Raw genomic sequence first — 114,303 nt, 5'->3', positions numbered from 1 at the left:
TCGTCCGCTCGGCGGAGGAGGGCGGCCGCCGCGTCGCGCATCTGACCGAGGCGGGGCGCGAGCACGTCGGCGGCCGTGAGGAGGAGTTCGCGGCGCTGTGGGCCTCCCACGCTCCCGAAGACGACCCGGCCGCCGACCGCTTCGCCGCCCTGCACAAGCAACTCGGAGACCTCTGGGCCGCCGCGGGCCAGGTCGCGTACACCGGCACAGACTCCCAGGCCGCCGACATGCGCAAAATTCTGGCCGACGCGCGCCGCCGTCTCTACGCCCTCCTCGCCGAAGACCAGGACGACCCCGAAGACTGACCGGCACAAGGGCGCCGAGTCCACAGTGGACTCGGCGCCCGCCCGTCACGTCGGCGCCAGGCAAGCTCGGACCGGGCTCGGTTTCCAGCCGCTCGTCCTGCGGCATCGACACCCGCCGCCGACGTGCCGTGCTTTGGAGCACGAGCACTCAGACGCGGCGGCAGTTCTCTGTTGCGCCGAAGCAAATGCCCGGCATCGAAGGACCGAAGCATCCGCGCCGCAGCACCCGACCCGAATCACCCGGGATCGATGCCCGGCGTCAAACTCCGGCGCCCGTCAGGTCATCCGGCCCGGCGGTGGCTCCGGCTCCCACCCCAGATGCGCTGACACCACATCCGCCGCCGCGATCGTCCGGCGCCCCGCCGCCGCCAGCCGCGAACCGATCCGCGCATCCGGCGCCGAGATGTTCAACGCCGCCACCACCCGCCCCCGGAAGTCCCGCACCGGAGCCGACACACCGGACAGCCCGGGTTCGAACTCCTCCACCACCCGGGCAAACCCCTCGTCACGCGCGTGACGGATCGTGGTCCACAGAGTGGGCAGCGCGGGATGGCCGGGGAACCGCACGTAGAGCTCGTCAGGCGTCGCGTCGAACAGCAGGACGCGCCCGGCCGAGGTGCGGTCGGCCGGCACGCCGCGGCCCTCCCATTCGTGGACGCGGAACGAGTGCCCCGACACCGAAAGCAGCGTCAGCACCTCGCGGTCGCGCAGCACGCACAGGTGACTCGTCTCCTCCAGGTCCGCCGACAGCGCGTGCATCTCGGGCTCAGCGGCGCGCACCAGACGGTCCTCCGCGCTGCGCGCGACCAGTGAAAACAGGCGCCGGCCCATGCGGTAGCGGAGGGTGTCGGGGTCGCGCTCGACCACGCCTTCCAGCGCCAGCGCCTTGAGCGCGCGCGAAACCTGACTCTTCTCGCGCCCGGTCAACGAAGCCAGCCGCACCACGCCGAGGCCGCCCGCGCGCTGGGCCTCGGCCGAGGCCAGCGCCTCGAGCAGGTCGAGGTCGCGGCGCAGGCCGTGCCCGGACACTGTCATGGCCGAACCCTAAGCCGAGTTGGCCTGAGCGCAACACACGTTGCGATGTCCCGCGCACGCTTGTCGGCCCGCCCGGCGCGCTCGTAGCGTCGAAACCGATGAAGATCACCGCGATCATCCTCGACCACCTGCGCCTGCCGCTCGACCCTCCGCTGCGCGCGGCGTGGGACCCCGAGCCACGGCGGCATTTCGACGCCACGATCGTGCGCGTCCACACTGACGAAGGCGTCACCGGCATCGGCTCCGGAGACACGATGGCGGGCTTCGAGGCCGTCGAGCACCTGTTCGTCGGCACCGACCCGCTCGACATCGTCCGCCACGTCAAAGCCATCGAGACGGCCAACTTCCACGGCGGCAGCTACTGGCCGCTCGAAGCCGCGCTCTGGGACGTGATCGGCCAGGTCGCCGGCCTGCCCGTCGCCACGTTCTTCGGGAACTCCGCGCGGTCACTGCCCGTCTACGCGTCCTCGGCGGAGCTCAAGCCGCCGGCCGAACGCGTCGAGTCAGCGCAGCAGGCCCGTGAAGAAGGCTTCCGCGCGCTCAAGATCCGCATCGACCGCGACCGCGCCGACGAAGGCGTCGAGACCGTCGCCGCCGTGCGTGATGCGCTCGGTTCGAATTTTCACATCATGGTGGATCTCAACCAGTCGTGGCGCATGGCCGGCGACACCGCGCCCGCCGCCGACCTCGCCGCGACCCGCCGGCTGGTGCGCCGCCTGGCCGAACTCGACGTGTTCTGGGTCGAGGAACCCTTGCCCTACGCCGATGTCGAAGGTTTTCGCACCCTGCGTTCGGAAAACCTCGGCTTGCGCATCGCCGCGGGAGAAATGCACCACTCGGTGCCGGACTTGTTGTCCTATCTCGAACAGGACGTGCTCGATATCTACCAGATGGACGCCGTTCTCGCGGTGGGAATGCACCGCGCCCGCACACTGGCCGAGGTGGCGGAATTCAAACATCGCGCGTTTACGCCGCACAGCTGGACCAACGGCATCGGCCTGCTCGCAAACCTGGCGCTCGCGGCGGGCGTCGGCGCCGGCCCGTACCTCGAGTTCCCGTACGACCCACCCGGCTGGACTCCGGAACGACGCGACTTCATGCTGGCCGAACCCCTGACGATCACCCCGGGCGGCGAGCTCGCCGTGCCACCACGACCCGGGCTCGGCGTCGAACTCGACGAGGAGGCGGTGGACCGATGGCGGATCTGACCCACGAAGACTGGCTTGCCGCGGCGCAAAACCTGGCTCCCGAGACCAAGACCACCTGGCTCGACCTCGCCTGAGTTGTCGACTTGTCCACCTCTCCCGGGAAAGGGGCACGCGTGGTGCGGACCGAGTTCGGGCCCGGCTTCGTCGAACGGCTGCCGGCGTTCGCCGCCGCACTGGGCGGGTCGCGGGTCTTCGTGGTGACCGACCGCGGCCTGCGCGCGACGGGCATCGTCGGGCGCGTCGAGAAGATCTTCGCGGCGGCCGGCGTCGAATGCCTTGTGCACGAAGACATCGGCCCCAACCCCGCGACGACCGAGCTCGACCGCGGCGCCACCCGCTTGCGCGAATACGGGGCGGCCGTCGTGATCGCCCTCGGCGGCGGGTCCGCTTTGGACGCGGCCAAAGGCATCTCGCTGCTGGCCGGCAACCCCGGCTCGCTCGCCGCAGACGCCGACACGCTGTGGTCCGCTTCGGACGGGCTGCCGATCGTCGCCGTGCCGACGACGTCGGGCACCGGCGCGGAGACCAACGGTTTCGGCGTGGTGGAAGACACCCGCTTGTGCCGGAAAGTCTACATCGGACACGACTCCGTCCGGCCGCGGATCGCCGTGCTGGACCCGGAGCTCACTCTCGGCCTCCCCGCCCCGATCACCGCCGCCACCGGCCTCGACGCCCTCGTCCACGGCGTCGAGTCCCTCGCGTCCCGCGGCGCCGACGCGGTATCGACCGCCGACGCCGCCCGCGCCGTCGCCCTCGTCGGCGCCTGGCTCCCGATCGCCTACCGCGACGGCGCCAACCTGGAGGCCCGCTCCCAGCTCATGCTCGGCGCGCACCTGGCGGGCCACGCCTTGACGCGCTCCGGCCTCGGCCTGGTCCACGGCCTCGGCCACGCCATCACCGCCCGCACCGGCACCTCGCACGGCGTCGCGCTGGCCGCCGTGCTGGAGGAGGTCATGACCTACACGGCCCCTTTCGCGGCCACCGCCTACGCCACCGTCGCCGACTCCCTCCGCGCCCCCACCGCCGTCGACGCCGTCCGCGCGATATCCACGGCTCTCGACCTCAAACGCCCGCTGCGCGCCTTCGGCCTCACCCGCGCCGACCTGCCCGCGGTGGCCTCGGCCGCCCTGGCGGACGCGGTGACGAAAAACGCGCCTCGCTCACTGCGGCAAGCCGAGGTCGAGGAGCTGCTCGCCTCCGTCTATTGAGGACAAAACCGGCCGCCGAACTGCGAGTCCGATTCGCCCGGCAGCTGCGCGAGACTCCACCTGGGCGACGTGCGCCTCGGGACCATCGCGACGCGGTGCCTCGGCGTGCGCGACCAGGCCCTCGACCGAGACGCCTTCGCGTCCTGGACCGGGCCGTCGCCATCGGCGTAAGCCCGCGCGCGGCCGGCGTTTCCGCCTCCGTCTACTGAGGACAAAGAAAACGCCGGGCCCCACCCGGGGCCCGGCGTTTCCCTAAAACACCAACCTCAGCGCTTCAACCCGTGCTCGATCGCCTCCGCGATCCGCGGCCGCAGGTCCGCCACGCTGACGATCGCGTCGACCGAGCCGACCTCCACCGCGCGCTGGATGCTGTGCACGCGGTCGAACTCGGCGGCCACCTCGCCCAGCTTCTCGGCGCGCACGGACGACTGCACCTCTGCCAGCTCGGCCGCGCAGGCCGCGCGCTCGGCGCCGTTCAGCTCGCCGAGCCGCGCCTGCAGCGAGGAGACCCGCGGGTCGTTCGCCGTGCGTGTAGTGACCTCGCCCGAGAACACTACCGCGGCGGCCGGTGCGCCACCCAGCACGGAGGCGAAGGAGCCCTCCAGGGCGAGCACCGTCATGTTCGGGTTGAGCGCCTTGGAGAACACCACGAACGCCCCGCCGTGGTAGCGGGAGATCACGGTGAAGACGATCGGGCCGTCGAAGTTGACGATCGCGCGGCCGATCTCGGCGCCGTACTCCAGCTGGAGCTTGCGCATGGACTCCGGGGAGCCGTCGAAGCCCGACAGGTTCGCCAGCACCACCAGCGGACGGTTGCCGCTGGCGGAGTTGATGGCGCGGGCGGCCTTCTTGGACGAGCGCGGGAACAGGGTGCCCGCGGTGTAGGTGTCCGGGCCGTCGGTGGGCGGGAAGCCGCGGCGCGGCACCGAGCGCGACTCGATGCCGAGCAGGCACACGGGGTGCCCGCCGATGTGGACGTCCTGCACGGCCGCCGTGTCCGCGTCTCCCATGCCGGCCCAGCGCTCCAGCACCGGGTGGTCCTGGTCGGACAGCGCGCGCATCACCGTACGGATGTCGAACGGCTTCTTCCGGTCCGGGTTGTGCTCGGCCGAGAAGATCTGGCCCACCGTGGTGAAGTCGCTGCCGACGATCGCGTGCGGGAAGTCCGACACGTCGCGGTTCACCGGGTCCGACGTCGCCGCCGTGCGCGGGCCGGGTTCGCCCGGGACCACGTAGGTGTGGTCGTAGTGGGACATCAGCACGTCGCGCGCGCCGGCCAGGTTCGGCGCCCAGTACTGCGCCTGGCCGTTGGGGCCCATCACGCGGTCGTAGCCGCCGATGCCGAAGTTGTCCTCGGCCGACACGCCGCCGGAGAAGTCGAGCGACTGCTTGCCCGTGAGCACCATCGCGGAATCCGGCGTCATGACCAGGATTCCCTTGGTGTGCATGAGCATCGTCGCTTCGGCGTTCCAGTACGGCTGCGCGCCCACGGTGATGCCGGCGACGACGATGTTGATCTCGCCGCCCGCCTGCGTGAACTCGACGATCCGCTTCAGCGCGGCCGCCACCCAGTCCATGTTCTCCACGCCGGAGTCCATGGAGATCTTGGCCCCGGCCGACAGCGCGAACCACTCCAGCGGCACCCGCATCCGCTCGGCGAGGTCCAGCGCGGCGATCACCCGCGCGCACTCCGGCTCCGCGAGCGCGCCGAGGGACTTCGTCGGGTCGCCCAGCAGCACCACCCGCGTGAGTCCCTCGGGCACCCGCTCGGTCGGCGTGGAGACGACACCCGCGACGATCCCGGCCTTGTTGCGGCCCTTCGGCCGGTCGACCGGCACCAGCGCGCCGGTGTCGTCGAGGTCGTGCTCGGTGAACGTGCCCTCGCCGGCCAGCATGTCGGTGAGCTCGTACGGGTAGACGGTGTCGCGGCGAGCCGCGCGCAGCACCTTCTGGCGGTAGTCGTCCAGCGGCTGCACCGGTTCGCGCGACGGCTCGCCGACCGTCAGCCGGACGCCGGAGCCGACCTCGTTGCGGATCGTCACCGCCAGCTCGGTCAGCTCGCCCGTCTCCGGGTTGCGCCGCCGCGCCAGGAACTGGATCTCCTCCAGTCCCGCGCCCGCCGTCGACGGCAGCACGCGCTGGGCGAGCAGGTTCAGCTCGTCCATGGTGAGGTCGCTCGGCGGCCACACGTAGACGACGATCCGGTTGGTGTCGAAGCGTTTCCGGGCCGGGCGCTGCGCCTGCACGTTGCGGATCGCGTCGAGGCACGCGGCCAGCGTGTCCTCGGCCGCGGGCAGCGACACGAGCCGGCCGTCGGCCTCACGCAGCGGCGTCAGGTCGCGCACCTGCGCCATCGCGACGAGGCGCTCGTCGGCCGAGTTGGCCTGCGCGACGCACTTGAACAGGTACACCTCTTCGTCGGCCGAAGGCAGGCGCGTGAGGTCGAACTCCTGCAGCCGTTCCAGCTGCATCCGCTCGGCCACACGCGGGTGCAGGCCGCGGATCAGCCGGTCTTCCGCGAAGCCTTCAGCGCCGCGGCGGAACGTGAAGTGGTGGTGCATCACGGCCCCGCCGCCTCCGGCGACGGTGGTGGTGATGCGCGTGATCGCCTCCGGCAGCGGCTGCGCGGCGATGACCTCGCCGAGGCGCGCGGCCATCGCGTCGGAGTCGGGCTGATCGGCCCACGTCACGTAGATGTCGGCCACCGCGTAGGCGCCGGCGTCTTTCGCGAGCTCACCCGCCGCGCGGACGGCGGCGGGAAGGTGGGCGAAGTCGACGGCCGTGGTGACCACCCGGGCGGGCTCTGCGTGCTCCGCGGTGACGAACACACACTCGGCAACCTCGCGCCGTTCGATTTCGGACAGGCTCTTGTTGCCGTAGTAACGCCGGGTGAGAACTTCCAGCAGCGGCGCGGGATCCGTGCCCGGCCGGCCGATGCGCTGGCCGAGCAGCCGCACCAGCGGCTCGGAGCTCGACACCATGCCGGCGATGAGCTCCGCGCGGTCCGCCGCGTCCGGGTTGCGGTCGAGGTGCTTGAGGCTTTGGCGGACCTCGGCGTAGACCTCGGCGCGGGCGCGGCGCAGCAGCGGCTGGGCGAACCAGCGGAACACCACACCGCGCGCGAAGTCGCTCACGGCCGGGTGGCGCACCTGCGTGGCGGCCACGAGGTGCTCCAGCGCCAGGCCGGCTTCCTCGCGCAGGTCGCCGGTGGGCGGCGCCTCCGTGAGCCACTGCCGCAGCAGCGCCGTGACGACCGCGACGTCCGACGAAGCCCGTTGCTGGGCCAGGAAAATGCGGAAGACCGCCTCCTCCAGCTCCGGCGTGCGCTCCAGGTCGGCCACGCCGTAGTGGCCGAGCACGCGGCGCAGGCGGGCCTGGAACGTCTCGGGCAGCCCGGCGCGCTCCACGTCGAGGCTCTGCAGGTACGTGTGGAAGTACTCGCGGGCGCTGTGCACCGGGCTCGCCGGGCTGACGTCTTCGCCGGCCGGCTTGTTGCGCGTGAGCTCGGACAGGTCGGCGAACACGCCCAGCAGCTCCACCTCGCCCGCCAGCGGCCGGGTCGCACCCTGCTCGGCGCGCGCGGCGAGGTAGCCGGCGAGCGTGCGGCGCTGGTCGTGCGGGTCCACGTCGAACCCGAGCAGCAGGCCGCGCAGGTCCTGCAGCCCGCGGGCCGCGCGGTCGGCTGCGGAGGTGGCCGTGGGCTCGGCGGGCAGCTCGATCTCCACGGTCTCGCCGGCGTCGGCGGTTTCCTCTGCCTCGTCCTCGTCGGCCAGCGGCTCGAGGCGCATCAGCGCGGCGCCGGTCTCGACCTGGCTGCCGACCGACACGGGCAGCTCGCGCACGCGAGCACGGAACGGCGCGCGCAGCACCGTCTCCATCTTCATGCTCTCCAGCACGACGATCGGGGCGCCGGTGTCCACCTCGTCGCCGACCGACAGCGGCGTCGCGACCACCAGCGCCGGCGCGGGGGAGCGGACGACACCGCCCTCGTCGCGGCTCACGCGGTGGGTAATACCGTCGACCTCGACCAGGTGGATCGGGCCGTGGGTGGCGGCGACGAGGCGGAACCGCGTGCCGTTCACGGTGATCTGGCCGCTGTGGGAGTCGAAGCGTTCGATCTCGACGTCGGCCGGGTGCACGTCGCCGCCGCCGCTGATGCCGACGCGGAAGCGCTTCGGCCCGATGCGCGCGACGCTCACGCGGTACGCGACGCCGCGCAGTTTCAGGTCGAGCGGGCGGCCGCTCTCGAACTGCACCTGCGGACGGCCGCCGTGCGCGGTCGACAGCAGCCGGACGCGGGCGATCTCTTCCTCGTCCTCGTAGGCCTCGATGGCCGCGGCGGCGAGCGCGATCGCGGAGTGCTTGCTGGTGACCAGGCGGCCTTCGGCGCGGACGCGGTCGATCCAGCCTGTGTCGGCGCTGGCGTCGATCACCTCAGGCTGGTCGAGCAGGTCGAGCACGAAGCTCTTGTTGGTGGCGCCGCCCTCGATGATCACGGTCGTCTCGGACATCGCGCGACGCAGGCGGGCGAGCGCCTGGTCGCGGTCGCGGCCGTAGGCGATGATCTTGGCGATCATCGAGTCGAAGTCGGCGGGGATCGTGTCGCCTTCGCTCACGCCGGTGTCGACGCGGATGCCCGGCCCGGCCGGCAGCAGCAGCCGCGCGATGTGCCCGGGCGACGGGGCGAAGTCGCGGTCGGGGTCCTCGGCGTTGAGCCGCGCCTCCACGGCGTGGCCGAGCTCGGCCGGCTGCTCGCCCTCGAGCTTTCCGCCCGACGCGACGTGCAGCTGCAGCCGCACCAGGTCCGTGCCGGTGGTGATCTCCGTGATCGGGTGTTCCACCTGCAGGCGGGTGTTCACCTCGAGGAAGGCGAACAGCTTCTCGCCCGGGTGGTAGAGGAACTCGACGGTGCACGCGCCGCGGTAGCCGACCTTGACCGCGAGCCGCTCGGCCGAGGACTTCAGCTCGGCCGTCTGCTCCGGCGAGAGGACCGGCGACGACGACTCTTCGATGATCTTCTGGTTACGCCGCTGTACGGAACAGTCGCGCACGCCCAGGGCCCACGCCGTTTCGCCGTCGGAGATCACCTGGACCTCGACGTGGCGGGCGCCTGTGACCAGGCGCTCCAGGAACACGATGCCGCTGCCGAACGCGCGCAGTGCCTCCTGGCTGGTGCGCTCGTAGGCGTCGGTGAGCTCGTCGGCCGAGGACACCTTGCGGATGCCACGCCCGCCGCCGCCCGCGGTGGCCTTGAGCATGAGCGGGTAGCCGATCTTGTCACCGGCCGCCAGCGCGTCTTCGAGCGTCGCGACCTCGCCGCGGCTCCACGGCGCCACGGGGACGCCGACCTCCTCGGCGATCAGCTTCGCGCCGATCTTGTCACCGAGCTGGCGCATGGCCTCCGCGCTCGGCCCGATGAAGGTGACCCCCACCTTCTCGCACAGCTCCGCGAACGCGGGGTCCTCGGCGACGAAGCCCCAGCCGACCCACGCGGCGTCGGCCTTCGTCTCGACCAGCGCCTTCTCCAGCTTGGCGAGATCGAGATACGGGCGAGCCGAGGCCGGCCCCAGCGAGTAGGCCACGTCGGCCTCCCTCACGAACGTCGCGGACCGATCCGCGTCCGTGTAGAGGGCGACCGTCTCGATCCGTGTACCGGTCTCCGCGGAAAGATCTCGGACAGCGTGGATCAACCGCATTGCGGCTTCCCCGCGGTTCACGATGGCGACACGACTGAACACCGGACTGAGCCTCCCAAGTACCCACGCGCAGCAGGCGACGTCCGTGTCCGGATCGTCGCCTGTCTTCGCTTACACCCTGCTCCCTTACCGGCGGGTACACCAATGTCGTGCATGGCGCATGCCGGAGCCGCTGCATTGTGGGAACCCGCCAAAAAGTTGCCCAGGCCACACCGCCGGGGACACGTTTCGCGCGAGGTCTGCCACAAACCACCCGGTAAACGTACGGCGCGCGGACTGGGGAAACGGCGAGAGTGCGGAGCGTGGCCGAGGTTGTCGCCGGGACGGTGCGTGATCGTCACCGGCTGTTCAACCCTCCGATATGGTTTGACTTCGAATAGTTCGGCGCCGTACTATCTTTCTGGTGGATGGGTCGTCTGAGGAGGTCGGGATGAATCAGCCGGTACTGGTCCGGGGCAGCGACGCCGAGGTACTGGGCGCCGTGCCGAACCGGACGTGGCTGCTCGCGGACGCCGCCGACACCGGCGGCGTGATGAACGTGGTGCGGACAACGCTGGGGCCGGGCGTGGACGGTCCGCCGCCGCACTTCCACCGGCTCGCGCCGGAGATGTTCTACCTGCTCGACGGTCGCCTTCGCGTCCTCGTCGGCGACGACGTGGTGGTCCTGACCGCCGGCGACTACCTGCTGGTGCCTCCGGGTGTGGTGCACGCTTGGGGCACGTTGGCGGAGTCCGGTGCTGACGTGCTGATCGTGAAGGCGCCGGGGGAGAACCGCTTCGACTACTTCCGCCTGGGCGACCGCATCCGGCGGGGTGCGGCGGATCCGGCGGAGGTCTTGGCCACGCAGGAGGAGTTCGACAACCATTTCACGGCGAGTCCGGTGTGGACGCGGCTGCTGGCGGGGGAGCCGGAGCGCGCTGCCGTGGTGGATTTTCCTGGCAGTGCGGGGGATTGGGCACCTGGCGGTACGGAGGATTGACGGGGTGCCCGCCGGTGCTTCGCCTGTGGTGATGGCGGCGGTCTTGGACTGTGGATTTCGGGCTTCGGACCTCGGGGATCGGTCTTCGGGTCCGGCCGGTGTGGCTCGGGCCTTCGGGGATTGAGTCTCGGACATTTGGCTCGGGCTCGGGCTCGGGCCCTGAGTCTTGAACTTCTTGCCGGAGCCCGGTGTGGACCCGGATCTCCGTGCTTCGGATTGCGGCGTATGCGCTGCGGGGGCGCTGGCCCGCGTGTGCTGATCGGCAAACGTCGGTGCCGCGCGATCAGGCGGCCCGGCCGGTCGGCCGGGCGCGGGCAGGGCTGCGGGCCGTGCGGGTGGTGCCGCGGTTTCTTGGCCGAACTGGAGCCCAGTAAGGCGCGTTGGCCGAGCCCTGGACGTCGTCGTGGCGTGATCGGCCGGCCTGGCCGGCCGTGGGCTGCGCGGAGTAGCGGGGTGACCAGCTCGGTTGAAGCTTTCCGCACATTTGCGTTCCGATCGGTCCGGTTTCCCTCGTTTTCGACCGGTTGTCCAGTGACTCTTGACACACCTCGCCGGCCCCCTTACCTTCGCTGGTAATCGATTTCTCGAACGGTGGGATCGAGGGGGATGGGCGACGACGGCGTCGCGCTGGTCGAGCTGGCCGGCGTCAGCAAGACCTACGGCGGAGTGCGTGCAGTTCGTTCGGTGGATTTCACCGTGTGGGCGGGGGAGGTGCACGCGCTCCTCGGGGAGAACGGGGCGGGCAAGTCCACCCTGATGAAAGTTCTCTCCGGAGAGGTGGCCGCCGAGGAGGGGGTGATCCGGATCGGCGGGGTGCCGGTCCGGTTCGCCCGCCCGGCCGATGCGCAGCGGGCCGGCGTCGCGATGATCCACCAGGAGCTCGACCTCGTGCCGGCGCTTTCCGTGGCGGAGAACGTGTTCCTCGGCCGCGAGCCGCACACCCGCTACGGGGTGCTCGACCGCAAGCTCATGGTCCGCACCACCCGGGCTCTGCTCGAACAGTCCGGTGTGGACCTCGACGCCACCACGCCCGTCGAACGGTTGCGCACCGGCGAACAACAATTGGTGACAATCGCGAAAGCGCTGTCGCTGAACGCACAGATCCTGATCATGGACGAACCGACCTCGGCGCTTTCCCCCCGCGAAGTCGAGCGGTTGTTCACAGTGATCGACCAGTTGCGCACAGCCGGTGTGGCCCTGGTGTACATCTCCCACCGCATGGAAGAAATCGGACGCGTCGCGGACCGGGCGACGGTGCTGCGCAACGGCGAGGTCGTCGCCGAGTTCGCCGCGCGCGAGCTGGCGGCGTCACAGGTCGCCGAAGCGATGGTGGGCCGGCCGGTGCAGCAGATGTTCACGACCGAAACCAAGCCGTCCGAAGGCGAACACGTTTTGGTGGTCGACGAACTCGTTGTCACACCGAAGGCCGGCCGCCGTGAACCCGCGGGGGTCAGCCTGAGCGTCGGCGCCGGGGAGATCGTCGGGGTCGCCGGGCTGCTCGGCTCAGGCCGCACCGAACTCCTCGAAACCCTCTACGGCGCGTCCCCCGGAACCATCACCAGCGGCCGAATTCGGCTCAACGGTGGGGAATACCGGCCGCGATCCCCGCGAGACGCGCTCCGCAGCGGCGTGGCCTTCGTCCCCGAGGACCGCCGGATCTCCGGGCTCTCGCTGGACCACTCGATCCTCGCCAACACCGTCCTCTCCGTCGTCGAAGCCCTCGCCCGCTTCGGCATCGTCTCGGCCGGCCGAGAGCGCGAAACCGCGCACAACTCGGCCGAACAGCTCGATGTCAAACTTCGCACACTGGCCGACCCGGTCGGCGCGTTGTCCGGAGGCAATCAGCAAAAGGTGGTTCTCGGACGCGCTTTGCTCACAAATCCACAACTGCTGTTACTCGACGAACCAACCCGAGGAGTCGACGTCGGCGCGAAGGCCGAGATCTACCGGATCTTGGGAGAAGTCGCACAAACCGGGGTGGGAATCTTGCTCGCGTCGTCCGAACCCGCCGAGCTCGTGGGAGTCTGCGACCGCGTGGTGGTGCTGCGCGGCGGCAAGACCGTGCACGAGCTCGACACCGCGCTCGCCGGCGAAGGCGAGCTGCTCGCCGCGTCGATGGGCGACGTCCGGTGACCGGCCGCAGGATGCTCGCCACGCTGTTCCGGTTCCAGAGCGTCTTCGGGCTCGTCGTGGTGTTCGCCGCCGCGATCGTGTTCTCACCCTCGAGCGACGGCGACCTCGTGTTCCTCGGCGCCGACAACCTGCTCAACGTCGTCCGCGCCATCTCCGAGATCGGCATCCTCGCCGTCGGCATGACGCTGGTGATCCTCGTCGGCGGCATCGACCTGTCCGTGGGCTCGGTGCTGGGCTTGGCGAGCGTCGGCGTCGCCGAGCTGCTCACCACGAACGACTGGGCACTCGTGCCCGCCGTGCTCGCGATCCTCGCACTGGGCCTGGGTTTCGGCCTGGTACAGGGGGCCGCGAGCGCACGGTTCCGCATCCAGTCGTTCATCGTCACGCTCGCCGGCATGCAGATCGCCCGCGGCCTCGCGCGCATGTGGTCCGGCGGTGAAGGCGTGTCGATCACCTACGGCGACGGCCCCGGCCAGGCGCCCGTCCCGTTCTCGCTGCTGGGGGAGCGGACGTTCAACGGCACCGTGCCGATCCCCGCGCTCATCTTCGTGGTGGTCGCCGCCCTCGCCATGGTGCTGCTGCGGGTGAGCGCCTTCTCCCGGCACATCTACGCGATCGGCGGCAACGAAAAGGCCGCGCGGCTCTCCGGCGTGCCTGTGGTGCGGGTGAAGGTGCTCGTGTTCGGCATCTGCGGCCTGCTCGCCGCGCTCGCCGGCATCGTCCACGCGGGACAGCTCAGCTTCGGCGGGCCCAACGACGGCAACGGCTACGAGCTCAACGCCATCGCCGCCGTCGTCATCGGCGGCACCAGCCTCTCGGGCGGGCGCGGAACCGTGCTCGGCACTGTGGCGGGCGCGCTGCTCGTCGGCGTGCTCGACAACATCCTCCAGCTCAACAACATCGACTCCAACGTGCAGCTGATCGTGGTCGGCGTGGTGATCGTGTTCGCCGCCGGACTGCAACGGCTGCGTCCGGGCCGCGCGCAGACCGGACCGTAGAGGCGTTCGCCAGGGAAGGGGAGCTCACATGTCCACCACCACTCGCCGCGGGCTGGCGCTCGCGGTTGCCGGGGTCGCGTTCGTGGCCACGGCCTGCGGCACCACGCACGAGAACGCGCCCGGGGCGTCGTCCGGCGCCGGGCCCGCCACGCAGGCGTGCAAAGGGCCGGGCGGGAAGTTCACCATCGGCATGAGCCAGGCGAACCTCGGCGAGCCCTACCGGGTGCGGATGGACGACGACATCCGCACGGCGGCCGCGTCGATCCCGCAGTTCACGGTCAACTTCGCCGACGCCGCCCAGGACAACTCGAAACAGGTGGAGCAGGTCAGCACGTTCCTCACGCAGAAGATCGACCTGCTGATCATCAGCCCCAACGAGGCCACGCCGCTCACCAGCGTCGTGAAAAAGGCCTACGACCAGGGCATTCCGGTGCTGGTGCTCGACCGCAAAGTGGACGGTGACGCGTACACGTCGTTCATCGGCGCGGACAATGTGGACATCGGGCGCCAGGCCGGCCAGTACTTCAAGCAGCACCTCCTGCCGCAGGGCGGGAAGATCGTGGAGCTGAAGGGGCTCGCGGGTTCGACGCCGGCGAAGGAACGCGCCGACGGCTTCAACGAGGGCATCGCGGGCTCGGGCATCACGATCGTCGGCACGGCCGATGCCGACTGGCTGCGCGACAAGGGCCAGCAGCAGGCCGACGCGCTGCTCAAGGCCCACCCCGACGCGCAAGCGATCTTCTCCGAGAACGACCCGATGGCCGAAGGCGCTCGGCTCGCCGCGCAGAACGCGGGCAAGGCGGCGCTGCCGATCGTCGGCATCGACGGGCTCCCGGTGCCGGAGGGTGGGATCAAGGCGGTGGAGGCCGGGCGGCTCTCGGCCACGTTCATCTACCCGACCGGCGGGGCGGAAGCCGTTGCCGCGGCCAAGAAACTGCTCGTCGACTGCGGGCAGGTTCAGAAGACGCAGACTCTGCAGACGCGGCTGATCACCAAGGACAACGCCGCGCAGGTCTACGCCGAGCTGAACCAAGGCTCATGACGCGCATCGGGGTGATCGCGATCTCCGACGGTCGCGATCACGTGCACCGCCGCAACATCGGGTTCATCCGATCCAAAGTGGACTCGTTCATCGCCGCCCTCACCGACGCCGGCCACGACGTGATCAGCGGCGGGCTCGTGGCCACCAACACCACGGCGACCGCGGCCGCCCGGTCCGTCGCCGCGGCTTCGGTGGACGTGACGGTGTTCTACTACGCAGTCTGGAGCTTCCCGCACTTCACGATGCTGGCGGCCGATGCGACGACGACGCCGTTGCTGCTCGTCGCGTCCACGGATCCGGCGGAACCGGGGCTTGTCGGGATGCTCGCCGCGGGCGGCGCCCTGGACCAGCTAGGCCGCCGCCACACGCGGCTGTGGGGCGCGCCGGACGACCCGGCGCTGGTCGACGACGTCGGCGTGCACGCGCGGGCGGCCGGCGCCGTGGCGTCGCTGCGCGGCTCGACGTTCGGGCGGTTCGGCGGGCGGCCGATGGGGATGAACACGGCCGTCGCGAACACGGATCAGTGGATGCGGCAGTTCGGAGTGGACGTCGAGGAGATCGATCAGTACGAGCTCGTGCTGCGCGCGGAGAAGGCTGACGCCGCCGAGGCCGCGTGCGGGCGCGAGTGGCTGGAGCGGTTCGCGACTGTCCACTATGACGGGGAGAAGCTCACGCCTGTGTTGCTGGAGCGGCAGATCCGGGCGTACCTGGCCGTGCGGGATATCGCGGCCGAGCGCCACCTGGACTTCTCGGGCATCAAGGCCCAGCCCGAGCTTACGGAGAACTTCGCGACGATGGACGTGGCGGAGGCGCTGCTCAACGACCCGTACGACTGGAACGGGCCCAAGGCCGTCCACGTCACCGCCACGGAGTCCGATATGGACGGTGCGCTGACGATGCAGCTGATGCACCGCATCACGGGCACGCCGGTGTTGTTCGCGGACGTCCGGCACCACCATCCCGATCGCGACGTGTGGGATCTGTGCAATTCCGGACAACACGCGACGTGGTTCGCCGCCCGCAGCGACGATCCGGCGGAGAACCTCGGCCGCGTGCACCTGTATCCCTCGGTGTTCTTCTTTCCCGCCGGTGGCGCGTCCATCGCGCACTTCGCGGCGCCGGGGCAGATGACCCTCGCGCGACTGACCCGGCTCGACGGTGCCTATCGGCTGCAGCTGGTGCTGGGCGAGTTCGAATGCTACGACGGCGCCACCAATACCGCCTTGGCCGCTCGGTCCACACCGGAATGGCCGCACGCGTTCGCCCGGCTCGATGTCGAGGCGCCGGTGTTCCTTCGGGGGTTCGGCGCCAACCACATCCACGCCGTCCCGGGCGATCGGCGGCGGGAGCTGAGCGTGGCGGCGGAGCTGCTCGGGGTGCGCGTGGAGGAGTGGACGCGCTGACCGCTTCCGGCCGACGGCGGCCGTGAGCGTGAGCCGAGAGTGACCATGCGCGGGTGAGACTGCTCAGCAGCACCACGAACAGCTCCGCGCACCCCCTGAGCCGCGCCCCCGGCGCGCGCCGGGGGCGCACGAGACCGAGCACGGCCACCAACGCGGGCGCCACCCTCGGCGCGGGCACGGCGACCGTCGGCGGGTTTCGGCGATCAGCGGACCGACCGCCAGCGCCGCGAACCCGCTCAACCCCCGCCACGGGCAGCGGAAGCCGTTGCCGCACCGCCGGATGAAGCCGGGCCCGCACGGAGAATCCCAGCGCCGGCACGGCGAGCAGCACGATCGCCGACGTCCGCCCGTCCGCGGCCGGCACACCTTCCGACACCGCCGCCACGACGGCCGCCCCGCCGAGCAGCCCCGTGAGGAACTGCTCGGCTCGCACCACCGTCGCGTACACCTCGCGCCGCGGCGGCAGGGGTTCGTCGCGCACGAGGTCGGCCGCCGTCTGCGGCAGCGCGGGCGCCGGGACCCGTCCGAGCCGCGCGGCCAGTGGTCCGGACAACTGCGAGAACACCAGCACCACACCCGCCGCCGCGGACGCGGCGCCCGCGCCGTCGACGACGCCGCCCGTCGCGTGCCACGCGGCGGCCCGGCGAGCACGCTTGCCGTGAGCCCGCCCAGGAACACCGCCACCCGTTCGGCCACGGCCACCAGCGCCACCACCGAGGTCACCAGCACGGCCGCGCACCCCGCGAGCACCTGCGGCGCACCGAAAGCGAGGGCACCGCCGAACAGCCCCGGGCACGCGCCTGCCCCGCACGTCGGCGGCGGCCCGCCGAGGACCGTCGCGCCCGCGAGGGCACCGCCGAACATCCCCGGGCTCGCGCCCGCCCTGCACGTCGGCGGCGGCCTGCCGAGGACCGTCGCGCCCGCGAGGGCACCGCCGAACAGCGCCGGGCTCGCGCCCGCCCTGCACGTCGGCGGCGGCCTGCCGAGGACCGTCGCGCCCGCGAGGGCACCGCCGAACAGCGCCGGGCTCGCGCCCGCTCCGCACGACGGCGGCGGCCCGCCCAGGGCCTGCGCGCCCGCGGTGAACGTGAGCGGCGGCCGGGCGGCCGCGAGCGCGGCACCCGCGCCGGAATCGCCCAGCGCGCGACAGCACCGTGGCCGCCACGAGCAGCAGCACGGCCACCCCACCGGCCGTCAGCGCGGCCGCGCCCCACGGCGTGCCGGAGCGCAGCACAGCGAGCCGCGTCAGCAGCACGGTCGCGCCCGCCCCGCCCAGCGCCCACGTGTGCTGGGGAGCCCGCAGCCGGCCGGTGCGCGCGGCGCCGGCCGCGACCGTGACCCGTGACCGCGAGGTCGTCGTACTCCAGTTCCGGCCGGTCTGTGCCTCTTGGCACAAGGTGAAGCACCTCACCGTCGCGCACGCGCTGGGCGCCCAGAGCGCTCGCCTCCGTCACGGGGGTGCCGTCGGGCGGCGCAGCATTCAGCCGCCCCGACGGCACCCCCTCTCGGCGAGTGCATCGCCGGCGCGGCGCACCAAGCCGGGTAGCAGCCCGCGACTGGCGAGCGGTCCGGCAGCGCCAGGTCCATGCGGCGGACCGGCGCGTCGATCATCACCCTCACCACGCCTGTGGTCATCGTCCGTCCTCCCGGGGCTCGTGCGGCTCACGACGACGGGGGAGCGCCGCCCGCGGGGCCCTCGACAGCTTCCGGACATCATTCGGGGACGCTCTTCATACCGATGAGTGAGCGCATGAGACGTCCGTCTCCACCAAAGGGGTGAAAGATCGGTTGTCGGGCAGCTCGTACTCTTACGGGGCGTTACTCATAGAGGAACATTCACGTTGAGCCGTGAGTTGCTTTGAGCCAAGAACGAGATGAAGGAGGTACCGCCATGGGCACCGAGCCCCCCGTCGTTCACGCGACGATCGTCTTCGGGCTGCGCACGTTCGGGAGCGTTCCGCTGCCGGTGCGCGCTGACCTCGAGTACGACCCGTCGGACCCGTACGCCATTTCCGTCGGCTACCACGCCGGCCCCGGTGTCGTCCGCTGGCTCTTCGGCCGCGACCTGCTCGCCGACGGCCTCATCGCCCCCGCGGGAGACGGCGACGTGCGAGTGCGCCCGGCCGCCGACGACGCCCGAGTGGTCGTGGAGCTCAACGCCCCCGACGGCTCCGCCGTGCTGGAAGCCCCGGCCGACGAGCTGGCCGACTTCCTCGACCGCACCTACGACGAGGTGCCGGCCGGCGACGAGGCCCTGTGGTTCGACTTCGACCAGGAGCTCGCGAAGCTGGCCATGCGGGACTGAGCTTCCCGGCACCAGCGGGAACTCAGCTGTACCGAAGCTCCGCTTTACCGAGACTCCGCTCTATTGAGGCTCAGTGCCGCCGAATGGCTCGTACCACTGAGCCGTCTGCACCACCGATCCGCCGCATCACCGAGCTTCGCCGAGCCCGTCGCACTCTCCGCATCACTGGGGCCTCAGCGACACCGAGGCCCCGCACCACTGGGGCTTGAGCGGCACCAAAGCCGCCGCGCCGCCGGGTTCTCAGCCCCGCTGTCCGGCCCACCGGACGGCGGGACCCATCGCCCACCCGGCGGCCACGAACACCGCGCCCACCAGCAGCCAGCCGGGGGTGCCCCACTGCACCACCACCGTGCTCAGCAGCGCGGGGCCCGCCATCCGGGCCACGGACGTGCCGGTCCCGAAGAACCCCTGGTACTGGCCCTGCCGCGTGGCAGGCGCCAGGTCGAACCCGATTTCCCAGGTACCGGCCGACTGCAGCATCTCCCCGAGCACCTGCAGCAGCGCTCCGGCCACGAGCACCGCGACGGCCACCGTCGCCGACGAGCCCGCCGCCGACAGCGCGAACGCCACACAGGACGCGGCCAGCAGCACTCCGGAGTGCCGCACCAGCCGCGTCGCCGAGCGCAGGCCGGTCACCCGCGTCGCCACACGCACCTGGCCCAGCACCACCACGATCGTGTTCAGCACGAACAGGGCCGACACCGTCCACTCGGGAGCGTCGGTCCGCGAGACGATCCACAGTGGAATCGCAACGCTCAGCAACGGCATGCGCAGCAACAGGATCGCGTTCAGCAGCGTGACGAGCGCGTAGGGCCGGTCACGTAGCACGGCCAGCGCCGGCTCGCCCTTGACCCGCGGCACCGGCGCGACGGCCGGCAGCAGGCGCAGCAGCACGGCGGACACCACGAACGCGGCCGCGTCGAGCGAGAACGCGGCGACGTAAGCGCCGGGTGTGTCGGCCAGCAGCGCGAGCCCGCCGAGTCCTGCGCCGACGGCCAGCCCCGCGTTGCCGGCCGACTGCAGGTGCGCGCGGATCCGCGTGCGCTGCTGCGGTTCCGCCACCGCGGCCAGCAGAGCCTGCCGCACGGCGCTGACCCCGCATTGACCGGTGGCATAACAACATGCGGCGAGCGTGAACGTCCACGCCGAACCCGCGAACAGAAACGCCGTGATCGCCAGCCCGGTCGCCACCGAAAGCAGCACCGCCGCGCCCCGCGCACCCCGGCGGTCCGCCACGTTCCCGAGTGGCACGCCGGCGACCGTGCCGACCGCCCAGCCCAGCGTGAGACCCAGCCCCACCTGGCCTGGTGTCAATCCGACAACACGCGTGAAATACAGCACCGAGCACGTGAGAAAAGCACCATCGCCCAGCGAGGCGGCGAGCTGCGCGCCCGCGAGCACGCGGCCGGGCCGCGAGCTGGTCACGGAGGCGGGGCGCTCGATCGTCGTCATGCCGTAGACGTTAAAAGAGCGTTTGGCTCTGCACCAGATCCAATTCTGCGCATCCGGACCGGGCCAATGTAGGCTGCCGGAGGTGGACTTCCACGTGACGCTCGCCGGGCGCGGCGACCTCGGCACCCGCATCTACCGCGAGCTGCGCGACGCGATCCTCGACGGCCGGCTGCGCTCCGGCGAACGCCTCCCGCCCACCCGTGAGCTGGCGAAACGACTGTCGGTCTCCCGCAACACCGTCGCCGTGGCCTACGACCGGCTCACCGCCGACGGGTTCCTTTCCGGCCGCGTCGGCTCCGGCACCTACGTGTCCGCCGAGCTGCCCGCCGGCCGGACGAGACACGCACCCGCCGGTTCGGCCCTGCGCCCGCGCGAGGTGTGGCGGACGCTACCCCCGCTCGAGCCGGCGGGCGCCGATCCGGAGTACGACTTCCGCGTCGGCATCCCCGACGCGCGGCTCTTCCCGATACAGACCTGGCGCCGGCTGCTGTCGGCGGAGCTGCGGGGAACCGGTTTCGCGCAGTACGGCGACCCCGCGGGCCACGCCGGGCTGCGGGCGGCGATCGCGCGCCACGTCGGCGTTTCGCGGTCCGTGCGCGCCGACGCCGACGACGTCCTCGTGACGCAAGGCGCTCAGCAGGCGCTCGACCTGCTGTGCCGCGTGCTGCTCGAACCCGGCGACCGCGTCGCGATGGAAGAACCCGGCTACCGCATGGCGCGGCTACTGTTCCGTTCGCACGGCGCCGAAATCGTCGGCATACCCGTGGACAGTGAGGGGTTGCGGGTGTCGGCGTTGCCCGCGCGCACGCGTCTGGTGTACGTGACGCCGTCGCACCAGTTCCCGCTGGGCACGCCGATGTCGCTCGCGCGCCGCACCGCGCTGCTCGGCTGGGCCGAGCGCGCCGGCGCGCTCGTGATCGAGGACGACTACGACAGCGAGTTCCGCTTCTCCGACCGGCCGCTCGAACCGTTGCAGAGCCTCGACCGCGCCGGCTGCGTCGCCTACGTCGGCTCGTTCTCCAAGACGCTGCTTCCCGTGCTGCGCCTGGGTTTCCTGATCGCACCACGCTCGTTGCGCGGCGCACTCCTCCACGCCCGGCAGCTCGCCGACTGGCACGGCGACCACCACGCGCAGGCCGCGCTCGCCCGGTTCCTCGACGAGGGCCTGTTCGCCCGCCACATCCGCAAGGCGACGCGCGAATACGCCGCGCGCCACGAGCACATCACGACGCTGCTGCACGAGGAATTCGCGGAACTGCTCACGCCGGTGCCCTCGGCCGCCGGGTTGCACCTGTGTGCACTGTCCGAAGTGGACGTGGAACCTGTTGCGGCACGGGCGAACCGGGGCGGTGTCGGCGTGCAGACATTGGCGGGACTGTGCGGGGAACCCGCGCCGTCCGGTCTGGCTCTCGGGTACGGCGCCGTGGCCCCGGAGAAGATCGCGGCCGGGCTCGCCGTACTGAAACGTGTGTTCGACGAGGGTTGACCTCACAGCACACCGGCGTACGGTCGGACGTGTTGGCTGTTGTTCAGACACGTGCTCCGGTCAGCGCCCCTGCAGGTTCCTGCGAGAGGAGCGCTCCATGAACACCCCGTTTTCCCCGGTTTCGATACCGGCGGAGCTCACCATTACGACCACCGACCACGAGAGCACCCGCGTGCTCACCCCGGTGGGCGACCTCGACGCCGCCACCGCTCACGTTTTCGCCGAAGCACTCGCGGACGCCGCGCGGCTCGGCGGGCCCGTGGTGGCGGATCTCTCCCGCGTCGAATTCCTCGGCTGCGCCGGAATCCGCGCGTTGTTCGCCGCGCACGATCGGGCTGTTTCGTTCACCGTGGTGTGTGACGGCCTGCACGGCGTGCGCCGCTGCCTCGACGTGACCGGCGCGTCCGACACGCTGGCCGTGCACACGACGCTCACCGAAGCGCTGGCGGCCGCGGTCGCGTCCTGAGTGAGTTTCGGGGTCCGGGGCCTCGGGTAGGCCGAGATCATGACTGCTCACACGACGAACGTCCCGGACCTCGAGCTGAACAACGGCGTGCGCATCCCGCAGTTCGGGTTCGGCGTTTTCCAGATCCCGGAGGACGACGCCGCCGACGCCGTGCGGACCGCGCTCGAGGCGGGCTACCGCCACATCGACACCGCGCAGATGTACCGCAACGAAGCCGGAGTCGGCGAGGGCATCGAGAAGTCGGGTGTGCCTCGTGAGGAAATCTTCGTCACCACGAAGCTCGCCAACGATGCCCAGGGCCACGACAACGCGATCAACGCGCTCGAAGGCAGCCTGCGCCGGCTCGGCCTCGAATACGTGGACCTGTACCTGATCCACTGGCCGTTGCCGCACCAGGACAAGTACGTGCGCACCTGGGAAGGCTTCGAAGAGCTGCTGCGCGCCGGGAAGGCGCGCTCGATCGGCGTGTCGAACTTCCAGGTGGAGCACCTCGAAGAGCTCGCCCGCCAGACCGGCACGGTGCCGGCGGTGAACCAGATCGAGCTGCACCCCGCGTTGCAGCAGACGGAACTGCGCGCCTACCACCGCGCGCACGGCATCGCGACCGAGGCGTGGAGCCCCCTCGCGCAGGCGGCCGTGCTGTCCGACCCGGTGCTGACCGGGCTGGCGGACAAGCACGGCAGGACCGCGGCTCAGGTGGTGCTGCGCTGGCACCTGCAGTTGGGCAACATCGTGTTCCCGAAGTCGGCCACGCCCTCGCGCATCCGCGAGAACATCGACGTGTTCGATTTCGAACTTGCCGACGAGGACCTGGAAGCGATCGGCAAGCTCGACGCCGACCACCGCACGGGCCCGCACCCCGACACGTTCCGCGGCTGACCCGTCGCCGCGGGTTTTCCCCCGCTGGTCGAGGGGTAGTTCTTCGGAAGAGGCCGGAAGGAGTGTGCCGGGATGAGCACAGAAGCGTACGTCTCGTTCCTCGCCATCGGTGTGGTGCTTGTGCTGATCGACGGGCAGGTCATCTACCGCAGCGGACGCGGGTACCTGGAGTTCCTATGGTGACCCGGCCGCCGGCGCGTCGATGACCCGGTTGGTCACGGTGCTGTTCCACCTGGTGACGCTGGGACTGCTGGCGTTGCTGTCCACGATTCCGCTGGGCGACAGCGATCTGCCCGGCGTGGTGGGCCGCGTCGGCGTGCTGCTGCTGGTGCTGGCGATCGTGCACGCCATCACGCTCACCGTGTTGGGCCGCATCCGCGGCGAGCAGGTGGGCGAGGCCGTGGTGAACCGCAGGATCTCGCGCCGGGAGGCCGAGCAACGCGGAACGGCGGTGACCACGGCCGTGCCGGCCCAGGAGGCGAGCTATCCGGACGTGAGCCCACCGCTGGAGCATCGCGCGCCGTGAACGCCCTTCATGCCTCAGACTTTCGTGAACGAACCTGAGGAGTGACGGAATGAACAGACCCGTGGTCGAAATCGAACGCGAGCGCAAGTACGAGGTCGCGCAGGACGCGGTGGTCCCCGAGTTCGTCGGCGGCGGGACGGTGCAGGGCCAGGACGCTCCGGCCGAGGAGCAGCTCGACGCGACGTACTACGACACCGCCGGCTTTTCCCTCGTGCGCGCCGGGATCACGCTGCGCCGCCGCGTGGGCGGGCACGACGCCGGGTGGCACCTGAAGCTGCCGGTCGGGCCAGACGAGCGCGAGGAGCTGCAGATCCCGCTCGGCGCCGACGACGGCAAGGTGCCCCGCGAGCTGAACCAGCTGCTGCGCGCCCACACGCTGGGGCACAAGCTGCTGCCGATCGCGCACCTCAAGACCGACCGGTTCGAGCATCGCCTCACCGACGCGTCGGGCCAGATCGTGGCGACGGTGACCGACGACCACGTGACCGGCGAGGTCGGTGGCAAGACCGCGCGGCTGGACCGGTGGCGCGAGTTCGAAGTGGAACTGAAGGGCGACGCCGCACCGGACCTGCTCGACGAGCTGGAGAGCACGCTGGTCGACGCGGGCGCCCGGACGTCGCAGTGGCCTTCGAAGCTGCGGCGGCTGATCGGCGACCGCGTGCCCGACGGGCAGGTGGTGGGCAAGCGGCCGGACGCCGGCGAGGTCGTCGGCGCCTACCTGCGGGAGCAGTTCGCGGCGCTGCGGCGCGCCGACGTCGGAGTGCGGCGCGACGTCGAGGACTCCGTGCACCAGCTGCGCGTGGCGTCGAGGAAACTGCGGAGCGCGCTGCGGACATTCTCGTCCATTGTGGACGACGACCGGATTCCGAGCGTGACGCGCGAGCTGAAGTGGCTGGGCGGCGAGCTGGGCCCGGCCCGCGACGGCGAAGTCGTCGAGGCGCTCGTGCGCGAGTGGCTCGACGGCGCGTCGGCCGAGCTCGTGGTCGGGCCGGTCGACCAGTTCCTGACGCGGCGGTTCTCCCGCGAGGCCGTGGACGCGCGCAAGAAGGCGCTGGAAGCGTTGCGCGGCAAGCGGTACCTGGCACTGGTGCAGGAGCTGGACGCCGTGGTGTCGGGTGTGCCGACCGATGCCGGACCTGCGAAGAAGGTGTTGCGCAAGCCGGTGCGCAACGCCGCGGGGAAGCTGCGGAAGGCGGAGAAAGCGGCGCACGGGCTGTCCGGCCGGGAGCTGGAGCACGCACTGCACGACGTGCGCAAGAAGGCCAAACGCGCCCGCTACGCGGCGGACGTGGTGCGGCCTGTGTTCGGCAACAAGGTGCGCGTGTGGCGCAAGAACGTGAAGAACGTTCAGCAGCTGCTGGGTGACCACCAGGACTGGGTGGTGGCGGGGCCGATCGCGTACCGCCTCGGCGTCGACGGCCACGACGAAGGCGTCGGGTTCACGTTCGGCGTGCTGTACGGGACCGGTGGGGGAGTGCGCGCGGGCATGCAGCGGGAGTTCGTGAGCCGGTGGAAGCGGCTCGAAAAGGGGAACGCGCCGAAGTGGCTGTAGGCCGCGCGGCGAGGTGACCACGAACGGCGGCCGGGTGTCGGGGCGAGGTGCCTCGGTACCCGGCCATCGCCCGTTCGTGGGGTGGGAATTCCGGGCGTGATTGAACCGCCGGCACCTGTCGTCCGTGTTTGCTGGGTGAGAGCGGCGTGAGGAGGCAACGTGCGGAGTCATCGGGCCGGGGACGTGGTCGCGTTCGTGCTGCCGGGCAACGTGGACGACGTCACGGAGCCCAGCGGGGGCAACACCTACGACCGGCGGATGTGCGAGAGCCTGCCGGGCGCGGGGGTGCCCGTGCTGCAGGTCGCCGTGCCCGGGTCGTGGCCAGAGCCGGGGCCGACGGGGCGCGCGCGGCTGGCACGGGCGCTCGCGGCGCTGCCGGACCACACGACCGTGCTGATCGACGGCCTGGTGGCGTGCGGGGTGCCCGACGTCGTGGTGCCGCACGCGCGGCGGCTGCGGCTGGGCGTGCTCGTGCACCTGCCGCTGGCCGACGAAACCGGCCTGGACCCCGTGCACGCCGCCGAGCTCGACGCGTGCGAGCGCGAGACGTTGCGGGTGGTGCGCCAGGTCGTGGCCACCAGCCCGACGGCCGCGCGCACTCTGATCCGCCGCCACCGCCTCGGGCCGTCGACGGTCGCCGTGGTGGAGCCCGGCGTGGACCTGGCGCCGCTCGCATCGGGGACCGACGGGGTTTCGCGGCTGCTGTGCGTGGCGGCGGTGACCCCGCGCAAGGGCCAGGACGTGCTCGTCGAAGCGCTGGCCCAGCTGCCTGACCTCGACCTCACCGTGGACTTCGTCGGCTCGCTGACGCGCGCGCCGGAGTACGTGGACGAGCTGCGCTGGTCCGTCGACCGCCTCGGCCTCGCCGACCGCGTCACCTTCAGCGGCCCGAAGGCCGGCGCCGAACTCGACGCGGCGTACGACCGCGCCGACCTGGTGCTGCTGCCCTCGCACGCCGAGACCTACGGCATGGTCATCACCGAAGCCCTGGCGCGCGGCATCCCCGTGGTGGCCAGCGACGTCGGCGGGGTGCCAGACGCGCTCGGCCGCTCGTCGGACGGCGCCGTGCCCGGCCTGCTCGTGCCGCCCGGCGACCCGGACGCCTTCGCTTCCGCGCTGCGCAGCTGGGTGACGAACGCCGAGCTGCGGCGTGACCTGCGCACGGCGGCGCTCGGCCGCGGCAGCGCCCTCGAAGAGTGGGACGGCGCGGCCCGCCGGCTCACCGAAGTCCTTTCCCGCTGGCGTTCCATCCCGATCAAGGTGGCCTGATGCGTACGTTCTGGTCGTGGTTCCGAATCCTCGCCGGGTTCGCGATCATCGGGGTGCTGGCGTGGCGCTTCGGCACCGACGCCTTCCTCGACGGCCTGCGCGTGATCGGCCCGGGGCCGGTGCTGGCCGCGCTGGCGATCGGGCTGCTGACCACCGTCGTGAGTGCTTGGCGCTGGCGCGTGGTCGCTTCGCGGCTGGGCCTGCGGCTGCCGCTGCGCCAGGCCGTGGCGGATTACTACCGCGCGCAGTTCCTCAACGGTGTGCTGCCCGCCGGGATCCTCGGCGACGTGCACCGGGCGGTCGAGCACGGCCGGCAGGCCGGCGACGTGGCGCGGGGTGTGCGAGCTGTTGTGCTCGAACGCACAGCCGGACAGGTCGTGGTGGTGGCAGCCGGACTCGCCGTGTTGATTTTCCGACCTGCCGTGTTGCCGGGGGTCGCACACGATGTGCTGACTGTCGCAGGTGCCGGGGTTCTTTTCGTCGCGATCGTGGTGCTCACGGTCGCGTGCAGCACAGGCGACCGCTGGCTGCACAGCGCGTCGAAGTGGCGGCGGGGGTTCGCCGAGTCGATGGCGGACGTTCGCGCGGGGCTGCTGGGGCTGCGCACCTGGCCGCGGGTCACGGCGTTGTCGCTGGTGGCGCTGGCCGGGCACCTCACGCTCTTCGTGGTCGCGGCGCACGCGGCCGGCGCCACCGCTTCGCTGATGACGCTGCTGCCGCTGCTCGTGCTCGCGCTGCTGGCGATGGGGCTGCCGATCAACGTCGGCGGGTTCGGGCCGCGCGAAGGTGTCGCTGCGCTGGCGTTCGCCGCCGCGGGGCTGGGCGCGCAGCAGGGGGTGACGGTCGCCGTCGTGTACGGGTTGCTGGGGCTGGTGTCCACGGCTCCCGGCGGTGCTGTGCTGCTGGTCCAGTGGCTCAGCTCGATGCGCCGCCGGCCGGCCGCACCGACCGCGCTGCCGACGCGTACCCCGGTTCCCGCGCCGGCTCGGGTGCCCGCGCACTCGGCCGCCTGAAGATCACCGCGTTTCCTCGTGCGGTATCACTGTGTCCGCTCGCAGGGTAATCTTGCTAGACAAAATTCACCTGACAAAAGTACTTGACCGACGCGCCGGACACGAGGAAAGGTGTCACCCGTCCAACCGGCGTCCATTCCAGGGCGCCCATCGGAGGGAGACAGAGTGCGGATCGCGGTCGTCGGCCTGGGAGTCATGGGCCTCCCGATGTCGCTCAACCTCGTCAAAGCGGGCTTCGACGTCGTGGGCTTCACCCGTACCGCGGACAGAGGCCGTCCGCTGACCGAGGGCGGTGGCGCGCTCGCCCCGTCGCTCGCCGAAGCCGTTTCCGGCGCCGACGTCGTGGTCACGGTGCTGCCGGACAGCCCCGACGTGCAGGCCGTGTACGCCGACGTCTTCAAGGCGGCCGCCGCCGGCACGCTGCTGGTCGACATGAGCACGATCCGCCCGGACGTCGCACGTGAGCTGCACGAACGCGCCGCGGAGGTGTCGATGCCGATGCTCGACGCGCCCGTGAGCGGCGGCGAGGCCGGCGCGAAGGAAGCGAAGCTGTCGATCATGGTCGGCGGCGCGCCCGAGACGCTGGAGCGCGCGCGGCCGGTGCTCGAGGCGATGGGCACGACGATCGTGCTCGTCGGCGGCCCCGGCAGCGGCCAGACGGTGAAGGCGGCGAACCAGCTGCTCGTCGCGGGGACGCTGCAGCTCGTGTCCGAGGCGCTCGTGTTCCTGGAGACGCACGGCGTGGACCTCGCGCCCGCGGTCGACGTCCTCGGCGGCGGCCTCGCCGGCAGCACCGTGCTGGCGCGCAAGGGTGAGGCGATGCTGGCCGGGAAGTTCGAGCCCGGCTTCCGCGTGGACCTGCACCACAAGGACCTGGAGATCTACCGCGCGGCCGCCCGGTCGAACGGCGTGTTCTCGCCGGCCGGCGCGCTCGTGGGGGAGCTGATGGCATCGCTGCGCGCCACCGGATCCGGTGGACTGGATCACTCCGCGTTGCTGACGCAGGTGGCCGCGCTGTCCGGCGTCGAGAAGTGGAGCGCCCGATGACGGAGGACGGAAAGCTGCGGCTCGTCGCGAACGTCTCGCTGTTGTTCGCGGAAGTCCCTTACCTGCAACGCTTCGCGCGCGCGGCGAGTGCCGGGTTCACTGCCGTGGAGACGTGGTGGCCGTGGCCCTCGGCGGTGCCTTCCGCGGTGGACGTCGACGAGTTCGTGGCCGCGATCTCCGACGCGGGCGTCCAGCTGGCCGGTCTCAACCTCTTCGCCGGCGATATGCCCGGCGGCGAACGCGGCATCGTCTCCAACCCCGCGCGGCGCGAGGAGTTCGCGGCCAACCTCGACCTCGTCGTGGCCATCGCCGAGCGCACCGGCTGCCCGGCCTTCAACGCCCTCTACGGCCAACGCGCCGACGGCGGTGACCCCGCTGAGGAGGACGCCGTCGCCCGCGAACAGCTCGCCACCGCGACCCAGCGCCTCGGCAGGGTCGGCGGCACCGTCCTGGTCGAACCTCTCGGCCGCGGCCTCAACGGCGCCTACCCCCTCACCACCGCCGCCGACGGCGCGCGCGTCGTCGAGCAGGCCCGCACCGACACCGGCGCGGACACCATCGGCCTGCTCTTCGACACCTTCCACCTCACCACCAGCGGCGACGACCTCGAGCAGGTCATCGACACCCACGCCCCGCTCATCACCCACGTCCAGCTCGCCGACGCCCCCGGCCGCGGCCAACCGGGCACCGGCGAAGTCGACTTCGCGGGCGTGCTCGAGCGCCTCTGGCAGGCGGGCTACCGCGGCAACGTGGCGTGCGAATACAAACCGACGGTGCCGACGGAGGAATCCCTGGCGTGGCTTGAGGGAGTTCCCCGCTTGGGCTGGTGACCGTGGCCAGGCCGCAGCGCCGGCGGGCTTGGGCAGCCGGCTGGTGACGGCGACCTGGCTTCGCCGCGCGGTGGCGTGCGACCGTGTGCCGGTCGCGGCGACCCGGACGGCCGCACGCCTAAGAGGCGCGTGCGGCCAGGTTGTGGTGGTGGCATCGCGGCGGTCGTTTCGGCCGGCGCTGGCGAGGTTTTGGCCGGTGCTGTGGTCTGGATTCGCGCGGTGGCGTGCGAGCGCATGCCGGTCGTAGCGGACGGGTGACCGCGACCAAGGGCGCGTGCGGCCAGGCTGTGGTGGCGGCATCGCGGCGATCGGTTCAGCCGTCGGCGGTGGTGAGGCGTCGGCCAGTGCCGCGGGCCGGCCGACGCCGGCTCTGGTGGGTGAACTCGTGCCGCTCGCGGCGAGTGGGCGCGCTTCAAGTCCGGTCGCCCGCGGGAGAACCGGGCTGTGTGATGACGTGCCACTACCCGCCGGCTACTCCACTGGCAGCGGCGGTCGAGACCAACCCGGCAGCGATTCGCACCGCCGGCGGAGACACGCCGTCAGACGGCGACCCCCGCGCGTTTCGCCGCGTCGGCGAGCAGCATGTCGCGGCAGCCGTGCAGGTCGGCGCGCATCGCTTCTTCCGCGATGGACCCGTCGCCCTCGCGGATGGCCTCGATGATGGCCGCGTGGCGGGCCGTGAGCTCGACGAGGTCGGTGGAGGCGGTGCGGCGGACCTGGGCGATGCAGAGCTGCGCCTCGCCCATCACGGTGCCGTGCATGCGCTGCAGGCGGGGACTGCCGGCGGCCGCGACGAGAGCGCGGTGGAACGCGACGTCGGCCTCGGTGTGGTCGGAGTGCAGCGACTGCTCGGCGGCCAGGCGCATCATGTTGAGCGCCTGCTGGGCGTCGGCGGGCACGTTCTTGGCCTCCGCGAGCGTGCGCACCGCGAGGGTTTCCACGGGCTCGCGGCTGAAGTAGATGTCGCGGATGTCCTCAGTGGACAGCTGCGGCACGATCGAGCTACGCCGGGGGCCGCGGCGGAGCAGACCTTCGGCGACCAGCCGGTCGAGGCCGGCCTTGGCCGTGGGACGCGCGACGTCGAACCGGCTCGCCACCCACGCCTCCGTGAGCCGGAGACCGGGAGCGACCTCGCCGCGGATGATCTGCTGGCGAAGTGCGTCGCTGAGCGACTCGGTCAATGACGGCGATCCGAGTACCGACGACACCGCTGGCACCTCCTGTGGTTGATCCCTCGTGTGCCCGCCGCCCCCTGCACCGGCGCCGCAGCCCCACGTCCCGGCCAGGTCGGGCCGGGAAACGACAGCGCTCCCAGTGTAGGCGAGCGCGCACTGATCCACCCGGACGAGGTACGGCAAGTCCGGCTCTGCAGAAATACTTGTCATACAAGTTTGGTCAGTCAAGTACTTGACTCGACCGGACCAGTGGGGCACTGTGAGCGCTGCTCGACAGGCAGCTCAACAGTGCAGTTGGACTGAGGAGTCCCCATGAAGAAGCTGGTGCTTTCGCTGGCCGCAGGCGTCGCCGTGGCGACCGCACTGAGCGGCTGCTCGAACACGGACACCCCGGTCGGTGCTCCGGCCGGGTCCGCCGCCGCGAGCCAGCCGGCCGCGGCGGCCGTCGCCCCCGCGGCGGTCGACCCCGCGGTCAAGGCGCTCGTCCCCGCCGACATCGCGGCGGCCGGCACGATCAACGGCGGCGCGAACTTCCAGGCCGCCCCCATGGCCATGTACGAAACCGGCACCAAAACGCCCACCGGCGCGGTGGTGAAGCTCGTGGAGCACGCCGCCGGGATGATGGGCCTGAAGGTCGCCTGGCAGCAGGTGCTCTACCCCGACCAGCTGCCCGCCATGCAGGCGGGCAAGATCGTGGTCAGCGGCTCGGCCAGCGCGGCCAACGCCGACATCATGGCCAAGGCCAACGTCGTCGGCGCGTTCAAGAACCTCCAGGGCATCCTGGCGACGGCCGACAAGGCTTCGCAGTTCGAGACGCTCGACGCGGTGTGCGGCAAGAAGATCGGGCTCGGCAAGGCCGCGGCCGCGACCGTCGCGATCTTCAACGACATCGTCAAGCACTGCACGCAGGGCGGCAAACCGGCCCCGCAGATGGTCGGCCTTTCGGCGACGGCGGACATCGTGCTCGCCGTGCAGTCCGGGCGGGTCGACGGCGGCATGATCCCCACGCCGACCGTCGTCTACACCGCGCAGCAGTCGCAGGGCAAGCTCGTGGCCACCAAGGCCAACGACGCGATCGCCGAGCAGATCGACGAGGGCGACGAGGGCTTCACCATCGCCAAGAACCAGCCGAAGCTCGCCGCCGCGTTCCAGGCCGCCGTCAACGCGATGATCAAGGACGGCAGCTACGCCAAGATCCTCACCGGCTTCGGTCTGCCGCAGAACCAGCTGGTGCCCACCGCGACGTTGAACCAGGCCACCAAATGACCACCGAAACCCACCCCGGGCCACGGTTCACCCGCGCCGACCCGATCCCGCAGCAGCACGCCGTACGCTCGCCCGTCGGCCGGATCATCTCCTGGCTGGCGCTCGCGGTCGTGCTGCTGATCATCCTGAACACGCTGCTGCACAACGACAACATCCACCTCTCGGTGATCGGCCGCTACCTGTTCGACTGGCGGATCCTCGAAGGCGTGCTCGGCGCGATCGCGCTCGCCCTCGTGTCGTTCGTGGTGGCCTCGATCATCGGCATCGTCGTCGGGTACATGCGGGTCAGCCGCAACCCGGTGGCGCGCACGGCGAGCTGGCTGTACGTGTGGTTCTTCCGCAGCGTGCCGCTGATCGTGTTCATCCTGATCTTCGGCAACTTCGCGCTCTTCCTGCCGCGGCTCGGGATCGGGCTCCCGTTCACCGATCTCAGCCTCTGGTCCGTCTCGACGAACTCGGTGCTCGTGCCGATGGTCGCCGGCGGCGTCGCGCTCTCGCTCGAACAGGGCGCGTACCTGGCCGAGATCGTGCGGGCCGGCACCCAGTCGGTGTCCGAATCGCAGCGCGAAGCGGCCGCGGCGATGGGGCTGAGCACGTGGCAGATCGAACGCAAAGTCGTGCTGCCGCAGGCAATCCCGGTGATGATCCCGCCCGCCGGGAGCACGTTCGTGATGCTGCTCAAGTCGACGTCGCTGGTCTACGCCATCGCCGGCACGGAGGTGCTGGGCGTCGCCGAGCAGATCGCGTCGCAGAACCTCGCGACGATGGAAATGCTGTTCGTCGCCTCGATCTGGTACCTCGTGCTGACCAGCCTCGCCAGTGTCGGCCAGCGCTACCTCGAACGCCGCGCCAGCGCCTACCGGCGCCGCGTCCGCACGCCCGACGCGGTCATCGCCACGGAAGGAGACGCCGGTGCTCGCAGCGCATGAGAACACGACAGGCGAGGTGCCCGTGAAGCAGACCCGCGCGGACCTGCTGGAGATCGTCGGCGTCGGCAAGAGCTACGGCGAAGCGAAGATCCTCGACGGCGTCGACGTGACGCTCGGCGAGGGCCAGGTCGCCTGCCTGATCGGCCCGTCCGGCTCCGGCAAGAGCACGCTCCTGCGGTGCATCAACGGGTTGCTCACCCCCGACGAAGGCCACGTGCTGCTCGACGGCGAGATCATCGGGCGCGTGGTGCGCGGCGGCAAGCTGCACGACATGCCGCGCAAGAAGCTGCTCGAACAGCGGCGCCGCTTCGGCGTGGTGTTCCAGCACTTCGAGCTGTTCCCGCACCTCACCGCGCTCGGCAACCTCACACTCGCGCCGCTGCTGCACGGCGAGCTCGAACGCGAGGAGGCCGAGGAACGCGGGCTGGCGATCCTCGAGCGCGTCGGCCTCAAGCACCGCGCCCACGCCCACCCGGTGCAGCTGTCCGGTGGGCAGCAGCAGCGCGTGGCGATCGCGCGGGCGCTCATGCAGCGGCCCGACGTGATGCTGTTCGACGAGCCGACCTCGGCGCTCGACCCCGAGCTCGTCGGCGAGGTGCTGCGCGTGATGCGCGAGCTCGCCGCCGACGGCATGACGATGGTCGTGGTCACGCACGAAATGCGCTTCGCCCGTGAAGTGGGCGATCAGGTGGTGTTCCTGGCCGACGGCAAGGTCGTCGAGGCCGGGCCGCCCGCCGAGTTCTTCGACAACCCGCGCACGGACCGAGCCCGTGCGTTCCTGCGTCAGCTGTAACCCTGCTTTCCCTGCAACCAGAGGAGATCCGCGCCGATGCCCGGCACCTACGACCCGTCGACCATGCCGAACGACCTTGAGTTCGTGAAGTACGAGAAGAAGGGCCACGTCGCGTACGTCACGATCAACCGGCCCGAGGTGCGCAACGCCCTGCACACCTTCACCTACCGCGAGCTGCGTCGCGTGTGGCTCGACATGCAGCGCGACCCCGAGGTGCGGGTCGGCATCCTGACCGGTGAGGGCAAGGCGTTCTGCGCCGGGCGCGACATCAAGTTCCTCGCCGAGTACCAGGCGAAGGGCCAGCAGACGCCGCACGAGGACCCGTCGAACCCCGCCTACTACTGGGGTGGTGGCGGCATGCCGTACGACGCGAACCTCGACAAGCCGCTCATCGCCGCGATCAACGGGTTCGCCGTCGGCGTCGGCCTGACGCTCGTGATGCAGTGCCAGCTGCGCGTGATGGCCGACGACGCGTGGCTCGGCGACCAGCACACCAACGTCGGGCGTCTCGGCTCGCCGCAGGCGAAGTTCCTCGCGCTGCCCCGCGCCACGGCGGCATTCCTGACGCTGTGCAACGGCCGGCTGACCGCGCAGGACTGCTACAGCCAGGGCATCGTCAACAAGGTCGCGCCGCAGAGCGAGATCCTGGCGAAGGCCGAGGAGCTCGCGGCCATGGTCGTCGCGGGTTCGCCCAGCGCCGTGCAGGCCGCGACGCGCGTGTACCGCATCTCGTCGCTCAACCCGGCCCTGGACGAGTACACCCGCCAGCTCGACCGCGACGTCGCCGCCACCGACGATTCGAAGGAAGGCAGCCGCGCGTTCGTCGAGCGCCGCTCACCCGTGTGGCAGGGCAAGTGACGCCACTGCAACGCATCCTGGCGCCGCGTTCGGTCGCGGTGATCGGGGCCAGTGACCGGCAGGGCAACCGCGGCGGCACGGCGGCGGCCCTCATGCGGAAGTTCGGCTTCGCCGGTGGGGTGTACCCGGTGCACCCCACCGCCGAGACCGTCGCCGGCTACCCGGCCGTCCGCTCCATCGCCGAGCTGCCGTCCGAGGTCGACGTGGCGATCATCGGCCTCGGCGCGGCCAACGTGTCCGGCGTCGTGCGCGAGCTGCACGAGGCCGGGATCCCCGGCGCGATCGCGTGGGCCGGTGGGTTCAGCGAGAACGGCCCCGAGGGCGAGCGGCTGCAGGCCGAGCTGGCCGAGGTCGTGCGCTCGACGGGCGTGCGGCTGATCGGGCCCAACTGCCTCGGCGTGGTGAACACGGCGATCGGGTTCACGGGCACGTTCGCGACCTGGCTGCGCGGCACTGACGAGCTGCTGACCAGCGGCATCGCCATGGTCAGCCAGAGCGGCGGGCTCGCGGCCAACGCGCACGCCTGGTCGCAGGAGTCCGGCATCGGCTTCCGGTACATGATCAGCACGGGCAACGAGGTCGACCTCGGTGTCGTCGACCTGCTCGAGACCGTGGTCGAGGACCCGGGCACCGAGATCGTGCTGGCATACCTGGAAGGCGTGCGCGACGGCGCCCGGTTCGCGAAGATGCTGCGCCGGGCCCGCGAGCTCGGCAAGCCGGTGCTGGTGCTGAAGGTCGGTCACTCGGCCGCGAGCGCGGCGGCCATCGCCGCGCACACCGGCGCGCTGGCCGGCGAGACGCGGGTGTGGGACGCGTTGCTGGAAGCGGAAGGTGCCGTGCAGGTGCATTCCGTGGAGCAGCTGCTCGAAACCGCCGGTTACCTCCACGGCCGAGCCGGGCTGCCGCCGCTGCGGGGCCGTCGGGTCGTGATCATGGGCCACGGCGGGGGTGCCGGGGTGCTGGCGTCCGACCAGTGTGCGCTGGCCGGGCTGGAAGTGCCTGCGCTGTCGCCGGAAACGCGCGCGGCGCTGGCCCCGACGATGCCGGAGATCGCGTCGACGAAGAACCCGGTCGATCTCACGCCCGAGGCCTACGTGCAGGAGAAGTGGCGCTCGCAGCTGTCGTCCACTTTGGACGCGGTGGCTACTTCCGGGGAAGCCGACGTGCTGCTGACGCAGTTCAGCGTGGGCGAGATCGTGTACCCCGAGGACATCGCCGGGCCGGTCATCGACCTGCACCGCAAGGGTGAGCTGGCGGTCGCCGTCTACTCGCGCGGGGCGACGGCCGAGGCCGTGAAGCTGTACACGGACGCGGGTCTGCACGTGTTCGACGACCAGCGCGTGGCGGTCGAGACGCTCGGCTTGCTCACGGGTCCGATCAGGACGGACGACGAGGTTTCGCGGGCGATCCTGGCCGCCGCGCCGGGGTTGGTGACCCCGGTGGTCGAGGCCACGCTGCCCGCCGCGTCCAGTGGTGACGTGGTGGCGGAGCACGAGGTGCACCGGCTGCTGGCGGAGGCGGGCTTCGACGTGTTGCGCGGCGAAACCGCCCACTCGGCCGAGGAAGCCGGTGCGCTGGCGGAGAAACTCGGTTTCCCGGTGGTGCTGAAAGCGCTCTCGCCGCAGATCACGCACCGCGCGGCGGTCGGGCTGGTGCGCCTGAGCGTCGGCGATCGGGCCACCGCGGAACAGACGTACCGCGAACTCGCGGCGCGCACCGAAGCCCTGGGCGCGGATCTGCTGGGTGTGCTCGTGCAGCAGTCCGCCGTCGGCGGCACGGAGCTGCTCGTGTCGGGATTCCGCGATCCGGTGTTCGGTCCGGTCGTGTCGTGCGGCGCCGGGGGAGTGGCGACGGAGCTGATCGACGACGTCAGCTTCGCGCTGGCGCCGTTGGACGAAGCCGCGGCTCTGGCATTGCTGCGGCGGCTGCGGACCACGGGGAAGTCGAAGGGACTTTCCCTGGAGGAGGCCGGCGCGCAGGCGGTGGCGTTCCTCGTGCGGTTCTCCCGGTTCGTCGAAAACCTGCCGTGGCCGGGCTTCGTGCTGGAGCTGAACCCGGTGTCGGTGACCGCCGGCCGCGCGGTGGCGCTCGACGGGCTGCTGGTCGTGAGTGAGGCGGGACAGTGACGGATCTGCTGCTGGTCGGTGGTGAGGTCGTCGACGCCGGTGCCGGGCTTTCCGGGCGGCTCGACGTGGCCGTGACCGGTTCGGTCATCACGGCGATCGGGCCCGACCTCGATCGTGCCGGTGCCGCGCGCGTGGTGGACGTGACCGGGAGCCTCGTCACGGCGGGGCTCGTGGACCTGCACACGCACGTGTTCGCGCCCGGCTCCGCGCTCAGCCTGGACGCGGACGTCGCCGGCGTGCTCTCGGGCGTCACGACGGTGGTCGACGCGGGCAGCTCCGGCGCGGAGAACTTCGCGGAGTTCAAGGCGCTGCTGCCGTCGTGCCGCACGCGGGTCGTGCCGTTCGTCCACATCGGACGGCGCGGGCTCGCGGTGAAACCCGACGTGACCACCGCCGACGACCTCGACCCCGACGGCGTGCGTCGCGTGCTGGCCGAGAACCCCGGCCTGGTGCGGGGGATCAAGGTGCGCATGGTGTCGCCCGCGTTGCAGGGCCCGGGTCTGGAGATGCTCCGGACCGCTCGCGCGGTGGCGCGGGAGGCGGCGGTGCCGCTGATGGTGCACGTCGGCGACATCGGCGGCCTGGCCGGCCCGCGCGTCGGCCCGGAGACGCTCGATCTGCTCGACGCCGGCGACATCGTCACGCACGTCTACACCGCCAACCCCGGTGGCGTGCTGGACGCCGACGGCGTGGTGCTGCCCGAAGCGCTGGCCGCGGCCGAGCGTGGCGTGCTGTTCGATTCGGCGCACGGCTGCAAGAACCTGTCGTTCGATGTCGCCCGCCGGGTGCTGGACCAGGGGATTCCGCTGCACGCGGTGAGCACGGACATGACGCTCACCGGCCATGGCGAGATCGTCTTCAGCCTCACCGAGGTGCTCAGCCGCTACCTCGCGCTGGGCTTCAGCGTGCCCGAGGTGCTCACCATGGCAACCGCGGGCCCGGCCGCGGCCGCCGGCATCGCCGACCGCGCGGGCCGGCTGGAGGTCGGGCGCCCGGCCGACCTGTCGGTGCTCGACGTCGTCTCCGGCGACTGGTCGGTGTCCGACGCGGTGGGCGCATCGCTGCGCCTGGACCGCGCGTTCGTGCCGGTGCTCACCGTGCGCGGCGGCACGGTCGTGGAGCCGGGCGAGGCGCCGCACAGCTGGGGCTGGGCCCCGACGCCGGCGGAGCCCGCGAAGGTGTGCTGACTTCGTTCAGCCCGCGTCGAGGCGAGCTTCGGCGCGGGTGGGCTGGAACAGCTCGACCGGGTTGGCGGACGGATCTTCGATCAGCACCTGCCGTCCGCCGACCCCGTCGACGACCGGGCCGCGGAACGCCACCCCGGCCGCGCGCAGCCGACCGACCTCGGCGTCGAGGTCCTCGACCTCCAGCGCGAATCGGTTCCAGCCGCCCGGCTCGGGTACCCGGCCGTCCGGCAGGGCCTGTCCGCCACCGGGCCCGCCGCCCGGCGCGCTGAGCAGCAGCCGCAGGTCACCGCGGGCGAGCATCGCGAAGGCCGGGGCGGGGTGCATCACCTCGCTGAACCCGAGGTGGTCGCGGTAGAACCCGATCGCGGCATCGACATCGTCCACGACGTAGCGCACGCTGACTGTGGCCATATGGCAGCCTCCCGAGGAACTCACGATACCTACGCCCGGCTGAAGCGCGCTGCCCATTCGTGCACGCGGTCCAGCAGTTCCGGGGGCGACACCACCTGGAACTCAGCGCCGACGACGCCGAGCGCGAGGGTGGGCCAGTCCAGCGAGTCGGCGGTCATCAGTACCCGGCAGCGGCCGGCATCGAGCTCCTCGACCGTGGTCCACTGGCCGATGCGCTCGCGCACGGTGGCGGCCGGCGCCTCGACGACGACCTCCACCCGGTAGGGCCGCGCGACGTTGTCGAGCCCGGCGCGGACGAACTCGGCGGCGTCGGTCGCGGGCAGCTCGCGCGGGCGGAACGGGGCGCCGGTGCCGTGCGGGTCGCTGAGGCGGTCGACGCGGAAGCTGCGCCAGTCGTGCCGGGTGAGGTCGTACGCGACGAGGTACCAGCGGCGGCCCACCGGTACGAGGCGAAGCGGCTCGACGTGCCGCTCCGTCTGCAGTCCGCCGGCGGCGGTGTAGGAGAACCGCAGCCGTTCGCTGTCGCGGCAGGCGAGTGCGATGGCCGTGAGCACACCGGGGTCGACGCTGGGGCCGGGCGCGCCGTTCCAGCCGAGCGGCACCGTCATCGCGCGCAACGCGTCGACGCGCCGCCGCAGCCGGGCCGGCATCACCTGCACCACCTTCGCCAGTACGCGCAGCGACGACTCCGCGATGCCCTCGACCGAACCCTGCGCGGCGGCCTGCAGGCCCACCGCCAGCGCCACGGCCTCCTCGTCGTCGACCACCAGCGGCGGCAGCGTCGCGCCCGGCGCGAGCTGGTAACCGCCGTCGACACCGCGCTGCGCCTCGACGGGATACCCCAGCTCACGCAGCCGGTCGACGTCGCGGCGCAGCGTCCGGATCGAGACCTCCAGGCGCCCCGCCAGCTCCTGGCCGGGCCAGTACCGGTGCGTCTGCAGCAGCGACAGCAACCGCAGGGTTCGCGAGCTCGTGTTGGCCATGAATCCAGATTCTCTCCTATTGAGGTCACAAAGTGGCCGGAATGGGTTTTACCTTAGGTTTGTACGCAGACACCGACGAGAGGACGAAGCCGTGAACGAGACCCTGACGACCGACGTGACCACGGGCGAGCGCGTGGACCTGCTGGCGATGCTGGGAAAGCACCGCCACTTCCTGCGGTTCACGACGCGCGACCTCACCGATGACCAGGCCCGTCTGCGGACCACGGCCAGCGAGCTGTGCCTTGGCGGCCTCATCAAGCACGTGACGTCGGTGGAACGCGGCTGGGCGGAGTTCATCGTGCAGGGCCCGGCGGCCATGCCGGACTTCGCGGAGATGACCGAAGCCGACTTCGCCGAGCGCGCCAACGACTTCACCCTGCTGCCCGGCGAGACGCTGGAAGGCGTGCTGGCCGTCTACGCCGACGTGGCCGCCAAGACCGACGAGCTCGTCGCCACGCTGCCCGACCTGGGCGCGACCCAGCCGTTGCCGAAGGCGCCGTGGTTCGAGGAGAACGCGAGCTGGTCGGCGCGGCGCGCGTTCATGCACATCATCGCCGAGACCGCGCAGCACTCCGGCCACGCCGACATCATCCGCGAGTCGCTCGACGGCGCGAAGAGCATGGGCTGACCGCGCGCCGGCGGGCGCCACGTCCTCGGGCGCCCGCCGGCCGCGCTACTTCTCTTCAGCGAGCCACGGATAGCGATCCGTGTCCTGCCCGGCGTAATCCGGATCGAGGTAGATGAAGCAGCGGTGGATGTTCCAGTCCCGGATCTCGAACACGTCGCACCATCGGCCGGCCGCCCAGTCGGGCACGCCCGCGCGCCACGGGCCGTCGCGGTGCTCGCCGTGGCTGGTGCCTTCGACGACGACGAGGTCGCTGCCGGAGAAGATCCAGTTCAGCTCGGAGTAGTGGTGCTTGATGGCCTTCAGGGTGCCGCCGACGTCGCCGAACATCCGGCCGATCTCGTCGCGGCCGTCCGCGGTGCCCCACTTGGGGAAGTAGACCTGCGCGTCGACGGCGAACAGGTCGAGAATGCCGCCGCCGCTCGACGTGACGCCGCCGTGGTCGAAGGCTTTGAGGTATTCCAGCGCCACGGACTTGCGCTGCTCATCGGTCATGATCTGCGTGCTCAACGCCATTTCGGCTCCTGCCCTCAGGCGGGCCGCCAGGCGCGGTCCACGGCGCCTGAGGCCCGGTACGCGAACGCGATGATCGGGCCGAGCGTAGCGCCGCCCGCCCAGTAAGCGCGGCCAGAAGCCGAGGCCACGCAGTTGCCGACCCCGAAGAGACCCGGGATGGGGGCACCGAGGTCGTCCAGCACTCGTCCGTCCGGGTCGGTCCGCGGGCCGCCCTTGGTGTCGAGGACGCCGCCGGTGACGAGCGCGGCGTAGTACGGACCGGTGTCGCTGATCGGCCACATCGTCGGGTTCTCGCGGCCGGGCTCCTCCTTGACCGGACCGTTGAACACCAGCTGGATCGCGGTCTCGCCGCGGGTGAAGTCCTCGTCCTTGCCGTTCGCGGCGAAGCGGTTGAACCGGTCGATCGTCCGGGGCAGGTTCTCGGCGAAGTCGTCGGCGAGGGTGAAACCACCGGTCTCGGCGGCGTGGGCCGCGAGCCGCTCGCGGATCTTCACCGTGAGCTCGTCGAGCGTCCGCGCCTTGACGACGTGGGAGTCGTCGCTGCCCGGCGGCACGATCAGGCGGCCGTATTCGTCGCTGGCGGAATGGTCCTGGCTGCGCTGGTCCCACACCTGGACGAGCACCAGGTTCGGGTACTCGCCCGCGGCCGGGTCCCAGCGGAAGAACGTCCGTGCGGCCTCGTTGTAGGGCAGCTTCTCGTTGGCCACGCGCTCGCCCCGCCGGTTCACGAGGATCATCGAGTCGCCGGCCACCGAGAACATGCCGACCAGGTCGGGCCGCCCGGTCTTCTCCAGCGGCACCGGGCACATCCAGGCGTGGTTCATGGTGGCGAACTGCGTGCCCATCGCCGAGGAGATGCGGACGAAGTCGCCCTCGTTGGTCACCGCCGCGCAGCCCGGGTAGGCGGGGACGCCGAGGTAGTCGCGGCGCAGCTCGTCGTCGTGGGAGAAGCCGCCGGTGGCGAACACGACGCCCTTGCGCGCCAGCACCCGCACCGTCTGCCCGGCGGCGGTCGTGGCCTCGACACCGGCGACGCGAACACCGTCCACGACGAGCCGTTGGACCCGGTGCCCCGTGCGCACGTCCACACCGTCGCGCTCGGCGGCCGCGGACATCTGCCTGACTGCGACTTCGCCGCCGTCGGACATCGATTCCCGGGCGCCTTCCGGCACCAGCACGCGTCCCTTCGGAGCCTTGTCCTCCGGCAGTTCCGACCAGTAGTCCGGCACGTCCGGGCAATGCCGGTAGGTGAGCGCGCCGTGCTCGGCCAGCAGCTCGGCGGCGGGGCCGGCGCTGTCGTAGAACGCGCGGGCCATCGAGGCTTCCCAGTCGGTGAGCCCGGCCGTCGGGCTCGCCGGGTCGAACCGCGTCGGCTGGGACAGGCGCGCGACGTAGCGGAGGAAGTCCTCGAACCGGTCCTCGATGCCGAGCGCGCGCATGGGCTCGTTGTTCGGCACCCAGTACCAGAACGCGGCCTTCTTGACCGTGCCGCCGAGTTCCGGTGCCTTCTCGAGCAGGACCACCTCGTTGCCCAGCCACCGGCTGAACAGCGCGGTGGGCAGGCCGGCGCCTCCGCCACCGACCACGACCACGTCGGCTTCGACGTCCGCGGACGTGAGTGTCGCGGGCCGGGCGCTCTCTCGCGGGGCGACTGAATCCTTCGTCATGCACACACCTTGCGGTTTCCCCGCGCGGCGCGGGTGTCTCACAATGGGACAGCCGTGGCGCCCGGCCAGTGGCCCATGATGGGTGCGCCGGGGGTTCGGTCCGTGAACACACTGGAGTGACAACGGATGGGCTACGAGATCGACACACGCGACGGGCTGGCCCGCCTGCGCCACGCCAGGGAAGTCTTCCTGACCGAGCGGCGGCTGCCGGAGGACCTGCCGGCCTGGTTGTCCGCCGCCTGGCGCCGCTCGAGTTTCGCCGAGCTCGACGTCACGCGTGACCACGTACCGCAGGTGCCGGTGCCGCTGGAAACCCCGTTGGTCCGCGCCGCGACCCCGGTCCTGTCCAAACTGGCCGGTGACCTCGTCGGGCTCGGCGCCGCGGTGGTGCTCAGCGACGGCCACGCGCGGGTCGTCGGCTGCTGGGCCGACGAGGAGGCGGTGGGCGCCCACCTCGCCCGGATCGACACCCGGCTGGGTGCGGACCTGTCGGAACGCTCCACGGGGACCAACGGGATCAGCCACGTCCTGGACACGGGCGGGCCGGTCGTGGTCGGGGGACCGGAGCACATTTTCGAGCTGTACCAGAGCACGGTGTGCGTCGGCGCCCCGGTGACCGACCCGGTCACGCGGAAGGTCAGCGGCGCGGTCGCGGTGGTGTGCGAGCTCGACGTGCCGTTGCGGGTGCTGCACGCGCTCGCGACCACGGCGACCGGCGCGATCGAGCGGGAGCTGCTGCACACCGCGTCGGCGCACGAACACCGTCTGCTCGAGGCCTACCTGCGGGCCGGCCCCGGCCGGTACCCGATCGCTGTGCTGGACGGCCGCACCAGGCTCGTCAGCGACGCCGCCGCCGGGCTGCTGCGAGCCCGCGACATCGAAACGCTGGAGTCCTGTGCGATCGAGGCGGCGCGCGATGGCGGGCTGACCACGACCGAACTGATCCTCGACGACGGCGTGAAGGTCCGGCTCCGGCCCGCACTGCCGGGTGACTGCCGGGGCGTGCTCGTGCTCGTCGAGCCGCCGCGGCCGCGTCCGGGACGTCGGCGCGCCAGGCTTTCCCTCTTCGCCGACGCCGGGCTGGCGGGTACGTCGCCGGCCTGGCGTTCGCTCGAGCGGTCGGTGGCGCGGGCGGGCACCCGGCCGGTGCTGCTGCTGGGCGAGCCGGGTGTGGGCAAGACCGGCGTCGCCCGAGCGGCGCTCGGTGATCCCGTCGTCCTCGAGGCCGCCGACGACGAGGGCTGGCTGGCGGAAGTTGCGGACGCGCTGGCGGCGCCGGCAGTGCTGCTGCGCCACGTCGAGCGCCTGCCGGGGAGCCGGGCCGCGCGGCTCGCCGCCCTCCTGACCGCCGGGCATCCCGCCCGGGTGATCGCGACGCTCACGACCGGCACCGGGCCGGACTGCGCGGACGTGCTGCGCACCGAATGGTCACCGGTCGAGATCCTCGTGCCCAGCCTGCGCGAGCGAACGGCCGACATCCCGGAGCTCGCGCAGCGGTTCGGCCGTGGCACGCACTTCACCCAGGACGCGCGGTCGACGCTGCAACGGCACGACTGGCCCGGCAACCTCGTCGAGCTGAAGGCCGTGGTCGCGGCGGCGGAAGCGGAGGCCGCCGGGCCGACCGTCAGCGCACGCCATCTGCCGGGACGCCTGCGGTCCTCACCGGCGCACCCGAGCCTGACGGAGCTGGAGAAGGCCGAACGCCTGGCCATCTCCGACGCGTTGCGCACTGCGAACGGCAATCGCGTGCGGGCGGCCGCGCTACTCGGGATCGGCCGCGCGACGCTGTACCGCAAGCTGCGGCGCTACGGCCTGGAGTGAGCGGGCCTGGTGTGAGCGGGCCCGGTGTGAGCGGGCCTGGTGTGAGCGGGCTGGAGTGAACGGGCCGGGGCTCAGGTGATCCGCGTGTAGTGCATTTCGAAGTCGTGCTTCCAGTCCTCACCCGGCATCGCCATCTCCCACGCGCCGTCGATGCGGTTGCCGTCCGCGCTGAAGGTGCCGGTGAAGCGCTGGCGGAAGTTCAGGGGCGAGAAGTCGGCGGCTTCGCGCAGCAGCGTCCACACGCCGTCGCGGAAGGTCATCGCGTAGAGGCGGCTGACGCCGCGGGCGTCGTAGTAGTGCTGGGTGAACGTGCCGTCCTCGTGGGCGGCCACGACGGAGTAGCTGTCCGGGGCCTCGGGCACGGGGACTTCGGTGCGCTGCGTGAGGTAGCGGCCGTCGAGGATCCGCTCGAAGACCGACCGGGCGACGGGCGGCGGCTGGTCGGCGGGCGCGTGGGGGAACCGGACGCTGACCGTCCAATCGCCGAGGAACGGGTCCAGGTCGTCGGAGCTCACGCGGTGCCTCCAGAGTCAGCCGGTGCGGTCGCCGAAGGATTCCAGGAGCACGCGCAGGGCGTCGGCGAGGGCGGCCTGCGCGGGCGGGTCGAGGGCGTCGAGCACTCGGTGTTCCGTGTCGAGGTGGTCGGGCAGGGCGCGGTCGATCAGCGCCTGCCCTTCGACGGTGAGGGCGACGACGATGCCGCGGCCGTCGGTTTCGCTGCGGCTGCGGGCGATCAGGCCGCGGTCTTCGAGCCGGTCGAGCCGTTGCGTCACGGCGCCGGAGGTGACCATGGCCGTGCGCATGAGCTCGGTCGGCGTCAGGCGGTGGGGCGGGTCGCTGCGGCGCAGCGTGGCGAGCACGTCGAACGACGCCGCGTCGAGGCCGTGCTTGGCGAACGTGCGGGCCAGCTCGGTGTCGATCAGGCGGGACACCCGCTTCAGCCGGCCGATCACGGCCATCGGGGACACGTCGAGGTCCGGACGCTGCGCAGCCCACTGCGCGAGCACGGAGTCCACGTGGTCGGCCATGACGTCAGCCTAATGGGTGGCTTAGCCGTGAGGTACGTCAGCGATCTGTCGAAGTTGCTTAGTGGTGAGCTACTTTGGCCGGGTGGCCGACGTCGGGACCAGCGCCGACACGATTCGCGGCTCCGGCGAGGGGATCCCGGACCGTGAAAAAATCTTGATGCCCGGTATCGTCCGCGCGGTGGCGGAGGCAGTGGTGCGGCGGCGTGGGTTCGCGGTGGTGCTCCTCGTGCTCGCGGTGGCCGCGTCGGCGTGCGCGGCTTCGGACGCGGCGATCGGGCGGCTGGGCGAGGTCGTGCGCACGGCGTCGGGCCCGGTCCGCGGCGCGGTGACCCCGGATCACCGCGTGTTCCAAGGGATTCCGTACGCGGCGCCGCCGGTCGGCGAGCGCCGCTGGCAGCCCCCGGCCCCGCCCGCGTCCTGGACCGCCGAGCGCGATGCCACAGCCCCCGGCCCGCGCTGCCCGCAGGGCACCGCGACCGGAACGAGCGAGGACTGCCTGTACCTCAACGTCTGGACGCCGCCCGTTTCCACGGTGAAACGCCCCGTGCTCGTGTGGATCCACGGCGGCGCCTTCCTCGACGGCGGCGGTGACGGCTACGACGCCACCCGCCTGGTCGTGCGCGGCGGCACGGTCGTCGTCACGATCAACTACCGCTTGGGAGCGCTGGGTTTCCTCGCCGACCCGGCCCTGGGCGCGCAGCCCGGCAACTACGGCTTCCTCGACCAGCAACAGGCCCTGCGCTGGGTCCACGACAACATCGCGGCCTTCGGCGGCGACCCCGACGCCGTGACCATCGCCGGGGAGTCCGCGGGCGGCATGTCGGTGTGCGACCACCTCGTCGCCCCCGGATCCCGCGGTCTCTTCCGCGCGGCGATCGTCCAAAGCGCCCCGTGCCAGGCGCAGGCCACCCTCGCGGCGGCCGGAAAGTCCAGTGTGGACTATTCGACGGCCCTCGGCTGCCCGGACCGCGCGACGGCCGCCGCCTGCCTGCGCGCGCTGCCGGTGGCGAAGCTCGCCACCGCCCCCGTCTACTACTCGCTGGCCGGCATCGAGATCCCCGGCCCGGTCACCGGCGGCACGGTCCTGCCAGCCGACCCGGTCACGGCCGTCCGGCACGGCTCCGCCGCCCCCGTGCCGGTGCTCATGGGCACGACCCACGACGAGTTCACCTACTTCCTCGCCCAGCAGCTCGCGGCCGGCGCCCCGCCCATCACCCCGGCCGGCTACCCCGCCGCCCTCGCGCGCTACTTCCCCGACGCCACGGCCGTCGCGGCCGAATACCCACCGTCCTCCTTCGGCGGCAACGCTTCCCGCGCCTACGCGGCGGCCGTCACGGACTCGTCCTTCTCCTGCGTGGCCGACCAGCTGTCGCGCTCCCTGCCGTCGGTCTGGCGCTACGACTTCACCGACGCCACCTCCCCGGCCGCCACCGGTGTCCCGGCCCCCTTCCCCCTGGGCGCGGCGCACATGTCCGAACTCCCGTACTTGTTCGACCTCGACGGCCACCCGGCCGCCCTCACCCCCGCCCAGAAGTCCCTGTCCGACCAGATGGTCGACGCCTGGGCGGCCTTCGTCCACGGCAGCCCGCTGTCGTCCTGGCCGGCCGGCTCGGTCGTCTCCCTCGCGGCCGACGGCCTTCACCCGGACCCCGGCTTCACCGCCGACCACCACTGCACGTTCTGGCACCGGAACACCCCGTGACTCACTGACGCATCTGCTCTGCGACGCGCGGGTGTTTTCCGTGTCCTTGCACGTTCGGCCCCTTGTCGCCCTCCTACTGTCGAACGGCTTGCGCCAGGGGAGGGAGAGCGATGCCGGGTGAGCGATCGTGCCGATTTCGACGACTTCTTCCGCGCTGACTTCCCGCTCCTCGTCGGCTTCCTGCGCAAGCAGGGCCACGACCGCGCCACCGCCGAGGACGCCGCCCAGGAGGCGATGACGAAGGCGTTGTCTTCGTGGGACGGCATCACGCACCCGAAAGCCTGGGTGCGTACGACAGCCGTCCGGGCCGCGAACAACAACCACCGGCAGCGGAAAGGCCACGAGGACTTCGAACCGGAGAAGCACCCGGCGGTCTCCGACCCCGGCCTGGTCGAGTACGAAGAGCGAACCTTGATCGTGCAGGTGCTGGAGCAGTTGCCGCCGCGGCAGCGCGAGGTCATGGCCTGGTACATCGACGGCTACTCGGTCGAGGAGATCGCAGCGGCGCTGACGATGCGGCCGAGCACCGTGCGATCCAACCTGCGCCACGCGCGCCGGCAGCTCGAACGTCTTTACGCGGGGAGGAGGGAAGCGCGATGACCGACCGGAAGTACGTGCCCGACTGGCTGGCCGCCGCGGACAGCGCCTTCACCGGCGCTCTGCGGGAGGAGCTGGAGCTCGACAAGATGCTCGCGCAGGTCAAGAGCCGGGTGATGAGCCGGGAGCTGGGCGCCGACTCGACCTCGGCGCGCATCCTGCGCGACGGCTTCGATGAGATCGTCGCCCAAGCCGCGCAGGGCGATCGCGAAGCGATGATCCAGGTTCTCGTCGCGGTGCGGCCTCTTGTCGTGCGGTATTGCCGGGCGCGGATCGGGCGGCAGGAAAGGTTCGCGAGCGCGGACGACATCGCACAAGAGGTTTGCCTCGTGGTACTCAGGCAACTGCCTGACTACGACCGCGGCCATTCGTCGTTTCTCCCGCTCGTGTACGGCATCGCACAGCACAAGGTGGCCGACGCGCGCAGGGCGGCCGGCGCCGTCGTCAGCCGGCAGGCGCTGGACGAGCGCATGACCGACCTCATGCGGGTCCTGCCCGATCGGCAGCGTGAGATCCTCGTCCTGCGGGTGATCATCGGCCTGTCCGCCGAGGAGACCGCCGAGGCGCTGGGCCTCAGCGCGGGCGCTGTCCGCGTGCAGCAGCACCGGGCGCTCACCCGGTTGCGCAAGGAGCTCGACCCCGGCTGAGGCACCATGACCCCATGACCGTCACCGCCGCGGCTCTCGAACGCGCGCTCACCTGCGTCGACACCACGCTCCGGCCCACTCTCGCCCAAGACTGGACCCGCAAAGCCGGCGAGCTCGAGTGGGACTGCCGCCAGACCGCGGAGCACGTCGGGGACGTCCTGATGTCCTACGCCGCCCAGGTGGTCAGCCGGCCGCAGGACCACTACGTGCGCTTCCTCGCCAAGGCCGACGAAGGCGCCACACCGGAAGAACTCCTGGAGCTCGCCCTCACCGGCGCCCGCCTTCTTCAAGCGGCCGTCAGCACGAGCGCGGAAGACACCCGGGCCTACCACCCCACCGGCCGCGCCGATCCGGCCGGCTTCGCCGCCATGGGCTGCGCCGAACTCCTGCTGCACGGCGAAGACCTGGCCACCGGACTCGGCACCGAGCTCGACCCGCCCCGCGAGGTCTGCGCGAACGTCGTCGCGCGGCTGTTCCCCGGCGAGGCCCCGGCGTCCGACCCGTGGGACGGCCTCCGCTGGTGCGCGGGCCGGATCGCGTTGCCGGGCAGGTCACGGCGGGCGGAGTGGAAGTGGCGGGGTGCGCCGCTCGGTGACTGACCGTCCCGGAGTGTGAACGGTGGCTGCCTGCAACAGGGGGATCCGGTAGTCTCGACTACCAAGGTCGAGAGGCGCTGCAACGGACCACGTGAGTCCGCCACGCTCGGCCGGCTCCACTGTGAACCGAAGGGCGCCTCCGTGACTACGACGGAGGTGGCATGACCCAGCAGCGCATGACCCAGCAGCGCAGGACCAAAAGCGTGCGGGACCTGCTCGACCAGCGCATCGCTGTGCTCGACGGCGCGTGGGGCACGATGCTGCAGGGCGCCGGTCTGACCCCCGAGGACTACCGCGCCGAGTGGCTCGAGGGACACCCCAAGGACGTCACCGGCGACCCGGACCTGCTGAACCTCACCCGGCCCGACGTGATCCTCGACGTCCACCGCCAGTACCTGGCCGCGGGCGCGGACATCACGACCACCAACACCTTCACCGCCACCAGCATCGGCCAGGCCGACTACGGCCTGCAGGACCACGTGCGCGAGATGAACCTGCGCGGGGCCGCGCTGGCGCGCCAGGCGGCCGATGAGTTCGGCGGCCGCTTCGTGGCCGGCTCCATCGGCCCGCTCAACGTCACGCTCTCCCTCTCTCCGCGCGTCGAGGACCCGGCGTTCCGCGCGGTGACCTTCGACGAGGTCAAGGCCTCCTACGCCGAGCAGATCCAGGCGCTCGCCGACGGCGGCGTCGACCTGCTGCTCATCGAGACGATCTTCGACACCCTCAACGCCAAGGCCGCCATCACGGCCGCGCGCGAGGTCGCGCCGCACCTGCCGCTGTGGATCTCCGTGACGATCGTGGACCTGTCGGGCCGCACGCTGTCCGGGCAGACGGTGGAGGCGTTCTGGAGCTCTGTCGCCCACGCGGAACCGCTGGTCGTCGGCGTGAACTGCTCGCTGGGTGCCGCGGAGATGCGCCCGCACGTGGAGGAGCTGGCGAAAATCGCGGGCACCTACACCGCGTGCCACCCCAACGCCGGCCTGCCCAACGCGTTCGGCGGCTACGACCAGACGCCCGCCGAGACCGGCGGCATGCTCGGCGAGTTCGCGGGCGAGGGCATGGTCAACATCGTCGGCGGCTGCTGCGGCACCACGCCCGCGCACATCGCGAAGATCGCCGAAGCCGTGCAGGGCCTGGCACCGCGCGAGGTGCCCGAGCCGGCGCACCGCTCGCGCTTCAGCGGGCTGGAGCCGTTCACGATCGGCGAGGACACCGGCTTCGTGATGATCGGCGAGCGCACCAACGTCACGGGGTCCGCGAAGTTCCGCCGCCTCATCGAGGGCGACAACCACCAGGCGGCCGTGGACGTCGCGCTGGAGCAGGTGCGCGGCGGCGCCAACCTGCTCGACGTGAACATGGACGCCGACCTGCTCGACTCCGTACAGGCGATGACCACGTTCCTCAACCTCATCGCCACCGAGCCCGAGGTCGCGCGCATCCCGGTGATGATCGACAGCTCGCGCTGGAGCGTGCTCGAAGCCGGGCTGCGGTGCGTGCAGGGCAAGGGCGTGGTCAACTCCATCAGCCTCAAGGAGGGCGAGGGCCCGTTCCTGGAGCAGGCCCGCCGCATCCGCGACTACGGCGCCGGTGTCGTCGTGATGGCCTTCGACGAGAAGGGTCAGGCCGACACCGCACAGCGCAAGGTGGACATCTGCGCCCGCGCCTACGATCTGCTCACGCAGCAGGCCGGCTTCGCGGGCGAGGACATCATCTTCGACCCGAACGTGCTGGCCGTCGCCACCGGCATCAGCGAGCACAACGGCTACGCCAAGGCCTTCATCGAGGCCCTGCCCCGGATCAAGGAGCGCTGCCCCGGCGCGCACACGTCCGGCGGCATCTCGAACCTGTCGTTCTCCTTCCGCGGCAACGACGTGGTGCGTGAGGCGATGCACTCGGCGTTCCTGTTCCACGCCGTGCGCGCGGGGCTCGACATGGGCATCGTCAACGCGGGCCAGCTCGCCGTCTACGAGGACATCCCGAAGGACCTGCTGGAGCTCGTCGAGGACGTGCTCTTCGACCGCCGTGAGGACGCGACCGACCGGCTCGTCGAGTTCGCCGAGACGGTGAAGGGCAGCGGTACCAAGCGAACCGTCGACCTGTCTTGGCGTGAGGGCCCGGTCGGCGCGCGGCTTTCGCACGCGCTGGTGCACGGCATCGTCGACTTCATCGAGGCCGACACCGAAGAGGCGCGTCAGCAGTTCGACCGGCCGCTCGAGGTGATCGAGGGCCCGCTGATGGACGGCATGAAGATCGTCGGTGACCTGTTCGGCTCCGGCAAGATGTTCCTGCCGCAGGTCGTGAAGAGCGCCCGCGTGATGAAGCGGTCGGTGGCCTACCTGGAGCCGTACATGGAGGCGGAGAAGGAGAAGATGCGCCTCGAAGGCCGCATCGAAACGTCCCGTGGCCAGGGCAAGGTCGTGCTCGCCACGGTGAAGGGCGACGTGCACGACATCGGCAAGAACATCGTCGGCGTGGTGCTGGGCTGCAACAACTACGAGGTGATCGACCTCGGCGTGATGGTCCCCGCCGCGCAGATCCTCGACACGGCGGTGGCCGAGAGCGCCGACGTGATCGGGCTGTCCGGGCTGATCACGCCCTCGCTCGACGAGATGGTCAGCGTGGCCACGGAAATGCAGCGTCGCGGGCTGAAGCTGCCGCTGCTCATCGGTGGCGCCACCACGTCGAAGCAGCACACGGCCGTGAAGATCGCGCCGGTCTACGACCACTCCACCCTGCACGTGCTCGACGCGTCGCGCGTGGTCGGCGTGGTGTCCGACCTGCTCGACACGGAGCGTTCCGACGTGCTCGACGTCGCCAACCGCGCGGAGCAGCAGCGGCTGCGCGAACAGCACGAGAACCGCCACGCGACGCCGTTGCTCACCGTCGACCAGGCGCGCGCCAACCGCGAGCAGGTGTCGTTCGACGACGTGCCCGTGCCGGAGTTAACGGGCGTGCGCGTGGTCGAGCCGACGATCGCCGAGCTGCGTGAGATGGTCGACTGGCAGTTCCTGTTCCTGGCCTGGGAGCTCAAGGGCAAGTACCCGGCGATCCTGGACCAGCCCGTCGCGCGCGAGCTCTTCGACGACGCCAACACGCTGCTCGACGAGATCATCGCCAACGGCTCCTTCACCGCCCGCGGCTCGTACGGCTACTGGCCCGCGCACTCCGAGGGCGACGACATCCTGCTCGACGGCGAGTACGCCGGCCGCGGTTTCCCCATGCTGCGCCAGCAGACGAAGAAGCCCGAAGGCCGCGCCAACCGCTGCCTGTCCGACTACATCGCGCCGTCCGGCGACCACCTCGGCGGCTTCGCCGTGGCCATCCACGGCGCCGAGGATCTGGCGCACCACTACGAAGCCGAGCACGACGACTACCGCGCCATCATGGTCAAGGCCCTGGCCGACCGCCTGGCCGAGGCGTTCGCCGAGTTCATCCACCTGGAGGCGCGCCGCCGCTGGTTCGAGCCCGACGCGCAGCCCAAGCTGGAGGACCTGCACGCCGAACGCTTCCGCGGCATCCGCCCGGCGCTGGGCTACCCCGCGAGCCCCGACCACAGCGAGAAGAAGGAGCTCTTCGACCTGCTCGGCGCCCGCGAGCTCGGCATCGACCTCACCGAGTCGTACGCGATGACCCCGGCCGCCGCCGTCAGCGGCCTGATCTTCGCGCACCCCGAGTCCCGCTACTTCACCGTCGGGCGCCTCGGCCGCGACCAGGTCGAGGACTACGCCCGCCGTCGTGGCCTGGACCTGGACGAGGTGGAGCGCTGGCTGCGGCCGAACCTGGCCTACTGACCCGGAAGCACGGCCGGCGTGGGTCGTACCACGTCGGCTGTGTCCGGTTCCGGTAGTCGATCGGGCACGAACGGGACGAAAAGACCGGGCCTGGCGGCCCGAAAGGGCGCCCGGACCTGCGCAAAGGCGGTGCTGCGGCTACGTTCTCCCCGTGCGTGGATTGAGTGCGGTGAGGTTCGGCGCGGTGGCGCTGCTCGTGGTGGTTGCGGCGGGTGCGGTGGTGCTGGCGGCCGGCAACGCGTGGTGGTGGTTCCTCGCCGGGCCGCTGCTGGTGCCGGCGCTCGTCGGCGTGTACGACCTGCTGCAGACGAAGCATTCCGTGCTGCGCAACTACCCCGTGCTCGGCCACGCTCGGTTCCTGCTGGAGGCGATCCGCCCGGAGCTGCAGCAGTACTTCATCGAGCGCAACTTCGACGGCCGCCCGTACGACCGCAGCGTGCGCAGCATCGTCTACCAGCGCGCGAAGGGCACCGACGCGGAGGAGCCGTTCGGCACCGAGCGCGACGTGTACGCCGACGGCTACGAGTTCCTCGTGCCCTCCATGGCGCCGGTCAAGCAGGCGGAGACGCCGCCGCGCGTGCGGATCGGCGGGCCGGACTGCACGAAGCCCTACGACATGGCGTTGCTGAACGTCTCCGCGATGAGCTTCGGCAGCCTGTCGGCCAACGCGATCCTCGCGCTCAACAAGGGCGCCGCGCTCGGCGGGTTCGCGCACGACACGGGCGAGGGCGGGCTGTCCGAGTACCACCTGCGCGGCGGGGGAGACCTGATCTGGGAGGTCGGGACCGGCTACTTCGGCTGCCGCACCTCCGACGGCGACTTCGACGCCGCCGAGTTCTCCGACAAGGCGCAGCACGACGCCGTGAAGTGCGTGTCGCTCAAGCTTTCCCAGGGTGCGAAGCCCGGGATCGGCGGGGTGCTGCCGGGGTCGAAGGTCAACGCCGAGATCGCCCGGGTGCGCGACGTCCCGATCGGGCAGACCGTGATTTCCCCGCCGTACCACCGCGTTTTCTCAACCCCGCGCGAGCTGGTGCACTTCGTCGCGCGCATGCGCGAGCTCGCGGACGGCAAGCCCACCGGCTTCAAGCTGTGCGTCGGCTCGCGGCGGCAGGTGCTGGCGCTGTGCAAGGCGATGGCGGACGAAGAGGTCACGCCCGACTTCATCGTCGTCGACGGTTCCGAGGGTGGCACCGGCGCCGCGCCGCTGGAGTTCGCCGACCACCTCGGCACGCCGCTCACCGAAGGGCTCATCACCGTCCACAACGCACTCGTCGGCACCGGCCTGCGCGACCGCATCCGCTTGGGCGCCAGCGGAAAGGTCGCCACGGGCGCCGATCTGGTGAAGCGCCTGGTCCAAGGCGCCGACTACACCAACGCCGCGCGGGCGATGATGTTCGCCGTCGGGTGCATCCAGTCGCAGCGCTGCCACACCAACAAGTGCCCGGTCGGCGTCGCCACACAGGATCCGCGGCGCGGGCGCGCGCTCGACGTCGGGGACAAGTCGCAGCGGGTTCAGCGCTACCAGCACTCGACCGTCGCCGGTGCCCTGCAGATCATGGCCGCGATGGGCGTGTCCGACCCGGCCGACCTCGCGCCGCACCAGCTGCGCCGCCGCCTCGACCCGCACGTGGTGCGGTCCTATGCCGAGCTGTACGACTGGCTGGAGCCGGGGCAGCTGCTCGCCGAGCCGCCCGAGGAGTGGGCCGTCGACTGGAAGGCCGCGGACCCCGACCGGTTCACCGTGTAGCGGGACGCTCCGGTATGTCCGGCATAGGCCGCACGCTGCGGCCGGGCTAGGGTGAGCGGAGGTTGAAAAGGCAGCCTTCGAGCCCCGGTGTGGATTCGTCCGCGCCAGGGCTCTCCTTCGTGTCGCCTCGAATCGCGCGCGGGTGGTATCGGGACGGCACGGTTCTCGAAAGGCTGGTTGCTCTGTCGAACAGGGAATTGCCGGACACCATGGAGCGGGACACCTCACCGGTGGTCCCGCCGGCCGTTCCGGCCACGCCGGGTTCGCGGTTGCGCGTCCTCCTGATCGAGGACGACGACGGCGACGCCCTGATCGTGGAAGAGCTGCTCGCCGACGCCGCGGTGCCGGCCACCCTCGCCCGCGCCCGGACGCTGGCCGAAGCCCTCGCCGGCCCGGTCGTCGCCGACTGCATCCTGCTCGACCTCCAGCTCCCCGACGCCATGGGTCTCACCGGGCTCACCCGGGTGCGCCAGCACGCGCCCGGCACCGCCGTGGTGGTCCTGACCGGGCAGAACGACGAGACCACCGGGGTCGCCGCCGTCGCCGCGGGCGCCCAGGACTACCTCGGCAAGAACCAGGTCGACGGTCCGCTGCTGGGCAAGGCCCTGCGCTACGCGTGGGAACGCAAGCGCACCGAGCAGGTGGAGCAGCAGCTGCTGCAGCAACAGTTGCTGGCCAGCGAGAACTCGCGTCTGGAACGCGGCCTGCTGCCCACCCCGCTGCTCGCCGACCCGCGCCTGGAGCTGGCGTCGAAGTACCGTCCGGGCCGCAACGGCTCACTGCTGGGCGGCGACTTCTACGACGCTGTGGAGCTCACCGACGGCACCGTGCACCTGGTGATCGGCGACGTCTGCGGCCACGGCCCGGACGAAGCCGCCCTCGGCGTCGCGCTGCGCATCGCGTGGCGCGCGCTGGTGCTGGCCGGCATGCCGATGGCCGACGTGCTCGCGACGGTCGAGCGCGTCCTCGTGCACGAGCGGATCCGTCCGCTGTTCGCGACGCTGTGCACGGTCGTCGTCGCCCCCGACCGCCGATCGGCGCGGATGAGCCTCGCCGGCCACCCGCCCCCGCTGCTGATCAGCCGCGAGGGCACCGGCCGCCTGCTGTCCGGCGAAAAGCTGGGCGTGCCGCTCGGCGTCGTCCCGGACGCGCGCTGGGACCCGCTGGACGTCGACCTGGAACCCGGCTGGTCGCTCGTGCTCTACACCGACGGCATCTTCGAGGGCCGCGTCGGCGGCGGAGCGGAGCGCCTCGGCCACGAAGAGATGGCGCGGCTGCTCGTCGAGCTCCTCGGCGAGGCAGGCCCGGACACCGGCCACGGCGTGGTGCTCGACCGGCTCATCACCTGTGTCGAGGAGCTCAACGCCGGCCCGCTCGACGACGACGTCGCCCTCACCATGCTCACTCACCTCGAAGATCGTGAAGAGGCCGCGGAGTGAGCCGGTACGTCCGAGCGCATCCGCACTGGCCGATCCGCCGCTGGGTTTCGGTGGTCGGCCTCGTCGAGGCGGTGCTCCTGCTGGCGGCGGTCGCCGGCGGGGTCCTCGCGGTGGGCAACCTCAACGACGCCCGCAGCCGTCTGCTCGACCAGAGCGGCCCGCAGCTGTTGCAGGCCAACGCTCTTTCGCAGGCGCTGCTGAACCAGGAGACCGGCATTCGCGGGTTCCTGCTCACCGGCCGGCGCGAGTTCCTCGACCCCTACCTGGCGGGCCGCACGCAGCAGGACGACGCCGCGGCCGAGCTGCGCCGCCTCGGTGCGCTGCCCGGCACCCAGGTCGGCGACGACCTCGAGTCCGTTCTGCGCGCCGCCGGCGCGTGGCAGGACGCGGTCACGAAGCCGACGTCACCCGGAGTCCCGCCGCCCGGAGTCCCGCCGCCCGGAGTCCCGCCGCCCGGAGTCCCGCCGCCCGGAGTCGGCGCGGCCGATGCCGGCAAGACGCTGTTCGACCGGGTCCGGGCCACCCTCGGCACGCTCTCGGCGCACGTGTCCGCCGCGCGTGACGTCGGCCGGGCCGACCTCAACGGCGCCGCCGGCCAGCTCACCGTGCTGCTGCTCGTGATCGCCGGGCTCGTGGTGATCCTGTTCGTCCTGCTGTGGGTCTGGTTGCGCCGCGTGATCACGGTGCCGATCATGCGGCTGGCCGCCGAGGTCCGCGCGGTGTCCGCGACCGACGACATGCACCGGCCCGTGCGCGGCACGGGCCCGCGCGAGCTCGTGGAGCTGGGCTCCGACGTCGACGCGATGCGCCTGCGGATCGTGAGCGAGGTCAGCGAGCTGGAGCAGGCGCACGAGCTGCTCGACACCCGCACGCAGGAGCTCGAACGGTCCAATTCGGACCTCGAGCAGTTCGCCTACGTGGCCTCGCACGACCTGCAGGAGCCGCTGCGCAAGGTGGCGAGCTTCTGCCAGCTGCTCGAACGCCGCTACAAGGGCCAGCTCGACGAACGCGGCGAGCAGTACATCGCCTTCGCCGTCGACGGCGCGAAGCGCATGCAGAACCTCATCAACGACCTGCTTTCCTTCTCCCGCGTGGGCCGCCGCGCGGGCGAGATGACCATGGTGGACACCGGGAAGCTGCTCGACGACGCGCTCGGCAACCTCGAGCCCGTGATCGAAGAGACCGGCGCGCGGATCGAGCGCGACGAGCTGCCCCGGGTCCGGGGCGAAGGGCCGCTGCTCACCGCCGTGCTGCAGAACCTGGTCAACAACGCGCTGAAGTTCCACGGCGAAGCCCCGCCCGTCGTCCGCGTGAGCGCCGAGCGCCAGGGTGACGAGTGGCTGTTCTCCGTGTCCGACAACGGGATCGGCATCGAGGAGCAGTACGCCGAGCGGATCTTCGTGATCTTCCAGCGGCTGCACAGCAAGTCGGCCTACAGCGGGACCGGGATCGGGCTCGCGATGTGCCGCAAGATCGTGGAGTTCCACGGCGGCCGCATCTGGCTCGACACCGAGGTGACCGAAGGCAGCCGCTTCCGCTTCACCTTGCCCGCGCCCGATCCGGCGCCTGAGCCGGAACCAGCACGGACCGAGCACACCGAGCCCCTGATCGAGACCCGGACCGGGAACGAGGACGCATGACCGAAACCATGGCCCCCATCGACATCCTGCTCGTCGAGGACGACCCGGGCGACGTGTTGATGACGCAGGAAGCGTTCGAGCACCACAAGATCCGCAACGCGCTCTACGTGGTGGCCGACGGGGTGGAGGCCCTGCAGTTCCTGCGCCGCGAGGACCGGTACGCCGACGCGCCGCGCCCGGGCCTGATCCTGCTGGACCTCAACCTGCCCCGCAAGGACGGGCGCGAGGTGCTCGCCGAGGTCAAGGCGACGCCGGAGCTGCGCAGCATCCCGGTCGTCGTGCTGACGACGTCGGAGGCGGAGGAGGACATCCTGCGCAGCTACGACCTGCACGCCAACGCGTACGTGACCAAGCCCGTGGACTTCGACCGGTTCGTGGAGGTCGTGCGCCAGATCGACGACTTCTTCGTCACCGTCGTGAAGCTGCCGCGCTGAGCGCCGGCAGTGGCGCGCGCGGCGGCGATCCTGCACGATGGGATCTTGTGACGTCTTCTCCCCGGGATGTGCCCGAGACCGGCGACCTGCTGGTCACGGTGCGGCGGCACGAGCGAGCCGCGGTGGTGACCGTCGCCGGCGAGATCGACCTCGTCACCGCGCCCGAACTCGACGAGATCGTGACCGCCGTGGTCGACGAGAGTCCCGAGGTGCTCGTGGTCGACCTGCGCAAGGTCACCTTCCTCAGCTCGGCCGGGCTCCAGGTGCTGGCCGCGGCGCACCAGCGGCTGGGGGAGCGAAGGCTGCGAGTGGTCTCGACGTCGCACGTCACGACGCGACCGCTCACCAGCACCGGGCTCGACGCGTGGATCGGCCTGTTCACCACCGTCGACGAGGCGCTCGCTTCGGGAACGGAGGCGTGATCGTGGCCCTGCCCGAAGACAACCTCCCCCGGGGTATCCAGCCGGGCGGGACCCCGCTGAGCTGCCGCGACGTCGTGGCCGAGCCGGGTGCCCTGCGCGCGCTGCGCCACCGGCTCACGGCGTGGGTGCGCGCGGCGGGCGTGCCCGAGGACCGGGCGCAGGACATCGTGCTCGCCAGTTACGAAGCGCTGGCCAACGTCGCCGACCACGCGTACGGCGGCGACGGGCGGGGTCTGCTCGACCTCGAAGCCGTGGTGCGGCGGGACCGCGTCGAGATCGTGATCACCGATCACGGGCACTGGCGCGCGCCGGTCGACGACCCGAACCCCGTGTCGCTGCGCGGCCGGGGGCTTCTGCTGCTGCGGGCGAGCGCCGACCACGCCGACATCGCGCCCGGCGTGGACGGCACCGTGGTCACCCTCGGCTGGAACCTGATCCCCGCCCGGTCGCACTGACGGGCTCGGCCACGCTCAGGGGTTGACGGGCTGCGGTTCCGCGGACTGCCCGGCCGCCCGGCGGCGCAGGAGGAACCGTTGCACCTTGCCGCTGGGGTTGCGGGGCAGCTCGGTCACGAACTCCACCCGCCGCGGGTACTTGTACGGCGCCGCAACGGATTTCGCGAAGTCCTGCAGTTGTTTGACCATCGCGGCGTCGCTGTCCGCGCCTTCGCGCAGCACCACGTAGGCCGCGACGATCGACCCGCGCGCCTCGTCCGGCGCCGCGACCACCGCGCACTCCAGCACGTCGGGGTGCGCCATCAGGACTTCCTCGACCTCGGGGCCGGCGATGTTGTAGCCCGAGGACACGATCATGTCGTCGCTGCGGGCGCGGTAGTGGAAGTAGCCGTCGGCGTCGCGCACATATGTGTCGCCGGTGAGGTTCCAGCCGTCTTCCACGAACACGGTCTGGCGGTCGTCGGCGAGGTAGCGGCACCCCGTGGGGCCCTGCACGGCGAGCCGGCCGGGCGTGCCGTCGGGCACCGGGTGGCCCTCGTCGTCGACGATCCGCGCGCGGAACCCGGGCACGGCGCGCCCGGTGGAACCCGGGCGGGTTTCCTCGTCGGCGGCGGAGATGAACACGTGCAGCATCTCCGTGCTGCCGATGCCGTCGATGAGCCAGCGGCCGGTGGCCTGGTGGAAGTCGACGGCCACGCTCTCCGGCAGCGCCTCGCCCGCCGAGACCGCGCGGCGCAGCGCCGACAGCGAGGCTCTTCGGTCGGACGCGAGGATCGCGCGGTAGGCCGTGGGGGCGGTGAACAGCACCGTGACGCCGTGGGCCGCCGCGAGGTCGGCCAGCTCCGGCGGCGTCGCGCGCTCGACCAGCAGCGTGGCCGCGCCCGCGTGCAGCGGGAACACGAGCAGCCCGCCGAGGCCGAACGTGAACGCGAGCGGCGGCGTGCCCGTGAACAGGTCGGTGGGCTCGGGCTTCACGACGTGGCGCGAGAACGTGTCCGCGATGGCGATGAGGTCGCGGTGGAAGTGCATGGTGGCCTTGGGCCGCCCGGTGGTGCCCGACGTGAAGGCCAGGATCGCCACGTCGTCGGCGGCCGTCTCGACGTCGGCGAACGTCTCGGGCTGTGTCGCGCACCGGGCCGCGAGATCGTCGGGGGAGTCGCCGCCGAAGGCGAGCAGCGGCAGGGCGAACGGCAGCAGGTCCTCGGTGTAGCGGTGGTCGGCGAGCGCGAGCGTGGGGGAGGACGCGTCGACGATCTTCGTCAGCTCGTGCGTGCGCAGCATCGGCATGGTGGTCACGGCGACCGCGCCGGCCTTGAGCACGCCGAGCCAGCACGCGGCGAGCCACGGCGTGTTCGGACCGCGCAGCAGCACGCGGTTGCCCGGCACCACACCGAGGCTCACCAGCGTGCCCGCGATCTGGTTGGCGCGGGCGAGCAGTTCGCCGTAGGTCCAGGTGCTCGTCGGCGAGAGCACCGCGGGCCGGTCGGGGCCCCAGTGCGCGACGGCTCCGTCGAGCAGGCGGGTTGCGGCGTTGAGCCGATCGGGGTAGTGCAGTTCGGGAAGCTCGAAGAGCAGGTGTGGCCACTGGTCGAAGGGAGGCAAGTTGTCCCGGCAGAACGTATCCGAGTGGGCACTGGGCGTGAGCTGCACGGCTGACCTCATTTCCCGTGGCGGCCGTCAAGAGAACGCCACTGTAATACAATTTACGATCGTCAGGAAGACGCTAGAGCGGCCGAAGGGGGCCGAGTCATGGCTGCGGTCGTGAAACCCGAGGTCGACACGCGCGATCCGGACGAGGCGCGGACGCGGCTCAGCGACGTGTATTGCCCGCACCGGCTCGACCTCGTCGGCGGCGCGCGCGGGTTCGTGTGCCGGCAGAGCTCGCGCGGGTTCGCCAAGGTGCGGCTGTTCGACCTCGTGTACGGCGGGCCCGAGGTGCGCGTCGATCCGGTGCCGTTCGACGACTTCGTGCTCGTCACGCGTCCGCTCAAGGGCCGCTTCGCTGTCCGCTCGACCGCCGACGGTCTCGTCGGTGCCGGGTCGGGCGCGCTCGTGATGGACGCGTACGGCTCGTACCAGCTGCGGTGGTACGACAGCGCCGAGGTGCTCAACACCGTGCTGGACCGCGACGGGCTCGAACGGATCGCCGCCGAGCTGCGCGGGTGGGACGAGCCGCGGCCGGTGCGCTTCGCGCTCGGCGCGCCCGCGTCGGGCGCTGCCGCCCGCCGGTGGGACACCGCGACCCGGCTGCTGCTGGACGAAACGCGGTCGGCCGACGGGATGGCGGGCAGCCCGCTGCTCGCCGCCCAGCTCTTCCGGCTCGCGGCGACCGCGTTGCTGGAGGCGTACCCGAGCACATTCGGCGAAGCGGAGGCCGAGCCGGCAGGCCAGGTGTCGCCGGCGGCCGTGCGGCGCGCCGAGGCGTTCATCGAGCTGAACGCCGCGGAGGACATCGGGCTGCTCGAGATCGCGGCGGCCGCGCGGCTGAGCGTGCGCGGGCTGCAGGCCGCGTTCAGCCGGGCGGGGCGGCCTTCGCCGGTGGCGTACTTGCGGGAGACGCGGCTGCGCCGGGCGCACGCGGAACTGCGTGAGCGGTCGCCGGAGGAGACGACGGTGGCGTCCGTCGCGGCGCGGTGGGGTTTCGGCAACGCCGGGCGGTTCAGCGCCGAGCACCGGCGTCTTTACGGCTGCGGCCCGTCGGACACCTTGCGCGGCAACGGATAGCCGCGTCCCCCGTCGTGAAAAGCCGGTTCGCGCACGGCGGGGGCCGGGGAACGCACGACGCGTTGACTCACCGTTGCGGTGCCGAATACTCCGCAGCAGATGTAAGCCACGTCACTCGGAGGAGGACACCTATGACCGTCGAACAGCTCGAACCGGCGCTCGCTTCCCACTACGAACCACTGATCAACGGTGAGTTCCGCTCGATCTCCACCGAGACCTTCCCGGCGGTGGACGCCGCCACCGGCGCGCAGCTCGCGACGATCACCCGCGGCGGCGCGGCCGACGTCGACGCCGCCGTGGCCGCCGCCCGCGCGGCGTTCCCCAAGTGGGCCGCCACGCGCCCCGAGGAGCGGTCGCTGCTGCTGCACCGCCTCGCCGACTGGATCGAGGCCAACGCCGAGAGCCTGGCCGCCATCGACACGATGGACATCGGCCGCACGATCTTCGAAACGCCGCTGGACCACCGGATCGCGGTGGGGCAGTACCGGTTCTTCGCCTCGGCCGCCGTCACGCACGACGGCTGGAACCACCCCGTCGCCGGCGGCTGGGCCATCGCCAAACGCGAGCCGATCGGCGTCGTCGGGCAGATCATCCCGTGGAACGTGCCCGCGATCATGACCGCGTTCAAGCTCGCCCCGGCGCTCGCGGCCGGGAACACGGTGGTGCTCAAGCCGGACGAGAACGCGTCACTGTCCACATTGGAACTGTGCACGAAGCTCGCCGAACTTTTCCCACCCGGCGTGGTCAACGTCGTGCCGGGCTACGGTGACGAGGCCGGCGCCGCGCTCACCGCGCACCCGGACGTGGACAAGCTCGCCTTCACCGGCTCCGCGGAAGTCGGCCGGCTCGTCGCGCACGCCGGCGCCGAGCGGCTCGTGCCGGTGTCGCTGGAGCTGGGCGGCAAGAGCCCGAACATCGTGTTCCCCGACATCGAGGACCTCGACCGGGTCATCGACAACGCGACGTTCGCCGCCACCTACTGCAACGGCCAGTCCTGCCTCGCCGGCACGCGCCTGTTCGTGCACGACGACCTGTACGACGACTTCCTGGGCAAGCTCTCCGCGAGCTTCCAGGGGGTGCGCGTCGGCTCCCCGCTCGACCCCGCCACGCGCCTCGGTTGTCTCGTGTCGGAGAAGCAGGGCCAGCGCGTACTGGACTACATCGACGCCGGCCGCTCCGACTCGTCACTGGTCACCGGCGGCGGCCGCACGACGGTGGCCGGCAGCGAACACGGCTGGTTCATCGAGCCGACCGTGTTCGAGACCGAGAACTCCAGCCGCATCGCGCAGGAGGAGATCTTCGGCCCGGTGCTGTCGGTCATCCGCTGGAAGGACTACGACACGCTGATCGACCAGGCCAACGACGTCGAGTACGGCCTCGCCGCCGGCGTCTACACCACCAACCTGAAGAACGCGATGCGCACCGCCGACCGCCTCCACGCCGGCTCCGTGTGGGTCAACCAGTACTTCAACCTCGTCGACGGCTCGCCCTTCGGCGGCTACAAGGGCAGCGGTCTCGGCCGGGAGTACTGCAAGGAAACGCTGGACATGTACACGCAGCTGAAGTCGATCGTGCTGGCGGAGGAACTGCCGCCGCCGCTGTTCGGCTGAGCCGCTTTTCGAACGACCGCTCAGCCGCGGACGACGGGCTTCCAGACGTCGTCGTCCGCGGTTTCGGCGCGCCACCCGTCGACGTGGGTCGCTGGGAGCACGAAGAACGGGCTGTCGACTCGGTCATTTCGCCCTCGCGCCAAGTCGGCCGGGACGCCGCGGGGCCGCGCGGGCCGCCTCTGTGGTTTGTGAAGGGCTCCTTGCGGGAATCGAAGTCCCTCAAGGAGCCCTTCGGCCGGACCTGCAGGCGGTTCAGTTCCGCGCGTCGAGGTACTGCGGGTCCGGCGGCGGGATCGGGGTGTCGGGGACACCCGCCAGCAGCGTGCTCATCGCGTGGAAGTACGGCGGGGCCGCCACCGTGCCACCGAACGCGCCGTGGCCGCAGTTGCCCAGGTGCACCGGGGTGCCGGGGCAGATTTCCTCAGGGTTGCGGCCGTCGGCGAAGACCATGGAGGACACGCCGAAGTTGTCGACGCCGCCGACGAAGGCGACCGACTTCGACTCCTGCGTGGTTCCCGTCTTGCCGATGTCCGGGCGCGTCCAGCCGGCCGAGTGCGCGGCGGCGGCTGACGTGCCGACCGTGGTGTCCTGCGAGAGCCCGGCCTCAAGCGTGTTGGCGACGCCCGTCGGGATCACCTGCTCGCACCCCTGCTGCTTCACGGGCACAGCTTGGCCGTCGCGATCGGTCACCGACAGGATCGGATTGGGCGGGCACCACGTGCCGCCGCTCATCAGTGTCGCCGAGACGTTCGCCATCTCCAGCGGGCTCACCGGGCTGTTGCCGAGGGTGAACGAGAGCAGGTTCTGGAAGTACTGCGACTGCGGCTCGTCGTACTGCGGGTTCTTCGACCGCGCGTCCGACGGGTCGGTGATCGGCGGGTTGCCCGCGTCGTTGGTCGCGAGCGTGGTGCGCAGGCCCAGCTTGCGCGCCATGTCCAGCACGGTGGGCATGCCGACCTGCGATTCGAGCCCCACGAACGCGACGTTCGGCGACGTCGCCAGGCCGCTGGCGAGCGAGATCGGGTCGGGGTAGCTGGTGCCGTCGTTGCTCACCGGGTAGCACGGCGTGTACTTGTTCGCGTTCGGCGGCGTGAAGCAGTTGCTGAACGGGTTGGGCAGCGGCGTGTTCAGCCCGGCCTTGCCCGCCACCATCGCCGCGGCCGAGGTGAAGATCTTGAACGACGAACCGGCGCCGAACTTGTTGCTCGCGTCGGCCACGATGTTCGTGGACGTCTCGCCCTGGGCCGGATCGGTGCCGTAGTTGCGGTTGGCGACCATCGCGAGCACCTGGTGCCCGCTCGCGCCCGGCTGCACCACGGCGAACGTGTTGGCCACGCCGTCCTGCGTCGTCGGCACGTTGGCGTCCACCGCGTCCTTCACGACCTGGCTCACGTGCGGGTCGAGCGTGGTCTTGACGACGTAGCCGGCGGTGTCGAGCTGGTCGATCGTGAACCCGGCCTGCTTGAGGTAGTTCACCGCGTACGCGCAGAAGAACCCGGCGTCGGGCGCTGCGCCCATGCACGTGCTCGACGGCGCGGCCGGGCGCGTGCCGACCACGCCGAGCGGTGTCGCTTTCGCGGTGGCGGCGAAGGAAGCCGGGATGGACTTCGCCGTGACCATGGAATCGATGACGGTGTTGCGCCGCTTGAGCGCGTTGTCCGGATGCGTGTACGGGTTGTAGACGCTGGGGTTGTTCACCATGCCCGCCAGCAGCGCGGCCTGTGGCACGGTCAGTTTGTCCGCTGTGGTCCCGAAATACGCTTCCGCGGCCGCGCCGATGCCGTAGACGGTGCCGGTGTACTCCACCACGTTCAGGTAGTCGGCGAGCACGTCGTTCTTGGACACGGTCTGGCTGATCTGCACGGCCATCTTGGCCTCGCGCAGCTTGCGGGCCAGCGAGTCCTCGCGGTCCTTGTCCTGCGCCGTCTTGTCGTTGCGGTCGACGACGTTGATGAGGTAGTTCTTCACGTACTGCTGCGTGATCGTCGACGCGCCCTGCAGGTCTCCGCCCGAGCTGTCGTTCACCGCCGCGCGCAGCATGCCCTGCGGGTCCACACCGCCTTCGGTGTAGAACCGGCGGTCCTCGATGTCGACGATCGCGGCCTTCATCGCGGGCGAGATCTGCGCCGCGGTGACCGGAATGCGGTACTGCGCGTACAAAGTCGCGATCGTGCCGCCGTTCCGGTCCGTCACCGTTGTCACGAGTGGCGGGTCCGCGTGCTCCAGATCCGCGGAGATCGCGTCGACGGAGTCACTGACCTGATTGGACAAAACACCCGCGCCGATGGCGACCGGTGCCATCGTGCCTGCGACGAGAACGCCTGCCAGCACGCACAATCCGAGGAACGGGGCTACCCCCTTGCCTTTTCCCACGGTCCCCAACCTACGACCGGGCTCGTGTGAATACGGTGGGTAAAGCAGAGTTTGTCATCGAGCCAACCTTCCGAGCAGAGCCGATGCGACGCCGATCGCCAAGGCGGTCGCACCCACTAGGACGCCGAAGTCCAGCCCGAGGTTGGCCGGAGTGCCGATGAGAAGTCCGCGAAGGGCGTCGACCTGGTAGCTCAACGGGTTGATGTGGCTGAGCACCTTCAGCCAGCCGGGCATCAGGTCCACCGGGTAGAGGGCGTTGGACCCGAAGAACAACGGCATGGTGATGGCCTGCCCGATCCCCATCAGCCGCTCGCGGGAGAGCACGATGCCGGCGATCACGATGGAGAAGCAGCAGAAGAACGCCGAACCGAGGATCACGATCACGACCATGCCCAGCAGCCGCAGCGGGTTCGCGGTGAGGCCCACGCCGAGGATGGCCGAGAGCACGAGCACCATCAGCGCCTGCACGAGCGCGCGCAGCCCGGCCGCGAACGCCTTGCCCGCCACGAGCGCGGCCCGCGGTGTCGGCGTGACGAGCAGCTTCGAGAGCACTCCGGCGTCGCGTTCCCAGATGATCTGGATGCCGTAGAAGATGGAGATGAACAACGCCGACTGCGCGAGGATGCCGGGCGCGAGGTAGTCGAGGTAGGGGATCGAGCCGGTCGGGATCGCGTGGATCCGCGTGAACGTCTCGCCGAAGATCAGCAGCCACAGTGCGGGCTGGATCGCGCGGGTGATCAGCTCGGACTGGTCGCGGCGCAGCTTCTGCAGCTCCACCAGGCACATCGCGCCGATGCGGGAGAGCAGGATGCGCAGTTGTTCCAGTGGTCCCGGGTCAGCCGAGACGGCGGGCGGTGCGGCGAGTGGCACGGACATTGCGCATCCCTCCTGTTTCGCTCTGCAGCGCGTCGCCGGTCATCGACCGGAACACGTCGTCCAAAGTGGAGTCCGGGCCGAGCTCCGCCTCGAGCTCGGCGGGGGTGCCGAGCGCGCGGACGCGGCCGGCGTGCATGAGGGCGACGCGGTCGCAGTACTGCTCGGCTTCGTCCATGTAGTGGGTCGTGACGAGCACTGTCATGCCGGTGCGCGTGCGGATCTCGGTGATGCGGTCCCACACCGCCGAGCGCGCCACCGGGTCGAGGCCCACGGTCGGCTCGTCGAGCACGAGCAGCCGGGGTGAGCTCACCAGCGCCTGCGCGAGCTCGAGCCGGCGGATCATGCCGCCGGAGTAGCCGCCCGCGGGCCGGTCGGCTTCATTCAGCAGGCCCACCAGGTCGAGCGCGCGGTGGACCTCGTCGGCGCGGCGGGAGCGGGGGACGTCGAACAGCCGCGCGAACAGTGACACGTTCTCGCGTCCGGTGAGCGCGCCGTCGGCCGAGAGCTGCTGGGGCACGTACCCGATCAGGCGGCGCACGGCCATGCGGCGGCGCGTGACATCGACGCCGAACACGGTGATGGCGCCCGCGTCGAGCGGCAGCAGGGTGGTGATCATGCGGATGGTGGTGGTCTTGCCGGCGCCGTTCGGGCCGAGCAGGCCGAAGATCTCACCCGGCACGATCTCCAGATCGACGCCGTCGACGGCCTTCGTGGTGCCGAACGAGTGGTGCAGGCCGGTGCACCTGACGGCGGGCTCGGGCCCGGCTTCGCGGTCGGTTTCCAGGGCGCTCATGCCTCCTCCTTCAGGGCGTCCATCAGCTTCTCCAGCGCGGGCAGGGCCGCGGTGATCGACACGGTGTCCTCTTCGGACAGCTGCGTGAGCGCGGCCGAGACCAGCCCGGTCCGCGCTTTACGCCAGATCGCCATGCGCTCGCGCGCGGCCTCGGTCACCTGCAGCTGCGCGGCGCGCCGGTCGGCCGGGTCCACCTCACGGCGCAGCAGCCCGGCTTCGACGAGGAGGTTCACGAGCGTGCTCACGGAGTTGCCGGCGAGGCTCAGCTCGCGCGCCGCCGCGGCGACGCCGATGCCGGGCAGCCGGTCGACGACCCGCAGCAGCTCGACCTGCGCGCCGGGCAGCGGAGGGCCGGGCACTTCCGCGCGTACCCGCCGCCGCACGACGCGGCGGATGCCCTGCACGGCGGACATCAGCCGCTCGGCGAGGTCGGGAGGTGGGGTCATGCCTTCGACATTAGCTCTGAGTCAGAGTTATTATCAACGCCAAATGTCTCTTAGGTCTTATTGTTCACGATTTACGCTCGTTGGCCTTCTTGGCGATTTCAGGCGAGCCGGCTGAGCACCATCGAGAAGCCGAGCGCGGTCATCGTCACGGCGATCAGCCCGTCGAGGATCCGCCAGGCGGCCGGTCGCGCGAACACCCCCGCGAGCCGGCGCGCGCCCAGGCCCAGCGCGCTGAACCAGACAGCGCTCGCCAGCGCGGCGCCGACGCCGAAGACCCAGCGACCACCGCCCTGGCCGGCCGCCACGGAGCCGAGCAGGAGCACGGTGTCGAGGTAGACGTGGGGGTTGAGCCAGGTCAGCGCGAGGCCGGTGAGCACCGTGCGCCGCGGGGACACGGGCTCGAGCGCGCTTGTCGTCAGCGCGCCGGGCTTCATCGCGCGCCTCGCCGCGAGGAACCCGTACGTCACCAGGAACGCCCCACCGACGACCCCGATCGCCGTGATCGCCGCCGGCCAGCGCTGCAACACCGCGCCGATCCCGCTCACCCCCACGGCGATCAGCACGACGTCCGACAGGGCGCACACCACGATCAGCCGTTTGACGGCCCCGCCGCGCAACCCTTGCTGCAGCACGAACGTGTTCTGCGCCCCGATGGCGACGATGAGCGAAAGGCCGGTACCGAAGCCGGCGGCGAGTGCGGGAACCACGCCTTCGACCGTAAGGCGGGGCCTTCGGGTTAGGCCAACTAAAGGTTCTTACGTAACATTAGCTGCCGTGATGTCAGATCTCCCTCTCGACCAGGTCCGGACGCTCCTCGCCGTGGTCGACGAGCAGTCGTTCGACCGCGCGGCCGCCGTGCTGCACGTGACGCCGTCGGCCGTCAGCCAGCGCGTGAAGGCGCTCGAACAACGCCTTGGCCGCGTGCTCATCCTGCGGACGAAACCCGTGCGGCTCACCGACTCGGGCCAGGTCGTCGTGCGGTTCGCCCGCCAGCTCACGCGTCTGGAGGAGGACACCCGCGCGGAACTCGGCCTGGTGGGCGTCGTGGGCCCGACGACCCTTCCGATCGCCGTCAACGCCGACTCCCTGGCCACCTGGTTCCTCCCCGCGCTGGCCGCCGTGCCCGGCGTGTCCTTCGACCTCCGCAGCGATGACCAGGACCACACCGCCACCCTCCTGCGCGAGGGCCTCGTGATGGCCGCCGTCACGTCCGCGCCCCACCCCGTGCAGGGCTGCACTTCAACGCGCCTGGGCCTCATGCGCTACCGCGCCATGGCTTCCCCGGCGTTCGTCGCGCGCTGGCTCGCGGACCGCCCCCTGGCTTCCGCGCTGGCCGAGGCGCCCGCCGTGCTCTTCGACCGCAAGGACGACCTCCAGGACCGCTTCCTGCGCAGCCTCACCCGCCGCTCGCTACCGCTCGGCGCCCGCCACTACGTGCCTTCGTCGCAGTCCTTCGCGGACGCCGTCACCGCCGGCCTGGGCTGGGGGATGGTGTCGGAACTTCAGACGCGGGGGTCCTCTTTGGTGGACCTGGCGCCGGACCGGCCGGCGGATGTGCCGCTGTACTGGCAACAGTGGAAGCTGGACTCACCGGCGCTGGCTGCTCTGGCGGAGGCGGTCGAGGCAGCGGCGGCTACCGCTCTGCGGAAGTGACTGTCCTGAGTAGACACCCCGGCCCCAGCTTCACGCACACATCGTGAGGTGGTTGGATCACAGCGTGGAGAGCAATGTGGAGCGGACGAAATCACCCGAGCGGCTCGTGTTCTTCAGCGACGCCGTGGTGGCCATCGCGTTGACGTTGCTCGTGCTGCCGCTGACCGATCTGGTGCCCGAGCTGGCGGCGGAGCACAAGGAAGCCGTCGATGTCGTTCTGGAGCACCGGAACCAGCTCTTCAGCTTCGTGCTGAGCTTCGTGGTGATCGCGCGGATGTGGTGGGGCCACCATCGCATCTTCGAAGAGGTCCGCGCCTACAGCGGGCCGCTGGTGTACGCGAACTTCGTGTGGCTCTTCACCATCGCCGTGCTGCCGTTCCCGACGGAGATCATCGGTTCGTTCGGGACCAACCGCTTCGCCGCCATGTTCTACACGGGCACGATCTTCGCGAGCAGCGCTGCCCAGTCCGCGCTGGTGCTGATCATCCGCCGGGACCGGAACGTGGCCCGCAGCCCCGATTCCGTGACCGACCTGTGGCTCGGTAACAACTTGTTGTCCACGGCCGCGCTGCTGATCGCCTTTGTCGCGGCCGCCGTCGAACCCGTGCTCGGCTACTACGCCCTCTTGCTGCTTATCCCCGCGCCCTGGGTCGCCCGGTGGATCGTCAGCCGCAGGGCCGACCGCTGACGCTCACGCCTGCGGCAACGGCCACAGGTCGTCGTTGAGCATCCGCTTGAGGATCTTGCCCGTGGCGTTGCGCGGGAGCTCCGGCACGAAGTACACATCGCGCGGCACGGCGAAGCGGGCCAGCTTCTGGTGGATGTAGTGCCGCACGTCCTCGGCGTGCATGCGCGCGCCGCCGCGGAGCACGACGTACGCGGCGAGGCGCTGGCCGAACTCCTCGTCCGGCACGCCCACCACGGCCGCCTCGTAGACGCCGGGCAACGCGACCAGCGCCTCTTCCACCGGGCGCGGGAACACGTTCTCGCCGCCGGACACGATCATCTCGTCGGCGCGGCCGGTGACGAACAGCCGGCCGGCCGCGTCCTGGTAGCCGACGTCGCCGGTGGCCATCAGGTCCTTCGAGCGCGGCACGCTGGAGCCGTTGGTGTAGCCGTCGAAGAGCATGTCGTTGCCGACGAAGATCTGGCCCTCGTCGCCGGGCGGCACGGGGCGGCGCTCGTCGTCGAGGATGGCGATGCGGGTGCCCGGCGGGCAGCGGCCGGCGGTGGTCGGCGCGGCGCGCAGGTCGACCGGGTCGGCGATGCTGGCCCAGGAAACCTCGGTGGAGCCGTAGAAGTTGTAGAGGATGTCGCCGTAGGTGTCCATGAACGACGACACGAACGAGCCCGACATCGCCGAACCACTGCTGGCCACGATCCGCAGCGACGACAGGTCGTAGCGGCTGCGCACGCGCTCGGGCAGCTCGTGGATGCGCTGCAACATGATCGGCACGGCGAACAGCGCGTCGCAGCGGTGCTCGGCGATCATCCGCAGCGTCTGCTCCGCGTCGAACCGGCGGATCAGCGACAGCTCCGCCCGCACCGACATCCCGACCTGCAACGCCGCCAGGCCCCAGCTGTGGAACAGCGGTGCCGCGACGGCGATCTTGTCCCGTGCCCGCAAGGGAATCCTCGCGAGGATGCTCGCCGCGGTACTCAGGCCCTTCGGCGTCGGACGGCGCGCTCCCTTCGGCGTGCCGGTGGTGCCGGAGGTGAGCACCACGATCTGGCCCGGCCGCTTGGCCGGCTTCGGCCGCGCCTTGGACGCCTCGTGGATGAGCTCGTCGACAGTCCGGTAACCCTGCTCGGCGTCGTCCCACGTGCTCACGCGGGGGAAGTCGCCCTGCACTCCCGCGATGGTCTGCGCGAACTCGTCGTCGGCCAGCACCGCGGCGGGCTGGTGCTCGGTGAGCACGTCTTCCACCGCGGAGGGCGACAAGCCGGTGTTGAGCAGCACCACGTCCACGCCGAGCTTGCTGCACCCGACGAACGCCTCGACCATCGCCGCGTGGTTGCGGCACATCAGCGCCACGCGCTGGCCCGGCCGCACGTCCAGCTTCGCCAGGGAGTTGGCCAGCTGGTTGCTGCGCTCGTCGATGTCGCGGAACGAGCGGCTGTTGCGTTCGTCGTGCACCGCGATGTCGTCGGCGCCGCGTGCGGTCGCCGCGAGGTAGCCGCCGGCGATCGTGGCGCCCCACTGCGAAAGCGAGTTGAGCTGCTTCGCGACCTTGTCCGGCCGGCCCGCGACGAGCACGCCCGCGCGTACCAGCGTGTTAGCCGTGCGCAGCGTCGTCGCGCGGTCGTACTCCGGCGGCTCGGCGGCTTCGCCGGAAAGCTGCAGCTCGATCCGCCGCGTCAGTTCCTTCAGCATGCCCTTGACCGCCGAGCGGGAAAGCAGGTCGCGGTGCTCGGGCGGCAGCGACGGGAGCATCAGGCGCAGCACGATCTCCGTCGCACCGCCCGCGAGCGCGCGCAGCTCGAACGAGACCCAGTTGCGCTCGTCGGGCAGCCCGCACCACACCACGTGTTCGCCGGGCCGGTACACCACCGCGTGGATGGTGCCTTCCACCAACGTTTCCCGGTCGGGAGCCAGCCTGATCAGGCAGCGCGGGCCACGGCCGCGCAGCGGGGCCTCGGTCACCTCGCACCAGCTGATCGCCGGCAGGAATCTCGGATAGAGCTCGGGGGAGCCGACGATCTGCCACACCGCGTCGGGCGGGTGCCCGACGGTCGAGGTCGCCTCGACCACATCGTCTCGCATTGCGATCCGCCTCACCGCCGCGCGCGTTGCGCTCCCCGGTGGGTACCGGACGCGCGTTCAGGTGCGGGCACGCTACCAGCAATCGGCTCAGCTCCGGTACTCCGAATGACCAGGAATCCGGCGGGACGGGAATTTTCAGACGAGCGCGGCGGGCGTGGCAGGAACCGACGAGAGTGCCGAGCCGAGCTCGTGCCCGACGGCGAGCCGGACCTCGTCACGCAGGCTGGCCAGCTTCGCGACGTCGAGGCCGGTGGCGATGCCTTCGCGGTGAAGCAGGTGGACCAGGTCGTCGGTGGCGATGTTGCCCGAGGCCCCGGGCGCGAAGGGGCAGCCGCCGATCCCGCCGAGTGACGAGTCGAAGCGGCGGATGCCGAGCCGCAGGCCCTCCCACGCGTTGGCGGCGGCGAAGCCGTAGGTGTCGTGCAGGTGCAGGCCGAGCGGCAGGTCGGGCACCGCGTCGCGCACGGCTTCGATCCCGCGGCGCAGCAGGCTCGGGTTGGCCGCGCCGATGGTGTCGGCGAGGTGCAGCACGCCGGCGCCGAGCTTGGCCAGGCGTTCCGCGGTGGCGGCGGTGCGCGCGGGGTCGGTGTCGCCGTCGAACGGGCAGACGAAGGCCGTCGCGATGGTCGCCTCGATGGCGACGTCCGCGGCGGTGAGGATCTCGGCGCAGCTCTCGAGCCGGGCGAGCGCGCCTTCGGTCGGCACGCCGGCGTTGGCCGTGCTGTGCCCGTCGCTCGCGGAGACCACGAGCCGCACGGAGCGGGCGCCGGCCTCCACGGCCTGCTGCGCGCCGCGCTCGGTGAAGACCAGCGTGTGCAGGGTGGCGGGGCTGGTCGCGGGGTCGAGCGTGCGCAGGAGTTCGTCGGTGTCGGCCATCTGCGGCACGCGGCGCTTCGAGACGAAGGAGCCGACCTCGAGCGCACGGAACCCGGCGTCGATGAGGCCGCGGGCGAGGCGGAGCTTGTCGGGGGTGGGCACGGTGCGGGCTTCGTCCTGCAGGCCGTCGCGCAGCACGACCTCGGTGATGAGGACCTCGTCCATGGTGGGTCTCCTTTGTTCTCGGTCTGTGCGGAAGGGTCAGATCACGCCGCCGGCGCGCAGGCGCGCGCGGGCCTCGTCGTCGAAGCCGAGCTCGGCCAGCACGTCTTCGGTGTGCTCGCCGAGCTCCGGCCCGAGCGTCCGCACGCTGCCCGGGTGCTCGCCGAGCGCGGGGACGACGCCGGGGAAGGTGACCTCGACGTCGTTGTCGTCGATGCGCACGGTTCGGCGCTGGTGCATGCCGCGGGCCTCGAAGTGCGGGTCCTTGGTGATGTCCTCGGCGGTGAGGATGGGGCCGCAGGGCACGTCGGCGGCACGCAGCGTCGTCTCGGCGGCTTCCTGCGAACGGCCCTGCGCCCAGTCGCCGATGACCTGGTCGAGGCGGGCGGAGTTGGCGACGCGGCCGGCGTTGTCGGCCAGCGCCGGGTCGTCGGCGAGATCGGGGCGGCCGATGGCGTGGGCGAGGCGGCGGAAGATGGCGTCGCCGTTGCCGCTCACGACGATGTACTTGCCGTCGCCGCAGCGGTAGGTGTTCGACGGCGCGATGCCGGGCAGTGCGGAGCCGGCGGGCTCGCGGACCACGCCGAACGCGTCGAAGTCCGGGACCAGCGATTCCATCAGCGAGTAGACGGCCTCGTACAGCGCGACGTCGACGGTCTCGCCCCCGCCGCCCTCGCGTTCACGGCGCAGCAGGCCCATCAGCGCGCCGATCACGGCATACAAACCGGCGACGGAGTCGGCGAGGCTCACGCCGACGCGCGTCGGCGGGCGATCGGGGTACCCGGTGAGCGCGCGCAGGCCGCCGACGGCCTCGGCGACGCCGCCGAAGCCCGGCCGGTCGCGGTACGGGCCGGTCTGGCCGTAGCCGGACACGCGCACGAGGACGAGGCCGGGGTTGAGCTGCTTGAGCTCGTCCGGGCCAAGGCCCCAGCGTTCGAGCGTGCCCGGGCGGAAGTTCTCGAGGACGACGTCGGCCTTCGCGATGAGCTTGCGCGCGACGTCCTGGCCCTCGGGGGAGCGCAGGTCGAGCGTGACGGAGCGCTTGTTCCGGCCCAGTGTGCGGAAGAGCAGGGAGGTGTCACCCGCGTGCAGGCGCCAGCGGCGCAGCTCGTCGCCGCTGCCCGGGCGCTCGACCTTCACGACGTCGGCGCCGAAGTCGGCCAGCAGTCTGCCGGCGGTGGGCGCGGCGACGAAGTTGCCCAGTTCGACCACCCGCACCCCGTTGAGAGGGCCTCGATTGCTCATGATCACGCTCCAACCACATAGTGAGTTGCAACCTCAGAATACGGGTGTGCGTGTTGCCGTCAAGACGATCGAGGCTGACTACACTCGGCGAAACAGTCGGGTGGGTCACAGAAGCGGGGCGGCGATGGCGGAAGAGCGGGGCGGCACCGCGCCGGTGCTGGTGCTGCGGAAGTTCAAGCAGATCCTCGAGTCGTTCACGATCGAGGAGCCCGAGCTGACCCTGCAGCAGATCACCCGCGCCACCGGCCTGCCGGCCAGCACCTGCCAGCGGCTGGTGCACAACCTCGTGCGCGAAGGCTTCCTCGACCGGTACGACGACACCTACCGCGTCGGGCTCGGCCTCGTGCGCTGGGCCGCGCCGGGCACCTTCGGCCTCGACCTCGTGCGGCTCGTGCGTCCCGTGCTGCACAAACTGCGCGACGACTCGGGCGAGACGGCCTGCCTGTACGTGCGCGACGGTGCATTCCGCACGGTGGTGTCGCTGGCCGAGTCGCGCCACCCCGTGATCCGGCTGTTCGTGGTCGGCATGGTGATGCCGCTGCACGCCGGCTCGGCCGGCAAGGTCTTCCTGGCGTGGGACCGGCTGGCGCTGCGTGATGCCGTCGGGCACGGCCTGGCGCGCTTCACCGAGCACACGATCGTCGACATCGACCTGCTCAACCAGCAGCTCGCCCAGGTCCGCGCCGATGGCTACGCCAGCAGCTTCGAGGAACGCGACCTCGGCGCGGCCTCGCTGAGCGCCCCGGTGTTCGGGCTGACGGGCGAGCTGAGCGCCGTGATCGGCATCGGCGCGCCGACGCAACGCATGACGTCGGCCGACGTGCCGCGCCTGGCCCCGTTGGTGCTCGACGCGGCGTCCGCGGCGTCGGAACGCCTGGGATACCGCGCGGGAATGGCCCGCGACGTCATCGGCTGACTTCGGCGCTGCGGCGGTTGTCTTCGGTGGCAGTGCCGTGAGTGGTGGGTTGGTGGAGCGCGGGCTGCAGCGCCAGGGCGATCTCACCGGCTGAGGCTTCGGCAGGCTTTCGCGGCGGTTGTCTGCAGCAGATGTATCGCGGCTGATGGCGCCGGCGGAGCGGCTGTCGCGGCGCGGGAACCAGGCGAGGCCCGCGACCTGGCGTCATCGGCCAAGGCCACCGCAGCCTGGTCCGTGAAGGTGGCCTTCACCGACGCTGATCCCCTCGACCGCGCTATCCCGGGGCGAGTTCGCGCTGGTCAGCGTGTGGGGGAGCGGCCTCATTGTCCGTTGTGACTGGTTCGCCGGTTTCGTCGCGGAGCGAAGATTTCTTGTCGTGCGATGCGACCGCGCGGATCGCCACCCTTCGTGCTGGTGAGCGGCCTGCCGGGGGCGGATTCGTCCCGATCGGTGGACCCCTCAGGCTGATCCACAACGCTCCGCGACCCTTGACGTCCGCGCGCCTACCGCCACATCATGGGGGCAAGAATCACATCGTGGATCCTGCCTCACGCTTGATCCGCGCGGCCATGACTGTCAAAGGAGACGACGGATGGCGAACCCCCTCGACACGGCGGAGCCGGGGACGGCCGCGGTCGCGGCGCGGCTCGACCGGCTGCCGGTCACCCGCACCCACCGGCGCGCGACCGTCGCCGTCGGGCTCGGTCTGTTCTTCGAGTTCTACGAGGTGTTCCTGACCGGGACGATCAGCGCGGTGCTGGTCAGCGAGTTCAAGCTCAGCAAAGCGGCGCTCCCGCCGCTGCTGGCCTCGACGTTCCTCGGCATGTTCTTCGGCGCGCTGCTGCTCGGCCGCCTGGCCGACCGGTTCGGCCGGCGCGGGGCGTTCCTGCTCAACCTGGCGCTGTACTCGTTCTTCTCGCTGCTCGGCGCGTTCAGCGGCAACGCGATCATGCTGCTGATCACCCGGTTCTTCGCCGGCGTGGGCCTCGGCGCCGAACCGCCGCTGGCCGACACCTACCTCACCGACCTGCTGCCCGCCCGCAAGCGCGGCAAGCTGATCGCGTGGGCGTACACGCTCGCGTTCTGCGGTGTGCCGGTCGTCGGCTTCCTCGCGAAGGGGCTCACGGAGGGGTCGTTCCTGGGCATCGCCGGCTGGCGCTGGCTGTTCGTGATCGGCGCGCTCGGCGCCGGCGTCGTGTTCCTGCTGCGCCGCGGCCTGCCGGAGTCGCCGCGCTGGCTGCACTCGGTGGGGCGCACGCAGGAGGCGGAGACCGTGATCCGGGGTCTCGAGGCCGAGGCGGGTCAGACCCCGGCCAAGGAGCCCGCGCCCGCACCGGTCGAGAAGCCCGTGCGCAAGGCCGCGCCGGTCCGTGACCTGTTCGGGCCGACGTACCGCCGTCGCACGATCATGATGACGATTTTCCACGTGTTGCAGACCATCGGCTACTACGGCTTCGGCACGATGGTCCCCCTCGTGCTCGCCGCGAAGGGCTACCCGGTTTCGCAGTCGCTGCTGTTCACCGCGCTGACGTTCCTGGGCTACCCAGCGGGCTCGGCGTTGTCGCTGCCGCTCGTGGAACGCTTGGAGCGCAAGCACTTGGTGATCGGTTCGGTGCTCGCGATGGCGGTGTTCGGCCTCGCGTTCGGGCTCGCGAACTCCATCGCCCTCGCCATCGTGTTCGGCTTCATCTACACGGCGATCAGCAACGTGTTCTCGAACTCCTACCACATCTACCAGGCCGAGATCTTCCCGACGGGGCTGCGCTCCACGGCGTCGAGCGGCACGTACTCGATCTCGCGGCTGGCGAGTGGCCTGATGCCGTTCGTGCTGGTCCCGCTGCTTGACAGCTCGGGCGCGACCACGCTGTTCGTGGTGATCGGCGCGGCGCTCGTGCTGGTGGCGCTGGACATCGCGATCCTCGGCCCGCGCACCACGGGCCGCTCGGTGGAGAACGTGGCCGGGGAAGGCTGACCGCTCCGGACATAATGGGCCTCGTGGAAGATCTGGTCGAGGAGTACGGCCCGCGGTGGGAATCCGGGCCGTACGAACGGGGAACCGACGGACCGCGCGTGATCCTGGTCGGCACGGACACATCGCCGACGGGGTTGCGCGCGGCTTCGTATGCGGCGGGCCTGGCCCGGCGCCAGCGGGCGCGGCTGGTGGTCGTGTACGTCGCGGCGCCGTCGATGTGGGCCGGGCTGGCCGCGGCCGCCGTGGTCGACGTCGAGCAGCAGACGTTCACCGAGGAGATCGAGGAGTTGCGGTCCGGGCTGAGCGGCCGAGCGGACGAGCTCGGGGTGCCCGTGACGTTCGTGGTGCGCCGCGGCGAGGCCTATCCGGAGCTGAAGGAAGCCGCGCTCCAGGTGAGTGCCGACATGGTCGTGGTCGGAGCGTCGGTGCAGGGCGGGCACCGGCTCGTCGGCTCGGTGGGCAACCGGCTGGTGCGCGCGGGGATCTGGCCCGTGGTCGTGGTGCCGTGACCAGCGGACGTTGACAAGCGCGCGCGAGTCGGTAAAAATTCTGAACCGGTAAGTTTCCTGAACCGGTCGGAGGACGACAGTGGGCACTCGCGACGACCTGCTCGACAAGGCGCAACCCGTGGCCGCGGCGGCCGCCGAGCACGCCGGCGAAACCGAACGGCGTCGCGCGCTGGCGCCCGAGGTCGTGTCGGCGGCTCGGGCTTCGGGCCTGTTCCGCGCGGGGTTGCCGGCTTCTTTGGGCGGCGCGGAGCCTTCCGCGGCGGCAATTCTGCGGGCCGCCGAGCGCGTGGCCGAGGCCGACGCGTCGGCGGGCTGGTGCGTGTCGATCGCGGCTACGAGCAGCCTGCTGGGCGCGTACCTGCCGGAGAAGGGCGGCCAGGAGGTCTTCGGTGACCCCGATGCCGTCGCCGCCGGCGTGTGGGCGCCGCGCGGCAAGGCCGTGGCCGTGGACGGCGGGGTCACGGTGTCGGGGCGCTGGTCGTTCTGCAGCGGCGTGACGCACGCGGACTGGATCTTCCTGGGCGTCGTGCTCGACGGGAAGCTCGTGGTCGCCGCGATTCCCACGGCTGAGCTGGAAATCCACGACACGTGGCACACGTCGGGCCTGCGCGGCACCGGCAGCCACGACGCGAGCGCCGACGCGGTGTTCGTGCCCGACCACCGGATTCTGTCCGTTGTGGACGGTCCGCCCACCGGCGCCGGGCAGCTGCACCGGTTCCCGCTGTTCGGGTTCTTCGCCGCGTCCATCTCCGCCGCCGCCCTGGGCAATGCGCGGGGTGCCATCACGGAGTTCGTGGAGCTCGCCGGGGCCAAGCACCCCAGCGGCTCGCGCCGCTCACTCGCCGAACGCACCGCCACACAGAGCGCCGTCGCCGAGGCCGAGGCTTCCCTGCGCGCCGCCCGCGAGTTCTACTACCGCGCGATCGACGACGCTGGGCAGGCGGCCTTGTCCGATTCCGTTGTGCCGGACGACCTTCGCCTCGCCTTGCGCCTCGCGTGCACCCACGCGGTCCGCACCTCGGCCGACGTCACGCGCTCCCTCTACGACCTCGGCGGCGGCTCGGCGATCTACGAAACGTCCCCCCTGCAACGCCGCTTCCGCGACGCCCACACCGCCACGGCGCACTTCCAGGTGAATCCCGCGACGTTCGAGCTGACCGGCCGCCTGCTGCTGGGCCTGCCCACAGAAACGGCTCAGCTGTGACCGCGGTGGGGGTGGTGACGTCGTGGTCGCCGGTGGTCGCCGACATCAAGGTGGTTCGCCGGGTGATCGGGCCGGCGTTGCTCGGCTTGGCGAGTGGAGTGGTGCAGCGGTGAGCGCGCTAGGCGTTGTGACCCCGTTCTGGCTGGATCGGCCGGCGGCCGAGGCCGTGGACATCGCCGTGGAGGCGGACCGCAATGGGTTCGGGGAGTTGTGGGTCGGGGAGATGGCGACGTTCGACGCGTTCGCGCTCGCGACGGCCGTCGGCCTGCGGACGGAGCGGATCGGGGTGAAGGTCGGGCCGTTGCCGCTCGGGGTGCGGACGCCGGTGGCGCTGGGGCTTGGCGTGGCGTCGGTCGCGGCGCTGGCGCGCAGGCCCGTGGGGCTGGCGCTGGGTGGGTCGAGCCCGGCGATCGTCAGCGGCTGGCACGACCGGCCGTGGGACCACGCGGCCCTGCGGATGCGGGAGACCGTGGCCGCGGTCCGGACCGTCCTCGAGGGACAGCGCCTCTCGGTTCACGGGAAACACGTGCGCAGCAACGGGTTCCGCCTGCGAGAGCCGGCGCCGGTGCCGATCACGGTGGCCGCATTCGGGCCGGCGATGACGCGGGTGGCCGCGGAGATCGCGGACGAGGTCGTGCTGAACCTCGTGCCGCCTTCGCACGTTTCGCGCGTTCGCAAGGAGATCGACGGTCAGGCGCACGCCGCGGGCCGCACGCCGCCGCGGCTGGCCGTGTGGGTGCCCGTCGCGTTGAACCCGGGGGAGGCGACGCTGCGGCAGCTCGCGGCGCAGGCCAGCGTGTACCTGAGCCCGCCCGGCTATGGCGAGATGTTCGCCGAGCTGGGTTACGGCGAACTCGTCGCCGCCGCCCGTTCCGGCGCCAAGCGCGCCTCGCTGGTGGTGCCGCCTTCGCTGGTCGCCGACGTCGGGGCGATCGGTTCCGCCGCCCAGGTGCGCGAACGCATCGCGGCCTACCACGCGGCGGGCGCCGACCACGTCGGCCTCGTCCCGGCCACGGCGGAAGACCCAGCCGGCCGCATGCTGCTGCGCGAGCTGGCCCCGTGACGGCCGGGTCGCACCGCTTCACGGCCGAGTCCGTCGGCCGGGCCCTCGACGTCCTCGGCGAGCGCTGGACGCTGCTGATCCTGCGCGAGGCGTTCTTCGGCGTCCGGCGCTACGCCCAGTTCGCCCGCAACCTCGGCATCCCCCGCCCGACGTTGTCGGCGCGGCTCAAACAGCTCGTGGAACAAGGCGTGTTCGACCGCGTGGTCTACGCCACCGACCCGGACCGCCACGAATACCGCCTCACCACGACCGGCAAGGAGATCTTCCCGGCACTGGTGATCCTCATGCGCTGGGGCGACGACCACCTGCCGACGCCCGACGGCCCCCCGCTCGTGCTGCGCCACTCCTGCGGCGAACCCGTCTCCCCGCGCCTGTCCTGCACCCACTGCGGCGACGAGATCACCACGGCGAACGTGACGCCCGAACCGGGCCCGGGCTACCACTGACCCAGGCCCGGTCGAGACCTCAGCCGCGGGTGAAGATCTGGGACCACTCCCAGCCGCAGCTCTGGCACGTTCCGGCCTGGACCTGGAAGCTGCCCGCGTCGGCCGGAACCCAGCCGTCAGCCACCTTCAGGAAGTAGCGGCCGGCGGGCACGGACCCGAACGAGACGTGGCCGTCGGCGTCGGTGGTCCCCGTCGCGGTGGTCTGGCCCGACAGGATGTCCACCAGGCTCACGGCGGTGTCCGCGATCGCTTCGCCGGGATCGTGGGTGGAGTTCGTGTTGTCGTCGTGGTAGATCCAGCCGCTGGTGGTGCCCGGTGCACCCGGTACTCGCGCCCATAGCCGAACTTCCGGGTTGCTGTCGGGGTTTCCGAGTTCGGGACCGAAGTCGCAGTCGACGGCGAACCCGCCGTACTGGTCCGCGAGAGGCGGAACGGTGCCGGTCTCGGTGAAGGTCCGGGTCTCACCGGGTGCGAACGTCAGCGAGGCCGGATACACGAGGTCGGTCCACGATTGCCAACCCGTGAGCTGGTACTGGCTGCCGCCGATGCGGTCACAGTTCCCGCTGATCCCGGACAACGGCTGGGATCCGGTATTGGTCAGCGTGAAGGTCACCTGCGCCTGGTCGCCAGGTGCATAGGCGTCGCGATCCACCGACGCGCTCGCCGTGAGCTGGTCCGACAGGGGCCGTACCGCGCGCAGCTCGACGTTCTGGTCGCCGCCGGTGACGTCGATGCCGCCGTTGGGGTCGGCGAGCAGCCAGCCGTCGGGCAGTGTCGTCGAGAACAGTTGGTAGTAGCGCGCGGGCAGGTCGGCGAAGGTGAAGCTGCCATCATCGCCCGTCACGGTGTCGAGCGTGGTGTCGCCGTAAATCCTCACCGGTGCTGCGGCGAGCCCCTCACCCGGGTCGAACGTGCCGTTGCCGTTGCCGTCGCCGTAAACGACACCGTGTACGGAGCCCGTGGTGGTGGTCGGGTCGACGAACGGCACGCTCAGGTGCGCGGACTGCACATCCCACGAATCGATGCTGTTGCTGGTGATGTCGAACTCCGGCGAAGCGCCGCCCCAGCTGTAGACGGTCGCGGTGACCGCGACGGCTCGGGTCTCGCCCGCGGCGAGTGTTGTGCCGGGGTAGCCGAAGTCGCCCCAGCTGTTCACTGACGCGTAGGAGCCCACCATCTGGTCGGTGTAGAGGGTGATTGCTGTCAGCGGGTCAGACGAAGCGTTGTGCACCGTCACCGTGATCGGGAACGGCTTTCCGACCAGGTGCACGCCCTCGTCGACGGAAGCCGTGATCACCAGCTTCGCAGGGTCGGCCGAGGCCGTGGGCGTGATGAGGGCGCTGAGGGTCAGCGCGGCGGTCAGTCCGGCGAGCAGCCGGAAGACCCCGCGCGGGGATCTGAGGATCAAGAAGGTTTCCCCCTGGAAACAAGGCCGTCCGTGGGCGTCCCAGGACGCACGCTTGCCGGGCCGGCGTGGTTGCGCAGTTGCGACTGCGATCAAGGGAGAAAGTAGCGCCGCCGGGGAGGGGCGGGCCAGGGGATTTGCCCGGACGGAGCAGCGTCACTCAACGCGAGATGTTCTACAGAAGCTTGACGAACATGGTGTGTGATGTAGAAACTATGCCCACCGACCCCGAGTGAGGAGGCGTTCGCCATGACGGTTGTCGCGCAGGGTGGCGAGGTGGAGGTGCCTGCGGCGGAAGAGGGCGTGAGTTTCGATCGGCGCCCCGAGGGGTACCGGCATTGGCGGCTGCGCGCCGACGGGCCCGTGGCGTGGCTGGAGCTCGACGTGGCCGAAGACGGGGGACTGGTGCCCGGCTACGAGCTCAAGCTGAACTCCTACGACCTCGGTGTTGACATCGAGCTTTACGACGCCACGCAACGACTTCGCTTCGAGCACCCGGGGGTCCGGACGGTCGTGGTGACGAGCGGCAAGGACGGTGTGTTCTGTGCCGGCGCGAACATCCGGATGCTGGCGGCGTCGGAGCACGCGTGGAAGGTGAACTTCTGCAAGTTCACCAACGAGACGCGCAACGGCATGGAGGACGCGACCGAGAACTCCGGCCAGACGTACCTCGCGGCTGTGAACGGGGCGTGCGCGGGCGGCGGGTACGAGCTCGCGCTGGCTTGTGACAAAATCATCCTCATCGACGACAATTCGTCGACTGTCGCGTTGCCCGAGGTGCCGCTGCTGGGCGTGCTGCCCGGCACGGGCGGGCTCACGCGGGTGGTCGACAAGCGCGGCGTGCGCAAGGACCGCGCCGACGTGTTCGCCACGCGAAGTGACGGTGTGAAGGGGAAGACGGCCGTCGACTGGAAGCTCGTCGACGAGCTGGCTCCGCGCCGAGATTTCCTCCGGACGGTCGAAAAGCGAGCACTGGAGCTTGCCGAGACCAGCACACGGCCTGCCGACGCCCACGGCATCGAACTGACGCCGCTCGACCGCAGCGCGACGGAGTCGGGCCTGACCTACCCGCACGTCACCGCTGTGTTCGACCGCCCGGCCGGCACCGTCGAGATCACCGTGCACGGACCTGAAGCAGCAGCGCCCGCGACCACCCAGGAGATCCACGAGCAGGGCGCCGAGAACTGGCTGCTGGCCGTCACCCGCGATCTCGACGACCTCATCCTCCGCCTGCGCACCAACGAATCGAGCCTCGGCACCTGGCTCCTGCGCACGAGCGGCGACGCCGAAAAGGTCTTGGCCCACGAGCGCGCCGTCCTCGGTCGAGCCGGCGAAGACTGGCTGTGCAACGAAATCCGCCACTACACCAAGCGCGTCCTCAAGCGTCTCGACGTCACCAGCCGCAGCCTCATCGCGCTCATCGAGCCGGGCAGCTGCTTCGCCGGCGTGCTGCTGGAGCTCGCGCTGGCCGCCGACCGGCAGTACATTCTGGACGGCCCGCCCCTCGACGACGAAGACTCCGAAGAACGCGCCGCGATCACCTTGTCGGAAGCCAACTTCGGCACCTTCCCGATGGGCAACGGCCTCTCCCGCCTGGAATCCCGCTTCTACGGCGAACAAGACCACCTCGACTGGCTCCACAAGGAGCAGGGCCGCGCCCTGACGCCCCAGGAGGCCGTCGAGCTCGGCCTCGTCACCGACGCCCCCGACGACCTCGACTGGGAAGACGAGATCCGCATCGTCGTGGAAGGCCGCGCCGCGCTGAGTCCCGACTCCCTCACGGGCATGGAGGCGAACCACCGGTTCGTCGGCCCCGAAACGCTGGAGACGAAGATCTTCGGCCGCCTCACCGCGTGGCAGAACTGGATCTTCACCCGCCCGAACGCCGCGGGCCCCGAAGGCGCGCTGCGCCGCTACGGCACGGGCCAGAAGGCGACCTTCGATCGGAAGCGAGTCTGACCGTGCCCGAGAAGATCGACTACTCCGGCAAGATCCCCAACAACGTCGGCCTCGCCGACGACCGCCGGCTGCAGCGCGCGCTGGAGGGCTGGCAGCCGAAGTTCCTCAACTGGTGGGGCGAGATGGGCCCGACCCTGGAGACGCAGGGCGTGTACCTGCGCACCGCGGTGAGCGTGGGCCGCGAGGGCTGGGCCCATTTCGGGCACGTCAACGTCCCGGACTACCGCTGGGGCATCTTCCTCGCCGAGCGCGACCGCGACCGGCGCATCGCGTTCGGTGAGCACGCGGGAAACGAGGTGTGGCAGCAGGTTCCGGGGGAGTATCGCGCGGATCTGCAACGCCTGATCGTGATCCAGGGCGACACGGAACCGGCGTCGGTCGAGCAGCAGCGGCTGCTGGGCCTCACCGCGCCCAGCCTGTACGACCTGCGGAACCTGTTCCAGGTCAACGTCGAAGAAGGCCGCCACCTCTGGGCGATGGTCTACCTGCTGCACGCCTACTTCGGCCGCGAAGGCCGGGAGGAAGCCGAGGGCCTGCTCTTCCGCAACTCCGGCAGCCCCGACACGCCGCGCATCCTCGGCGCGTTCAACGAGGAAACCGCCGACTGGCTCGCGTTCTACATGTTCACCTACTTCACCGACCGCGACGGCAAGTACCAGCTCGGCACGCTCAAGGAATCTTCCTTCGACCCGCTCTCGCGCACCTGCGAGTTCATGCTGAAGGAGGAAGCGCATCACATGTTCGTCGGCACCACCGGCATCGACCGTGTGGTGACCCGCAGCGCCGAGCTGATCCGCGAGCACGACACGCTCGACATCGCGTCGGCCGGCGGCATCCCGCTCGACATCATCCAGCGCTACCTCAACTTCCACTACACCGTCTCGCTCGACCTGTTCGGCAGTGAAACGTCTACCAACGCGGCGAACTACTACACCGCCGGCCTCAAGGGCCGCTGGCACGAGACGCGCCGCAAGGACGACCACCAGCTCACCGGAGACAGCACGTTCCTCGACCGCCCGCGCGCCGACGGCACGTGGGACACCGAAGAAGTGCAGACGCTGCTCGCGCTCAACCTCGACCTGCGCGGCGAGTACATCGCCGACTGCCGAAACGGCCTCAACCGCTGGAACAAGATCGTCGCCGACGCGGGCATCGACTTCCGTTTCGCCTTGCCGCACCCGGGGTTCAACCGCCAGGTCGGCCTCAACGCCGGCCACCACATCACGCCCGACGGCACCATCGTCGACGAGGCCACGTGGGAAGCCAACCGCCGCAACTGGCTGCCGACGGCCGAGGACCTCGCTTTCGTCCGCTCGCTCATGCACCCCGTGTACGAGCGCGGGAAGATCGCGAGCTGGGTCGCGCCGCCGGGCAACGGGATCAACGGTCAGCCGTTCGAGTACGAGTACGTCCACCTTCCCTGAGGCACCCACCGAGGAGCGCAGAATGTCCACTCCGGACACTCCGCCGGTTGTCAGCGCCGACGTGCTCGTGGTCGGCGCCGGACCCACCGGCCTCTACGCGCCTACTATGCCGGCTTCCGCGGCCTGTCGGTCGCCGTCGTCGACTCGCTGCCCGAGCCGGGCGGGCAGATCACCGCGATGTACCCGGAGAAGCAGATCTTCGACGTCGCCGGTTTCCCGTCCGTCCGCGGGCGCGACCTGGTCGAGCGCCTGCTGGAGCAGACCGCGCCGTTCGGGCCGCGGTACCTGCTCGGCCACCGCGCCGACGTGCTGGAGCGCGGCCCGGGCACGTTCGCCGTGACCACGCACCTCGGCACGCGGATCGAGGCGCGCGCGGTGATCGTGACCGGCGGCATCGGCACCTTCACCCCGCGTCCGCTCGTCCCGGCGGCCGCGTTCGAGGGCAACGGCCTGGCCTACTTCGTGCGCCACCTCGACGACTACGCCGGCACCGACGTGGTGATCGTCGGCGGCGGCGACTCGGCGTTCGACTGGGCGCTCGCGCTGCACCCGGTCGCGAAGTCCGTGAAGCTCGTGCACCGGCGCGAAACCTTTCGCGCACATCCGGCGACCGTCGCGGCGGTGCGGGAGCTCGGCGTGGAGTTGGTCGTCAACGCGGAAGTCTCGCGGGTGCTCGGCGGGCCGGAAGTCGCCGGTGTCGAGCTCAAGAGCGGTGAAGGCGCGCGGACGCTGCGGTGCGGGCGGATCATCGCCGCACTGGGGTTCACCGCCAACCTCGGGCCGCTGCTGCGGTGGGGCATCGACGTCGAGAACCGGCGCCACATCCCGGTCGACGCGGCCATGACCACCTCCGTCCCCGGCATCTTCGCCGCGGGCGACATCAACGACTACCCCGGCAAAGTGCGGCTCATCGCCGTCGGCTTCGGCGAAGCCGCGACGGCCGTGAACAACGCCGCGCACCACCTCGACCCGGCCGCGCCGGTGTTCCCCGGCCACTCCACCGACGAGCCCGCCCCCGCTCGCGTCTGAAAACCGTTGGGAGAGAAGAACATGCCGTACGTCATCGCCGAACCGTGCATCGACATCACCGACCGCTCGTGCATGGAGGAGTGCCCCGTCGACTGCATCTACGAAGGCGAGCGCAAGCTCTACATCAACCCGTTCGAGTGCATCGACTGCGGCAACTGCGAACCCGCCTGCCCGGTCGAGGCGATCTCGCAGGACCGGCACGTACCCGACGAGTACGCCGCCTTCGCCGAGGACAACCGCCGCTTCTTCACCGAGGCCCTGCCCGGCCGCGACGCGCCCATCGGCCAGCCCGGCGGCGCGATGTCGTTCGGCCCGGCCGGCGCGGACACGGCGCTGGTCGCGGAGTACGACCTGCGCGCCTGAGCTAGCCGCCGTTCTCGACGAAGGAGTCCCAGTGCTGCTGGGCCTCGTCGCGCCATTCGGCGTGGCGGGTGTGGAACAGCTCGGCCGCCTGCGTGCCGCTCCAGCGGTCGGGTAGGAGGTTGCGCGGCAGGTCCGGGTCGAGGAACGGGAAGCGGCGCCACTCGTGCACCAGGCGGGTCTGCGCGAGGAGCACCGCCTCGCCCGAGCGTGGCGCGAGGCCGGTGAACTCGTCGATGAAGCGCTCGTAGTGGTGTTCGAGCTCGCGCAGGTCCCAGGCACGGGCGACCATCTGCTGTTCGTCGCCGATCTCGGCGTAGCTCGCGACGAACGACATGGCCTGTCCGCCGTCGGTGAGCTCCGCGACGAGCCGGGCGGCCTCGGGTTCCGCGCCGACGTTCGGGCTGATCCACACGCCTGGCGCGGGCGAGCCGAAGCCCGCCCAGCTCAGCCGGGTGCGCATGCGGTGGCGCAGGTCGCGCTGGGATTCGGGCACCGACACGAGCAGCACCAGCCACCTGCGGTCCCACTCGCCGGTCTGCCGGCCGAAGCCGTAGATCCGCTCGGCGCCTTCGCTCAGCAGGCGGCGTCCCGGCGGGGTCAGCAGCCAGCGCACGCGCCGGCCCGCTCGCTCGGACTTCAGCCAGCCCTCGCCGGAAGCGCGGGCGAGCGCCTGGCGGGCGGACTTCTCCTCGACCTTGAACAACGCGAGGGCATCGACCAGCGACGACGTCCAGACCGGCTCCTGGCGAGGCAGCACGTACTCGCCGAGCACTGTCATGAGCAGCGACCGCGCACTGGTGTGCGCCAGTTCGCGCCGCCGCGTGACGGTGGGCCGGGTGGCCGCCACCTGCGGATCACCGCCTTCCGGGAGAAAAACTGGTACAAGCGTCTGGTCAGATTACCCGGTTGACGGTGCTCGAGTGCGTGACCCGGGGGAGAACGGTTGCTCTCCTCGCAAGGCTTCCTGCCTGAACTTCCCCGGACGTTTTCGTATTGATCGCGGCTCAGTTCAGAGCATCGAGATTTCCAGTTCCGCCAGCCGCTCCGGCTCGGTGACGATGTCGACCTCGGTGATCACGCCGCCCTCGATCGTGAACGCCATCGCCACCCGCAGCCGGCCCAGCGGCGCCGCGATGATGCCCGGCCGGCCGCCGACGAGTGCGGGCCGCGAGACGGCGGCGCGGTCGGCGAACCGGCCGGCCCCCGCGGCGATGTTCTCGGCCCCGCGCACGAGCTTGGCGACGTCGCCGTCGGCGCGCAGCACGGCGTCCGGATCGAGCAGGGCCACGAGCGCGGCGAAGTCGCCGCCGCGCGAAGCCGCGAGGAAAGCGTGGACGACCTCACGCTTGCGGGCCAGGTCCGCTTCGGCCCCGGCCGGAGTGCCGCGGACGCGGCGGCGGGCCCGGCTCGCGAGCTGGCGCGCGGCGGCCGGGGTGCGGTCGACGATCGGGGCGACCTCGTCGAACGACAGGCCGAAGATGTCGTGCAGCACGAACGCCAGGCGCTCGGCTGGTGAGAGCGTGTCGAGGACGACGAGCAGCGCCAGGCCGACCGAGTCGGCCATCACGGCCTCGGTTTCGGGGTCGGTGGTGTCGGCGCCGTCCGGAAGCTGCTCGCCGGCGGGCTCCTCGCGGCGGGACTGCCGGGCGCGCAGCACGTCGAGGCAGACCCGGCTGACGACCGTGGTGAGCCAGCCGCCGAGATTGGTCACGGCGGCGGAGTCGGCACGGCTGAGCCGCAGCCAGGCCTCTTGGACGGCGTCGTCGGCTTCGGCCAGGGAGCCGAGCATGCGATAGGCGACCGCCCTGAGGTGGGTGCGATGGGTTTCGAACTGCTCGGCCAGCTCGTTCACGGTCGACATCCTCCTCCGGGTGGGGTGGTCGTCAGGTTGACGTCCGGGGGAGGACAGACGTGACCGGGCGGTCGGCGGCGCGGGGACGGCACGCCGAACGGACGAGGGTCACTAGGGTGGAGGTTTCGGATCGGGGTGGGGAGCGGCCCGGTCGGGTTCTTCGTGCGGTGGAAAGGCTTTTGATTGTCTGTGGCCGGGGATGTCGAGTCGGTGGTCGCGCGGTTGAGGGCGGCGGGTTGTGTGTTCGCCGAGGAGGAGGCGCGCGTGCTCGGCGAGGCGGCGGCGGGGGACGCCGCGGCGCTGGAGACGTTGGTGCGGCGGCGCGTTGAGGGGGAGCCGCTGGAGTACGTGGTCGGCTGGGCGGAGTTCGCCGGGCGGCGGTTCACGGTGGCCGAGGGCGTGTTCGTGCCGCGGCACCGCACGGAGCTGCTCGTGCGGCTGGCGGCGGGGTTCGCGCGGCCGGGCGGGGTGGTGCTCGACCTGTGCTGCGGGTCCGGCGCGCTCGGAGCGACGGTGGCGGCCGAGGTACCCGGTGTGGAACTCCACGCAGCGGATGTCGATCCGGTAGCGGTGCGGTGTGCGCGTTCGAACATCGACGGTGAGGTTTACGAAGGTGACCTGTTCGAACCCGTACCCGAGCGGTTGCGGGGCCGGGTCGAGGTGCTGATTTCGAACGTGCCGTACGTGCCGAGTGGCGAGGTCGAACTGCTGCCGCCGGAGGCGCGGGAGCACGAGCCGCTCGTGGCGCTGGACGGGGGAGCCGACGGGCTCGACGTGCTGCGGCGCGTGGTCGCGGAGGCGCCGCAGTGGCTGGCGCCCGGTGGCCGTGTGCTGTTCGAGACGAGCGAGCGGCAGGCGGAGTCGGCCGTCGCGGCGTTGGGGCGGGTGGGGCTGCGCGCGTGGGTCGAGGAGTCGGAAGACCTCGGGGCGACGGTGGTCGTCGGCGAGCGGAAGCCGTTGCTGCACAAGGAGTAATCGTGGTTCGCCGAGCGGCGGCCCGGGTAGTTGGCCGGGGCCGTGAGAGTGAGGGGCCCCGATGAAGGTCTACGCCGACCGCCCGGTCCGCCGCACCGCGCAGGTGCTCAGCGACGTGTTCGCGGTCGGGCTGCTCGCGTTCGCGCTGTGGCTGGCCGTGCGCGTGTACGACGAGGTCATGCGCCTGCGCGCGCCGGGCGACGGGCTCGTCGACGCGGGTTCGGGGCTGCGCGCCACGTTCGACGCGGCCGCCGACAAGGCCGGCCAGGTGCCGTTGATCGGCCACCCGCTCGCCGACGCGCTGCACTCCGGCTCGGCCGCGGGCACCGAACTCGCCGACGCGGGCCGTTGGCAGATCACGGCCGTCGAGGACCTCGCGTGGTGGCTCGCGGTGCTGGTCGTTTCCGTGCCGCTGGTGTTCCTGCTGGTCTCGTGGCTGCCGCTGCGGTGGCGCTTCACGCGCGGCGCGACGGCCGCGGTCCGGCTGCGCCGCCAGGGCGCCGAAGGACTCGACCTGCTAGCCCTGCGCGCGCTCGTCACGCGGCCCCTGCCGCGCAAGGTCCGGGCCGGCGACCTCACCACGGGCTGGCGCGAACGCGATCCCGACGTCGTCGCCGAACTCGCCGCCCGCGAACTGGCCCACCACGGGCTGCGGCTGCCCGCCGTCGAACGCGTCGGTCCGGTCACCGGGACGAGAGCTCGGTGAGTCGATCACGACACGGATTGGTCGCTTCCCCGTACTGCACTTCCCGGCCCGTGCCGTTTAGGGTCGGGGCATGAAGGTCGGCCTGCTCACCCGGGAGTACCCGCCGGACGTCTATGGCGGAGCGGGGGTGCACGTCGAGTTCCTCGCGCGCGAACTGCGGTCGCTGGTCGATCTGGACGTGCACTGCTGGGGACCGGACCGAGACGACGGCGCCCACGGCCACCGCGACCTCCACGGCTACTCCCAGACCGCGTTCGCGACCATGGACATCGCCGTGTCGATGGCCGACGCGCTGGCCGGGCACGACCTGGCCCACAGCCACACCTGGTACGCGAACCTCGGCGGCCACCTCGCGAAGCTCGCCCACGGCATGCCGCACGTGATCACCGCGCACTCGCTCGAACCGCTGCGCCCGTGGAAGGCCGAGCAGCTCGGCGGCGGCTACCGCGTGTCGTCGTGGATCGAGAAGGACGCGTACGAGGCGGCCGACGCGATCATCGCCGTGAGCGCGGGCATGCGCGAAGACGTGCTCACCGCGTACCCGGCGGTCGACCCCGCGCGGGTGCACGTGGTGCACAACGGGATCGACACCACGCTCTACCGGCCCGACCCCGGCCGTGATGTGCTGGCCAAGCACGGCATCGACCCGGATCGGCCGTACGCGCTGTTCGTCGGGCGCATCACGCGGCAAAAGGGCGTGCCGCACCTCGTGCGCGCCGGCTCCGAGCTCGCCGAGGACGTGCAGCTGGTGCTCTGCGCAGGCGGCGCCGACACCCCGGAGCTCGACGCCGAGTTCCGCGGCCTCGTCGCCGAGCTGCAGGAGAAGCGCACCGGCGTGCACTGGATCCCCGAGATGCTGCCGCGTCCCGAGGTCGTGCAGCTGCTGACGCACGCGACGGTGTTCGTCTGCCCGTCGGTGTACGAGCCGCTGGGCATCGTGAACCTCGAGGCGATGGCGTGCGGCACGGCGGTGGTGGCCAGTGACGTCGGCGGGATCCCCGAGGTCGTCGACGACGGCGCGACGGGACTGCTCGTGCACTACGACGAGAACGACACCGCGGCGTTCGAAGCGGGGCTGGCGCGGCGGATCAACGAGCTGGTCGCGGATCCCGCCCGCGCCGCCGCGCTGGGTCTGGCCGGTCGCGACCGCGCCGTGGGAGAGTTCGGCTGGGCGGCGATCGCCGCGAGGACGGTCGCGATCTACGAGGCGTGCGGGAGGGTTTCGTGATCGACGGATCGGATGTCCTGGGGATCGTGCTGGCCGGTGGCGAAGGCAAGCGGCTCATGCCGCTCACGGCCGACCGGGCCAAACCCGCGGTGCCCTTCGGCGGGGTGCACCGCCTGATCGACTTCGTGCTCTCGAACCTCGTCCACGGCGGAATCCGGCGGATCTGCGTGCTCACGCAGTACAAGTCGCACTCGCTCGACCGCCACATCTCCACCACGTGGCGGCTCTCGTCGCTGACCGGCGAGTATGTGACGCCGGTGCCCGCGCAGCAGCGGCTGGGCCCGCGGTGGTTCCAGGGCAGCGCCGACGCGATCCACCAGAGCCTCAACCTGGTCTACGACGAATCGCCCGCCTACATCGCCGTGTTCGGCGCCGACAACATCTACCGCATGGACCCGCGCCAGATGATCGACGAGCACATCGCGTCGGGCGCCGGGGTGACCGTGGCGGGCATCCGCGTGCCGCGCGCGGAGGCGAGCGCGTTCGGCGTGATCCAGACCGGCGACGGCACGAAGATCGACGCGTTCCTGGAGAAGCCCGCGGACCCGCCCGGTCTCCCGGACTCGCCCGACGAGGCGTACGTGTCGATGGGCAACTACGTGTTCACCACGCAGGTGATGCTCGACGCGCTGCACGCGGACTCGAGGAACGTCGGGTCCAAACACGACATGGGCCGCGACATCATCCCCGCGCTCGTGGACAAGGGCCAGGCGGCCGTCTACAACTTCAGCGGCAACGTCGTCCCCGGCGAGAGCGAGCGCGACCACGGGTACTGGCGCGATGTCGGGACCATCGACAGCTACTACGACGCCCACACCGACCTGATCTCGACGTACCCGATCTTCAACCTCTACAACCGCAAGTGGCCGATCCTCTCGCACCCGGGCCAGCGCGCCGCGGCGAAGTTCGTGGAGGGCGGCAGCGCCGGGCAGTCGATCATCAGCAACGGCTGCATCATCTCCGGCGCGCAGGTCGTGGACTCCGTGCTCTCGCCGGACGTCGTCGTCGAAAACGGCGCGGTCGTCCAGGGCTCGGTGATCCTGGACGGCGCCCGTGTGGGCCGCGGCGCCGTGGTGCGCCGGGCGATCCTCGACAAGAACGTGGTCGTCCCGCCGGGCGCCCACATCGGCGTCGACCTGGCCCGCGACCGCGAGCACTACCACGTGAGCTCGGGCGGAATCGTGGTGCTGGGCAAGGGAGAATCGGCGATCTAGCTCCGGCGCGCCGCGGCCACCAGGGACTGGTGCGTCGGGGCGTCCGGGACGTTCGCCGGGCGATTCTTGGCGAACTCCGCGCGCAGCACCGGAACCACTTGCTCGCCGAGGATGTCGATCTGCTCCAGCACCGCCTTGTGCGGCAGGCCCATGCCGTCGACGGCGAAGAGCTGGCGCTGGTAGTCGCCGGCGTAGTCGCGGAACGCGAGGGTGCGCTCGATGACCTGCTGCGGGCTGCCGACCGACAGCGGGGTCTGGTCCATCGTGTCCTCGAGCGACGGGCCGCCGCCGTAGATGGGGGAGTGGTCGAAGTACGGGCGGAACTCGCGGATCGCGTCTTGGGAGTTCGGGCGCATGAAGGTCTGCCCGCCGAGTCCGACGATGGCGTCGGCGGCCGTGCCGTGGCCGTAGTGCTCGAAGCGGGCGCGGTAGAGCTCGATCATCCGCCGCGTGTGGTCGGCGGGCCAGAAGATGTTGTTGTGGAAGAAACCGTCGCCGTAGTAGGCGGCCTGTTCGGCGATCTGCGGGCTGCGGATGGAGCCGTGCCAGACGAACGGCGGCACGCCGTCGAGCGGGCGCGGGGTGGAGGTGAAGCCTTGCAGCGGGGTGCGGAACTTGCCTTCCCAGTCCACCAGCTCCTCGCGCCAGAGCCGGCGTAGCAGGGCGTAGTTCTCCACCGCGAGCGCGATCCCGTCGCGGATGTCCTTGCCGAACCACGGGTAGACGGGCCCGGTGTTGCCGCGGCCCATCATGAGGTCGACACGGCCGTCGGCGAGGTGCTGGAGCATCGCGTAGTCCTCGGCGAGCTTCACCGGGTCGTTGGTGGTGATGAGCGTCGTGGAGGTCGAGAGCAGGATGCGGCTGGTCTGCGCGGCGATGAACCCGAGCACGGTCGTGGGCGACGAGGGCACGAACGGCGGGTTGTGGTGCTCACCCATCGCGAACACGTCGAGCCCGGCCTGTTCCGCGCGCACGGCGGTCTCGACCATCCGCTTGAGCCGCTCGTGCTCGCTGGGCGTCCGCCCCGACACGGGGTCGCGAGCCACGTCGCCCACCGTGAAGATCCCGAACTGCATGACCGCCTCCCGCTCCCGAAGTTGATGCATCAACTGAACCGGGAGCGGGAGGCGGGTATTCCGTCGGTCAGTGCTTGCGCTTCTCGGCGTCGTCCTGCAGGTCGAACTGCTCCTTGCGGACCTCGCCCTTCACGGTCTGCTCCTCGGTGACCGTCTCGGTGTTCAGCCGCGCGCGCTCGACGGGCACGGTTTCCTTGCTGATCACCGGTTTCTCGGCGTGCAGCACCACGTCCTGCTCCTGCTCGCCGAGCTCGGCGCGACCGGTCCCGCCGCGCGCGTCGGTGATGGGCTCGCGCTCGAGGCGGACCTCCTCGTGGCTCACCGGGACGGTGACCTGCTGCTCCTCGGTGACGACGTACTTGCGCAGCCGCACATGCCCGGTCTCCACCTGCTCGGTGCCCACGTTCAGGCGCTCCTCGGAACGGATCATCTCCTCGCCGCGGGTGCCCGAGCCGGCGTCGGCCACCGAGCGCCCTTCACGAGCCATCGCCGCGTCCTGCGTGCCACGGCCGGCCGCAGTGTCCATTTTGTCCCGGCCAGCCGCCATGTCATGCTTCCCACGGCCGGCGCTGGTGTCCATTTTGCCCCGTCCCGCGTTCGCATCCGGTGCGGTGCGCGGCATCGGCAGGCCGTAATGCTGGTACAGCTCGGCGCTCTCGGTGGACGACAGGTGCCCGTCGGCGTCGATCCGCGGCGCCTCCGAGACCTGGTCCTTCGCGACGTTCACGTGGATCCCGTCGTTGTCGACGTTCGCGCCCGAGAGCGGCACAAAGCTCTCTTTACTGCCGAACAGGCCGGTTTTCACCGTGATCCACTCGGGTTCCCGGGTGGCGTCGGCCAGATAGACGTTGCCGACCTTGCCGATCTTGTTGCCGTCCGGATCGACCACGGCGCTGTCCATCAGCTGCTGGGGTTGCAGGGTGCCGGCCACGGCACTCACGTCCTTTCTCCCTCGGGTTTCGCTGCTGATCTCCACCGTCGGACGTGTCGTCGATCACGGCAACTCTCCGTTGTGCCGGTGGGTTACCCCGGAAAGAAAACGTTTAGTGCACTTCGTCGGGGTAACGCGCGGGCACAGTGGCTGCCCGAACGGTCGCGGACCGCAGCCGAACCTCACCTGATCAGGTAACAACTGTCCGGTGTGGAGCGATTGAGGCGCAGACGCTCCCGTTCCCCTGAAAGGTCCCCTCGAAGATGCGCAAAGCCACCTTCGCCAGACTCGGCGCAGTGCTGACCCTGATCGGCCTCGGTATCGGCATGTCCACGGTGGTCACCTCCGCCGACGCCGCCCAGGAAAGCACCTGGTGCACCCGCAAGGACAACATCGCCATCGTCGGCACCTCGGCCGACACGGGTTACGGCACCACCGGCTACCAGTCCACCACGGACACGTGGTTCCCCACCACCTACGGCTGGACCACCAAGCTGGCCAACGACGTCCACTCGCAGTGGCAGACCAACGTCCAGAACTACTCGCACAACGGCGCGCTCGCGGCCGACTACCTGCCAGGCGGCCGGTGGGCGGGCACCACCGGCGCGATCGCCGACATGCAGGCCAAGCAGCCCGACCTGGTCCTCGTGGACCTCGGCGGCAACGACCTGTGGGCCCAGAACGACCCGGCCAAGTTCCAGGCCGACCTGAACAACGTCATCGACGGCATCCGCGCCGCGCGGCCGGGCGTCGACATCCTCATGTCGATCTACGCCCAGCTCAAGTGGACGCCGAACCCGTACGGCGGCAACACCCAGAAGTACACCTGGGACCAGTACGCGTCGGTGATCTACCAGACGGCGGTCGCGAAGGGCACGGCGCTCGTGGACCTGCGTCAGTACATCCCGCCGGCCGGCTCGGCGAACCTGCCCAACCCCAGCCCGTGGACGTCGGACAACATCCACCTCAACGACGCGGGCAACCTCGCCGAGTACGGCATGTGGTGGGGCTGGACCGCGAGCCTGGGCAGCATCTGCGGCTGAGGTTCCGCTACACGGTCGCGTGGGCGAGCACGAACAGCTCCGCGGGACGCAGGGCGTCGGGGCGCGGCCACACGTCGTGGTCGTGCTGGTGGACGTGCCGGACGGCGCCGAAGCCGTTGTCCCGCAGTAGGTCCGTGAGCTCGCTGGGGGAGAAGTGGCTGCGCCAGGGTTCGCCGGCTCGCTCGGCGACCTGGGAGACGGCGTCGGCGTAGTGCGCGCCGGCGTCGTCCCGCAGCTGCGCGGGGAGCACGTAGTCGGCGACGAGCTGCGTACCCGGGGCGAGGCCGGCGACGGCGCGCAGCGTGCGGGTGATGGCGGCTTCGGTGAGGTACATCGTGACGCCGAGCCAGCTGACGAGTGTCGGGCGGGCGAGGTCGAAGCCGTGCTTGACGAGGGCTTCGACGAGGTCGCCGGTCGCGAGGTCCAGCGGGACGAAGGTGCGGTTCGCGGGGTCGGGGAGATCCACGTTCGTCAGCTGCGCGCGTTTCCACTCCTGCGTCTGCGGGAGGTCCACTTCGAACACGTGGGTGTGCGGCGCGCGGTAGGCGGAGGTGTCGAGCCCGGCGCCGAGGATCACGCTTTGGGTCGCTCGCTGTGCTTCGGCGTAGCGGCTGCGGCAGAGCACCTGGGTGCGGCCGCCGGCGAGGATCGGGTCTTCGCGGTTGTCGCGGTGGTAGGCGAGGAGCTGGCCGCCGTAGCCGCCGAGCAGGGGCGCGGCGAGCTCGTCGGTGAAGATCCTGGGCTCGGCGTCGACGATCAGGTGCGCGGCGCGAGCGGCGGCCGCGGTGAGGGCCGTGAAGCTGGGTTCGGTCACAGGGACGACCCTAGCTTGCAATTGTGCAAGGATAGCACAGATAGACCTTTTTCGCAAGGGCTGCCAGGTTGCGATCCGGCGGCGGTGGCGGAACCCGGAGAGCTGGGTTCGTTGCCGCTGGTCACCGGGTTTACGCAGGTCAGGACGGGTGGCGTAACCCTGGCGTAATGCGGATCCGGGTACGGTCGCGCAGGTGGAAACTTCGTCGCCCCGGCCGCGCGCCGAGCGGGCCCGCCAGGTCGCCGACGTCCTGCGCCAGCGCATCACCGCGGGCGCCTTCGACGACGGCCCGCTGCCCGACGAGCACACCCTCGGCACCCAGCTCGGCGCCACGCGCAACGCCGTGCGCGAGGCCCTCGGCCTGCTTCGCGCCGAAGGCCTCGTGGAGCGGCGCCAGGGCGTCGGAACGCTTGTGGTGCACCCGAAGTACGGCCACGGCCTCGACCGGCTCGCCGGCCTCGCCGAGGCTCTCGACGGCTACGGCGACGTCGTGAACGAGGTCCGTTCCGTCGGCATCGTCACGCCCCCACCGGCGATCGCCGAACGGCTCGGGCTGGTTCCCGGCGCGCCCGCCGTCCACCTGGAACGCCTGCGCCGCCTCGGCGGAGCGCCGCTCTCGCTGGACACCACCTACCTGACCGCCGACATCGGCGTCCCGCTGCTCGACCACGACCTCGCGGGCCGCGACCTGTTCGCCCTCATCGAAGAAACCAGCGGCCGCCGCCTCGGCCGCGCCGACGTCGTGGTCCACGCCATGACCGCGGGCCCGGACACCGCTGCGTTGCTGGGCATCGCGCCCGGCACGGCCGTCTTCGCCCTCGACCGCCTGACGCACCTCGACGACGGCCGCCCCGTGGACGCCGAAACCCTCCACATCCGCGCGGACCGGCTCACTTTGCGCGCGACGCTGCACCGAGGGCCGGCATGACGAGCTTGGCCACCGATGTTCTGCTCGCACTTTTCGGCCTGGTGGGCGGGATCGGCATCACGGCGATCGGGCCCGGGGGTGTGCTGCCGACGATCGCGTTGTTCCTCTTGACGCCGCTTGGGCCGGCGCAGGTGGCGGGGACGGCGATCGTCACGCATGTGGCGACGGGGGTGGCCGGGAGTGCGGCGTATGTGCGGTCCGGGCAGTTGCGGGAGCGGCACACGAGGAGGGTCGCGGGGCTGCTGGCGGGAGTCGCGGTGGTGGGGACGCCGGTCGGGGTCTTGCTGAACTCGCTGGTGTCCGCGCGGTGGTTCGGGGTGGTGCTCGGGGTGTTCGCCGTCGTGGTGGCGGCGTTGGTGGTGTTGCGGCGGCCGGTGGTGGAGCGGGAGCCGGGGACGGGGCGGCCGGTGACAGGGCGGGAGCCGGCGACGGGCTCGATCCTCGCGATCGGGGCCGGGGTGGCGGTCGCGGCGGGGCTGGTGGGCGTGGGCGGGCCGATGCTGACCGTGCCGGTACTCGTGGTGGTGGGGTTGCCGATGCTGGAGGCGCTCGCGGCGGCACAGGTGCAGTCGGTGGTGATCGCGTCGGCCGGGGCGGTCGGATATCTCCTGGATGGCTCCATCGACTGGCGGCTGGCGGCCGTCGTCGGGGTGCCGGAGCTGGCGGGGGTGGTCATCGGCTGGAAGGTCGCGCGCGCGTTGCCGACGAAACGACTGCGGATCGCGCTCGTGGTCGCATTGGTGGCCGTGGCGCCCTACCTGGTGCTGCACGGCTGAAGGGCACCTTGAGAGAAGTCCCTCAAGGTGCCCTTCAGCCAAGAAAACAAACTCAGCGCACCCGGTCGAACGGCAGCTGCACCACCGGACCCGGCCACACCGGCCGGCCGGCCGCGACAGCGTCCACTTCGGACTCCGACAGCGCCCGGCGGTAGAGCCGCGCGTCGTCGAGGGAGCCGGCGAAGTGCATGGCGCCGTCGAGGCGTTCGCCCAGCTGGAGCTGGAACGAGACAGTCTCGCTGACCGAACCGGGCGAGTCCGGGCCGGACGCGGCGAGCACGCCGTCGACCCGGATCTTCAGCTGACCGCCGGTGCGTTCGAGCGCGAGGTGGTGCCACTGCTGGTCGTCGTAGGCCTGCGTGGTGGTCACCGACTTGCTGCCCGCCGTGGTGGTCATCATGGCGATGAGCCGGTGCGACGCGGGTTCACCGCGCAGCCACAGCTGCGGTGCCGTCGTGCCCATGCCGCCGAGCCACAGCAACGCCTGCGGGTCCTTTGAAGCGCCGTAGTTGAACGACGTGGTGAAGGTGAAGTCACCCGACCCTGGCAGCTGGGTGGGCGAGAACGGCACCCGCACGAAGTCGTCGACGCCGTCGAGCTGCAGCGCGCCGTGGGACGCCGAAGCGCCGCCGAGCACGTACGCGACGGCGCCCGGCCGGGAGACGTCCGGGGTCGTCGGGCCGGCGGAGCGCTGCCACCCCAGGTAGTTCTCGTCGAAGCGCGCGAAGCGGATCTCGTCGCGGGCGTCGACCGCGCCGCCCTCGTACATCAGGCCGATCTTCGCGTCGCGCTCGGCCGGGCCGCTCAGCTGCACGAGGTCGGAGTAGCCAGACCAGTCGCTGGTCACCCGGGTGCCCTGCTCGGCGTCCTCCCAGGTGCGGCCGTTGTCGTAGGACGAGCGGATCATCATCCAGCGCCGCCGGTCGGTGTCCGACGGCGAGGCGAACAGGATCCGCTCCCCGCCCGGACGCTGCAGGCGCAGCAGGGAACCCTGCACCATCGGCGTCACCAGGTCGGGGATGGTCGTGAAGCGCCTGCTGAACGTCTGGCCACCGTCGCGGCTCAGGGCGTAGTCGCGGTTGCCGACGTCGGTACCGCCCTGTTCGCGGCCGCCGGCGTAGATCGTGCCGTCCGGCAGTTCGACGACGCTGATCTCGGAAGGCTTCTGCGCATACGTGCCGCCCACCGGGTGCGGGTAGCTGTCGACGGCGCCGACGTGCCAGCTGCGCCCGGAGTCGTCGCTGTAGATCAGCGCCGCGTAGTTCTCGATGGAATTGGTGCCGTCACTGCGTTCCGCGTTCACGCCGAACACCAGCCGGCCCGCGTGGCGGCCCTTCGTGAGCTGGATGCCGTGCACCGGACCCGAGGCGTACCACGAGTCCCACGCCGGCAGCTTCGCTTGCGCGCTGATGTCCACCGGCGCCGACCACGTCAGGCCGTCGTCGTCGCTGTACTGCGAGTGCGGCGTCCGCGGACACGGCACATCGCACGCCTTGTCGTCGTCGCGGCCCTTGTTGTACGTGGTGATCAACACGATCCGACCCGTGCGGCTGTCCACAATGGGCACCGGATTGCCGTGCGTGTCACCACCGCCGGGGTTGACGACCTGCAGCGGCGACCACGTCTGCCCGCCGTCGGTGGAGCGCTTGAGCACAAGGTCGATGTCGCCGGTGTCGCCGCAGTTGTCGCGCCGGCCTTCGGCGAAGGCGAGCAGGGTGCCGTGCGTGCTGCGGACGATGGCGGGGATGCGGAAACAGGCGTAGCCCGTGTCCTGGTGCGGGTTGAAGAGTACCTGCTGGTCGAACTGCGGAACCGCGAGCTGCGATGCGACGGGCGCCGCCTGTGCGGCTGCCGGTACGAACACGCCGGACACCAGCACCGCGAACGCGAGTGCCCAGCGGATGATCGGTCTCATGTCCCGTTCTTCCCTTCGGCTAAGTGAAACTCCCCAGTAGAACGGCCACCCCACGCGGGGCCAGGAGCACCGCTTCCGTCGGGTGGCCGGGATCGGTGAGCAGATCGGGCGCGGGCGAGGGCAGCGTGACCGTGACCGCCTCGACGCCGTGGTTGAGCAGGAACAGGTACTGGCTGTCCTCACCGTGCCGGACCACGGACTGGACGCCCTCGGGCAGGCCGGGCAGCACGGCCGAAACCCCGGCCTCGGCGGTGATCCGGTCGAACAACGCGCGCATCGCGGCCGCGTCGGGCCGGGTGGCGAGGTACCAGGCGACGCCGGCGCCGAAGGCGTTGCGCGTCACGGCCGGGCGGCCCGCAAGCTCCCCGGGGCCGAAGGTCGCCACCGCGGCAGCGCCCTCGGTCTCCACCCACTCCGACCAGACCGTGGCGGAAGCCTTCTCGAGGGAGGCGCTGTCGAACGAGAGCCCGATCGAGCCGCCCTCGGGCAGCGGCCAGAACTCGTCGACCCTCAGGCCCAGCACGGCGCGCAACGGTGCCGGGTACCCGCCCAGGTACGCGCGGTCGTTCTCGTCGACGATGCCGGAGAAGAACGACACCACCAGATGCCCGCCACCGGCCACATAGGACCGCAGGTTCTCCGCGACGCCGGCGTCCATCAGGTACAGGTTCGGCACCACCACGAGCTTGTACCCGGACAGTTCCCGGGTCGGGCGCACGACGTCACACGTCACGTTGGCATCGAAGAGCGGCGCGTAGTGGGCCAGGTGCGCGTCGAGCTGCCGCAGGTCGTCCGACGGGTGCGAGTCGAGCTCGAGAGCCCACCAGCTGTTCCAGTCGTGCAGGATCGCGACGTCGGCTTTCACCCGGCTGCCCGCGAGCTGCGGCACCGACGCCAGTTCACGGCCGAGGTCGGCCACTTCGCGGTACGTGCGCGTGTCCCGCCCGCCGTGTGGCACCATCGCGGAGTGGAACTTCTCGGCGCCGCCGGCTGTCTGGCGCCACTGGAAGAACAGCACGGCGTCGGCCCCGCGTGCCACGGCCTGCCAGCTGCCCAGCCGCATCGAGCCCGGTGGTTTGGGGCCGTTGCGCGTGCGCCAGTTCACCGCGTTCGGCGCCTGCTCCAGCAGCAGCCACGGCTGTCCGTCCTTGGTGGACCGAACGAGGTCGTACGCGAAGGCCGCTTCGACGTGCCCGCGCGGATCGTAGGGGTCGGGATAGGAGTCGAGGCTCACCACGTCTTCGTGCGGTGTCCAGGAATGCCAGTCGAGCGCTTTCTGCACCCGGCCGACGAAGTTCGTCGTCACCGGCACGTCCGGCGTCACCCGCGAGAGCACCTCGCGCTCGGTGAGGTAGCAGCCGAGCGACGCGTCGGAGGAGAAGCGGTGGTAGTCCAGCTGCTGCGCGGGGTTCGGGAACGTCGGCGCCACCCGCGGCGGCTCGATCTCGGCCCAGTCGTCGTAACGCTGCGACCAGAACGTGGTGCTCCAGGCCGCGTTGAGCGCCTCGACGCTCTGGTACCGCTCGCGCAGCCAGGCGCGGAACGCGGCGGCCGAGACCTCGCAGTAGCACGCGCGGATGTGGCAGCCGAACTCGTTGCCGATGTGCCACATCTTCAGCGCCGGGTGCCCGGCGTAGCGCGTGGCCACCTGCTCGACCAGCCGCGCCGCGTGCTCGCGGTACACCGGGCTCGACGGGCAGAACTGCTGTCGTGCACCCGCCGAAAGCCGGCTCCCGTCCACGCGCACCGGCAGGATTTCGGGATATCGGTGGGAAAGCCACGGCGGCGGTGAGGCCGTCATGGTGGCCAGGCACGCGTCCACACCACCGGCCGCGAGCTTGTCCAGCACCGTGTCGAACCAGCCGAAGTCGTACTCGCCGGGCCGCGGCTCCACCTGCGCCCACGAGAAGATCCCGACCGTCACCATCGAGACGGACGCCTCGGCCATGAGTTTGAGGTCCTCGTCCCACACCTCGGGGGACCAGTGCTCCGGGTTGTAGTCGCCGCCGTAGTGGATGCGGTCCATCTAGAGCAGCCCCGCTTCCGCCAGCTTCTCCTGGATGCGCAGCAGTTCGTCGCCGTTGAGCGGCAGCTGCGGCGGCGCCATCACGGCGTTGTCGATGAACCCGCGCATCTTCATCGACGCCTTGAACGCACCCAGCGCCGCCGAGCCGCGCCCCATCCGGCTCTGCGGCGCGACGTCGGTGATGGTGAACAGCGAGAGCAAGCGGTCCTGCTCGCGCCGGGCCGCGTGGGGGTTGCCGGAGCGGACGTGGTCGTAGATCAGCACGTAGCCGACCGGGTCGACGTTGCCGAGCCCGGGCACCGCGCCGTCCGCGCCCAGTGCGAGCGCGGAATCCACGAGCAGCTCCGAGCCGGTGAACACGGCGAAGGTGTCGAGGCCGCGTTCGCGCCGTTCCTTGAGCACGAAGCGGAAGCCGGCCTCGTCGCCGCTGGAGTCTTTCAGACCGGCGATCACGCCATCGGCCGCGAGGCTCAGCACGAGCTCGCGGTCGAGCTTCGTGTGCACGGCCACCGGGATGTCGTAGGCGAAGATCGGCAGCGCCGTCTTCTCGTGCAGCAGCCGGAAGTGGCGGTCGATCTCGGCCACGTGCGTGCGCGTGTAGTACGGCGCGGTGACCACGATGGCGTCGGCGCCCGCCTCCTCGGCGGTCTTCACGTGTTCGGCCACGCGCAAGGTCGTCATGTCGATACAGCCGGCCAGCACCGGCACGCGGCCGGCGACTTGGTCCACGGCCGTCTCGATCGTCACGCGGCGCTGCGCGTCGGGCAGGAAGGCGACCTCGCTGGACGAGCCGAGCACGAAGATGCCGTGGACGCCGGCGTCGAGCTGGAACTCGACGTGGCGCCGCAGCGACTCGGTGTCCACGGTGAAGTCGTCGTTGAACGGCGTGCACAGCGGGGGGATGATGCCGGCGAACTTCGTCGCGGTCATGAGGCGTTCACTCCGGTGGTGATCTCTGGGTGGATGCAGCGGTAGCTGTGCCCGGCGGCCTCGGTGAGCGGCGGCAGGGCGAGCGCGCACTCGTCGGTGGCTTTCGGGCAGCGGGTGTGGAACGCGCAGCCGCTCGGCGGCGCGGTCGCCGACGGCACGGGTCCACTGAGGACGATCGGTTCGACCGGGTGCAGCAGGCTCGGCGTGGCCGAAAACAGCGCCCGTGTGTACGGGTGCCGCGCGTCGCCGGGCAGGTCCTCGGCGGCGGCCTCTTCGACGATCCGCCCGAGGTACATCGTCACGATCCGGTCGCTCATGCGCCGCACGGTCTGGATGTCGTGCGACACGAAAACCATGGCGAGACCGAGCTTCTCGCGCAGGTCGATGAGCAGGTTGAGGATCTGCGCGCGCACCGACACGTCGAGTGCCGACGTCGGTTCGTCGGCCACGAGCAGCGCCGGCCGCAGCGCCAGTGCCCGCGCGATGGCCACGCGTTGACGTTGCCCGCCCGAAAGCTGCGCCGGCAACGCGTCGGCGACGCTGCTCGGCAGGCCGACCAGGCCCATCAGCTCCCGCACGCGCTCGGCGCGTTCGGCGGGCGTGCCCACGTGGTGCACGTCGAGCGGGTCGCGCAGGATCTTCGCGACGGGCAGGCGCCGGTTGAGCGCCGTGGCCGGGTCCTGGAAGACCAGACCGACTTGCCGGCCGAGCTCGGCCGGGCGCATTCCCGACAGCGGTTTGCCGCCGTAGCGGACGGTTCCGCGCGTCGGTTTCTGCAGCCCGACGAGCACCTTGGCGAGCGTGGACTTGCCGCAGCCGGACTCGCCGACCACGCCCACCGTCTCGCCCGCGGCGATCTCCAGGTTCGCGTCGGTGAGCGCGTAGACGTTGTCGCGCCCGAACAGGCTCGCCGCGCGGACGCGGTGCACCACGTGCACGCCGTCGACTTCGACGAGGGTCATACCTGCGCTCCTTCCACGACGGCCGGGGTCGTGCGTTCGGCGGGGTAGTGGCAAGCGACGAGGTGCCCGTTCGCCTCGGGCTCGGGGGCGACCTCGAAGCAGTGGCCGCGCGCGGCCGGGCAGCGGTCGGCGAACCGGCAGCCGGGCGGGAAGTCCGCCGGGGCGGGCACGACGCCCTTGATCTGGGTGAGCGTGGCCTCGTTCTCCTCCAGCGACAGCACGGCCGACAGGAGCCCGCGCGTGTAGTGGTGGCGCGGCGAGCCGACGACTTCGGCCGTGGCGCCTGTCTCGGCCACTTGCCCGCCGTACATGACGACCACGCGGTCGGCGACGTCGGAGACCAGCGCGAGGTCGTGCGACACCAGGATGAGCGCGAAGCCGAGCTCTTCCTGCAGGCGCAGCAACAGTTTGATGATCTGCGCCTGCACGGTCACGTCGAGCGCCGTGGTCGGCTCGTCGGCCACGATCAGCTGGGGGCTGCGCGACAGGGCCATGGCGATCAGCACGCGCTGGCGTTGCCCGCCGGACAGCTCGTGCGGGTAGGACCGCAGCGTGCGGCCGGGATCCAGGTTCACCAGCTCCAGCAGCTCCTGCGGCGTGCGGGTACCGCCGCGGCGAGTGAACTGCTTGAGCTGTGCGCGGATCGTCATCGCCGGGTTCAGGGAGCTCAACGCGTCCTGGTAGATCATCGAGATGTCGTGGCCGAGGTGGCGCCGGCGCGAGCCTGCCTTCATGGTGAGCAGGTCCTCGCCCTCGAACAGGACCTCGCCTGAGAGCCGCGCGGCCGCCGGTTGCAGGCCCATGATCGACAGCGCGGTGAGCGACTTGCCGCAGCCCGACTCGCCGATCAGCCCCAGCACCTCGCCGGAACGCACGGTGAAGGACACGCCGTCGACCACGTTCACGCCGTTGTGGCGGTCGGGGAAGCTGATCGCGAGGTCCTTCACCTCCAGCACGGCCCTGCGCCCGGTGAGATCACGTGCCTTCGCCGCCAGCCGTTCCCCGGCTTCGAGCAGGCCCGCGAGCGGCAGCACGGGCGCGGTGTTCTCGGCCGCCTTCTCCGCCTCGATCTTCTTGGCGACCTCGCCGGCTTTCGCGTTGCGGGCAGAAGGCGCGGCCCATGCGTCGGAGATGCCTTCGGACAGGATGTTGAGCGCCAGCACTGTGATCAGGATCAGCAGGCCGGGGAACAGCGTGGCCCACCAGCCGCCGGTCAGCACGAGGTCCTTGCCGTCCGAGAGCACGGAGCCCCACGACGGGTTCGGCGGCTGGATGCCCGCGCCGATGAACGAGAGCGACGCCTCGAACACGATCGCGTCGGCCACCGTCACCGTGCAGTACACGAGGATCGGCGCCGCGCAGTTGACCGCGACGTGCCGGGCGAGGATGAACAGCCGTTTGGCGCCGATCACGCGCTCGGCGTCCACGTAGTCCTCGCCGTACTGCGCGAGCACGTTGGCCCGCACCACCCGCGCGACCGGGGCCATGTTGAGGAACCCGATCGCGAGGATCAGCACGAGGATGCCGCGGCCGAACACCGCCACCAGCACCGCGGCGAGCGCGATGCCGGGGAACGCCATGATCACGTCCATCACGCGCATCACCACGGCGTCGGTCCTGCGCCCGGACGTCGCGGCGAACGAGCCGATCACCACGCCCGCGATCAGCGCGAGCACCGTGGCGCCGAGGCCGATCGCGAGCGACCAGCGCGTGCCGGCCACCAGGCGCGAGAAGATGTCGCGGCCCGACTGGTCGGTGCCGAACCAGTGCTCGGCGCTCGGGCCGCCCGTGTCGGTGCTGAGCGCATCGGGGTTGTGGGTCGCGAGCAGCGTGCCGAAGATCGCGACCAGCGCGAGCACCACGAGCAGGCCGAGCGCGAGCCACGACGTGGGCGGGAGTTTCCGGAACCGCACGCCGGGCCGCGAGAGCCGGTCGGTGAGGTTCGCGTGCAGGACGGGGCGCATCAGGAGTGGCTCCGCAGTCTCGGGTTGGCGATGAGGTAGAGCACGTCGACGATGAGGTTCACGAGCACGAAGCCCACGGCGATGGTGATCACGAAGCCCTGGACCTTCGCCGTGTCGCCGTCCTGCACGGCCTGGATCATGTTCTGGCCCATGCCGGGCAGCGCGAACATCGTCTCGATCACCACCGCGCCGCCGAGCAGGTAGCCGACGCGCAGGCCGAGCACGGTGAGCGGGTTGACCAGCGCGTTGCGCAGCACGTTGCGGCCCACCACGACCACGGGCGGCAGGCCGCCGCCGCGGGCCGTGCGCACGTAGTCCTTGTCCAGCTCCTCGACCATCGACGTGCGGATCACGCGCGTGAGCTGCGCGGCGACCGGCAGTGACAGCGAGATCGCCGGCAGCGTGAGCGAGTTGAGCCAGCCCGAGACCGAGTCGGCCGGGCTCACGTAACCGCTGGTGGGGAACAGGCCCTTGCCCACGGCGAGCCACTGCACGAGCAGCAGCGCGATCCAGAACGCCGGCGCCGCGACGCCCGCCAGCGTGACCACCCGGATCAGGTGGTCGGGCCAGCGGCCGCGGGAACAGCGCCGACGTCACGCCGAGCACGACCGACAGCACGAGCGCGATGACCAGGCCGAACAGCGTGAGCTGCACGGTGAGCGGGAGCGCGGTCGCGATGGTCTGACCCACCGGCTCCTTGGTGATCACACTGGTGCCGAAGTCGCCTTGCAGCAGGTGCCACACGAAGTGCACGTACTGCAGGGGCAGGGGATCGAGCAGCCCGTTGGCCTGGCGGAACTGGTCGAGCTGCGCCTCGGTCGCGTTCGCTCCGTTGAACGCGGCGAGCGCCGGGTCCACAGGGGAGAACTGCATCACGATGAACACGAAGAGGATCACGCCGAGCAGCAGCGGGATCAGGGCGAGGATGCGAGAGGCCAGCATCCGCACGACGACGATCACGGTGGCGGTTCCTCCCGCGTCAGACCGGCTTGGCCTGGTTGAGGTAGATGCCGGGGTAGCCCTGCGCGTGCACGCCGGTGATCGCCTTCGGGTCCCATGCCGTGCCGAGCTGGGTGAACACGATCGGGTAGATCACGGCCTGCTCGGAGATCAGGTCCAGCAGCTGCTTGTACAGCCCGTTGCGCTTGGTCTCGTCCGGCTCCGCGGCCGCCTGGTCCTGGAGCCCGAGCAGGGCCTGGGTGTCGGCGTTGTTCCAGCGCGCGTACTTCGTCATCATCAGCGACTGCGCGTCGTAGTAGTAGCGGATGAGCAGGTCGGGGTCGTTGCCGAACTGCATCGGGTTGTTCGTGGTGGACACGACCTGGAAGTCGTTGCCGTTGTCCAGCTTGGAGAACAGCGCCTTGGTGTCCTGGGAGTCCAAAGTGGTCTCGACGCCGATCGCGTCCCAGCCCTCTTTGATCACCTTCACGCAGTCGAGCACCAGCGAGGTGTTGGTGGTGGACAAGGAGATCTTCAGATTGCTGACGCCGGCCTCGGCCAGTAGCTGCTTGGCCGTCGCCGGGTCGTAGACGAAGCTCTGCGACGCCGGCTGCGACTGCGGCAGCTTCGGGTTGATGAACGACGTGCCCGCGGTGCCGGTACCGCGCAGGCCGATTTCGATCATCTTCTTCTTGTCGATGGCGTAGTGCAGCGCCTGGCGCACGCGCTTGTCGCCGAAGGGTGCGTGGGCGGTGTTGAACATCAGGTACAGGTTGTTGCCGCCGTCGGCGAACTCGACGGTGCGCCCGGCTTTGCGCAGCTGGTCGGCGTTGGCGGCGGGGATGTTCTCCACGATCTGCGCGTCGGGCTTCGCGCCGGAGATCGCGGCCACCCGCGGGGCAGAGTCCACAATGGACTTCCACAGCATTTTTTGGTACGCGGCGGGGCGGGGACCGTTGTAGTCGGCGAACTTCTCGAACGAGGTGTGCGACAGCGGCGCCTGCTCGGTGACGTTGTACGGCCCGGAACCCACGACCTTGCCGCCGACGGCGAGCGGCCAGTTGTTCTCGTACACGTGCTTCGGGAGGATCTTGCAGATCTGGATCCGCTGCAGCGCGTACGGGAAGGGGAACTTCAGCGCGAACTCGACGGTGTGGTCGTCGACCTTCCTGACTTCTTTCAGCCACTGGGCGAAGAAGCTGTGGATCAGCACGTTCTCCTTCGCGTCCAGGGTGCGGGCGTAGGTGAACACCACGTCGTCGGCGGTCACGGGCTGCCCGTCGTGCCACTTGGCGCCGTCGCGCAGCTCGAACTTGATGCTGGTGCCGCTCACGTCGGCCGGCAGTGCCTTCGCGAGGCCGGGGAACGGGGCGCGCGTGACGGGGTCGCCTTCGACGAGCGATTCGTAGCTGTGCAGGATGGCGGCCATGGAGAACGCCGAGGCGGTCTGCAACGGGTCCCAGGACTGGTTGTTGCCGTAGCCGATCACTGCGGTGAGGGAATCGGTGGAGCTGCCCGTCTTGTTCGTCGACGCGGGGCCGCCGCACGCGGCCAGCGTCGAGGAGAAGGCGGCGGTGGCGCCCACGAGGCCCGCGTAACGCAGCAGCGTGCGCCGGTCGAACGCGGGGCCCGTCCCCATGGCGGTTCGGGACATCGATGTCTCCTGACTGTGTGTTTCGCCCACCAGAAGTCATGAGAAGTAGGACGTGGGACGTCCTATGACTTCGCCGAACCCTAGAACTCAGCCGGGTACCGGTCAAGGGGACGGCGCGTTTTCGCCACCGGGCCGGGATCTGCCGGGGATTCGATGAGGTATGACGTAGGATGTCCTCCGATGGCGACGTGCCAGCGAACGAAAGAAACATCCGGGGAGACTGTTTTGGCGCGCCCGCAACGCAGTGAAGAGATCACCAAGCGGATCATCGACCTGATCATCGACCGCGACCTCCCACCGGGCGCGCCGATGCCCACGGAACTCAGCCTGATGGAAGACATCGGGGTGAGCCGCAACTCGATCCGGGAGGCGATCAAGGCGCTGCAGGCGCTCGGCATCGTCGAGATCCGCCACGGCTACGGCACCTTCGTCGGCTCGGCCGGCTCCGAGGCCCTGCAGACGTGGCTGCTGTTCCGCACGCGCACCCGCGGCGCCAGCGACGCCGGGCGCCTGCGTGACCTGCTCGAGGTCCGCGAGATGATCGAGACGGAGCTGACTCGGCGGGTGGCGTCGGAGCATCGCCCCGAGCTGATCGCCGAGCTGGAGGCCTGCGTCGCGCGGATGCGCCGCAAGGGGCCGGATGCCGCGGTCGCCGACCGGGAGTTCCACGACCTCATCTGCGCGGAAGCGGGCTTCGACCTGGCGCGCGAGCTCACAGGGCTGTTCTGGGACGTCTACCGCGCGGCCGAGGGCGAGCTCGGCGGACCGGTGTCCTCGGCGGCGAGCACGGCGAAGCGGCACCAGGTGATCGTCGACGCCCTGGTCTCCCGCGACGGCGACGCCGCGGCGGAGGCCGTGCACCGGCACTTCGACGAGGTGCGCAAGCGCGCGAAGGCCGGCCGTTACGGGGGCTTCGGCGAGGCGCGCCCGGTCGAGGCGGATTCCGCGGCGGCGACTTCGTAGCGCGGTTGGCGGCGGTGCCATGGGGTCCGCTGGGCGCTCAGGCACCTCGTCGAGGAGACCGGCCGGCCCGCCGACCTCCTCCCGGAACTGATCGACGGTGCGACCGGGCGTTGATCGGTTCGTAGACTGGGCGGCCGACGAGGAGGTGCGCCCTGGACGCAGTCGAGGTCGAGATGCTGCCGCAGTCCGCCGCGGCCGACGAGGTGCCGGCGGCCGAGGTCGCCGCCCTGGTGAACGCCGTCTACGTGACCGCCGAGGCCGGCCTGTGGGCGGGCGACGCGGACCGGACGAGCGCGGCCGAGGTGGCGGGGCTCGTCGCGGCCGGCGAGATCGCCGTGGCGCGCCAGGCGGGCCGCGTGGTCGGCTGCGTGCGCGTGCGGACGGTCGCCGACGGCGTGGGCGAGTTCGGCCTGCTGGCCGCCGCGCCGCAGCTGCAGGGCGCGGGCATCGGGCGTGAGCTGGTGCGGTTCGCCGAAGACCGCTGCCGTGCGCTGGGCCGGCGGCGGATGCAGCTCGAGCTACTGGTGCCGCGGTCGTTCACGCACCCGTCGAAGGAGTTCCTCGCCGCCTGGTACACGCGGCTGGGCTACCGCCTCGAGGAGAAGTCGACGATCGAGGAGGCCCACCCGCACCTCGCGCCACTGCTGGCGACGGAGTGCGATTTCCTCGTCTACCGCAAGGACCTCTGACCGTCGGGTCTTGACACGGAGTGTGGCCTTCCGGACACCGCCTCGTGGCCCGGCGGCCGTCCGCTGGACTTCGTGCACCTGCCGATGTCCGGCGGTGACGAGCCGCCGCCGACCTCCGCCGCGTTCTACGCGCCGCTGCGCCGCCTGCGTCAGGGATCGGCCGTCGTGGTCGCGGGGATCGCGCACGAGCGGCAGGACGAGCAGGCCCAGCTGACGGTGCGCGACCACGTCGAGACTGCGCTGGGCCGGCTCGTGGACCTCGCCACGTCGTGCGGCCTGGGACGGCGCTCGCCCGCGCAGGCGGAGGGCGCCGTGGCCCGGATGCGGTCGTTGCTGTGAGGGTGTGACCACGCGTCCGTCCGGGGTATTGAGGACCTGTGACGACACGACTGGACTGGGTCGGCCTGCTGCGCCACGGGCAGAGCACCGGCAACGTCGCGCGCGAGGCCGCCGAGGCCGCGGGCCGCGAGGTCATCGACATCGCCGAGCGCGACGCCGACGTGCCGCTGAGCGAGCTGGGCCTGCGCCAAGCGCGGGCGGCGGGGGAGTGGCTCGCGGGTGAGCCGCCGCAGCTCGTAGTGGCCTCGCCTTACCGGCGCGCCGTGGACACGGCCCGCGTCGCCCTCGACGTGGCCGCCGCCGGGGGCGTGGAGGTCCCCGGCGGCCTGCGCGCCGACGAGCGCCTGCGAGACCGCGAACTCGGCGTCCTCGACCTGCTCACCAGCCGCGGCGTCGCCGAACGTTGGCCCGACGAACTACGCCGCAAGCAGCGCCTCGGCAAGTTCTACTACCGTCCACCCGGCGGCGAGTCCTGGGCCGATGTCGTGCTGCGCCTTCGCTCGCTGCTCGCCGACCTGAGCGCCGAGACACCGGGCCTGCGCGTGCTGTTCGTGGCGCACGAGGTGACGGTGTTCGCGCTGCGCTACGTCCTGGAAGGCGTGCCCGAGCCGGTCCTGCTGGCCGCGGCCGCCCGCACCGACATCCCCAACGCGTCGGTCAGCGCCTGGGAACGCGGGCGCGACGGCGGCTTCCGGATGACGGTGGCGCAGGACGTCGGGCACCTCGTGGACGTGCCGCTGGTGTGAGTGACACCCAGCGAGCGCGTGCCCGGCGCGGGATGATGGCACACCAAGATCATCGGCAACCGGAAGGGAAATCATGAAGCTCGACCTCGACGGCAGGACGGCGCTCGTCACCGGGTCCACGCAGGGGATCGGCGCGGCGATCGCCGCGGGGCTCGCGAAGGCGGGTGCGCGCGTGGTGGTGAACGGGCGCGGCGACGCGGGCGTCGCGCAGGCGATCAGGGAGCTCGAGAGCCAGGTACCGGACGGCGAGTTCGTGGCCGGGGCCGGCGACGTGACCACTGACGAAGGCGCGCGCCAGGTCCTCGACCGGGCGGGGCGCGTCGACGTCCTCGTGAACAACCTCGGCATCTTCGGCGCGCAGGAGCCGCTGGAGATCACCGACGACGAGTGGCGGCGCTACTTCGAGGTCAACGTGCTCGCGGCCGTGCGGCTGACACGCCTGACGCTGCCCGCGATGACCGAGCAGGGCTGGGGCCGGTGCTCAACATCGCGAGCGACTCGGCCGTCGTGATCCCCGCCGAGATGATCCACTACGGCATGTCGAAGACGGCGCTGCTGGGCGTGTCGCGCGGCTTCGCCAAAGCGGCGGCGGGGACGGGCGTCACGGTCAACTCCGTGATCGCCGGCCCCACGCACACCGGTGGCGTCGAGGACTTCGTTTACCAGCTCGTGGACAAGAACCTGCCGTGGGAGCAGGCGCAACGGGAGTTCATGAAGACCCACCGCCCCCAGTCGTTGCTGCAGCGGCTGATCGAGCCGGAGGAAATCGCGAACCTCGTGGTGTACCTGAGCTCACCGCTCGCCTCCGCCACCACCGGCGGCGCCCTCCGCGTCGACGGCGGGTACGTCGACTCGATCCTTCCGTAAGGCCCCGTCAGCGCCCTCGGGGCTCACCGAGCCGGTCGCGCACCTGGCGCTCGACGAGCACGGGCAGGAAGCTGCGCACGCCGGCGTCGTCGAAGTGCTGCCGCTGTGCGGTGATCGTGCGGTTGATCTCGGGTTCGCGCGCGCTGCCGTACTCGTCGACGAGCCGTGACTTCAGCGCGGAGAAGCTCTCCTCTTCGCCCTTCACCATCAAGTCGTCCATGCCCTGGTGGGTCATCGCGTCCCTTTCCGTGGTTTCGGCCCTTCATGACTGCTGCCCGCCACGGGCCCTCCTCAAACGGCGGGCGAACGTGTGGACCTGTCGCAAACGCCTGGTGTCAATTTCGACCACCTGGTAGAAATTCAGGCGACGCGGCGCCCCGGGCGCCGAACCGCGAAGCCAAGGAGCTGGAATGGGCAAGCCTTCCGTGCAGCTGTACTCGGTCCGCGACGCGTTCGCGGCCGACCCGGCGGACACCCTGCGGCGCCTCGCCGCGATCGGGTTCACGCAGGTCGAGCCGTACGGCGTCGTCGAGAACGTGGCCGCGCTCGGCGCCGGTCTGCCGGCCAACGGGCTGAGCGCCCCGACGGCCCACGCGAAGCTCATCGGCGAGGACCAGCACGCCGTGTTCGCCGCGGCGAAGCAGCTCGGCATCGCCGTGGTCATCGACCCGCTCGTGAAGCCCGAGCAATGGCAGAACGCAGCGGACATCACGGCCACCGCGGAAGTGCTCAACGCCGCCGCGAAGGTCGCCGAGGAGCACGGCGTGCAGGTCGGGTACCACAACCACTGGTGGGAGCTGGAGTCCCGGATCGACGGTCGCCACGCGTTCGAGGTGTTCGCCGATCAGCTCGACCCGGCCGTCGCCCTGGAGGTCGACGCCTACTGGGCCACGGCGGGCGGGGCGAACGCGCCCGAGCTGCTCGCCCGGCTCGGCTCCCGGGTGCACGCCATCCACGTGAAGGACGGCGCGCTCGCCACCGACGCGTCCGGTCAGGTCCCGGCGGGCCAGGGCAGCGTCCCGCTCCCCGAGGTTCTCGCCGCGGCGCCCGACGCGTTGCGCGTGGTGGAGTTCGACCGTTACGACGGTGACATCTTCGAAGGCATCGCCGCCAGCTTCGCCTACCTCACCGAGGGCGCGAAGTGACCAGCGGCCCCGTCGGCGTCGGCCTGATCGGCGCGGGGGTCATCAGCGACACCTACCTCGAGAACCTCACGGGCTTCCCCGACGTGCGGGTGCTCTCCGTCGCCGACCTGGATGTGGCTCGCGCGCAGGCGCAGGCGGCGAAACACGGTGTGCCGCAAGGGGAAACCGTCGCGGAGCTGCTGGCGAACCCGGAGATCGAGCTGGTCGTGAACCTCACGATCCCGGCCGCGCACGTCGAGGTCGGCCTCGCGGCGCTGGAGGCGGGCAAGAGCGTGTGGGCGGAGAAGCCGCTCGCCCTCGACCGCCAGACGGGCCGCAAACTGCTCGATCGCGCGCGGGAGAAGGGGTTGCGCGTGGCGAGCGCGCCGGACACCGTGCTCGGCGCCGGCCTGCAGACGGCCCGGCGCGCGATCGAGGCCGGCCGCATCGGCGAACCGCGCACGGCGCTGGCGCTGTTCCAGACGCCGGGACCGGAGAGCTGGCACCCGGCGCCGGAGTTCCTGTTCCAGCACGGCGGCGGCCCGCTGCTGGACATGGGGCCGTACTACCTCACGGAGCTCGTGCAGCTGTTCGGCCCGATCCGCAAGGTGACCGGCGCCGGCGGCCGTGCGCGGGACACGCGCGTGATCGGCTCGGGTCCGCGCGCCGGCACGGAGTTCGCGGTGACCGTGCCGACCACGGTGACCGCGCTCGTCGAGTTCACCCGCGGCGGCAGCGCGCAGATCGTGCTGAGCTTCGATTCCGCCTTGGCTCGCACGGGTTTCGTCGAGGTGTCGGGCGCGCTCGGCACCGCGGTACTGCCGGACCCGAACCGCTTCGACGGCCCGACGAAGCTGCACCTGCTGGGTTCCGCCGAGCCGGAAGAGCTTGCGCCGCAAGGACACGCCGCCTCGCGCGGCACGGGCGCGCTGGAGCTCGCCCGCGCGATCCGGGCCGGGGTGCCGGAACGCGCGTCGGGGGAGCTGGCCTACCACGTGCTCGACGCGATGCTCGCCATCGACGAGTCGATCACGCGCGGCCAGTCCGTGGAGGTGGCCAGCACCGTCGAGGTCCCGCCCGCCCTGCCGGACGGCTGGGACCCCTACGCCCGCACCCTCTAGCCGCGCCCTGCCGAAACCGCCCCATTGCGGCGTTGGGTGCGCTGAACGCACCGAACGCCACATTGGGGTGCTTCGGGCCGGGCGGTCAGGCGTCGGAGTCGAGGGGGACGGTGAGCAAGGTGCGCAGGTAGAACCGCAAGGAGCCGACGAGGTCGACGTCGCCGGGGGTGGTGAGCCATTGGACCTGCAGCCCGTCCATGAGCGCGATGAACGTGAGCGCCGCGAAGTCCGGGTCCACGCCCTCGCGCAGCTCGCCCGTCGTGGCCAGCAGCCGGAACGAGCCGATCACGCTTTCGCGCGCCTGCCGGTAGTGCTCCACGAAGTACTCGTGCGCGGGGTGGTCGGGCGCCACGGCCTCGGCCGCCAGCCGCGAGTACAGGTCGACGATGCCCGGGTGGCGCACGTTGTGCTCGGCCAGCGCGACGAAATGCCGCAGCACCTCCAGCCCGGGCGGCACGGTCAGCTGCTCGCGCTCGGAGTCCTCGGCGTCACGCCGTTCGAGCACGGCGGCGAGCAGCGCTTCCTTGGTGGGGAAGTAGTACAACAGCCCGGCGTGGCTGATGCCGACACGCTTGGCGATCTCCCGCAGCGACGAACCGTGGTAGCCGGCCTCGCCGTACACCACGGCAGCCGCGGAAATGATGTCCTCGCGGCGGATCCGGCCCTTCAGGTAACCCCCGGTCACGGGAGCACGCTCGGTTCGGCCCCGGTCACGGGAGCGTGCTCGGGTTCGGCGGCGTGCATCTCCCCATTCTGCTGCATCTTTGGCCTCGGCTTCGCCGGGGCGTGCCAGATCGCGGTGTTGTTGGCCTCGGCTTCGCCGGGGCGTGCCAGATCGCGGTGTTGTTGGCCTCGGCTTCGCCGGGGCGTGCCAGATCGCGGTGTTGTTGGCCCCGGCTTCGCCAGGGCGTGCCAGATCGCGGTGTTGTTGGCCCCGGCTTCGCCAGGGCGTGCGAGATCGCCTTTGAGCCGGCTTCCGGATGGGGGCGGTCGGATCGGCCGGGGGCCGATCGCACCGCCCC

General features: G+C 71.0%; 98 protein-coding genes and 5 pseudogenes (1 of these 103 only partly in view). 67 read left to right on the top strand and 36 right to left on the bottom strand.

The annotated features are described in order from the left end of the window. A protein-coding gene (locus ABZU76_RS34840) for a PadR family transcriptional regulator (RefSeq protein WP_354877276.1) crosses the window boundary here: on the top strand, positions 1-305 show its 3' end. The gene continues 1,054 nt to the left of window position 1, outside the view; the window shows 305 of its 1,359 coding nt (coding positions 1,055-1,359); its start codon lies off the left edge, out of view; it ends in the stop codon at positions 303-305. 276 nt (positions 306-581) lie between these two features. Here ABZU76_RS34840 and ABZU76_RS34835 read toward each other — a convergent pair whose 3' ends face one another. Continuing rightward, complete coding sequence (locus tag ABZU76_RS34835) at positions 582-1,340, bottom strand: IclR family transcriptional regulator (protein ID WP_354877273.1); 759 nt, start codon at positions 1,338-1,340, stop codon at positions 582-584. 98 nt (positions 1,341-1,438) lie between these two features. On the opposite strand from ABZU76_RS34835, the gene ABZU76_RS34830 reads away from it, so the two are divergent. Together ABZU76_RS34830 and ABZU76_RS34825 are read left to right on the top strand one after the other, a co-directional pair. Continuing rightward, positions 1,439-2,548, top strand: a complete 1,110-nt coding sequence (locus ABZU76_RS34830) for a mandelate racemase/muconate lactonizing enzyme family protein (protein ID WP_354877270.1) — start codon at positions 1,439-1,441, stop codon at positions 2,546-2,548. A gap of 113 nt (positions 2,549-2,661) precedes the next feature. Then, positions 2,662-3,756 (top strand): iron-containing alcohol dehydrogenase, encoded by a 1,095-nt coding sequence (locus ABZU76_RS34825; RefSeq protein ID WP_354877267.1) that lies wholly within the window; start codon positions 2,662-2,664, stop codon positions 3,754-3,756. Between the two features lie 266 nt (positions 3,757-4,022). Here ABZU76_RS34825 and ABZU76_RS34820 read toward each other — a convergent pair whose 3' ends face one another. Further along, positions 4,023-9,494 (bottom strand): biotin carboxylase N-terminal domain-containing protein, encoded by a 5,472-nt coding sequence (locus ABZU76_RS34820; protein ID WP_354877264.1) that lies wholly within the window; start codon positions 9,492-9,494, stop codon positions 4,023-4,025. A gap of 388 nt (positions 9,495-9,882) precedes the next feature. Between ABZU76_RS34820 and ABZU76_RS34815 the strand changes: the two genes are divergently transcribed. From ABZU76_RS34815 to ABZU76_RS34785, 7 genes are all read left to right on the top strand, one after another. Next, positions 9,883-10,431 (top strand): cupin domain-containing protein, encoded by a 549-nt coding sequence (locus ABZU76_RS34815; protein ID WP_354877261.1) that lies wholly within the window; start codon positions 9,883-9,885, stop codon positions 10,429-10,431. A gap of 606 nt (positions 10,432-11,037) precedes the next feature. Beyond that, positions 11,038-12,564 carry a sugar ABC transporter ATP-binding protein gene (locus tag ABZU76_RS34810; protein WP_354877258.1) on the top strand — a complete coding sequence of 509 codons (1,527 nt, stop codon included), beginning with the start codon at positions 11,038-11,040 and terminating at the stop codon, positions 12,562-12,564. An 11-nt stretch (positions 12,565-12,575) separates the two neighbouring features. Beyond that, positions 12,576-13,562, top strand: coding sequence for an ABC transporter permease (locus ABZU76_RS34805; RefSeq protein WP_354877389.1), 987 nt, complete (start codon positions 12,576-12,578; stop codon positions 13,560-13,562). Positions 13,563-13,590: 28 nt separating this feature from the next. Next, the gene (locus ABZU76_RS34800) at positions 13,591-14,604 is read left to right on the top strand and encodes a substrate-binding domain-containing protein (RefSeq protein ID WP_220238921.1); all 1,014 of its coding nucleotides are present in this window, start codon (positions 13,591-13,593) and stop codon (positions 14,602-14,604) included. Next, positions 14,601-16,007 carry an L-fucose/L-arabinose isomerase family protein gene (locus ABZU76_RS34795; protein WP_354877255.1) on the top strand — a complete coding sequence of 469 codons (1,407 nt, stop codon included), beginning with the start codon at positions 14,601-14,603 and terminating at the stop codon, positions 16,005-16,007. The genes ABZU76_RS34800 and ABZU76_RS34795 overlap by 4 nt, the downstream gene beginning before the upstream one ends. A gap of 280 nt (positions 16,008-16,287) precedes the next feature. Then, entirely contained in the window at positions 16,288-17,352 is a 1,065-nt protein-coding gene (locus tag ABZU76_RS34790; RefSeq protein ID WP_354877252.1) for a hypothetical protein, read from the top strand. Between the two features lie 546 nt (positions 17,353-17,898). Continuing rightward, positions 17,899-18,312 (top strand): SsgA family sporulation/cell division regulator, encoded by a 414-nt coding sequence (locus ABZU76_RS34785; RefSeq protein ID WP_354877249.1) that lies wholly within the window; start codon positions 17,899-17,901, stop codon positions 18,310-18,312. A gap of 240 nt (positions 18,313-18,552) precedes the next feature. On the opposite strand, the gene ABZU76_RS34780 is transcribed toward ABZU76_RS34785, so the two are convergent. Then, a complete protein-coding gene (locus ABZU76_RS34780; RefSeq protein ID WP_354877246.1) occupies positions 18,553-19,764 on the bottom strand; it encodes an MFS transporter in 1,212 nt (403 codons plus the stop codon). An 82-nt stretch (positions 19,765-19,846) separates the two neighbouring features. Between ABZU76_RS34780 and ABZU76_RS34775 the strand changes: the two genes are divergently transcribed. The 9 genes and pseudogenes from ABZU76_RS34775 to ABZU76_RS34735 all read left to right on the top strand — a co-directional run bounded on the left by ABZU76_RS34775 (position 19,847) and on the right by ABZU76_RS34735 (position 28,832). Next, positions 19,847-21,250, top strand: coding sequence for a PLP-dependent aminotransferase family protein (locus ABZU76_RS34775; RefSeq protein WP_354877243.1), 1,404 nt, complete (start codon positions 19,847-19,849; stop codon positions 21,248-21,250). A gap of 97 nt (positions 21,251-21,347) precedes the next feature. Then, positions 21,348-21,716: an STAS domain-containing protein gene (locus ABZU76_RS34770; protein WP_354877240.1), complete on the top strand. Its 369-nt coding sequence runs from the start codon at positions 21,348-21,350 to the stop codon at positions 21,714-21,716. A gap of 39 nt (positions 21,717-21,755) precedes the next feature. After that, positions 21,756-22,595, top strand: coding sequence for an aldo/keto reductase (locus tag ABZU76_RS34765; protein ID WP_354877237.1), 840 nt, complete (start codon positions 21,756-21,758; stop codon positions 22,593-22,595). 72 nt (positions 22,596-22,667) lie between these two features. Further along, a pseudogene (locus tag ABZU76_RS34760) lies at positions 22,668-23,121 on the top strand (hypothetical protein). A gap of 49 nt (positions 23,122-23,170) precedes the next feature. Continuing rightward, positions 23,171-24,673: a CYTH and CHAD domain-containing protein gene (locus tag ABZU76_RS34755; RefSeq protein WP_354877234.1), complete on the top strand. Its 1,503-nt coding sequence runs from the start codon at positions 23,171-23,173 to the stop codon at positions 24,671-24,673. Positions 24,674-24,832: 159 nt separating this feature from the next. After that, the gene (locus tag ABZU76_RS34750) at positions 24,833-25,942 is read left to right on the top strand and encodes a glycosyltransferase family 4 protein (RefSeq protein ID WP_354877231.1); all 1,110 of its coding nucleotides are present in this window, start codon (positions 24,833-24,835) and stop codon (positions 25,940-25,942) included. After that, complete coding sequence (locus ABZU76_RS34745) at positions 25,942-26,955, top strand: lysylphosphatidylglycerol synthase transmembrane domain-containing protein (protein WP_354877228.1); 1,014 nt, start codon at positions 25,942-25,944, stop codon at positions 26,953-26,955. Before ABZU76_RS34750 ends, ABZU76_RS34745 begins: the two co-directional genes overlap by 1 nt. Positions 26,956-27,120: 165 nt before the next feature. Further along, entirely contained in the window at positions 27,121-28,002 is an 882-nt protein-coding gene (locus tag ABZU76_RS34740) for an NAD(P)-dependent oxidoreductase (RefSeq protein WP_354877226.1), read from the top strand. Then, entirely contained in the window at positions 27,999-28,832 is an 834-nt protein-coding gene (locus ABZU76_RS34735; RefSeq protein WP_354877223.1) for a TIM barrel protein, read from the top strand. The genes ABZU76_RS34740 and ABZU76_RS34735 overlap by 4 nt, the downstream gene beginning before the upstream one ends. Before the next feature lie 539 nt (positions 28,833-29,371). On the opposite strand, the gene ABZU76_RS34730 is transcribed toward ABZU76_RS34735, so the two are convergent. After that, entirely contained in the window at positions 29,372-30,040 is a 669-nt protein-coding gene (locus ABZU76_RS34730) for a GntR family transcriptional regulator (protein WP_220238933.1), read from the bottom strand. 279 nt (positions 30,041-30,319) lie between these two features. On the opposite strand from ABZU76_RS34730, the gene ABZU76_RS34725 reads away from it, so the two are divergent. Genes ABZU76_RS34725 through ABZU76_RS34700 form a run of 6 tightly spaced genes read left to right on the top strand, consistent with a single transcriptional unit; the run spans position 30,320 to position 37,166 of the window. Next, the gene (locus tag ABZU76_RS34725) at positions 30,320-31,273 is read left to right on the top strand and encodes a transporter substrate-binding domain-containing protein (protein ID WP_354877220.1); all 954 of its coding nucleotides are present in this window, start codon (positions 30,320-30,322) and stop codon (positions 31,271-31,273) included. Further along, positions 31,270-32,202, top strand: coding sequence for an amino acid ABC transporter permease (locus tag ABZU76_RS34720; protein ID WP_220238935.1), 933 nt, complete (start codon positions 31,270-31,272; stop codon positions 32,200-32,202). Before ABZU76_RS34725 ends, ABZU76_RS34720 begins: the two co-directional genes overlap by 4 nt. Next, the gene (locus tag ABZU76_RS34715; RefSeq protein WP_304504292.1) at positions 32,186-32,995 is read left to right on the top strand and encodes an amino acid ABC transporter ATP-binding protein; all 810 of its coding nucleotides are present in this window, start codon (positions 32,186-32,188) and stop codon (positions 32,993-32,995) included. The genes ABZU76_RS34720 and ABZU76_RS34715 overlap by 17 nt, the downstream gene beginning before the upstream one ends. 36 nt (positions 32,996-33,031) lie before the next feature. Beyond that, positions 33,032-33,853 carry an enoyl-CoA hydratase-related protein gene (locus ABZU76_RS34710; protein WP_354877216.1) on the top strand — a complete coding sequence of 274 codons (822 nt, stop codon included), beginning with the start codon at positions 33,032-33,034 and terminating at the stop codon, positions 33,851-33,853. Further along, positions 33,850-35,979 carry an acetate--CoA ligase family protein gene (locus tag ABZU76_RS34705; RefSeq protein ID WP_354877213.1) on the top strand — a complete coding sequence of 710 codons (2,130 nt, stop codon included), beginning with the start codon at positions 33,850-33,852 and terminating at the stop codon, positions 35,977-35,979. The genes ABZU76_RS34710 and ABZU76_RS34705 overlap by 4 nt, the downstream gene beginning before the upstream one ends. Next, positions 35,976-37,166 (top strand): amidohydrolase family protein, encoded by a 1,191-nt coding sequence (locus ABZU76_RS34700; protein WP_354877210.1) that lies wholly within the window; start codon positions 35,976-35,978, stop codon positions 37,164-37,166. The genes ABZU76_RS34705 and ABZU76_RS34700 overlap by 4 nt, the downstream gene beginning before the upstream one ends. Positions 37,167-37,172: 6 nt before the next feature. On the opposite strand, the gene ABZU76_RS34695 is transcribed toward ABZU76_RS34700, so the two are convergent. Next, on the bottom strand, positions 37,173-37,577 hold the full coding sequence (locus ABZU76_RS34695) for a VOC family protein (protein ID WP_354877207.1): 405 nt from the start codon (positions 37,575-37,577) through the stop codon (positions 37,173-37,175). 29 nt (positions 37,578-37,606) lie between these two features. Then, positions 37,607-38,560, bottom strand: a complete 954-nt coding sequence (locus tag ABZU76_RS34690; protein WP_354877204.1) for a YafY family protein — start codon at positions 38,558-38,560, stop codon at positions 37,607-37,609. 148 nt (positions 38,561-38,708) lie between these two features. Here ABZU76_RS34690 and ABZU76_RS34685 point away from each other — a divergent pair, with 148 nt between their 5' ends. Further along, positions 38,709-39,188 carry a DinB family protein gene (locus tag ABZU76_RS34685; protein WP_354877386.1) on the top strand — a complete coding sequence of 160 codons (480 nt, stop codon included), beginning with the start codon at positions 38,709-38,711 and terminating at the stop codon, positions 39,186-39,188. Between the two features lie 45 nt (positions 39,189-39,233). Here the strand turns inward: ABZU76_RS34685 and ABZU76_RS34680 are convergent, their stop codons facing one another. Both ABZU76_RS34680 and ABZU76_RS34675 read right to left on the bottom strand, forming a co-directional pair. After that, a complete protein-coding gene (locus tag ABZU76_RS34680; RefSeq protein WP_354877201.1) occupies positions 39,234-39,701 on the bottom strand; it encodes a nuclear transport factor 2 family protein in 468 nt (155 codons plus the stop codon). A gap of 14 nt (positions 39,702-39,715) precedes the next feature. Further along, positions 39,716-41,368 carry an FAD-dependent oxidoreductase gene (locus ABZU76_RS34675; protein ID WP_354877198.1) on the bottom strand — a complete coding sequence of 551 codons (1,653 nt, stop codon included), beginning with the start codon at positions 41,366-41,368 and terminating at the stop codon, positions 39,716-39,718. Between the two features lie 126 nt (positions 41,369-41,494). Between ABZU76_RS34675 and ABZU76_RS34670 the strand changes: the two genes are divergently transcribed. Continuing rightward, the gene (locus tag ABZU76_RS34670; RefSeq protein ID WP_354877195.1) at positions 41,495-43,189 is read left to right on the top strand and encodes a helix-turn-helix domain-containing protein; all 1,695 of its coding nucleotides are present in this window, start codon (positions 41,495-41,497) and stop codon (positions 43,187-43,189) included. A 71-nt stretch (positions 43,190-43,260) separates the two neighbouring features. On the opposite strand, the gene ABZU76_RS34665 is transcribed toward ABZU76_RS34670, so the two are convergent. Continuing rightward, positions 43,261-43,704 carry a hypothetical protein gene (locus tag ABZU76_RS34665; protein ID WP_354877192.1) on the bottom strand — a complete coding sequence of 148 codons (444 nt, stop codon included), beginning with the start codon at positions 43,702-43,704 and terminating at the stop codon, positions 43,261-43,263. Between the two features lie 15 nt (positions 43,705-43,719). Beyond that, on the bottom strand, positions 43,720-44,217 hold the full coding sequence (locus ABZU76_RS34660; protein WP_220238946.1) for a MarR family transcriptional regulator: 498 nt from the start codon (positions 44,215-44,217) through the stop codon (positions 43,720-43,722). Between the two features lie 178 nt (positions 44,218-44,395). Between ABZU76_RS34660 and ABZU76_RS34655 the strand changes: the two genes are divergently transcribed. The 11 genes from ABZU76_RS34655 to ABZU76_RS34605 all read left to right on the top strand — a co-directional run bounded on the left by ABZU76_RS34655 (position 44,396) and on the right by ABZU76_RS34605 (position 57,687). Further along, a complete protein-coding gene (locus ABZU76_RS34655) occupies positions 44,396-45,919 on the top strand; it encodes a carboxylesterase family protein (protein WP_354877189.1) in 1,524 nt (507 codons plus the stop codon). A gap of 117 nt (positions 45,920-46,036) precedes the next feature. Next, a complete protein-coding gene (locus ABZU76_RS34650; RefSeq protein WP_354877187.1) occupies positions 46,037-46,519 on the top strand; it encodes a sigma-70 family RNA polymerase sigma factor in 483 nt (160 codons plus the stop codon). Between the two features lie 113 nt (positions 46,520-46,632). Beyond that, positions 46,633-47,163, top strand: coding sequence for a sigma-70 family RNA polymerase sigma factor (locus ABZU76_RS34645; RefSeq protein ID WP_354877384.1), 531 nt, complete (start codon positions 46,633-46,635; stop codon positions 47,161-47,163). Positions 47,164-47,177: 14 nt separating this feature from the next. Next, the gene (locus ABZU76_RS34640) at positions 47,178-47,762 is read left to right on the top strand and encodes a hypothetical protein (protein WP_354877185.1); all 585 of its coding nucleotides are present in this window, start codon (positions 47,178-47,180) and stop codon (positions 47,760-47,762) included. A 158-nt stretch (positions 47,763-47,920) separates the two neighbouring features. Then, positions 47,921-51,550 carry a methionine synthase gene (gene metH / locus ABZU76_RS34635; protein ID WP_354877183.1) on the top strand — a complete coding sequence of 1,210 codons (3,630 nt, stop codon included), beginning with the start codon at positions 47,921-47,923 and terminating at the stop codon, positions 51,548-51,550. A 151-nt stretch (positions 51,551-51,701) separates the two neighbouring features. Continuing rightward, entirely contained in the window at positions 51,702-53,297 is a 1,596-nt protein-coding gene (locus ABZU76_RS34630; RefSeq protein ID WP_354877180.1) for an FMN-binding glutamate synthase family protein, read from the top strand. Positions 53,298-53,506: 209 nt separating this feature from the next. Then, complete coding sequence (locus ABZU76_RS34625; RefSeq protein WP_354877177.1) at positions 53,507-54,736, top strand: SpoIIE family protein phosphatase; 1,230 nt, start codon at positions 53,507-53,509, stop codon at positions 54,734-54,736. Continuing rightward, the gene (locus ABZU76_RS34620; RefSeq protein WP_354877174.1) at positions 54,733-56,376 is read left to right on the top strand and encodes an ATP-binding protein; all 1,644 of its coding nucleotides are present in this window, start codon (positions 54,733-54,735) and stop codon (positions 56,374-56,376) included. The genes ABZU76_RS34625 and ABZU76_RS34620 overlap by 4 nt, the downstream gene beginning before the upstream one ends. Continuing rightward, on the top strand, positions 56,373-56,810 hold the full coding sequence (locus tag ABZU76_RS34615; protein ID WP_220238953.1) for a response regulator: 438 nt from the start codon (positions 56,373-56,375) through the stop codon (positions 56,808-56,810). The genes ABZU76_RS34620 and ABZU76_RS34615 overlap by 4 nt, the downstream gene beginning before the upstream one ends. A 47-nt stretch (positions 56,811-56,857) precedes the next feature. Then, entirely contained in the window at positions 56,858-57,232 is a 375-nt protein-coding gene (locus ABZU76_RS34610; RefSeq protein ID WP_354877170.1) for an STAS domain-containing protein, read from the top strand. 2 nt (positions 57,233-57,234) lie between these two features. After that, positions 57,235-57,687: an ATP-binding protein gene (locus tag ABZU76_RS34605; protein WP_354877167.1), complete on the top strand. Its 453-nt coding sequence runs from the start codon at positions 57,235-57,237 to the stop codon at positions 57,685-57,687. A gap of 15 nt (positions 57,688-57,702) precedes the next feature. On the opposite strand, the gene ABZU76_RS34600 is transcribed toward ABZU76_RS34605, so the two are convergent. Further along, positions 57,703-59,337, bottom strand: a complete 1,635-nt coding sequence (locus ABZU76_RS34600) for an AMP-binding protein (RefSeq protein ID WP_354877164.1) — start codon at positions 59,335-59,337, stop codon at positions 57,703-57,705. A gap of 99 nt (positions 59,338-59,436) precedes the next feature. Between ABZU76_RS34600 and ABZU76_RS34595 the strand changes: the two genes are divergently transcribed. Together ABZU76_RS34595 and ABZU76_RS34590 are read left to right on the top strand one after the other, a co-directional pair. Next, positions 59,437-60,411: an AraC family transcriptional regulator gene (locus tag ABZU76_RS34595; RefSeq protein ID WP_354877161.1), complete on the top strand. Its 975-nt coding sequence runs from the start codon at positions 59,437-59,439 to the stop codon at positions 60,409-60,411. A 131-nt stretch (positions 60,412-60,542) separates the two neighbouring features. Next, positions 60,543-62,021, top strand: coding sequence for an aldehyde dehydrogenase family protein (locus ABZU76_RS34590; RefSeq protein WP_354877158.1), 1,479 nt, complete (start codon positions 60,543-60,545; stop codon positions 62,019-62,021). A gap of 252 nt (positions 62,022-62,273) precedes the next feature. Here ABZU76_RS34590 and ABZU76_RS34585 read toward each other — a convergent pair whose 3' ends face one another. From ABZU76_RS34585 to ABZU76_RS34565, 5 genes are all read right to left on the bottom strand, one after another. Next, the gene (locus ABZU76_RS34585; protein WP_354877381.1) at positions 62,274-64,322 is read right to left on the bottom strand and encodes a transglycosylase domain-containing protein; all 2,049 of its coding nucleotides are present in this window, start codon (positions 64,320-64,322) and stop codon (positions 62,274-62,276) included. A gap of 126 nt (positions 64,323-64,448) precedes the next feature. Next, complete coding sequence (locus tag ABZU76_RS34580) at positions 64,449-65,270, bottom strand: ABC transporter permease (RefSeq protein ID WP_220238957.1); 822 nt, start codon at positions 65,268-65,270, stop codon at positions 64,449-64,451. Continuing rightward, positions 65,230-66,063: an ATP-binding cassette domain-containing protein gene (locus tag ABZU76_RS34575; protein WP_354877155.1), complete on the bottom strand. Its 834-nt coding sequence runs from the start codon at positions 66,061-66,063 to the stop codon at positions 65,230-65,232. Before ABZU76_RS34575 ends, ABZU76_RS34580 begins: the two co-directional genes overlap by 41 nt. Further along, a complete protein-coding gene (locus ABZU76_RS34570) occupies positions 66,060-66,509 on the bottom strand; it encodes a MarR family winged helix-turn-helix transcriptional regulator (protein WP_354877152.1) in 450 nt (149 codons plus the stop codon). The genes ABZU76_RS34575 and ABZU76_RS34570 overlap by 4 nt, the downstream gene beginning before the upstream one ends. A 98-nt stretch (positions 66,510-66,607) precedes the next feature. Continuing rightward, positions 66,608-67,216 carry a LysE/ArgO family amino acid transporter gene (locus ABZU76_RS34565; protein ID WP_354877149.1) on the bottom strand — a complete coding sequence of 203 codons (609 nt, stop codon included), beginning with the start codon at positions 67,214-67,216 and terminating at the stop codon, positions 66,608-66,610. A 70-nt stretch (positions 67,217-67,286) separates the two neighbouring features. Here ABZU76_RS34565 and ABZU76_RS34560 point away from each other — a divergent pair, with 70 nt between their 5' ends. After that, positions 67,287-68,162 carry a LysR family transcriptional regulator ArgP gene (locus ABZU76_RS34560; RefSeq protein ID WP_354877146.1) on the top strand — a complete coding sequence of 292 codons (876 nt, stop codon included), beginning with the start codon at positions 67,287-67,289 and terminating at the stop codon, positions 68,160-68,162. Between the two features lie 52 nt (positions 68,163-68,214). Next, the gene (locus ABZU76_RS34555; RefSeq protein ID WP_354877143.1) at positions 68,215-68,850 is read left to right on the top strand and encodes a TMEM175 family protein; all 636 of its coding nucleotides are present in this window, start codon (positions 68,215-68,217) and stop codon (positions 68,848-68,850) included. Between the two features lie 3 nt (positions 68,851-68,853). On the opposite strand, the gene ABZU76_RS34550 is transcribed toward ABZU76_RS34555, so the two are convergent. The 3 genes from ABZU76_RS34550 to ABZU76_RS34540 all read right to left on the bottom strand — a co-directional run bounded on the left by ABZU76_RS34550 (position 68,854) and on the right by ABZU76_RS34540 (position 73,209). Then, the gene (locus ABZU76_RS34550; RefSeq protein ID WP_354877140.1) at positions 68,854-70,926 is read right to left on the bottom strand and encodes an AMP-binding protein; all 2,073 of its coding nucleotides are present in this window, start codon (positions 70,924-70,926) and stop codon (positions 68,854-68,856) included. Between the two features lie 135 nt (positions 70,927-71,061). Then, positions 71,062-71,967: a hydroxymethylglutaryl-CoA lyase gene (locus tag ABZU76_RS34545; RefSeq protein ID WP_354877137.1), complete on the bottom strand. Its 906-nt coding sequence runs from the start codon at positions 71,965-71,967 to the stop codon at positions 71,062-71,064. Between the two features lie 36 nt (positions 71,968-72,003). Continuing rightward, the gene (locus ABZU76_RS34540; RefSeq protein WP_354877134.1) at positions 72,004-73,209 is read right to left on the bottom strand and encodes a CaiB/BaiF CoA-transferase family protein; all 1,206 of its coding nucleotides are present in this window, start codon (positions 73,207-73,209) and stop codon (positions 72,004-72,006) included. A 124-nt stretch (positions 73,210-73,333) separates the two neighbouring features. On the opposite strand from ABZU76_RS34540, the gene ABZU76_RS34535 reads away from it, so the two are divergent. From ABZU76_RS34535 to ABZU76_RS34510, 6 genes are all read left to right on the top strand, one after another. Further along, the gene (locus ABZU76_RS34535) at positions 73,334-74,125 is read left to right on the top strand and encodes an IclR family transcriptional regulator (protein WP_354877131.1); all 792 of its coding nucleotides are present in this window, start codon (positions 73,334-73,336) and stop codon (positions 74,123-74,125) included. A 592-nt stretch (positions 74,126-74,717) separates the two neighbouring features. Then, complete coding sequence (locus ABZU76_RS34530) at positions 74,718-76,097, top strand: MFS transporter (protein ID WP_354877128.1); 1,380 nt, start codon at positions 74,718-74,720, stop codon at positions 76,095-76,097. Between the two features lie 23 nt (positions 76,098-76,120). Beyond that, positions 76,121-76,606, top strand: coding sequence for a universal stress protein (locus tag ABZU76_RS34525; protein ID WP_354877125.1), 486 nt, complete (start codon positions 76,121-76,123; stop codon positions 76,604-76,606). 79 nt (positions 76,607-76,685) lie between these two features. Beyond that, positions 76,686-77,810, top strand: coding sequence for an acyl-CoA dehydrogenase family protein (locus ABZU76_RS34520; protein ID WP_354877122.1), 1,125 nt, complete (start codon positions 76,686-76,688; stop codon positions 77,808-77,810). Between the two features lie 109 nt (positions 77,811-77,919). Continuing rightward, complete coding sequence (locus ABZU76_RS34515) at positions 77,920-78,873, top strand: LLM class F420-dependent oxidoreductase (RefSeq protein WP_354877119.1); 954 nt, start codon at positions 77,920-77,922, stop codon at positions 78,871-78,873. Then, positions 78,870-79,319 carry a helix-turn-helix domain-containing protein gene (locus ABZU76_RS34510; RefSeq protein ID WP_354877116.1) on the top strand — a complete coding sequence of 150 codons (450 nt, stop codon included), beginning with the start codon at positions 78,870-78,872 and terminating at the stop codon, positions 79,317-79,319. Before ABZU76_RS34515 ends, ABZU76_RS34510 begins: the two co-directional genes overlap by 4 nt. Before the next feature lie 19 nt (positions 79,320-79,338). Here ABZU76_RS34510 and ABZU76_RS34505 read toward each other — a convergent pair whose 3' ends face one another. Then, positions 79,339-80,727, bottom strand: a complete 1,389-nt coding sequence (locus tag ABZU76_RS34505) for a hypothetical protein (protein WP_354877113.1) — start codon at positions 80,725-80,727, stop codon at positions 79,339-79,341. A 246-nt stretch (positions 80,728-80,973) separates the two neighbouring features. Here ABZU76_RS34505 and boxC point away from each other — a divergent pair, with 246 nt between their 5' ends. The 4 genes and pseudogenes from boxC to fdxA all read left to right on the top strand — a co-directional run bounded on the left by boxC (position 80,974) and on the right by fdxA (position 85,499). Continuing rightward, complete coding sequence (gene boxC / locus ABZU76_RS34500; RefSeq protein ID WP_354877110.1) at positions 80,974-82,683, top strand: 2,3-epoxybenzoyl-CoA dihydrolase; 1,710 nt, start codon at positions 80,974-80,976, stop codon at positions 82,681-82,683. Positions 82,684-82,685: 2 nt separating this feature from the next. Then, positions 82,686-84,107: a benzoyl-CoA 2,3-epoxidase subunit BoxB gene (boxB, locus tag ABZU76_RS34495; protein ID WP_354877107.1), complete on the top strand. Its 1,422-nt coding sequence runs from the start codon at positions 82,686-82,688 to the stop codon at positions 84,105-84,107. Positions 84,108-84,129: 22 nt separating this feature from the next. Beyond that, positions 84,130-85,136 (top strand): annotated as a pseudogene (locus tag ABZU76_RS34490) (NAD(P)/FAD-dependent oxidoreductase). Positions 85,137-85,157: 21 nt separating this feature from the next. Further along, on the top strand, positions 85,158-85,499 hold the full coding sequence (fdxA, locus tag ABZU76_RS34485; protein ID WP_354877104.1) for a ferredoxin: 342 nt from the start codon (positions 85,158-85,160) through the stop codon (positions 85,497-85,499). A 1-nt stretch (position 85,500) separates the two neighbouring features. Here fdxA and ABZU76_RS34480 read toward each other — a convergent pair whose 3' ends face one another. Then, entirely contained in the window at positions 85,501-86,307 is an 807-nt protein-coding gene (locus ABZU76_RS34480) for a PaaX family transcriptional regulator C-terminal domain-containing protein (protein ID WP_255638814.1), read from the bottom strand. Positions 86,308-86,508: 201 nt separating this feature from the next. Then, positions 86,509-87,360: a sigma-70 family RNA polymerase sigma factor gene (locus tag ABZU76_RS34475; protein WP_354877101.1), complete on the bottom strand. Its 852-nt coding sequence runs from the start codon at positions 87,358-87,360 to the stop codon at positions 86,509-86,511. Positions 87,361-87,540: 180 nt separating this feature from the next. Between ABZU76_RS34475 and ABZU76_RS34470 the strand changes: the two genes are divergently transcribed. The 4 genes from ABZU76_RS34470 (at position 87,541) to glgC (ending at position 91,474) form a co-directional block, all read left to right on the top strand. Further along, positions 87,541-88,326: a putative protein N(5)-glutamine methyltransferase gene (locus ABZU76_RS34470; RefSeq protein ID WP_354877377.1), complete on the top strand. Its 786-nt coding sequence runs from the start codon at positions 87,541-87,543 to the stop codon at positions 88,324-88,326. A gap of 61 nt (positions 88,327-88,387) precedes the next feature. Further along, positions 88,388-89,032 carry a hypothetical protein gene (locus tag ABZU76_RS34465; RefSeq protein ID WP_354877098.1) on the top strand — a complete coding sequence of 215 codons (645 nt, stop codon included), beginning with the start codon at positions 88,388-88,390 and terminating at the stop codon, positions 89,030-89,032. A gap of 70 nt (positions 89,033-89,102) precedes the next feature. Next, complete coding sequence (gene glgA / locus ABZU76_RS34460; protein WP_354877095.1) at positions 89,103-90,260, top strand: glycogen synthase; 1,158 nt, start codon at positions 89,103-89,105, stop codon at positions 90,258-90,260. After that, positions 90,257-91,474 carry a glucose-1-phosphate adenylyltransferase gene (glgC, locus tag ABZU76_RS34455; RefSeq protein WP_354877092.1) on the top strand — a complete coding sequence of 406 codons (1,218 nt, stop codon included), beginning with the start codon at positions 90,257-90,259 and terminating at the stop codon, positions 91,472-91,474. The genes glgA and glgC overlap by 4 nt, the downstream gene beginning before the upstream one ends. Here the strand turns inward: glgC and ABZU76_RS34450 are convergent. Beyond that, positions 91,471-92,550, bottom strand: coding sequence for an LLM class flavin-dependent oxidoreductase (locus ABZU76_RS34450; protein WP_354877089.1), 1,080 nt, complete (start codon positions 92,548-92,550; stop codon positions 91,471-91,473). The two genes, glgC and ABZU76_RS34450, sit on opposite strands and share 4 nt — an antisense overlap. 67 nt (positions 92,551-92,617) lie before the next feature. Then, positions 92,618-93,481: a PRC and DUF2382 domain-containing protein gene (locus tag ABZU76_RS34445; protein ID WP_354877374.1), complete on the bottom strand. Its 864-nt coding sequence runs from the start codon at positions 93,479-93,481 to the stop codon at positions 92,618-92,620. 263 nt (positions 93,482-93,744) lie between these two features. Between ABZU76_RS34445 and ABZU76_RS34440 the strand changes: the two genes are divergently transcribed. Then, a complete protein-coding gene (locus tag ABZU76_RS34440; protein ID WP_354877086.1) occupies positions 93,745-94,524 on the top strand; it encodes an SGNH/GDSL hydrolase family protein in 780 nt (259 codons plus the stop codon). 7 nt (positions 94,525-94,531) lie between these two features. Here the strand turns inward: ABZU76_RS34440 and ABZU76_RS34435 are convergent, their stop codons facing one another. Further along, on the bottom strand, positions 94,532-95,338 hold the full coding sequence (locus tag ABZU76_RS34435) for an SAM-dependent methyltransferase (protein ID WP_354877083.1): 807 nt from the start codon (positions 95,336-95,338) through the stop codon (positions 94,532-94,534). Between the two features lie 193 nt (positions 95,339-95,531). Between ABZU76_RS34435 and ABZU76_RS34430 the strand changes: the two genes are divergently transcribed. Continuing rightward, positions 95,532-96,266 carry a GntR family transcriptional regulator gene (locus ABZU76_RS34430; protein WP_354877080.1) on the top strand — a complete coding sequence of 245 codons (735 nt, stop codon included), beginning with the start codon at positions 95,532-95,534 and terminating at the stop codon, positions 96,264-96,266. After that, entirely contained in the window at positions 96,263-97,042 is a 780-nt protein-coding gene (locus ABZU76_RS34425; RefSeq protein WP_354877077.1) for a sulfite exporter TauE/SafE family protein, read from the top strand. Before ABZU76_RS34430 ends, ABZU76_RS34425 begins: the two co-directional genes overlap by 4 nt. 52 nt (positions 97,043-97,094) lie before the next feature. Here the strand turns inward: ABZU76_RS34425 and ABZU76_RS34420 are convergent, their stop codons facing one another. The 8 genes and pseudogenes from ABZU76_RS34420 to ABZU76_RS34385 form a co-directional block, all read right to left on the bottom strand. Continuing rightward, positions 97,095-98,957 (bottom strand): sialidase family protein, encoded by a 1,863-nt coding sequence (locus ABZU76_RS34420; protein WP_354877074.1) that lies wholly within the window; start codon positions 98,955-98,957, stop codon positions 97,095-97,097. A 19-nt stretch (positions 98,958-98,976) separates the two neighbouring features. Then, on the bottom strand, positions 98,977-100,983 hold the full coding sequence (locus ABZU76_RS34415) for a beta-galactosidase (RefSeq protein ID WP_354877071.1): 2,007 nt from the start codon (positions 100,981-100,983) through the stop codon (positions 98,977-98,979). Continuing rightward, the gene (locus ABZU76_RS34410; RefSeq protein WP_354877068.1) at positions 100,984-101,913 is read right to left on the bottom strand and encodes a dihydrodipicolinate synthase family protein; all 930 of its coding nucleotides are present in this window, start codon (positions 101,911-101,913) and stop codon (positions 100,984-100,986) included. After that, the gene (locus ABZU76_RS34405) at positions 101,910-102,875 is read right to left on the bottom strand and encodes an ABC transporter ATP-binding protein (protein WP_354877065.1); all 966 of its coding nucleotides are present in this window, start codon (positions 102,873-102,875) and stop codon (positions 101,910-101,912) included. Before ABZU76_RS34405 ends, ABZU76_RS34410 begins: the two co-directional genes overlap by 4 nt. Further along, positions 102,872-104,839, bottom strand: a complete 1,968-nt coding sequence (locus ABZU76_RS34400) for a dipeptide/oligopeptide/nickel ABC transporter permease/ATP-binding protein (protein ID WP_354877371.1) — start codon at positions 104,837-104,839, stop codon at positions 102,872-102,874. Before ABZU76_RS34400 ends, ABZU76_RS34405 begins: the two co-directional genes overlap by 4 nt. Then, positions 104,839-105,387, bottom strand: a complete 549-nt coding sequence (locus ABZU76_RS34395) for an ABC transporter permease (RefSeq protein WP_354877368.1) — start codon at positions 105,385-105,387, stop codon at positions 104,839-104,841. The genes ABZU76_RS34400 and ABZU76_RS34395 overlap by 1 nt, the downstream gene beginning before the upstream one ends. Before the next feature lie 154 nt (positions 105,388-105,541). Further along, positions 105,542-105,781 (bottom strand): annotated as a pseudogene (locus tag ABZU76_RS34390) (ABC transporter permease); the annotation flags it as partial. Positions 105,782-105,818: 37 nt separating this feature from the next. Then, the gene (locus tag ABZU76_RS34385) at positions 105,819-107,432 is read right to left on the bottom strand and encodes an ABC transporter substrate-binding protein (RefSeq protein WP_354877063.1); all 1,614 of its coding nucleotides are present in this window, start codon (positions 107,430-107,432) and stop codon (positions 105,819-105,821) included. A 225-nt stretch (positions 107,433-107,657) separates the two neighbouring features. Here ABZU76_RS34385 and ABZU76_RS34380 point away from each other — a divergent pair, with 225 nt between their 5' ends. The 6 genes and pseudogenes from ABZU76_RS34380 (at position 107,658) to ABZU76_RS34355 (ending at position 111,036) form a co-directional block, all read left to right on the top strand. After that, positions 107,658-108,395, top strand: a complete 738-nt coding sequence (locus ABZU76_RS34380; RefSeq protein WP_354877059.1) for a FadR/GntR family transcriptional regulator — start codon at positions 107,658-107,660, stop codon at positions 108,393-108,395. 24 nt (positions 108,396-108,419) lie between these two features. Next, positions 108,420-108,509: pseudogene (locus tag ABZU76_RS34375) on the top strand (mini-circle protein); the annotation flags it as partial. Between the two features lie 59 nt (positions 108,510-108,568). After that, positions 108,569-109,084, top strand: a complete 516-nt coding sequence (locus ABZU76_RS34370) for a GNAT family N-acetyltransferase (RefSeq protein ID WP_354877056.1) — start codon at positions 108,569-108,571, stop codon at positions 109,082-109,084. Positions 109,085-109,156: 72 nt separating this feature from the next. Next, entirely contained in the window at positions 109,157-109,423 is a 267-nt protein-coding gene (locus ABZU76_RS34365; RefSeq protein WP_354877053.1) for a hypothetical protein, read from the top strand. 38 nt (positions 109,424-109,461) lie between these two features. Beyond that, positions 109,462-110,169, top strand: coding sequence for a histidine phosphatase family protein (locus ABZU76_RS34360; protein WP_354877050.1), 708 nt, complete (start codon positions 109,462-109,464; stop codon positions 110,167-110,169). Positions 110,170-110,242: 73 nt separating this feature from the next. Next, a pseudogene (locus ABZU76_RS34355) lies at positions 110,243-111,036 on the top strand (SDR family oxidoreductase). Between the two features lie 7 nt (positions 111,037-111,043). On the opposite strand, the gene ABZU76_RS34350 reads toward ABZU76_RS34355, so the two are convergent. Beyond that, complete coding sequence (locus tag ABZU76_RS34350) at positions 111,044-111,271, bottom strand: three-helix bundle dimerization domain-containing protein (protein ID WP_220238994.1); 228 nt, start codon at positions 111,269-111,271, stop codon at positions 111,044-111,046. Between the two features lie 175 nt (positions 111,272-111,446). Here ABZU76_RS34350 and ABZU76_RS34345 point away from each other — a divergent pair, with 175 nt between their 5' ends. Together ABZU76_RS34345 and ABZU76_RS34340 are read left to right on the top strand one after the other, a co-directional pair. Continuing rightward, positions 111,447-112,181: a sugar phosphate isomerase/epimerase gene (locus tag ABZU76_RS34345; protein WP_354877047.1), complete on the top strand. Its 735-nt coding sequence runs from the start codon at positions 111,447-111,449 to the stop codon at positions 112,179-112,181. Next, positions 112,178-113,281, top strand: coding sequence for a Gfo/Idh/MocA family oxidoreductase (locus ABZU76_RS34340; RefSeq protein WP_354877044.1), 1,104 nt, complete (start codon positions 112,178-112,180; stop codon positions 113,279-113,281). The genes ABZU76_RS34345 and ABZU76_RS34340 overlap by 4 nt, the downstream gene beginning before the upstream one ends. An 85-nt stretch (positions 113,282-113,366) precedes the next feature. On the opposite strand, the gene ABZU76_RS34335 is transcribed toward ABZU76_RS34340, so the two are convergent. After that, positions 113,367-113,966: a TetR/AcrR family transcriptional regulator gene (locus ABZU76_RS34335; RefSeq protein ID WP_354877041.1), complete on the bottom strand. Its 600-nt coding sequence runs from the start codon at positions 113,964-113,966 to the stop codon at positions 113,367-113,369. Beyond that, on the bottom strand, positions 113,963-114,303 hold a 341-nt coding region (locus tag ABZU76_RS34330), incomplete at its 5' end, for a hypothetical protein (protein WP_354877038.1). The genes ABZU76_RS34335 and ABZU76_RS34330, both read right to left, overlap by 4 nt.

It is taken from the genome of Amycolatopsis sp. NPDC005232 (assembly GCF_040607795.1).
Taxonomy (GTDB): Bacteria; Actinomycetota; Actinomycetes; order Mycobacteriales; family Pseudonocardiaceae; genus Amycolatopsis.
Note: the sequence above shows the minus strand (reverse complement) of the source record. Positions and strands in the feature narration are given on the sequence as shown.

What these genes read in the sequence shown, in the direction of transcription:
- ABZU76_RS34595 (WP_354877161.1), top strand. Translation starts at nt 59,437, where the DNA reads ATGGCTGCGGTCGTGAAACCCGAGGTCGACACGCGCGATCCGGACGAG.
- ABZU76_RS34745 (WP_354877228.1), top strand. Translation starts at nt 25,942, where the DNA reads ATGCGTACGTTCTGGTCGTGGTTCCGAATCCTCGCCGGGTTCGCGATC.
- ABZU76_RS34790 (WP_354877252.1), top strand. Translation starts at nt 16,288, where the DNA reads ATGAAGCCGGGCCCGCACGGAGAATCCCAGCGCCGGCACGGCGAGCAG.
- ABZU76_RS34785 (WP_354877249.1), top strand. Translation starts at nt 17,899, where the DNA reads ATGGGCACCGAGCCCCCCGTCGTTCACGCGACGATCGTCTTCGGGCTG.
- ABZU76_RS34830 (WP_354877270.1), top strand. Translation starts at nt 1,439, where the DNA reads ATGAAGATCACCGCGATCATCCTCGACCACCTGCGCCTGCCGCTCGAC.
- ABZU76_RS34815 (WP_354877261.1), top strand. Translation starts at nt 9,883, where the DNA reads ATGAATCAGCCGGTACTGGTCCGGGGCAGCGACGCCGAGGTACTGGGC.
- ABZU76_RS34805 (WP_354877389.1), top strand. Translation starts at nt 12,576, where the DNA reads ATGCTCGCCACGCTGTTCCGGTTCCAGAGCGTCTTCGGGCTCGTCGTG.
- ABZU76_RS34580 (WP_220238957.1), bottom strand. Translation starts at nt 65,270, where the DNA reads ATGTCCGTGCCACTCGCCGCACCGCCCGCCGTCTCGGCTGACCCGGGA.
- ABZU76_RS34440 (WP_354877086.1), top strand. Translation starts at nt 93,745, where the DNA reads ATGCGCAAAGCCACCTTCGCCAGACTCGGCGCAGTGCTGACCCTGATC.
- ABZU76_RS34660 (WP_220238946.1), bottom strand. Translation starts at nt 44,217, where the DNA reads ATGGCCGACCACGTGGACTCCGTGCTCGCGCAGTGGGCTGCGCAGCGT.
- ABZU76_RS34550 (WP_354877140.1), bottom strand. Translation starts at nt 70,926, where the DNA reads ATGCGAGACGATGTGGTCGAGGCGACCTCGACCGTCGGGCACCCGCCC.
- ABZU76_RS34720 (WP_220238935.1), top strand. Translation starts at nt 31,270, where the DNA reads ATGACCACCGAAACCCACCCCGGGCCACGGTTCACCCGCGCCGACCCG.
- ABZU76_RS34405 (WP_354877065.1), bottom strand. Translation starts at nt 102,875, where the DNA reads ATGACCCTCGTCGAAGTCGACGGCGTGCACGTGGTGCACCGCGTCCGC.
- glgA (WP_354877095.1), top strand. Translation starts at nt 89,103, where the DNA reads ATGAAGGTCGGCCTGCTCACCCGGGAGTACCCGCCGGACGTCTATGGC.
- ABZU76_RS34545 (WP_354877137.1), bottom strand. Translation starts at nt 71,967, where the DNA reads ATGGACGAGGTCCTCATCACCGAGGTCGTGCTGCGCGACGGCCTGCAG.
- ABZU76_RS34675 (WP_354877198.1), bottom strand. Translation starts at nt 41,368, where the DNA reads ATGACGAAGGATTCAGTCGCCCCGCGAGAGAGCGCCCGGCCCGCGACA.
- ABZU76_RS34680 (WP_354877201.1), bottom strand. Translation starts at nt 39,701, where the DNA reads ATGGCGTTGAGCACGCAGATCATGACCGATGAGCAGCGCAAGTCCGTG.
- ABZU76_RS34345 (WP_354877047.1), top strand. Translation starts at nt 111,447, where the DNA reads ATGGGCAAGCCTTCCGTGCAGCTGTACTCGGTCCGCGACGCGTTCGCG.
- ABZU76_RS34450 (WP_354877089.1), bottom strand. Translation starts at nt 92,550, where the DNA reads ATGCAGTTCGGGATCTTCACGGTGGGCGACGTGGCTCGCGACCCCGTG.
- ABZU76_RS34770 (WP_354877240.1), top strand. Translation starts at nt 21,348, where the DNA reads ATGAACACCCCGTTTTCCCCGGTTTCGATACCGGCGGAGCTCACCATT.
- ABZU76_RS34645 (WP_354877384.1), top strand. Translation starts at nt 46,633, where the DNA reads ATGAGCCGGGAGCTGGGCGCCGACTCGACCTCGGCGCGCATCCTGCGC.
- metH (WP_354877183.1), top strand. Translation starts at nt 47,921, where the DNA reads ATGACCCAGCAGCGCATGACCCAGCAGCGCAGGACCAAAAGCGTGCGG.
- ABZU76_RS34400 (WP_354877371.1), bottom strand. Translation starts at nt 104,839, where the DNA reads ATGCGCCCCGTCCTGCACGCGAACCTCACCGACCGGCTCTCGCGGCCC.
- ABZU76_RS34690 (WP_354877204.1), bottom strand. Translation starts at nt 38,560, where the DNA reads ATGGCCAACACGAGCTCGCGAACCCTGCGGTTGCTGTCGCTGCTGCAG.
- ABZU76_RS34670 (WP_354877195.1), top strand. Translation starts at nt 41,495, where the DNA reads ATGGGCTACGAGATCGACACACGCGACGGGCTGGCCCGCCTGCGCCAC.
- ABZU76_RS34640 (WP_354877185.1), top strand. Translation starts at nt 47,178, where the DNA reads ATGACCGTCACCGCCGCGGCTCTCGAACGCGCGCTCACCTGCGTCGAC.
- ABZU76_RS34425 (WP_354877077.1), top strand. Translation starts at nt 96,263, where the DNA reads ATGACGAGCTTGGCCACCGATGTTCTGCTCGCACTTTTCGGCCTGGTG.
- ABZU76_RS34420 (WP_354877074.1), bottom strand. Translation starts at nt 98,957, where the DNA reads ATGAGACCGATCATCCGCTGGGCACTCGCGTTCGCGGTGCTGGTGTCC.
- ABZU76_RS34835 (WP_354877273.1), bottom strand. Translation starts at nt 1,340, where the DNA reads ATGACAGTGTCCGGGCACGGCCTGCGCCGCGACCTCGACCTGCTCGAG.
- ABZU76_RS34765 (WP_354877237.1), top strand. Translation starts at nt 21,756, where the DNA reads ATGACTGCTCACACGACGAACGTCCCGGACCTCGAGCTGAACAACGGC.
- ABZU76_RS34415 (WP_354877071.1), bottom strand. Translation starts at nt 100,983, where the DNA reads ATGGACCGCATCCACTACGGCGGCGACTACAACCCGGAGCACTGGTCC.
- ABZU76_RS34570 (WP_354877152.1), bottom strand. Translation starts at nt 66,509, where the DNA reads ATGACCCCACCTCCCGACCTCGCCGAGCGGCTGATGTCCGCCGTGCAG.
- ABZU76_RS34695 (WP_354877207.1), bottom strand. Translation starts at nt 37,577, where the DNA reads ATGGCCACAGTCAGCGTGCGCTACGTCGTGGACGATGTCGATGCCGCG.
- ABZU76_RS34530 (WP_354877128.1), top strand. Translation starts at nt 74,718, where the DNA reads ATGGCGAACCCCCTCGACACGGCGGAGCCGGGGACGGCCGCGGTCGCG.
- ABZU76_RS34575 (WP_354877155.1), bottom strand. Translation starts at nt 66,063, where the DNA reads ATGAGCGCCCTGGAAACCGACCGCGAAGCCGGGCCCGAGCCCGCCGTC.
- boxC (WP_354877110.1), top strand. Translation starts at nt 80,974, where the DNA reads ATGACGGTTGTCGCGCAGGGTGGCGAGGTGGAGGTGCCTGCGGCGGAA.
- ABZU76_RS34725 (WP_354877220.1), top strand. Translation starts at nt 30,320, where the DNA reads ATGAAGAAGCTGGTGCTTTCGCTGGCCGCAGGCGTCGCCGTGGCGACC.
- ABZU76_RS34795 (WP_354877255.1), top strand. Translation starts at nt 14,601, where the DNA reads ATGACGCGCATCGGGGTGATCGCGATCTCCGACGGTCGCGATCACGTG.
- ABZU76_RS34615 (WP_220238953.1), top strand. Translation starts at nt 56,373, where the DNA reads ATGACCGAAACCATGGCCCCCATCGACATCCTGCTCGTCGAGGACGAC.
- ABZU76_RS34585 (WP_354877381.1), bottom strand. Translation starts at nt 64,322, where the DNA reads ATGGCACCGGTCGCCATCGGCGCGGGTGTTTTGTCCAATCAGGTCAGT.
- ABZU76_RS34755 (WP_354877234.1), top strand. Translation starts at nt 23,171, where the DNA reads ATGAACAGACCCGTGGTCGAAATCGAACGCGAGCGCAAGTACGAGGTC.
- ABZU76_RS34385 (WP_354877063.1), bottom strand. Translation starts at nt 107,432, where the DNA reads ATGTCCCGAACCGCCATGGGGACGGGCCCCGCGTTCGACCGGCGCACG.
- fdxA (WP_354877104.1), top strand. Translation starts at nt 85,158, where the DNA reads ATGCCGTACGTCATCGCCGAACCGTGCATCGACATCACCGACCGCTCG.
- ABZU76_RS34410 (WP_354877068.1), bottom strand. Translation starts at nt 101,913, where the DNA reads ATGACCGCGACGAAGTTCGCCGGCATCATCCCCCCGCTGTGCACGCCG.
- ABZU76_RS34810 (WP_354877258.1), top strand. Translation starts at nt 11,038, where the DNA reads ATGGGCGACGACGGCGTCGCGCTGGTCGAGCTGGCCGGCGTCAGCAAG.
- ABZU76_RS34780 (WP_354877246.1), bottom strand. Translation starts at nt 19,764, where the DNA reads ATGACGACGATCGAGCGCCCCGCCTCCGTGACCAGCTCGCGGCCCGGC.
- ABZU76_RS34710 (WP_354877216.1), top strand. Translation starts at nt 33,032, where the DNA reads ATGCCCGGCACCTACGACCCGTCGACCATGCCGAACGACCTTGAGTTC.
- ABZU76_RS34735 (WP_354877223.1), top strand. Translation starts at nt 27,999, where the DNA reads ATGACGGAGGACGGAAAGCTGCGGCTCGTCGCGAACGTCTCGCTGTTG.
- ABZU76_RS34590 (WP_354877158.1), top strand. Translation starts at nt 60,543, where the DNA reads ATGACCGTCGAACAGCTCGAACCGGCGCTCGCTTCCCACTACGAACCA.
- ABZU76_RS34540 (WP_354877134.1), bottom strand. Translation starts at nt 73,209, where the DNA reads ATGAGCAATCGAGGCCCTCTCAACGGGGTGCGGGTGGTCGAACTGGGC.
- ABZU76_RS34625 (WP_354877177.1), top strand. Translation starts at nt 53,507, where the DNA reads ATGGAGCGGGACACCTCACCGGTGGTCCCGCCGGCCGTTCCGGCCACG.
- ABZU76_RS34370 (WP_354877056.1), top strand. Translation starts at nt 108,569, where the DNA reads ATGCTGCCGCAGTCCGCCGCGGCCGACGAGGTGCCGGCGGCCGAGGTC.
- ABZU76_RS34800 (WP_220238921.1), top strand. Translation starts at nt 13,591, where the DNA reads ATGTCCACCACCACTCGCCGCGGGCTGGCGCTCGCGGTTGCCGGGGTC.
- ABZU76_RS34560 (WP_354877146.1), top strand. Translation starts at nt 67,287, where the DNA reads ATGTCAGATCTCCCTCTCGACCAGGTCCGGACGCTCCTCGCCGTGGTC.
- ABZU76_RS34685 (WP_354877386.1), top strand. Translation starts at nt 38,709, where the DNA reads ATGCTGGGAAAGCACCGCCACTTCCTGCGGTTCACGACGCGCGACCTC.
- ABZU76_RS34535 (WP_354877131.1), top strand. Translation starts at nt 73,334, where the DNA reads ATGGCGGAAGAGCGGGGCGGCACCGCGCCGGTGCTGGTGCTGCGGAAG.
- ABZU76_RS34350 (WP_220238994.1), bottom strand. Translation starts at nt 111,271, where the DNA reads ATGACCCACCAGGGCATGGACGACTTGATGGTGAAGGGCGAAGAGGAG.
- ABZU76_RS34465 (WP_354877098.1), top strand. Translation starts at nt 88,388, where the DNA reads ATGAAGGTCTACGCCGACCGCCCGGTCCGCCGCACCGCGCAGGTGCTC.
- ABZU76_RS34475 (WP_354877101.1), bottom strand. Translation starts at nt 87,360, where the DNA reads ATGTCGACCGTGAACGAGCTGGCCGAGCAGTTCGAAACCCATCGCACC.